Source organism: Nitrospirillum karajorum, from assembly GCF_036348415.1.
Lineage (GTDB): Bacteria > Pseudomonadota > Alphaproteobacteria > Azospirillales > Azospirillaceae > Nitrospirillum > Nitrospirillum amazonense_B.
On sequence record NZ_JAZBQB010000003.1, the window covers coordinates 1,692,501 to 1,805,625 of the forward strand.

Sequence of the window (113,125 nt, forward strand, 5' to 3'; positions counted from 1 at the left end):
TACAGCGGCACGAGTCACTATCTCGTGCCGCTGGCGTTTATCCCCGTGGCTAACCGGAGCTTCCCTCGCATGCATTTGACTTTGCCCGTCCTGGACCTTCCCGTGCTGGACTCCGTGGACCAGAAGACCCAGGCCCTCCTGGTCAGCCTTAATGCCCTGATCCCCTGGGTCGTGACCAATGGCGTCAACCTGCTGGCCGCCATCCTGATCCTGCTCATCGGGCTGTGGCTGTCCGGCAAGGCCAGCCGCATCGTCTCCACCGTCCTGGCCCGCACCCCGCAATTCGACGCCATGCTGCGGGGCTTCTTCGCCAGCTTGGCGCGCTACGCCGTGCTGACCCTGACCGTGCTGGCGGTGCTGGCCCAGTTCGGCATCCAGACCGCCAGCCTGGTCGCCGTCATCGGCGCCGCCGGCCTGGCCATCGGCTTGGCCCTACAGGGCACCTTGTCCAGCCTGGCGGCCGGCGTCATGCTGCTGATCTTCCGGCCCTTCAAGATCGGCGACAAGGTGCAGGTGGGCGGTGCCACCGGCACGGTTCGCGACCTGTCGCTGTTCTGGACCGAGCTGATCTCCGACGACCAAATCCAGATCATCATTCCCAACAACAGCGTCTGGGGGCAGGCGCTGCGCAACATGAGCGTCCACCCAACCCCGGCCCATGCCGGCGAGCTGCGCTTCCGCATTCCGGAGACCAGCGATCTGGAAGGGGTTGCTGAGGCGGTGGGCCGCATCGTGGCCGCCGATCCCCGCATCCTGCCCGGCCCCACCGTGCTGTTCGACCGTTCCGGTGATGCGCGGGCCTTGGACGTGGTCGTGGGCTTCTCCACCACCGAGGACATTGTGCCCGCCGTGAAGAGCGATCTGATCCGCGCCATCCATGCGATCGAACTGCCAGCGGCGACGCCCCAGGGCGAGGCGTTCCAGAGCGAAACGCCCCAGAGCGGGGCGCCCGTGGCCTGAGGCCGTCTCAGGGGCCCAAGGCTGTACGGCCCCGGCGTCGCGCCGGCAATGACGCAAGTCACCCATGGCCTTCTCGGGCCGCATGGCGGGTGAGCGACTGACACCGTTGTCTATTATCTCGCAGGTGCCATATTGGTGTTCGCAGTTGCAGCAAATGCTGCCCGCCCTATCCAATAGAGGTTCATCATGTCGCGCTCCATCGCCGCCCATTCCATCCTGTTTTCCGCCGTCGTCGCCGGTGCCGTGGGCCTGGCGACCGTGGCCCGGTCTGAGACCCTGACCGCCGACACGGCCCTGAAGGCCAAGTTCGACGCCGTTGACGTCAACCTCTACTACCATCCGACCAAGGCCGGTTATCAGGTGGTGGTCACCGCCGGCACCCAGGACCCGGCCAGCACGGTCCGCTTCGTCTCCACCCTGGCGCCCGAGCAGGAAGCGGTGGTTTCCGTGCCCCGGGGGGCCGGCCAGCAGGCCCTGGAACTGCACCTGCGCCGCGTCGGCGACCAGCTGGAACTGGTGCGCCCGGTTTCCTGAACCGTCCAGCGGTGAAAGGGCCCGCCGGTGACATGAGCCGGTGGGAAGAGAGGCATCTGTGATGATGTTCTCTCTCTGTTCATGATGATTCTGCTAAGATACCGGGGCTATGACCAGCCCCGGCATCCGCAAGATCATCCACGTCGACATGGACGCCTTCTACGCGTCCGTGGAGCAGCGCGACAATCCGCAGCTGCGCGGGCGTCCCGTGGCCGTGGGCTATGGCGCCAAGCGTGGCGTGGTCGCGGCGGCCAGCTATGAGGCGCGGGAGTATGGCGTGCGCAGCGCGATGCCCTCCACCACCGCCCTGCGCAAATGCCCACCCCTGATCTTCGTGCCGCCCCGGTTCGAGGTGTACCGCGCCATCTCCCGCCAGATCCGCGAGATTTTCGCCGATTACACCGACCTGATCGAGCCGCTGTCGCTGGACGAGGCCTATCTGGACGTGACCGAGAACCGCCGGGGCCTGCCCACGGCGACGGCCACCGCCACGGAAATCCGCGCCCGCATCAAGGCCGAGACGGGACTGAACGCCTCCGCCGGCGTCTCCTACAACAAGTTCCTGGCCAAGCTGGCCTCCGACCACCGCAAGCCCAACGGTCAGTTCGTCGTGCCGCCGGGATATGGCGAGGCGTTTGTCGAGACCCTGCCGGTGGGCAGGTTCCACGGCGTGGGCCCGGTGACGGCGGAAAAGATGAACAGCCTGGGCATCCACACCGGTGCCGACCTGCGGCGGCAGACCGTCAGCTTTCTGCAAACCCACTTCGGCAAATCCGGCCCCTGGTATCACGCCATCGCCCATGGCGAGGACCACCGTCCCGTGGTGTCCGACCGCCCGCGCAAATCCTCCGGTTCGGAAACCACCTTCCTGGAGGATTTGACGGAGCCGGCGGCCGTGGAGCAAGGCGTGCTGTCCATGGCGGATGAGGTGTGGGCCTGGTGCGAGAAGGCCCAGGCCTTCGGCCGCACCGTCACGGTGAAGATCAAGTACGGCGACTTCCGCCAGGCCACCCGCAGCCGCACCCTGGCCGCCCCCGTGGTGTCGCAGGAGACGTTGCGCACCATCAGTGTCGACCTGGTGCGCACCGTCTATCCCCTGCCCACCGGCGTGCGCCTGCTGGGCGTCACGGTGTCCAGTTTCGAGGCGGCGGGACCCCCTGCGCAGTTGGAGTTCGGGTTCTGATCCCCGCGCCCCACCTGCGCCGGGCTGGGGTTTATACCAAGTAGCGATGATCCTGACCTATGGCCAGGCTCATCGCCCTCAGTCGCCGGCGCCGCCATCCGGCGGCTTGGCTTCCGCGCCTTACGGCGCGCGGCGGCAGTCGCCACCGTTACCAAGGAGCGATGAATGGGAATCATCGCTCCTTGGTATTAACCGGCCAAGGCGGCGACCGCGTCGCCGATGACCTTGGCCACCGCCTCCGGCATCGACAGCAGGGACAAGTGGCTGGCCTTCAGCTCCGTGGTTTTCGCCTTCATCCGCACGGCCAGCGTGCGCTGCAGCTCGACGCTGACGATACGGTCCTCGCTGGAGACGATGTACCAGGTGGGGCGGCTGGACCAGGCGGCCTGGGTGATGGTGTCGGTGAAGGTGCGGGCCGCCAGCGGCGGCTGTAGCACGGCCAGCAGCCGCGCCTCCTCCTCCGGCAGGTCCTGGCCCACGTCCTGCACCCAGCCGTCGACGCTCAAGGTCAGGAAGCCGGTGCCGTCATCAATGATCTTGCCCAGGGCCGGCGGGGCGGCATGCGCGCCGACCAGGTCGCCGGTGCTCTGGCCCACCCCCGGGGCGAAGGCGGCGACATAGACCAGCGCCTTCACCTTCGGGTCGTTGCCGGCTTCGGTGATCACCGTGCCGCCCCAGCTGTGCCCAACCAGTACGACGGGGCCGGGAATGGTGTTCAGCACCCGCCGCGTCGCGGCCACGTCGTCGGCGAGGGAGGTGGTGGGGTTCTGGACGGCCACGACGGGCAGGCCAGCCTTCAGCAGCAGGCGGATGACAGGCTGCCAGCTTGAGCCGTCGGCCCAGGCGCCATGCACCAGTACGACGGTGGGGGCGGTGGAGGAGGGGGGGATTTCCATGGGCGTCAACTCCGGATCAGGGGCACCGCGTGGTGCGGTCACCCCATCTCTAGGCAGGGGAGCGATCCCGGTATTGTCGAATCCTCAAGGCGTTGGTGTTTTCGTTTCCCAATTTCGCGGGCGCAGGCTCCGTGCCGGATTATTACGCTGCTGACACTAATGAAGTGTCGACTGTGGCAATTCCCCTCAAATGCCGATTGAACGACTCTCTGGTCGACGGCCCGGGAATGGACCCGGGCGCGAAGTCGGGAACCAGATCATGAAGCTCCACCATCATCCCCTGTCGGGTCATGCGCACCGGGCGCGCCTGTTCCTGTCGCTGCTCGGACAACCGCACGACCTGGTCGAGGTCGACCTGATGTCGGGTGCGCACAAGAAGCCGGAATTCCTGGCGCTCAATCCCTTCGGCCAAGTGCCGGTGCTGGAGGACGAAGGCACCGTCATCTCCGATTCCAACGCCATCCTGGTCTATCTCGCCCGCAAGTTGGGCCGTACCGATTGGCTGCCGGAGGATGCCCAAGGGGCCGCCGCCGTCCAGCGCTGGCTGTCGGTCGCGGCGGGAGAGGTGGCTTACGGCCCGGCGGCGGCCCGCCTGGTCACCCTCTTCGGCTCCAAGCACAATGCGGAGGAGGTCATAGGCCGGGCGCACGTCCTGCTGAGGACGCTGGAGGCCTGGCTGGCCACCCGTGATTGGCTGGCGGCCGACCATCCCACCATCGCCGACGTGGCGCTGTACAGCTACGTGGCCCGCGCGCCGGAGGGCAATGTCGACCTGTCGCCCTATCCCCGCGTCACCGCCTTTCTGCGCCGCATCGAGGCGCTGCCGGGCTTCGTTCCCTTCGCCGAGTCGGCGGTGGGGCTGTCGGCGGTGAAGTGATGGGAGCCAACTGACAGATATGGCGCCGGTGCGTTGTTTGGCGCACCGGCTTGGGATGAAGGGGAGGCGGCCATGGCTGACACGGCGACTGACAGGGCATCTGACGGGGCGTTGACCAAGCTGGCGGTCTGGCATGCCGGCGAGCGCGCGATCCAGAAACGGGTCGGCGTGGCGGAGAGGATGGCGGCGGTGGGGCAGCGGGTGATCCGTGACCACATGCCCGACCAGCACCGCGCCTTCTACGCCCAGATTCCCTTCATCGTGGCGGGCAGTGTCGACCCTCGCGGCGACGCCTGGGCCACCCTGCTGGCCGGTCGGCCCGGCTTCATCGCCGCGCCGACGCCCCGGACGCTGGAGATCGACGCGCGGCCCGACCCAACTGACCCGGCGGCCGGGGGTATGCGGGACGGGGAGGCCATCGGCCTGCTGGGCATCGAGCTGCACACCCGGCGCCGCAACCGGGTGAACGGCATCCTGCGCTCCGGTCCCGGCCCTTTCCATTTCCAGGTCGACCAGAGCTTCGGCAACTGCCCGCAATACATCCAACTGCGCGACGTCCGTTTCGTGCGCGACCCCGCCGATTTGTTCACGGGCCCCGTGCTGGAAAGCGCGGAGCTGGATGCGGAGGCGCGGCGCATGATCGCGGCGGCGGATACCTTCTTCGTCGCCTCTTACGCCGAGCGGGAGGACCGCCGCCAGGTCGACGTCTCCCATCGTGGCGGCAAGGCGGGCTTCGTCCGTGTGGCCGAGGATGGCACGCTGACCATTCCGGACTTCGCCGGCAATTTGTTCTTCGCCACGCTGGGCAACATCCTGGAGAACGGCAAGGCCGGGCTGGTGTTCATCGACTTTGAAACCGGCGACATGCTGCAATTGACCGGCGACGCCCAGATCATCCTGGACAGCCCCGAGGTCGCGGCCTTCCAGGGGGCGGAGCGTCTGTGGACCTTCCGCGCCCGGCGGGTGGTGCGGCGGCCCGGCGCTTTCCCGCTGCGCTGGGATTTCCAGGAGGATGGCTGGTCGCCCAATTCGCTGATGACCGGCGACTGGGTCCAGGCCGCTGACCGCTTGCGCGCGGCGGACCTGGCCACGCGCTGGCGCCCGTTCAAGGTGACCCGCATCGTGGAGGAAAGCGCCAGCATCCGGTCCTTTTACCTGATGCCGGACGATGGCGCCGGCCTGATCCCGCATGTGGCGGGGCAGCACCTGCCCATCCGGCTGAGCCTGCCGGGGGCGGACAAGCCGGCGATCCGCACCTACACCTTGTCGGTGGCGCCGTCCGATGCCGTCTATCGCATCAGCGTGAAGCGCGACGGCCTGGTTTCCAGCCACCTGCATGACCATGTCCATGTGGGTGACATCATCGAGGCGCGGTCCCCCGCCGGGGCCTTCACCATCGACGCCCGGCAGAAGCGGCCCGCCGTGCTGCTGGCCGGCGGCGTGGGCGTCACGCCGATGTTGGCCATGCTGCGCCATGTGGTTTACGAGGGCCTGCGGACGCGGGGCATCCGGCCGACGATCCTGTTCCAGGCCGCCCGGTCCAAGGCCGACCGGCCCTTCGACGCCGAACTGGCGGAACTGGTGGCGGCGGCCCAGGGGGCGGTGCGCGTCGTTCGTGTGCTGAGCGACACGGGCGACGCGGAGGAGGGCGTGGACTATGACGCCGACGGCCGCATCGACATGGCCCTGCTGGGCCGCTTCCTGCCCTTTAATGACTATGACTTCTACCTGTGCGGCCCCGGTCCCTTCATGCAGGCGCTGTATGACGGCCTGCGCGGCCTCAACGTCGCCGACGCGCGCATCCATGCCGAGGCGTTCGGCCCGTCCGCCCTGGTGAGGACGGCGCCGGTCACCGCCCCCGTTCCGCCGCGCGCGCCGCCGGCGACCGCGCCGGTGCCGGTGGTCTTCACCCAGTCGGTGAAGGAGGCCCGTTGGACACCGGGGTCGGGAACCCTGCTGGAGCTGGCGGAGGCGCGCGGCCTCAGCCCCGCGTTCAGCTGCCGCTCTGGAACCTGCGGCAGTTGCCGGACCAAGGTGCTGTCGGGGGCCGTGAGTTATGTGACGGAGCCCACGGCGCCGGTGGCGGCGGGTGAAGCGCTGATCTGCTGTTCCGTTCCGGCCGCGCCGGCCGACGGCGCCGGCCCGCTTGAGCTGGCGCTCTGACACGCACTTGGAGAATCACAGGGCTTTTCCTGCCGATGCCGGATGTCTCTAATGGAGCTGGCTTTGGTTCAGTTGATGGGTGGGGGACGAGGGCTATGGATCGCTGGCAGGCCATGCGCATCTTCGTGAGGGTGGCGGAGTTGGAGAGCTTCGCCGCCGCCGCGCGCACCCTGCATCTCAGCGCCCCGGCGGTGACCCGTACCGTGGCGGCGCTGGAGGAAGCCATCGGCACCCGGCTGTTCGTCCGCACCACGCGGTCGGTCAAGCTGACGGAGGCGGGTGGCCGCTATCTGGACGATTGCCGGCGCATCCTGGCGGACATCGTGGAGGCGGAGGCCGCCGCCGCCGGGTCCTACGCCACGCCCTCCGGATCACTGACCGTCACGGCCTCCCTGCTGTTCGGGCAGATGTACGTGCTGCCCATCGTGACGGAATACCTGGATGCCTATCCCGCCATGACGGCGCGGACCTTCTTCGTCGATCGCCCCGTCAACATCGTGGAGGAGGGCATAGACGTGGCCGTCCGCATCGGCCGATTGCCGGATTCCGGCTTCACCGCCATCCGGGTGGGGTCGATCCGCCGCGTGATCTGCGGGGCGCCCGCTTACTTCGAGAAGCACGGCGTGCCCCTGACGCCGGCCGACCTGAAGGACCACCGCATCGCCGCCTCCACCAGCGCCTGGGCGTCGCCCGAATGGCGCTTCGCCGGGGACCAGCGCGTCGTCCTGCATCCCGCCCTGTCCTGCAACACCAACGAGGCGGTGATCGCCGCCGCCGCCGCGGGCTGGGGCCTGACGCGGGTGCTGCACTATCAGGTGGGGCCGGCGCTACGGGAAGGCCGGCTCCGCATCGTGCTGGAGGAGCATGAGGAGCCGCCGCTGCCCATCCATGTGCTGCATCCCGAGGGGCGGCACGCGCCGGCCAAGGTCCGCGCCTTCATCGACTTGGCGGTGGACCGCCTGCGCGGCAATCGCCTGTTGAACTGATCCAACGCCTCAAAGGCCGCCGCGCCGCCGCAGTTCATCGCGCTTGGCCGCCACCTCGGCGCGGGCGCGCTGCACCGCCTCCATCTCGGTCGCCGCCAGCAGCCCTTCGATGACCCGGCCCAGATGGTCGCGCATCGCGGCGCGGGCGGCCTGGCCGTCGCGGGCGGCCAGGCTGTGCAGGATGCGCTGGTGCTCCTCCACCCTGGGCTGGTCGCCGACCGTGCGGGCGCGTTCCAGCATGGCCATGCACAGCGGCGACTGGTAGCGCATGTCCCACAGCTGCTCGACCACCCCGACCAGCGCGGTGTTGCGGGTGGCGCGGGCGATGGCCAGGTGGAAGCGGCGGTCGGCCTGTTCCCCCACCGCGTTGCGCGCGTTCTCCTCCCCAATCTCGGCCACCAGGGCGGCAAGTTCCGTCAGCTCCTGGTCCGTGATGGTGGCGGCCGCCAGGGCGGCCACCTCGCCCTCCACCAGGCGCCGCGCCTCGGTCAGTTCGAAGGCGCCGATATCCAGTTCCGCCGCCGCCTCGCTGGCCAGCGCCTGTTCCGTGACATAGATGCCGGAGCCGTGCCGCGCCTCCACCAGGCCCAGGATTTCCAGGGCGATCATGGCCTCGCGCACCGTGGGGCGGCTGACATCGAAGGTTTCCGCCAGGTCGCGTTCCGAGGGCAGGCGCTGGCCGGGGGCGTGGACGCCCTGGCGGATATCGGCGGCGATGGCATCGGCGACCTGGCGGTACAGCCGCGGGCCGTTGGCGGGAAGGGGCAGCATGGGGGGGCTCTGACCAGATGTAGGACGGCGGATGCCAGGATAGGGCAGTGGGCGACCCCGGCGCCAGTCCAATTTCGCCACATTGACAGGCCTCTTTTCCTATGAAAGACATAATTGGTAAGGCCAATTTATCGGTGAAGGTTGCCCCGATGTTGAAGATCAAGGACGCCCGGGTGGTGGTCACCTGCCCAGGCCGGAATTTCGTGACGCTGCGCATCGAGACGGCGGACGGTCTCTATGGCCTGGGTGACGCCACCTTGAACGGGCGGGAACTGGCGGTGGCCAGCTATCTGACCGACCATGTCATCCCCTGCCTGATCGGCCGGGATGCCCACCAGATCGAGGACATCTGGCAGTATCTCTACAAGGGGGCCTACTGGCGCCGCGGCCCCGTGACCATGTCCGCCATCGCCGCAGTGGACATGGCGCTGTGGGACATCAAGGCCAAGGCGGCCAACATGCCCCTGTACCAGTTGCTGGGCGGCGCCTGCCGCACCGGCGTCATGGTCTATGGCCACGCCAACGGGCAGACCGTCGAGGAGACGGTGGAGGAGGCGCTGAAATACCGGGCCATGGGCTACAAGGCCATCCGCCTGCAATCCGGGGTGCCCGGCCTGCCGTCCACCTACGGCGTGTCGAAGGACAAGATGTTCTATGAGCCGGCGGACGGGTCGCTGCCGACCGAGAACGTTTGGTCCACCGCCAAGTACCTGCGCGCCGTGCCGCAATTGTTCGAGGCGGCGCGCCTGGCGCTGGGTGAGGACGTGCATTTGCTGCATGACGTGCATCACCGCCTGACGCCCATCGAGGCGGCGCGCCTGGGCAAGAGCCTGGAACCCTATCGCTTGTTCTGGATGGAGGACCCGACGCCAGCGGAAAACCAGGAGGCTTTCCGCCTCATCCGCCAGCACACGACCACGCCCCTGGCGGTGGGGGAGGTGTTCAACAGCATCTGGGACGCCAAGGATCTGATCCAGAACCAGTTGATCGACTATATCCGCGCCACGGTGGTGCATGCCGGTGGCATTACCCACCTGCGCCGCATCGCCAACCTCGCCGACCTGTACCAGATCCGCACCGGCTGCCACGGCGCCACCGACTTGTCGCCGGTGACCATGGCGGCGGCCCTGCATGTCGGCCTGTCCATCCCCAACTTCGGCATCCAGGAATACATGCGCCACACGGTGGAGACGGATGCCGTCTTCCCCCACGCCTACACCTTCCAGGACGGCTCCCTGCACCCGGGTGACACCCCGGGCCTGGGCGTCGACTTGGATGAGGCACTGGCCGCGAAATACCCCTACAGCCGCGCTTTCCTGCCGGTGAACCGGCTGGAGGACGGCACCCTGCACAGCTGGTAAGGTCCTGGCGCCCTTTCCTTCGCCCCCCGGCGTCCTATCCTTTTAGCGGCATATCGGCGGGCGGGGCGCGGGGCGAGGTCATCTGGTATGACCACTTGGCCGGCACCGGCGCCCATTGTTAAGATGCCTGAGGAAGCACCCATGTCGTCTCGTATCCACCGCCTGAACGCCACGCGCCTTCGCCGTATCCCGGCGGCCGCCGCCATCGCCGTGGGGGTGGTGAGCGGGTCGGCAAGCGGGGCCTGGGCGGGGGACCGGGCCGACTTGCCGCTGGGCGCCGGGTGGCGGTTTCACCAGGGTGACGTCGCCCCGGGAAAGCAGGGGGGCCCTGAGGCGCCCGCCTTCAACGACAGGGGCTGGGCCAGCGTTTCGCTGCCCCATACCTGGAACCATCTCGGGGGGACCGCGCAGCGCACGGCCGACTACAACGCCACCCGGGGGGCGGGCTGGTACCGCCTGCGCTTCACCCCGCCGGCCAGTTACGCCGGCCGCAAGGTCTGGCTGCAGTTCGACGGCGCCAGCATCAATGCCGAGGTCTGGCTGAACGGCGTGAAGCTGGGCGTCCACCAGGGCGCCTTCGGCCGCTTCCGCTTCGACGCCACGGCGGCGCTGAAGATGGGCAAGCCCAACGTCCTGGCCGTCCGCACGGATAATTCCAGCCCGTCGGCGGCAGGGTCGCCCACGGCGGAGGTCATTCCCATGTCGGGTGACTTCTTCCTGTTCGGCGGCCTCTATCGCGCGGTGTCTTTGATCGCCACCGACCCCGTGCACATCGACATGATGGATTCCGGCGGGCCGGGGGTCTACGCCCACACCGCGTCCCTCGACGGGGCCGCCGGCATCGAGGTGGACAGCCGGGTGACGAACGACGGCGCCAAGACGCAGCCGGTGGTGGTGAAGACCGCCATCGTCGATGCCGTCGGGGCCACCGTGGCCAGCGACAGCCAACCGCTGACCGTGGCGCCCGGCGCGGTGGCGGAACCGCAGCAGACCCTGACCGTGCCCAACCCGCATCTGTGGGACGGTCGCAGCGACCCCTACCTGTATCAGGTGGTGACGCGGGTGGAGACGGCGCAGGGCCAGCTGTTGGACCAGGTGACCCAGCCCCTGGGCATCCGCAGCTTCCGCTTCGACCCGGACCAGGGCTTTTTCCTGAACGGCAAGCATGTGGCGCTGCACGGCGTTTCGCGCCATCAGGACCGGCCGGGCAAGGGCTGGGCCATCAGCCCGGCCGACCAGGCGCAGGACATGGACATCATGCTGGACCTGGGCATCAACACCCTGCGGCTGGCCCACTACCAGCACGACCAGGCCATTTACGACCTGGCGGACAAGGATGGCGTGGTCGTCTGGGCGGAAATCCCGCTGGTGAACCGCACCGCGCCGGAAACGCCGGAGGGGGACAAGGGCGTGACGTCGCCCGGGTTCGCCGCCAACGCCGAGAGCCAGCTGCGTGAGCTGATCAAGCAGAACTACAACCACCCCAGCGTCGTCACCTGGTCCATCGGCAACGAGGTGAACCTCATGGCCGCCGCCGGCCATGGCGTCAGCAACGCCCGGCCGCTGCTGACGCGCCTGAACCAGGCGGCGTATGAGCTGGACCACACCCGCCCCACCACCATGGCCGACTGTTGCGAGCCCTGGCCCGACCAGCCCAAGCCGGGTGTGGACGGGGTGGCGGAGATCACCGACCTGCTGGGCTACAACCGCTACCAGGGCTGGTACTACGACAAGGCGGAGGATCTGGGCCCGGTGCTGGACCGGCTGCACGCCCTGCACCCCCGTCTGCCGCTGGCCGTCAGCGAGTACGGCGCCGGCGGCGCCCTGTCGCAGCACACCGACCAGGTGCAGGCCGGTGCCAGCCAAGGGGGCGTCGTCTATCCCAAAGGCCATTTCCATCCCGAGGAACTGGAAAGCCGCTTGCATGAGATTCTGGTGGGCGCAGCTGAAGGCGCGCCCCTACCTCTGGGGCACCTTCATCTGGACCATGTTCGACTTCGCCAGCGACAGCCGGACGGAGGGCGATATGATCGACACCAACGACAAGGGCCTGGTCTCCTACGACCGTACCGTCAAGAAGGACGTGTTCTTCTTCTATAAGGCGGATTGGAGCGACCAGCCGGTGCTGCACCTGAACGGCCGCCGTTATGTCGACCGCGTCTATCCCGTGACCGACGTCGAGGCCTACAGCAACGCGGCGTTCGCGCGCCTCAGCTTGAACGGTCGCGACCTTGGATTGGCGGCCTGCCCCGACCACGTTTGCCGCTGGCCGGCCGTTCACCTGGACGCCGGTGACAACGTCTTGACCGCCACGGCCGAGATCAAGGGCCAGCCGGTGAGCGACAGCATCACCTGGCGCTTCGCCGGCAAGCCGGACGAAATCCATATCCGGGCCGGTGCGTCAGCCGGCCTGACCAGTGCCGCCGGCACGCGCTATGGCTCCGACGCCTTCGCCACCGGGGGGAGCCGCACGACCGCAACCCGGCGCCGGAGCAGGGAAGGCCGGACAAGACCATTCCCCCCGTTACCGGCACGCCCGATCCAAAATTGTATGAAACCTACCGGGCGGGCGCGTTCGGTTACCGCGTCCCGGTGCCGGCCGGGCGCTATCAGGTCACGCTGCGCTTTGCCGAGCCGATGCTGGCGGCGGGCGGGCGCGCGTTCGACGTGGCCGCCAACGGCCATGTCGTGCTGCAGCGTCTGGATGTGGCGGCGGAGGCTGGTGGCCCCCTGGCGGCGCTGGACCGAGCCGTGACGGTCGAGGTGAGGGGCGATGAGGGCTTGGCCCTGGACTTCCGCCCCGTCAGCGGCCCGGCGCTGGTGTCCGCCATCGACGTGGTACCGGCGCGGTGAGTGGGATGGAGCCGCCCAGGCCCCGCCGGCGGCGGGCGGTGGCCGGCGACGGCCGGCTGGCCGTGGCTTCGGCCGTTCCAGAGGCCGGCGTCCCGGATATTCCCGCCTGGACCCTGACCAGGGCGCCCACCATCAATGATGTGGCGCGCCTGGCCAAGGTGTCGAAGAAGACGGTGTCGCGGGTCATCAACCAATCACCCCATGTCCACGACGCCACTCGGGCGGTGGTGGACGCGGTGGTGGCCCGCATCGGCTATGTGCCCAGCCCCCAGGCACGGGGGCTGGCCATCAACCGATCCTTCCTGCTGGGCCTGATCTACGACAACCCCAACGCCCAATACATCGTGAACGTCCAGGGCGGCATCCTGGAAGCCTGCCACCGCGAGGGGTTCGAGCTGGTGGTCCATCCCTGCCGCCAGGTGGCGCCCGGCTTCCTGGCGGAGGTGAAGACCTTCGTGCAGCGGCAGAACCTGGACGGCGTCATCCTGGTGCCGCCCTTGTCGGAGGATGCGGCCCTGGTGGCCCTGCTGCGGGCCATCGGCTGCCGTTACATGCGCCTGATGTCCGTGCCCCTGGATGAGCCAGAGGCCATGGTGCTGCACACCGACCGCACCGGCGCGGCGGAGGTGGGCGCCCACCTGGCGCACCTGGGCCACACCAAGGTGGCGCTGATCACCGGACCGCAGGGCTATCGTTCCACCCACGAACGGCGCGAGGGATTCGTCGGCGCGCTGGCCCAGCACGGCGTGACCGTGCCCGACTCCTGGATCGTGGAGGGCCTCTACACCTTCGAGACGGGAGAGGCGCGGGGGGTGGAACTGCTGGCGGGCCCTGACCGGCCCACCGCCATCTTCGCCAGCAACGATGAAATGGCGGCCGGCGTCTACAAGGCGGCCTACCGCCTGGGCATCAGCATCCCGCGCGACCTGACGGTGGTGGGCTTCGACGACACGCCCTTGGCGTCGCGCATGTGCCCGGCCCTGTCCACCGTGCGCCTGCCCATCCACGACATGGGCCGCCTGGCGGCGGAGCGCCTGATCGGCCGCATCAACGCGGGCGGGGAGGGCGGCGCCAAGGCTAAGCTGTCCCAGCCCCTCACCGTGACGCCCCGGCTGGTGGTGCGCGAGTCCTCGGCCAGCCCGCTCTAAAAGTCGGCGCCCGGCAGGTTCACCGGCAAGCCGGCTGTGTCGCTCAGGGTGACTCGCAGGGCGCCGGACAGGGACGGGGCGGCCAGCGCCACCTCCGGCTGGCCGTCGGCGCGGGCTGCGGCCAGGGCGGCCTGATTGAAACGGCGCACGCTGTCGCTGGCGGGGTCCACCTGGGCGCCGCTCACGATGGGGCGAGCATATTCCGCGCCGACCAGGACCTGCAGCGCCTGGATCTGGTCGGCGGCGGTCCACTCGTTCAGCGGCGGCACGCCCACCAGATCGTCGAAGGTGGTGGCGCCGGCCGCCAGGCGATCCAGCAGCGGCCCGAAGATACCTTCGTGCAGGGCCACGTCGCCGAAAGACCGCGGCACCACCAGGGGACACTCCGTCCGCCGGCGGGCCAGGGCATAGCGCGTCTCACGGTGGGCGGCGACCAGGGCGTTCAGGCTCAGGGGTGCCAGGTCGCAGGCGTAGATGTCGCGGCGGAACTGGCGGTTCAGCGCCATGTCGCGCACCCCCTCACGCAGCAGGGCCGTGGGCATGGCCGCCATCAGGGCGCGCGGCTTCTCCGGCACGGCCAGCAGGGGCACGTTGTCCGCCGCGGTGCCAGACCCGATGAATCCGGCGCCATGGTTGGCCATGAAGGTCGCCATCTCCTTGTGATAGAAGACGCGCCAGTATTCATTCAGGTACTCATGCACCACATAGCCGGCGTCCAGGGTCTCGATGGACTGCAACTGCTGTTCGATCGCCGGGTTGGATTCGAAGTAGAGCGCGCCCGTGTCCGCCATCTGCCGCAGAAAGGCGCGGACCTTGTTCACCCGCTCCTCCACCGTGCCGGTGGTGACGGCATAGGCATCCACCATCAGGGCGCGGATGGGCATCTTCCCGGCCCAGCCCGGCTGGCAATTGTAGCTGGCGTAGACGATGCCGCCGGGCTTCAGCCGGCGGCGGATGACGGCGCCGATCTCCCGCCGCACCGTCTCGCTGACCCAGCTCATGATGCCGTGCATGACGATGAAGTCGCAGTCGGCGATGGGGCCGTTCTCCTCCGTCGCCAGGTCCTGGAAGCTGGCGGCGCTGAAACCTGCGTTGGCGATCCCGGCGGCGCGGCGCAGGTTCTCGGCGCTGCGGACGTGCACCGGGTTGAAGTCCACGCCCATGAAGTGGCCCTGCGGGAACAGGCTGGCGAACAGCAGGGGACTGTAGCCATGGCCGCAGCCCAGGTCCAGATAGCGGAAGGGCTGGTCCAGGCGGGGCGCCTGATAGCCGCACTGCAAGGCGGTGTAGGCGATCGAGGCCGGGTTCAGTTCCTGGTAATAGCGGCGCGGATAGGCGATGCCCGTCACATAGCGATGCACGTCGTCCTGCGCAGCGCCCTCGGGCGTGCCGCCGCCGGGGATGGCCTTGTTGCCGCTCATCGACCGTGGTCCTTCGCACTTCTGTTGGTTGTTGCGCAGACCTTGGCCCGGGGCGTCGCCGCTGTCGAGAGTAAAAGGCGTCCGTCATCTCAAAACGCGCCGACAACATGGCGGGCCAGCGGATTCGGCGTATCACGTCAAAGGGTAACAGAGCGCTTATAAACTGCGACCCTGTGGTTGAATACTGCGCGCTCGATAGCATTTACGGTGAATTTTATGAATCTCGCTCTGCGCCCCAAATTGTTGGCCGCCTTCGGGGGCCTGTTACTGTTGACCATCGCCATCAGTCTGCTTTCCCTGTGGAAGATCGGCACCATCAACAGCGCCGCGGTGGAAATCCGCACCCTGTGGCTGCCCTCCATCGACGCCATCGGTGACATGAAGGCCTACACCGCCCGCCAGCGCATCGCCGCCAGCCGGGTGGCGGTGGCGGCCGACGACGCGGCGCGGGGGGAGGCGATCAAGCTCTACGCCAAGCAGACGGCGGACCTGGCGGCCGCCCTGCAACGCTTCGACGCCATCGGCGTGACGGGGGAGGCGGCCGCGCTCTACGGCAAGTACCAGGCGCTGCGCGGGCCGTATGAGGCGGCCATGGCCGCCGCCTTCGAGCTTGCCAAGCAGAACCGCGAGCAGGCGGAAAAGGCCATGAACGGCGAGATCGTGCAGACCTTCCGCAAGGTGCAGGAGGCGTTGGAGGCGCTGGCCACCTACGACCGGCAGGGGGCGGCCAAGGCCAACGAGGTGGTGCAGTCGGCCTACAGCCACGCGCTGTGGAGCATCGTGATCGCGGCGCTGGTGGCGGTGGCGGTGTCCGTGGCCGCCGTGCTGTGGCTGGACCGGGATGTGGCGCAGCCGCTGGCCCGGCTGGCCGGGATCATGCGCCGCCTGGCCGACAAGGATTATGGCTTCGCCCTGGAGGGCACGGCGCGTGGGGATGAGGTGGGCGACATGGCCCGCGCCATCGACGTGTTCCGCACCGGCATGCGGCAGGTGGACGAGCTGGCGGCCGCCCAGGCGGCGGAGGCGGCGGCCAAGACCGAACGGGCCAACCGGGTGGACGCGCTGGTCCAGACCTTCGACACCGATGTCGCCCACACCCTGCAGTCGGTCAGCCAGGCCTCCACCGGCCTGCATGAGACGGCGGAGAATCTGACCCGCATCGCCGATACCGGCGCCCGCGACGCGGTGGCGGTGGCCGGCGCCTCGGAACAGGCGGCGGCCAATGTTCAGACGGTGGCCGTGGCGGCGGAGGAACTGGGCGCCAGCATCGGTGAGATCGGGCGCCAGGTGGCGGTGTCCGCCACCATCGCCGCCAAGGCGGTGGCGGAGGCGTCGCGCACCAACGTCGCCGTCAGCAGCCTGACGGAGGCGGCCCAGCAGATCGGCGCCGTGGTGGCCCTGATCAGCGATATCGCCGGCCAGACCAATCTTCTGGCGTTGAACGCCACCATCGAGGCGGCGCGCGCCGGCGAGGCGGGCAAGGGCTTCGCCGTCGTGGCCAGCGAGGTGAAGGCCCTGGCCAACCAGACGGAGCGGGCCACCAGCGACATCCGCCAGCAGATCGAATCCATGCAGGCGGCGACGGGGGAGGCCGCTGGCGCCATCGCCGCCATCGGCCAGACCATCGGGGAGATCGACCACATCACCACCACCATCGCCGCGGCGGTGGAGGAGCAGGGGGCCGCCACCCAGGAAATCGCCCGCAACGTGGCCGAGGCCGCCCGGGGCACCAGCGAGGTCAGCGCCGGCATGAACGGCGTGCGCGAGGTGGCCGGCGAAACCGGCAGCGTGGCGGGCGAGGTGCTGATGGCGGCTGACGACCTGTCCGCCCAGGCGGAATCGCTGCGCACCCGCGTTTCCACCTTCCTGGCCGCCCTGCGCACCGCCTGACGGGCCGATCGGCCCTGTGGCACCGCCTGATGAAAAGTCGGTCCTTGAAAGGCCGGCATTCCGGGTGGGATGGTTCGGCGACAACAGGATAAGGCTCCCGCCGTCATCACGGCGAGGGGTCTCGGCAGAAGGAACAACGATGAAAGCCTGGCTCTCCACCCTCGCCCTCGCCGCCGCCCTGTCGGTGGCGGGCGTGGCCGGTGCCGCCGACAGCACGCCCCCCGCCCACCCCGGCCAGCCCAGTTATCCCAACCAGATGGAGGGCGACGTCGTGGTCCGCGACTTCGCCCTGACCAACGGGGAGCATTTGGCCAATGCCAGGTTCCATTACATCGCGCTGGGTACGCCGCAGCGTGACGCCTCGGGCGCCATCACCAATGGGGTGCTGCTGCTGCATGGCACCACCGGCAGCGGCCGCAATTTCCTGAACGCCAGCCTGGGCGGGGAGCTGTTCGGGCCGGGGCAGCCACTGGACGCCGCCAAGTATTTCATCATCCTGGCGGATGGCATCGGCCACGGCGGCTCCTCCAAGCCGTCGGACGGGTTGAAGGGCCGCTTCCCCCACTACGGCTATGTCGACGCGGTGGAGGGGCAATACCGGATCGTGACCGAAGGCTTGGGCATCAAGCGCCTGAAGCTGGTCGCCGGCACGTCCATGGGGGGCATGCAGACCTGGATCTGGGGGGAACGCCATCCCGACATGATGGACGCGCTGATGCCCATCGCCTCGCAACCCGTGGCCATTTCCGGCCGCAACATGCTGTGGCGCCAGCTCATCATCGAGGCCATCCGCAACGATCCGGAGTGGAAGGGCGGCGACTACACCGCCCAGCCGACCGGCTACACCCGCGCGCTGCCGATTTTCCAGATCATGGTCAACAACGCCTCGATCCTGCAACAGCAGGCCCCCAGCCGTGCGGCGGCCACCACCCTGTATGACCAGTGGGTGGCGGACTACGCCAAGACCGTGGACGCCAACGACTATCTCTACTGGTTCGAATCGTCCTACGACTACGACCCCAGCCCGGACCTGGAGAAGATCAAGGCCAAGCTGGTGGCCGTGAACTTCGCCGACGACCTGCTGAACCCCGCTGAGCTGGGCGTGATGGAGGCGGCCATGAAGCGCATCCCCCACGGCCGCTACGTCCTGATCCCGGCCTCGGACCAGACGCGCGGCCACCAGACCCTGACCCAGGCCAAGGTTTGGAAGGGCGCGCTGGAGGAACTGTTGAAGTAGGGCGATGGGGACGGTGCCTCACGCCTTCCCGGCGTAGCGGTCGGTGGCGCGGATCAGCTGGTCCAGGATGCCGGGTTCGGCGTGGGCGTGGCCTGCGCCCTCGATCAGATGGAAGTCCGCCTCCGGCCAGGCCTTGTGCAGGGCGTAGGCGTAGCGCGCGGGGCAGGGCATGTCATAGCGGCCGTGGACGATGGTCGCCGGGATGTGGCGGATGCGGCCCACGTCGCGCACCAACTGCCCTTCGTCCAACCAGGCGCCGTGCACGAAATAGTGGTTCTCGATGCGGGCGAAGGCCAGGGCGAAGTGCCCGTCCTTGAAGGGAGCGGAATATTCGGGATTGGGCAGCAGGGTGACCGTCTCGCCCTCCCAAATGGTCCAGGCCTTGGCCGCCTCCAGCTTGGCGGCGTCGTCATCACCGGTCAGGCGGCGGTGATAGGCCGCCATCATGTCGTGGCGCTCCGCCTCCGGGATCGGTGCCTGGAACCGTTCCCACTTGTCGGGGAACAGTTCCGACGCGCCGAACTGGTAGTACCAGAGCAACTCACCCTTGGTCAGAGTGTAGATGCCGCGCAGCACCAGTTCGCTCACCCGCTCGGGGTGGGTCTCGGCATAGGCCAGCGCCAGGGTCGACCCCCAGGAGCCGCCGAACACCAGCCACTGGTCCACGCCCACCTTTTCGCGCAGACGCTCGATATCCGCCACCAGGTGCCAGGTGGTGTTGGCCTGCAAGCTGGCATGGGGCGTGGACTTGCCGCAGCCGCGCTGATCGAACAGCAGCACGTCGTACAGCGCCGGGTCGAACAACTGCCGATGCCCCGGGCTGATGCCGCCGCCGGGGCCGCCATGCAGGAAGACGGCGGGCTTGGCGCCGGGAGTGCCGCACCGCTCGTAATGGATCACATGCCCGTCGCCCACATCCAGGGTGCCGGTCTCATAGGGCTCGATGGCGGGATACAGGGTGCGCAGCGCGGTCGTGGTCATTGGGGCGCGTCCTCAGTTCGATGAGCCGTTGGCCGCAGCGCTGGCGGGCGGCTCAGCCTCCGCCGGGATCCAGCCGGTCTTGGGCGCGGTCGCCTCCGGTGCCGGCTGGGGCGCGGGCGCTGGGTCGGCCTTGGGCGGCTCCGCGGGCGTATCCGGCTTGGGCTCCACAGGCGGTTGGGCGCTGGGATGCGCAGGGGCCTGGGCGGCGGGAGGCTGGACCGTGGGAGGTTGGGCAGCGGGAGGTTGGGCCGCGGAGGGCTGCGGCGCCGGCTGCGCGGCGGGTGTGGGGTCCTGGGGCGTGGCCGATGGCGGGGACGCCGGGATGGCCTCTGCCGGGGTCGCGGGGGCGGGCTCCGGCGTGCCGGCCGGGGCTGCCGCCGGTGAGGGGGCCTGGGGCGTTGCGGCCTGGGGCGTGGGTGCCTGCGGTGCGGGGGCCAGGGGCGCTGACGTCACGGGCGACGGCGTCACGGGCGACGGCGTCACGGGCGTCGGCGTCACGGGCGTCGGCGTCACCGGGGTCGGGGTCGCCATTGGGGCCGGCGCCACGGGCGCGGGTGCCGCTGGGGCGGGCTTGGACGGCTTTTCCGGTTTCGGCTCGGGCTTGGGTTCCGGTTTCGGTTCCGGCTCGATGTTGACGGTATAGTCGGGAACGATGCGCGCCTGGCTGCCGGTGATGACCAGCACCTTCTGCCCCAGCGGGATGGGCGTGGGTTCGCGCTGGGTCACCGACAGCAGGTCGCCGTTCGGCTTGCGCACGATGTATTCCCAGCCGGTGGTATCGCCGGTCATATGTTCCGCGCTGGTGCCGACGATGGTACCCACCACGGTGCCGCCCACGGCGCCCAAGGCGCTGTTGGGACCGATCTGGGAGCCCAGGATGCCGCCGGCCGCCCCGCCCGCCACGGCGCCCACCGTGCCGCTGGCGCTGATCGACACCTGGCGGAAGCCGATGATGACGCCCGGCTCGGCCTTGTTGGCCTGCTGCACGGCGGTGGCGTTGTAGGTGTTGGGCGAGTAGTCGGCGGCGCACCCGGCCAGCAGGGCGGGGGCGACAAGGGCGACAGCGGCCGTCAGGCCGAACCGGAGGGATCGCGACACGGGGGGAACCATTCCCTGGAAACGACCGGGACAGGGGATTGCCCCGGAGATGCGGCATGGAACAGCCCCGTGTCATAGGAGATCCGCCCCCGGGTGTCACTTGGCAATTTCATGGCGGCAATGTGGTCGACTTGCCATCATGGCCCGCCGGCCCCCGCCTCACGGTCCATCGGACACCCGCCCATGAAGCAGATCCGCCTCAACGCCTTCGATATGAACTGCGTCGGCCACATCCATCAGGGCCTGTGGCGCCACCCGCGCGACCGTTCGACGCAATACACCGACCTTGCCCATTGGGTGGACCTGGCCCGCACGCTGGAGCGGGGCCTGTTCGATGGCCTGTTCCTGGCGGATGTCCTGGGTGTGTATGACGTCTATCAGGGCGGGCCGGATGCCGCGGTGCGCGCGGCGGTGCAGGTGCCGGTGGGCGATCCGCTGCTGCTGGTCCCGGCCATGGCGGCGGCCACCACCCATCTGTGCTTCGGCGTCACCGCCAATCTGAGTTACGAGCCGCCCTACACTTTCGCCCGCCGCATGAGCACGCTGGACCACCTGACGGGTGGCCGCGTGGGCTGGAACATCGTCACCGGCTATCTCGACAGCGCCGCCCGCGCCCTGGGCCTGGACGGCCAGGCGGCGCACGATGACCGCTATGCCGTGGCCGAGGAGTATATGGACGTCGTTTACCGCCTGTGGGAAGGCAGCTGGGCCGACGACGCCGTGCGCCGGGACCGCGCGGCCGGCATCTACGCCGATCCCGCCCGCGTCCGCGCCGTTCGCCACCACGGCCCCCATTTCCGGATGGAGGGCGCGCATCTGTGCGAGCCGTCGCCGCAGCGTACACCGGTCCTCTACCAGGCCGGCTCCTCGGACCGGGGGCGCCGGTTCGCCGCCGCCCATGCCGAGTGCGTCTTCGTCAATGGCGGGCCCAAGCCGCATGTCGCCCGCCTGGTGGCCGACCTGCGCGGCCTGGCCCGCAGCCTGGGGCGCGACCCGGCCGACCTGAAGGTGTTCGTCGGCGCCACGGTGGTGGTGGCGGAGACCGACACCCTGGCCCAGGCCAAGCGGGCGGACTATGAACGCTACGCCAGTGTGGAGGGCGCGCTGGCCCACGCCTCCGCCTCCTTAGGCATCGATTTCGCCGCCCAGGACTGGGATGACCCCATCCATGCCGGGCAAAGCCAGGCGGTGACGTCGAACATCGAGAACCAGGCCGCCCGCCGGCCGGGCAAGGTGCTGACCCGGCGCGGCCTGGTGGAGGGGCTGAGCCTGGGCGGGCGCCAGGTACCCATCGTCGGCGGCCCGGCCACGGTCGCGGATGAGCTGATGGCCTGGGTGGAGGAGGCGGACGTGGACGGCTTCATCCTGGCGCGCACCGTGACGCCGGAATGCTTCACTGACTTCATCGACCTGGTGGTGCCGGAGTTGCAGCGGCGCGGCGCCTACAAGACCGCATACGCCCCTGGCACGCTGCGGGAAAAGCTGTCCACCCCCGCTGACCAGTCACGTGCCTCCCCGCGTGGCCCCCGGTTGCCTGACACGCATCCCGGCGCCAGCCGGCGCTGGCCGGCTTAAGCCAGCGCGTCCGTCAGGAACATACCGCACGGTGGCTGTTCCCGCCCGTCAGGCGGCGAACAGGAAAGTGAACAGCAGGGGGCAGGTCTCATGGACCAGGGTCCTGATCTCCCCCTCCGTCACCCGGTCCCGCGCCATCACCAGGCGTACGATAGGCTCGGCCAGCAAATCGTCCAGCGTCGCTTCCTTGATCTCCGGCATCGGCATGACAGGTCCCCTTCCGCCTCGGTGGAAACAGTGAGGTCAGATTACTGATATTGATAATGATTCGCAATTAGCCTTTTCGGCACCACCCCTGCGGCATAAGCGGGGGGCGGGATCACCCTGGCATGACGGGGTTTTGCGCCACCGCTGGCAGCGATGGCGCGGGTTGCTTTTTAAAAATCCGCCGAAATTTTTACCAGCCGGCCAAAGGGTGCGGCCCCTTACGCCTATGCCTTAGGCCGGGCCGAGGCCGGATATGTCCGGTCTATGCGGCGTTTTGACCGGCACTCCCGCGCCGTGATCAAAACGAATAGGCCGCGACGGCAGCCGCCGTCGCTCGAGGGAAACAAATCTCGAGGGAAACAAATTAAGCCGCCTCTTGCCCTTCCAGGAACACCACCAGTTCCTCCAGCGCGTGGGTCAGGTGGATGCTCAGCAGGTCGACGGCTTCGGCGCCCTTGCCGTCGCGGCACAGGGCCACCAGCCGCTCATGCTCATCCATGGACCGGTCGTGGATGGCGGGGGTCATGGACAGGTGCAGGCGGACATAGCGGTCCAGGCTGTCATGGATGCGCTTCACCATGTCCAGCATCACTGGGCGCTGGGCGGGCTCATACAGTGATTCATGCAACTGCCAGTTCAGGGCGCCCCAGCGGCCGGGCTCCGCCGCGTGCATGTCCTTCAGCACGCCCTCCGCCTTCTTGATCTGCTTCGCTGTCAGCTGCGGGATGGCGCGGCGCAGCAGGTCGGTTTCCAATAACAGGCGCACCTCGAAATACTCGCGCACCTCGGCGGGCGACAACTGGGCCACCACCGACCCCTTATAGGGGATGGTGGCCACCAGGCCCTCCGCCTCCAGCTGCTGCAACGCCTCGCGCACGGGAATGCGGCTGACGCCCAGCTTTTGCGCGATCTCATCCTGGCGCAACTGTGCGCCCAGCGCATATTCCCCGGACAGGATCATCTGGCGCAGGGCGTCAACCACCTGGGCCGACAGCGATTTCCGTTCAATCTTGGCGCGTGCGATCATTTGGTGGCTTCTTGGCGGGGGTGCGGATTTGGAAGGCGGCCCTGTTAATTCGCTCTGAACAGCCCGAAATCGGCTGTAAAAGCAATTGATTTTCTAAATCACGCTAGACTGTTCGCGTGTACTGCACCATGGGTAGTTGGCGCATAGCCCGGTCTAGTTGTCGCTAACCCTCATGGGGTGGGGATGAATGGCGGCTTCAGGGCGCCGGGCTTGACAGTTTGGATATCGTATCCGATACGCTATCCCCTTGCCAGGGTCCGCCGAACGGCCGGCTCATCATTCAACGATAACGGGGACGATCGGGCATGGGGATAGCGACAGCGGGGGCAGGCGGGCCGGGGCGTGCCGGAACGGGCGATGCCCAGGATCAGGCTGGCGGCCATTCCCCCGGCCTCTATCTGCTGTTCGCGGTCGAGTTCTGGGAGCGGTTCTCCTATTACGGCCTGCAATCCATCCTGATCTTCTTCCTGCTGTGGCACCTGTCCATGGACAAGGTGTCGGCCTATGCCGAGCTGGGGGCCTTCGGCGTCCTGGTCTATATGTGCCCGGTCCTGGGCGGCTTCATCGCCGACCGTTGGGTGGGGGCCCGCCACGCCGTGCGGGCGGGCGCCGTCCTGCTGATGATGGGCCACGGCCTGATGGCCTGGCAGCCGGCGCAGACGGTGGAGCGGCTGGTGACCCCGGACGCGACCTACGACCTGAAGCGTCCCATCCTCTACCCGGCGGAGGGGGAGGAGGGCGCCCGCCAGGTGGTGGTGAACGGCACCGCCCAGGTCATCACCAGCCTGAGCAGCGTCCAGGGTGAGGACGCGAACGCCCGCACGCTGACCTATGTCGGCCCCGACGGCGCCCCCGTCACGCTGCGCGGCCGGCTGGAAAAAACGCCGGATGCCAGCGGCCTGCGGCTGTTCTACCTGTCGCTGGCCCTGATCGCCGCTGGCGTGGGCATGCTGAAGCCCAACATCTCCGCCCTGGTCGGCCGGCTTTATGGCGACCGCCACGCGGCGCGCGATCGCGGCTTCCTCATCTTCTACCTGGGCATCAACGCCGGCGGCCTGATGGGCAGCATCGTCTGCGGTTGGCTGGGCGCCGTGCTGGGCTGGGAATGGGGCTTTGGCGCCGCCGGCATCGGCATGGCGGTGGCGCTGGCCACCTTCAGCCTGGGCCGCCGCCTGCTGCCGGCCGAGCTGCCGGTGGCCCAGGGCGGGCCGCGCGCGGCCGCCGGCCTGCCGGGCGGTTTCGCCGCCATGGCCGGTGGCATTGTCCTGGCGCTGGCCTGCTGGCTGATCGTCGACCGTCCGACGGTGGTGGGCCATGTGCTGGACATCGCCGCCGTGGCGGGCCTGGCCGCCGTCTTCTGGTTCGCCCGCACCTGCGATGCGCGCCAGCGCCGCCATCTGGCGCTGCTGCTGCTGCTCATGCTGGTGTCGGTGCTGTACTGGACGCTGTTCTATCAGGGGCCGGCGTCGCTGAACGTCTTCGCCGCCGAATGGACGGACCGCCACATCGGCCCGGTGCTGGTGCCGGCCCCCGTGCTGCAGTTTCCGGACAAGGCCTTCGTCATCCTGCTGGCCCTGCCGCTGGCCGCCCTGTGGCGCTGGCTGGATCGCCGCCGCCGCGATCCGGGCCCCGTCACCAAGTTCGGCTTTGGCGTGCTGTTCGTCGGCCTGGGCTTCCTGGCGCTCGCCTTCGGCATCGAGGTGACGCCGGCCGGCCTGCGTGTGGGCGTGGCCTGGCTGCTGTCCCTCTACCTGCTGCAGGAGGTGGGGGAGCTGTGCCTGTCCCCCACCGGCCTGTCCGCCATCACCCGGCTGTCGCCGCCCGCCATCACCAGCCTGCTGGTGGGCCTGTGGTTCCTGTCCACGGCCTATGGCCAGCGTCTCAGCGCCCTGGTGGCGCAGGCGACGGTGGTTGACGGCAGCCTGGCGGCGGCGGTGCAATTGGCCTCATACCAGGCGGTGTACCTGAAGGCGGGCCTGTGGTCCTGCGCCGCCGCCCTGCTGCTGCTGATGCTGGTGGTGCCGCTGCGCCGCCTGAATGATTAGTGTGTTGTTGATCCTAGAGAAGCGGATTTGAGACCATGACCAAGGGTGTTGGGGGGCTGTCGGCCCCGGCGGTGCTGTCGACCTTGAAGTCCCGGCGGGCGGCCGTGCAGCCCATCACGGCGGAAGAATACCGCGCCCGCATCGAGGCGGTGCGGGCCCACATGGCGGCGCGCAAGGTCGACGCCCTGCTGCTGCCGGCGTCCAGCAACCTCCTCTACTTCACCGGCCTGGACTGGCACCCCAGCGAGCGGCTGACGGCGGCGGTGATCCTGAAGGACGGCGACCCCGTCTATGTCTGCCCGGCGTTCGAGGAGCCCAAGCTGCGCGGCCACATCACCGTGGGTGATCAGGTGCGCACCTGGCAGGAGGATGAAAGCGCCTACGCCCTGGTGGCGGACCTGGTGCGGGCGCAGTCGGGCGCCTCCGCCACGGTGGCGGTGGACGCCCTGGGCTATGCCGGCGTGTTCTTCGACTTGGGCGACGCCCTGCCCCAGGCCACCCTGGTGGACGCCCGCCCCCTGACGGAAGCCTGCCGCCGGGTGAAGTCGGCGCATGAGATCGCGCTGCTGTCCCATGCCAAGGCCATCACGCTGGAGGTCCATCGCCTGGCCGCCGGCATCCTGCGCCCCGGCATCACCCCGGCGGAGGTGGTGGCCTTCATCGGCCAGGCCCACCGTGCGCTGGGGGCCGATGGCGGCAACACCTTCTGCGCCGTGCAGTTCGGCGAGGCCACGGCCTATCCCCACGGCGCCCCCGGCGAGTGGTTCCTGAAGGAGGGCGACCCCGTCCTGATCGACACCGGCTGCGCCATCGAGGGCTACAAGTCCGACATCACCCGCTGCTACACCTTCGGCCACGCCACCCCCGAATACCGCCGGGTGTGGGAGGATGAGCGCGACGCCCAGATGGCGGCCTTCAACGCCGCCCAGATCGGCGTCGCGTGCGAGGCGGTGGATCAGGCCGCCCGCAGCTTCCTGGAGTCCCGCGGCTACGGCCCCGGCTACCAGGTGCCCGGCTGCCCCCACCGCACCGGTCATGGCGTGGGCCTGGACCTGCACGAGCCCGCCTACATCGTCGGCGGCAACAAGCAGCCGCTGGAGGCCGGCCTGTGCTTCAGCGTGGAGCCCATGCTGTGCCTCTACGGCAAGTTCGGCGTGCGCTTCGAGGACCATGTCTACATGACGGAAGACGGCCCCCGCTGGTTCACCACCCCGCCGACGGATGTGGATAATCCCTTCGGGCTGCATGGTTGACAGCCGCCTCAGGCGCCGGCGGGGCATCCGCCCCTTGGCTTGTCCTCAGTTTCCAGTCCGCTGACGCTCCCCGGAAACTTCCGGCGGCTGCGGTCGCAGCCTACGGCATGAGCCTCCCCGGCTCATGCCGCTGGGCTTGAGACTGGAATTGAGCGACGCATAAAAGAAGGGCCGGTCCTTGCGGGCCGGCCTTTGAGGATGTGCCTTGGGAGGAAACGCCAGATCTAAGTCAGGCTCGGGACTTAGACCTGGAAGCCACGCCAGAACGGATCCTGGGTGGGGTCGACGTAAATGGTGTTGAGGCCGGTCTGCACCGCCCAGCCCTTGATGGACGGGCGGATGCTGGCGTAATCGCCGAGAGTGCCGGCGCTTTCCACGCGGCCTTCGAACAGGCTGCCGATGATGCTCTCGTGCACGAAGCTCTGGCCGACGCTCAGCTTGCCTTGCGCGGCCAGGTGGGCCATGCGGGCGGAGGTGCCGGTGCCGCAGGGCGACCGGTCGATGGCGCGGTCGCCATAGAACACGGCGTTGCGGCCGTGGGCGTCGGGGTGCTTGGGCCGATCCACCCACATCACATGGCTCAGGCCGCGGATGGTGCTGTCCAGCGGATGGACGGGGGTGATCTTCTCCCGCACCAGCTGCCGCACCAGGCCGCTGTAATGGATGATCTTTTGCGCCCCCAGATGGTCGATGCCCTTGTAGGCGCCCTGGGGCTCGATGATGCCGTAGAAATTGCCGCCGTAGCTGATGTCCAGGGTGAGGGGGCCCAGTTCCGGCACCTCGATGGTGACGCCCTTGGTGAACAGGAAGCTGTCGATGTTGAACAGCCGCACCCAGTTGACCTTGCCGGCCACCATCTCATACTCGACGCCGATCTGGCCGGCGGGCACGTCCAGCACCAGCTTGCCGGGGGTGCGCGGGCGGGTCAGGCCGTGCTCCAGGGCGAAGGTCACCATGCCGATGGTGCCGTGGCCGCACATGGGCAGGCAGCCCGAGGTCTCGATGAACAGGATGGAGGCGTCGGCCTCCGGGCTGCAGGGCGGGTAGACGAAGCCGCCCGACATCATGTCGTGGCCGCGCGGCTCGAAGCACAGCGCCGTGCGGATCCAGTCGAAGCGCGACAGGAAGTCCTGGCGCTTCTCGCTCATGGTGGCGCCCACCAGGGGCGGGTGGCCGCCCATGACCAGACGCACGGGGTTGCCGCAGGTGTGCCCGTCGATGCAGGCAAAGGTCTGGCGGCCGGTGGGCAGCACGGGATCGCCGGTCGGAGCGCTGGGGGCGGTGGTCATGGCATCAGGCCTTAAGGCAGACGGTGGAACAGCACGAACTCTGAAGGGACTTGCGAGGCTGGACCTGGTTCCCCAGGTCCAGCCTCGCTGGCTGGCGACCGCCAGCCCCGCAGCGAGTACCGCAGGGCGCAGCGAGGAAGCCAAGCCAGCGGATGCTGGCGCCGGCGTTTGAGGAAAACGAACAAACCCCGCCGGCGTCTGAGGGAACTACTTACAGACTCGGACGGGTGGCCGCCGCCTTTTCGACCATGGCGATCACGTCGGCGCGGGTCTTGCCTTCCAGGATGTAGCGCGGCGGCCGCACGCGCTCCGACCCGCGGCCCATGACCTGCTCGGCCAACTTGATGCTCTGCACCAGGTCGTGGCGGGCATCCAGGTGCAGCAGCGGCAGGAACCAGCGGTAGATGGCGCGGGCCTTGGCCAGGTCGCCGGCGACGACGGCGTCGTACAGGGCCACCGACTCCTTGGGGAAGGCGTTGGTCAGGCCGGAAATCCAGCCCCGGGCGCCCAGCAGCAGGCCTTCCAGGGCGACGTCGTCCAATCCTGCCATCAGCATCATCTTCGACTCGTCGATGGCGTTGGCTAGGTCGGTGAAGCGGCGGGTGTCGGGGGCCGATTCCTTCAGCGCCACGATGGTCGGGATCTCCGCCAGGCGCTGCAGCAGCGGCACGCTGATGTCCACGCGGTAGGCCGGCGGGTTGTTGTACAGCATGATGGGCAGGGCGGAGGCGCCGGCGACGGCGGCGAAATGGCGGAACAGCTCTTCCTCGGTCGGCACGTACACCATGGCCGGCAGCAGCATCAGGCCGTCGGCGCCGATCTTCTCCGCATCCTTGGCGTAGGCGACGGCGCGCGGCGTCGTCAGTTCCGACACGCCGGTGATCACGGGCACGCGGCCGGCGGTCACTTCCTTGGCGGCGGCCAGGACCTGGCGCTTCTCTTCCGGTTCCAGCGAGTTGTTTTCGCCCACCGTGCCCATGATGATCAGGCCGTGCACGCCGTCGCGGATCAGCCCATCGATCACCCGCTGCGTTTCCGCCAGGTTGATGCTGAGGTCTTCGTTGAACTGCGTGGTCACCGCGGGGAACACACCGCGCCAGTTGGGCAGAGCCATCTCTTAAAACCTTTCACGATTCCGCATACGCGCTTGTCGGCAAGCGCTCCTGGCGATATTATAATGGGATATTGTATCCAATCAAGGGGCTCTGAACATGTCCTCCGCCGATGCCAGCAACCCACCCATGCCGTTCCGGCCCGGGTCCGGCACCATCGCGGTGGTGGGGGCGGGCGTGGTGGGCACGGCGACGGCGCTGGCCCTGGTGCGCGACGGCCATGACGTCATCCTGGTCGATCGGGATCAGCCGGGGATGGGCTGTTCTTACGGGAATGCCGGCCACATCGCCACGGAACAGTTGTTGCCCTTGGCGTCCTTCGCCACGCTGCGCCGCGTGCCGGGCCTGTTGCTGGACTCGACGGGGCCGCTGGGCATCCGCAAGGGGGCGCTGCCCATCCTGGCGCGGGGCTGGGCCCGCGACTTCCTGGCCGCCTGCCTGCCCCGGGCTCACGCCCACGGCACGGCCGTGCTGTCCGGCCTGATCGAAACCGTCATCCAGGACTGGCGCACCCTGCTGGTGGGGACGGGGGCCGAGGGCCGCTTCCAGACGCGCGGCCATCACAGCGTCTGGGAAAGTGCCGCGCCCGAGGCCGCCATCGCCGCCGCCATGGCGGCCGCCCGGGCGCTGGGCGTTCCCGTCATGGCCTGGGGGGCGACGCCGGGGGATTGGCCGGACCTGCCGCCGGCTCTGCGCGCCCGCGTCACCGGCGGCATGACTTATACCGGGACCGGCCACGTCAACGACCCCCACGGCCTGACCCAGGATCTGGCCGCCACCTTCGTCGCCCGGGGCGGGCGCATCGAAAAGGCCGAGGTGCGGGCGCTTGAAACCGATGGCGCCCGGTGGCGCCTGCGCCATGATAGCGGCGTCATCGAGGCCGGGGCCGTCCTGGTGGCCATGGGCGTGGACTCCGGCACGCTGCTGGAGCCGCTGGGCTATCGCGTCCCCCTGATTGCGGAGCGCGGCTATCATGTCGTTATTCCCGGCGGGGTGCCGGACGGGGAACTTGACCGCCCCGTGGTGTTCGAGAATCGCACCGTCATCGTCACGCCCATGACCATGGGCCTGCGCGCCACCAGCTTCACCGATTTCAGCGGGCCGAATGATGCGCCGGACCCCCGCCGCCCCGCCCTGTTGCGTCATCATCTGCGGGAACTGGGTCTGATGGCGCCGGGCGGCGACAGCACCGAATGGACGGGCTGCCGCCCCAGCCTGCCGGATTACCTGCCCATCCTGGACGCCAGCCGCCGCCATCCCGGCCTGTATGCCGCCTGCGGGCACCAGCATTTGGGCCTGACCCTGGCGGCGGTCAGCGCGCGCCGCATGGCGGACATCGTGGCCGGCCGCACGCCGCCCGACCCGGCCATGGCGCTGGATCGCTTCTCCTGACCGTTTCCACCACTTCCGTCCTAAGACCGGAGGCGTAGTTCCCTATGGCTCGATATCGTATATCGTATCCCAAAATCGATCCTGAACCCCAATGGCAGTTGGGTCCCTTTGCGCCGCCGGCGTCGCTCGCGGCGCCGCCACGCTTTGACGTGTGCCCACGCTTTGACGTGTGCACTGAAAACTCAAAAATCAAAAACAGAGGGGCTTGAGCATGGCGCGCGATCTGGGAGACGGCCGTGGGACATCCTTGGGCACCCCGTCCCGGCGGACGATACTGCGTGGCGCGGCGTCGGGCGCGGCCTTGATGGCGATTCCGGCGGTCGCGGCCCCCCTGGTGCCGCCGCTGGGTGCCGATACGGCCCAACCTTTCCCGCTGTCGGCGGTGCGGCTCAAGCCCTCACCCTTCAAGGCGGCGGTGGACGCCAACCTGGCCTATCTGCACAGCCTGGAGGCTGACCGCCTGCTGCACAACTTCCGCAGCGGCGCCGGCCTTAAGCCCAAGGGCGAGGTTTATGGCGGCTGGGAGGCCGACACCATCGCCGGCCACACCCTGGGCCATTATGTGAGCGCGCTGTCGCTCATGCACGCCCAGACCGGCGATGTGGAGTGCAAGCGGCGGGTGGACTACATCGTCGCCGAGCTGGCGGAATGCCAGAATGCCCAGGGCGACGGCTATGTCGCCGGCTTCACCCGCAAGCGCGGCGACATCGTCGAGGATGGCAAGGTCGTGTTCGATGAGCTGCGGCGCGGTGAGATCCGCTCCGCCGGCTTCGACCTCAACGGCTGCTGGGTCCCGCTCTACAACTGGCACAAGCTCTACACCGGCCTGTTCGACGCCCAGACCCTGTGCGGCAACACCCAGGCCCTGGACGTGGCCGTCAAGCTGGGCGGGTACATCGACGAGGTGTTCAGCCACCTGAATGACGAGCAGGTCCAGAAGGTGCTGGACTGCGAGCACGGCGGCATCAACGAAAGCTTCGCCGAGCTGTACGCCCGCACCGGCGACCGGCGCTGGCTGCTGCTGGCGGAGCGCCTCTACCATGCCAAGGTGCTGGTGCCCTTGTCGGAAGGCCGGGACGAACTGGCCAACATCCACGCCAACACCCAGATACCCAAGCTGATCGGCCTGGCCCGCCTGGCGGAGCTGACGGGGGCGGAGCGCCACGCCAAGGCCTCCGCCTTCTTCTGGCAGACGGTCACCACCAACCATTCCTACGTCATCGGCGGCAACGCGGACCGAGAGTATTTCCAGGAACCGCGGAGCATCTCCCGCCACATCACCGAACAGACCTGTGAGGGCTGCAACAGCTACAACATGCTGAAGCTGACCCGCCTGCTGTACGCCCGCCAGGCCGATGCGCACTACTTCGATTTCTATGAGCGCGCGCACCTGAACCACGTGCTGGCGCAGCAGAACCCGGCCACCGGCATGTTCACCTACATGACGCCGCTGATGTCCGGCGCCGCGCGCGAATATTCCACGCCTACGGAGGATTTCTGGTGCTGCGTTGGCACCGGCATGGAAAGCCACGCCAAGCATGGCGAGAGTATCTACTGGCGTCGCGGTGCGGAGGATTTGGCCGTCAACCTCTACATCCCCTCCACCCTCAATTGGGCGGAGCGGGGCGCCGTGATCGATCTCGACACCCGTTATCCGGAAGCGGAGACGGTGCTGCTGACGCTGAAGGCGCTGAAGCGTCCGGCCAGCTTCGCCATCAGCTTCCGCATCCCCGCCTGGTGCGCCGGCGCCACCCTGGCGGTGAACGGCAAGCCCCAGGACCTGGCGCTGCGGAACGGCTATGCCGTCGTGCGGCGGGAATGGAAGGCGGGTGACGCGGTCGCCCTGCGCTTGCCCATGGCTCTGCGCCTGGAATCAACCAACGACGACGCCGACACCGTGGCCTTCCTGCACGGGCCCCTGGTGCTGGCGGCCGATCTGGGCCCGGCGCCCAGAAGCGAGGCGCCCACCGGCTCGCCCCAGCCCAGCCCGGTGTCGGAGGCTTTCCAGGGGCCGGCCCCGGCCCTGGTTTCGGCTTCCGTCCTGGACGGTTTCCAGCGGGCGACGCCCGACGCCCCGGTGTGGCGCACCGCCGGCATCGGCCGGCCGGGCGACATGGAGTTCAAGCCCTTCTACCAGCAGTACACCCGCCGCACGGCCGTCTACTTCAAGCGCTACACCGAGGCGCAATGGAAGACAGCGGAGGCGGCCCTGGCGCAGGAGGCCGCCCGCCAGCGCGACATCCAGGCGCGTTCCGTCGACGTCATGCACCTGGGTGAGATGCAGCCGGAGCGCGACCATGGGCTGGAGGCCAAGACGTCATACCCCGTGACCTACCGGGGCCGGAACGGCCGCGACGCGCGCACCGGCGGCTTCTTCGAGTTCAAGGCCAAGGTCCGGCCCGGCGCCCTGGTGCTGCAGGCCACCTACTGGGGCGATGAGCGCAAGCGCCTGTTCCACATCCTGGTCGACGGCACGCGCATCGCCACGCAAAAGCTGGAGGCGGAACGGCCGGGCGAGTTCTTTGATGTGGAATATCCCATCCCCGCCAACCTGACGGCGGGCAAGTCCAGCGTCGTCGTCCGTTTCGAGCCGGAGACCGGCTATTCCGCGGGACCCGTCTTCGGGTGCCGCGTCATCGCAGCGTCAGCCTCTCAGGGAGCGCCTATCTGATGTACCGCATGCCTTTAAGACGTTTGGCCGCCCGCCTGCTGGTCGGCACCGCCCTGTGCGCCGGTGTCCTGACCCTGGACCAGATGACGGGGGGCCAGGTCACCGCGACCGTCCCCGTCATCGGCGTGGCCCACGCGGCGACCGCTGCGGCCGGCAAGGCCGACGCCCAGTTCAAGGCCATCTACACCAAGGAATGGAAGTGGCGTCAGGAGGAGTTCAAGGGCGAGGATGATGAGGACAGCAGCGACACCGCCGCCAATCGACTGCCCAAGGTGGACGCCGCCACCCAGGAAAAGCGCCTGAAGGTCTGGGAAGGCGTCATAAAGGAGCTGGATGCCATCCCCCAGGCCGACCTGTCGCCCGAGGCCAAGGTCAACTATGGCATCTACCGCGACCAGGTGGCGGCGCTGCTGGCCAGCCAGAAGTTCAAGGACTATGAGAAGCCGCTGAACGCCGACAGCTCCTTCTGGTCCAATATGGCGGGCGGGGCCCGCCGCACCCTGCACACGGTGGCGGAGTACAAGGCCTTCATCGGCCAGATGAACGATATGCCGCGCTATTTCAACGAGCAGATCGTGAACATGCGCGCCGGCCTGAAGCGTGGTTTCACCCCGCCCAAGGTGACCCTGGCGGGGCGTGACAGCGGCATCGTGAACGTGGCCGAGGCCAAGACGCCGGAAGACAACGTCTATTACACCCCCTTCAAGACGATGCCGGACACCATCCCGGCCGCGACCCAGGCGGAACTGCGCGCGGCGGCGGTGGCCGCCATCACCAAGTCGGTGGTGCCCGCCCACCAGGCGCTGCTGAAGTTCATGCGCGAGGAGTACATCCCCGGCGCCCGCACCGAACTGGCGGCGGAATCCCTGCCGGACGGCAAGGCCTATTACCAGTCCAAGATCAAGGAGTTCGCCACCGTCGACCTGACGGCGGACCAGATCCACAAGATAGGCCTGGAAGAGGTGGCCAAGATTCACGCCCAGATGCTGGACGTGATGAAGCAGGCCAACTTCCAGGGCGACTTCCCCGCCTTCCTGAAGTTCCTGCGCACCGATCCGCAGTTCTACGCCAAGACGCCGGAAGAGCTGCTCATGCGGGCGGCCTGGATCGCCAAGAAGTTCGATGGCAAGGCCGATCAGTATTTCGGCTATCTGCCCCGCCAGCGCTTCGCCATCATCCCCGTCCCGGCGGACATAGCGCCCTTCTACACCTCCGGCCGGGGCGGCCCGGGCGTCTACCTGGTCAACACCTATGACCTACCGTCGCGCGGCCTGTACGCCCTACCGGCCCTGACCCTGCACGAATCCGCCCCCGGCCACGCCTTCCAGATGCCCATCGCGGCGGAACAGAAGGACCAGCCGGAGTTCCGGCAGAAGGTCTACATCTCCGCCTACGGCGAAGGCTGGGCCCTGTACTGCGAGAAGCTGGGCGACGAGATGGGCATGTACGAGACGCCGTATGAGCGTTTCGGCATGCTGAGTTACCAGATGTGGCGCGCCGCCCGCCTGGTGGTGGACACCGGCATCCATTCCAAGGGCTGGACGCGCGAGCAGGCGCAGCGCTTCCTGCACGACAACACCGCCCTGGCCGATCACGAGATCGAGACCGAGGTCGACCGCTATATCGCCTGGCCGGGTCAGGCCCTGTCCTACTATCTGGGCGAGATGGCCATCCTGAAGGCCCGCGCCAAGGCGGAAAAGGCGCTGGGCGAGAAGTTCGACCTGCGCAACTTCCACGACACGGTGCTGAAACTGGGCAGCGTTCCCCTACCGGTGCTGGAGGCCCGCATCGACCGCTTCATCGCCGAGGGCGGCAAGAGCCCCTACCCGGCGCAGTGAGGTGAGCTGCGGCGTGGGATGAACCACGCCGCTACAGGCCTCGGCGACTGAGGCAACATGAACGGGCGGGGGCGGGTGGCGACATCCGTCCCCGTTTTGTTCTTATGACGCCTTTCCCTCAAGTGGATGTGGGTGTATCAAACGGTGGCCCCATCCTCTTGAGTAGGACGCCGTCCCATGCCGCTCGACCTTGTTTCCCTGGCCCTTGGTTTCGTCGCGGCGCTGGTCGTGGCCCTGGTCGCCACCCGGCTGGCGGGGGCTGGCGCCCGCGCGGAGCAGGCGGAGCGGCTGGCCCTGCTGGAGGCCGACCTGGCCGCCCTGCGGGAGGCGAAGGCCGATGTCGACCGCCGCCTGGCGGTGGAGGGGGAGCGGGCGTCCCGCGTCCCCTTGCTGGAGCGCGACGTGGCGACCCTGCGCGAGGAGGGCGCCCGCCTGTCCCAGGCGCTGGCCGCGTCGAAGGAGGCGCTGGCGCGCGAGCTGCGGCAGGCGGATGAGAAGCTGGCCCTTCTGACCCAGGCGCGGGAAACCATGGCCAAGGAATTCAAGGTCCTGGCCGACGAGGTCATGACCCGCCATGGCGAGACCTTCGCCAAGCAGAACCGCACCCAGCTGGACGGTCTGCTGGCGCCCTTGCGGGACCGCATGGTGGAGTTCCAGCAGGGCCTGCAACTGGCCCATACGGAAAGCGCCAAGGACCGGGCGGCGCTGGCGCAGCAAATCCGCCAGCTCACCGACACCAGCGCCCGCATGACCAGCGAGACGCACAACCTGACCCAGGCGCTGAAGGGCAAGGCCCAGACCCAGGGGGCCTGGGGCGAGATGATTCTGTCCACCATCCTGGAACGCTCCGGCCTGCGCGAGGGCGAGGAATACGTGACCCAGGAAAGCCGGACGGACGCCGATGGCGGCCGCCTGCGCCCGGACGTGGTGGTGAACCTGCCCGGTGGGCAGCGGGTGGTGATCGATGCCAAGGTGTCGCTGACGGCGTTCGAGGCGCATGTGAACGCCGGCGATGAGGTGGAACGCATGGCGGCGCTGGCCCGCCACGTCGTCTCCCTGCGCAGCCACATCAAGACCCTGGGGTCCAAGGATTACACCGGCGCCGTGGGCAGCGGCCTGGATTACGTCCTGATGTTCGTGCCCATCGAGGGCGCGCTGGCCGTGGCGGTGCAGGAGGACCCGGCGCTGACGGCCTATGCCGCCGAGATGAACGTGGCCATCGCCACCCCCACCACCTTGATGGTGGCCCTGCGCACCGTGGCCAACGTCTGGCAAGTGGAGCGCCGCAACCGCAACGCCGAGGCCATCGCCGACCGTGCCGGCAAGCTGTACGACAAGTTCGTCGGCTTCCTGGAGGACATGCGCAGCCTGGGCACCCAGTTGGATCGGGTGCAGAAAAGCTACAGCGGCGCCATGACCAAACTCAGCACCGGCACCGGCAACCTGGTGCGCCAGGTGGAACAACTGAAGGACATGGGCGCCAAGACGTCCAAGGCCATTCCCGCCGACCTGCGCGAGGATGGGGCGGAGGACAGGGCGGTGGCCCTGGACACCGCCGGGACCCTGTCCCTGACCTGACAAAACCTGTCCTCCCTGCCACTGGACTACCCGAAAGGTTCAGCGGATTCAGGGTTGACAGCGTTGTCTGATCCTGGGAATCTCTGCCTATCCACCGGGGGTTGCGCTGATGCTCGCGCGCCATACCCGGAATGATAAGCAGGGACGGGATCGCACCATCATGCCACCCGGATCAAACCTCGCTTGCCCCAAGCGGCCGCTGACGGTGGCGCCGCGGCCTGCTGGCGCTTGGGGACAGAGTGATCTTGGTGTTGACGAGTAGGGGGTTGTTCTCCCAGAGCCCCCCGCCAGGCGGCCGCGTCGGTTTTGAGGATTTCAGTCTGGGCACCCTCAAGCGACGCGGCCGTCTTTTTTCGACATCGGCTTTTTAGCGCGCAGGGTTGGGGTGTTTACGCCGTACCACTCAAGCCGGAACATCGTCCGGCGCCGATCGGGACCGCGCCCATGCCCACCACCCTTGTCCGCTTGGCCCACCGCCTGAATGACCGGGGCCGGGGTTTCGATCTGGCTGTGCTGGCGGCGGTATGCGCCTTTCTGACGGCCGTGGTCTTGAGTTCCCCGCCCGACGCGACGGTGGACACCGCCGGCGCCCCGGCTTCCGCCCAGGTGGCCGACGGTCAGGCCGGGCACTGATCACGGTACGTCCGCGAAGAGTTGCGCGCCCTGTCGATCTCGGCATTAAACTGGCAGCTTCCACCCTTCGGGAAGCGCCCGCATGACCGCCACACCCCCTCCGGCCCGCCTTTGGGACATCAGCCAGCCTTTGCGCCCCGGCCTGCCCGTCTGGCCGGGTGACACGGCTTTTGGTGAGGAGCGGACCTGGTCTATCCAGCCGGGCTGTCCGGTGAACGTCAGCCGTCTGGTCATGTCCACCCACAGCGGCACCCATGCCGACGCACCCCTGCATTATGACGCCACTGGCCTGACGGCGGGGGCGTTGGACCTGACCCCGTATCTGGGGCCGGCACAGGTGATCACCGTGCCGCCCGGCGCGCCCTTCGCCACGGTGGATCACGTGGCGCCTCAGTGGCTGCCCGGCATGCCGCGCCTGTTGCTGCACAGCTACGACCGCTTCCCCCATGAGGCGTGGCGGTCGGACTACACCGCCATCGACCCGGCGCTCATCGATTGGCTGGCCAGGCAGGGCGGGGTTTTGCTGGGCACGGACGCGCCGTCGCTGGACCCGCAGGACAGCAAGGACCTGCCGGCCCATACCATGCTGAACCGCCATCGCCTGGCGGTGCTGGAGGGGCTGGTGCTCGATGCCGTGCCGGACGGGATTTATGAGCTGATCGCCCTGCCGCTGCCCCTCAGCAACGCCGACGCCTCGCCCGTGCGCGCCGTGCTGCGGGAATGGCCCTATAACCGGCTGCGGTGATCCTGACCTGCGGCCAGGATCACCGCCCTCAAGCGCCGGCGTCGCCATCGGGCGACTTGGCTGCCGCGCCTCAGGCGCGCGGCGGCAGTCGCCGCCGATACCGAACCGCGATGAGGTCCACTCAACACAGTTCGGTATCAGAGATAGGCCTTGGCGAAGAAGTACACCGTCATGGCGGCGCCGGTTGCGATGACGAAGCGGCGGACGTAATCCCCAGGCAACCGCCGCGCCACGTCCGCGCCCAGGTAGCCGCCGGCGATGGCCGACACCATCATGGCCAGGGCGGGCGCCCACACCACCCGGCCGCTGAGGGCGAAGGTCAGGGTGGCGATCGCGTTCAGGCTGCCGCTCAGCAGGGTTTTCCAGGCGTTCATGGCATGCATGTCGCGCAGGCCGAACAGGGTCATGGCCGCCATGGACAGGATGCCCACCCCGCCGCCGTAATAGCCGCCATAGATGGCGATGACGAATTGGCAGCACAGCAGGGCTGTCGGCGTCAGGCGCACGGTGCCCTCCAGCAGCGCCGCCAGGCGCCGGCCGAAGGTGAAGACCAGGGTGGCCATCAGCAACAGCCAGGGCACCAGCGCCACGAACACCGACTCGGGCGTCCACAGCAGCAGCAGGGCGCCGGCGACGCTGCCCACCAGGCTGACCGCCACCATGGGCACCATGCCCACACCTTGGATGGGTTGGAACTCCCGCCGGTAGGCGTAGACGCTGGCGAACGATCCGGGAAACAGCGCCACGGTGTTGGTGGCGTTGGCGGTCACGGGGGGCAGGCCGGCGAACACCAGGGCGGGGAAACCCAGGAAGCTGCCGCCTCCGGCGACCGCGTTCAGGATGCCGGCCACGAAGGCGGCACCGATCAGCAAGGCCCAGGTCCACGGGTCCATGGCAAATTCCGGCAGGAGGGGCGGCGTCGTTCCCGACGGCTCCGCCTTAGGGTGCGGAGGCCGGGGGCACGTCGTGCAGCACGCGATAGAGTTGGAAGCCCTTGCCCTCATGGACCAGATCGGCCAAGCCCGTCAACTCCCGATGTCCGGCCTCGGTGTTCAGCACCATGACGTAGTCATAGTCCCGCTGCCAGTCCTGCCAGAAGTACGTGCCGGCGGGGAAGGGGCTGGCCACGGCCTTCATCATCTCGCCCGTGCTGGGCGGGTCGCCATCCTCACGGTCCACCCGCTCGGTATAGGCGGGCTTCACGGTCAGGATTTGCTTGCCGGCCACGCTAAAGGCGGTGCTGACCAGGCTCTGCCGGTCGATGATGGCGAGGCAGGGGGCATGGCTGAAGGCGGCGTTGAAGTTGACGTCGCCGGAGGGCACCGTCGCCTCCGCCACCAGGATGGTCGACCCTGGCTCCACCGCGGCCATGGAGGCGCGCATGTCCTTGTAGACCTGGCTCAGGGGCATCCAGTCGCCGACGATGACCACGCTGCGCGCCACGATGATGGCCAGGATGGCGGCCAGCGCCGTCATGCGGCCCAGGCGCCCCCGGAACTCGAAGCGCACGAAGCCCAGGCACAGGAACAGCAGCGCCACCGGCAGCCGCTCGTCGGCATAGGCGGAGCCGAACAGGATGGTGGGCATGGCGATGTAGGTGACGGCGCCGGTGGCCAGCAGCATCCACCCGGCGGCGTGCAGGTGCATGCGCCGGGTCGCCAGTAGGACGACAACCACGGCCAGGGCCACCCAGCCCAGCGGCACCTCCCAATTTTCATGGAAGGTGCTGACCAGGAAGCGCAGGCCCTCGCCCTTGCCCACCCAACTCCACACCACCTGGTCGGCCAGCCCCAGGGTGGGGCTGGCGGCCAGCAGGGGGAAGACCAGCAGGAAGGGCAGGGCCATCAGGCCCAGGTGGCGCAGGGCCTGGCGCCAGGGACGGCGCAGCAGGCCGGGCGCCTCCAGGCAGAAGATGGCCATGCCATAGAGGCCGACGGCGAACAGATGGCAGACGAACAGCACCAGCACCGTGGCCGTGGAAGCCAGCAGGCGCTGCAGGTGGGACCGGTTGCGCAGCGACAGGCGGATGGCCGTGCCCCACAGCGCCAGCCCGATGCCGAACAGGAAATTGGTGAAGCCCAGCAGGAAGATGCCGTTGTACATGAACGCCATGGCCAACAGGGCGTTGGCGCCGCCGGGCCCGTGCTCCGTACGGTGCAGGGCGCGATGCAGGGCCCAGGTGCCGCTGACGATGCTGATGATGATCGCGGCGATGAACAGCTTGCCGGCCACGAACACGCCCACCAGACGCACGAAGGGCGGCACCACCAGGTCCATGGCCAGGTTGGGGATGACCTGCCAGTCAATGGCGTAGAACCGTTGCAGCAGCGGTTCCTGCCCCAGCCGCGCGATGATGTCCATGCGCGCCAGGTGATTGGCGTAGTCCGTCAGCGGCGGCACCAGCACGAAGAACAGCGGGGCCAGGACCACCGCCAAGGCGACCAGGCCCAGCACCGTCGCCACGGGCAGGTCCATGCTACGGGGGCGGGCGTCGCTACGCGCGCTGGCATCCAGGGCAACCATCATCCTCGCCAATTAACAGGCCGCTCCCGCAGCGCACAAGACAATCAAAAGGGGGACAACCAGCGAAAGGGGAATACGGGATCCCCCGTTTATGCTGGCGCTACACTTTGCCTCACGCGCGCAGCTTCTGGAAGCGGGGTGCCGATGATCGCGGTTGCTGCGGCAATGATGGCCAGGCGGTTCGCCGCTGGCCCGTGGGCCTGCGGCATTTTCGACTAAATTTTTTGACGCGCTGTCGTTTTGTGATTCGGCTTGTGTCGCGATGCCGATTCCCCTAACGAAGCAGGCCAGAGAAACAGCGGGCGCGTCCCAGGAACGGGCGGCCCGCGCGATGGACAACAGGTGGGCACATCCGCCGCGGCTTGGGGGCCGACGGCGGCAGGGCGGCGCGGGCGTGAATGGACAGGCTCGCCGTACCCGGCAGGGGCGGCGGGGCGCGTCCGTCCGGGCGGGGCCGCGCAACGGGCACCATACTTTCCAAGGATTTGGGCATGCAGGCACAGGTCACGGCACGCGTTCGGCATCCGGTGGGTTTCTGGTTCGTCTTCTGGGGTGAGTTGGCCGAACGCGCCTGCTACTACGGCATGCGGACGCTGCTGGCGCTCTACATCACCTCGCAGCTGGGCTTCTCCGACAGCGACGCGGCCACCGTCATCCAGATTTTCATGGCGTCCTGCTACGCCCTGCCGCTCATCGGCGGCGTCATCGCCGACCGTTGGCTGGGCCGCTATCCCACCATCATCATCTTCTCGTTTCCCTACATCTTCGGGCAGGTGGTCCTGGGCTTCGCCAGCAGCCCCTGGATGCTCTACGCCAGCCTCGCCCTGCTGGCCATGGGCGCCGGCGCCATCAAACCCAACGTCAGCCCGCTGATGGCCCGCATGTACCAGGAACAGGGCAAGGAAGCCCTGATGGACAAGGCCTTCAGCTATTTCTACGTGGCCATCAACATCGGCGGCTTCGTCACCTCCTATGCGCTGCCCTGGGTGCGCGACAAGGCGGGGTACCAGGTGGCGCTGATGCTGCCGGCGGCCCTGATGACGGTGGCCCTGGTGGTGTTCGCCGCCGGCAAGCGCTTCTACCCGCAGGAAAACGCGGCCGATCGGGCCGCGGCCCGCGCCAAGACCGGCCAGCCCGCCTCCAGCATGACGCCGGAGGAACGGACCCGCCTGGTGCGCATGCTCCTGGCCTTCCCCATGATCCTGGTGTTCTGGATGGCCTATGACCAGACGGCCACCACCTGGGTGTTCTTCGCCCGCGACTATATCGACTTGAATTTCTGGCCCTTCGGTTTCGAGCTGACCCCGGATCAGCTGCAGGCGGTCAACCCCCTGATGATCATTCTGCTCACCCCCATCTTCAACGCCTTTTGGGGCGGCGTGGACCGGCGTCGCGGCACCCTGACGCCAGCGCGCACCAAGGTGTTCGTAGGCTTCGGCATCACCGCCGCCTCCATCGCGATCATGGCGCTGGCCGGCCTGCTGGCGACCAAGGATCATCCTGTCAGCATCTGGTTCATGCTGATTTCCAACATCGTGCTGGGCTTCGGTGAGCTGTGCATCAGCATGATCGGCCTGCAATGGGCCTACATGGAGGCGCCGGCCCGGCTGAAATCCTCCATCACCGCCGTGTTCTACCTGACGGTCTTCGCCGGCGACATGGTGGGCGGGCTCTATGTCCAGCTGTATGACCGGCTGACCCCCGTCGCCTATTTCGGTGGACAGGTGGCGTTGCTCATCCTGGCCGGGGTGATCTTCTTCGGCGTGGCCCTGCGACGCCAGCGGGTGCCGGCTGTCGCCTGAACCGGCCCCATGGCCCGATGTGATGGCCCGGTGTGACGGGCAGCAAAAGAAAAGGCCGCCGTCCCCTGCCTGGGACAGCGGCCTTTTTCTTGATCCTGCCGATTTTCGTCCCGGTCAGGAGAGCCGAGGAAGGTCAGGCGGCGCCCGCCGTCGGGGTCGCCTCGGTCAGCCCGTTGTTCAGGGCCCAGATGGCCGCCTGGGTGCGGTTGTTGCAGTTGATCTTACGCAGCAGGCTCTTCAGGTGGACCTTCACCGTCGCCTCGGTGATGTGCAGGCCGTTGGCGATCACCTTGTTGCTCTCGCCCTTGACCAGGGCGCGCAGGATTTGGGTTTCGCGCATTGACAGGCCCTTGTGCGGACCGGTGGTGCCGACCGTGCCGGCCTGGCTCTGCTGGGTCAGCAGAAGCGCCAGATCGGACGGGAACACCTTCTCCCCCAGCATGACCAAATGCAGCGATTGGATCAGGGCGTTGGAGGAGCGGTCCTTGGTCAGGTAGCCGTCGATCCCGGCCTCCAGCGCCATGCGCAGGCGCGACGCGTCGAAGCCGTTGGTCAGGTAAACCAGACGGGCCTCCGGGAACGCGGCGTGCAATTGACTGACGGACGTCCTGAACTCCGCCGCGTCCGTCACGTCGAACAGGACCAGGGAGATTTCCCGGGTAACGGCATCGCGGGCGGTCGGCTTGCCCCCCGGTGTATCATTTGGTGTGGGCGCGGCCAGCTCAGCGCGAACGGCCTCCACATCCCGCGCTTCCGCGACGACGCGGAAATCCTCGGGCAGCAATTGTCTCAAGCCCTGACGGAACAGGGTACTGGGGTCGATCACCAGAACATCATGGGCGGCCATGATCCAAACCTCCGACGCAGTTGCAACTAGCTCGGAGTGTTTAATATTGGCCCTTTCGCATTATAAAACAACCCTCACTTGTGTCCTGTCGCTTTAGCCCTTTCGCGTATTCACCCCGCAGTAGCTAGCCAGGAAAGGACTTGACGGGTTTCGGAAGGGGTGCCGGGTCAACGGCGGTAGCGCTTTTCCTGCATAATTTCCAGTTGTAGCTGCTGGATTTCCGTGAGCCGTTTCCACTGCCGCTGGATGAGATAGTCAATTTTTTCGTGTAAATGACGTATTTCCAATTCAGCTTTAAGATTCACCCGGTAGTCGTTTTCCGACCGCAGGCGATCCTTCGCCTCCTGCCGCTTCTGGCTCATCATGATGATGGGCGCCTGGATGGCGGCCAAACAGGAGAGAATCAGGTTCAGCAGGATGAAAGGATAGGGGTCGAACGACTTCTCTCCCTCGAAGCCGCTGAAGATCATCCAGGCGATCAGGAAGGCGCCGAAGGTGAGGATGAAGGTCCAACTGCCGCCGAAGCTGGCCAGATGATCGGACATGCGCTCCCCCAAGGTGCGCTCCTCGGCGTAGCCTTCCTCGATGTTCTCCGCCAGGGTCTCGTGGGTGGCGATGCTCTCCGCCACCTGGCGGTCCAGCTCCGTCAACTCGCCCTTTTCCTGCTGCAGCAGTTCTTCCACATACAACGAGCGATAGCGGGCGACCACGCCGCGGCTGACCAAGGCATCGGCCGGCAGGCCGGGATGGTCGCGGCGGATGCGCACGGCCAGGCTGGGGCGCAGGGTGTCCAGGCTGATCAGGTCCCGCTTGGGGCGCAGCTTGCCGGTGACCCCGCAGGCGACCCGCTTTCCACTGGCCGGGGCGGTACCATCGGACGCGGGCGCTCCGTCCAGGCCGGGCTCGTCCTCCACGCCTTCCCCGCCGTCATCCATGCCGCCGTCGTCGCTGCCCTCATCGCCAAGATCGATGTCGGCCAGTTCCTCGGCCTCGGCCGCCAGTTCGGCAGCCATGGCGGCTTCTTGGGTTTCGTCCCGTGCCGGCTGCGCCGCGCCCTGGTCTTGCGGGTTCATGCCGCCGCGCCCCTCTTCCATCGCACTTGTCCTCTTGATCCTGGCTCTTGGCTGCTCAACCCCTGACGCCGGGGGCCACCGATACTGATAAGCGTTTCTATAACCGAACTATGACAATTTTCCGCGACCGTCGGGTGGGATGATATTTCCCGCCTGGAGAACGGACGGGGGGGGGCAGGGGGCCGCAGCCAAAGAAAAACCCCGCCGGCGGACCGGCGGGGTTTCCCTTGAACAGGCGCTCCTTGCCCTTGGTGACCCATGGGGAAGGACGGCCAGCCTTAGAACGTGAACTGGACGCGGCCGCCCAGGGACTGCCAGTTGTCGCCCACCTGGGTGTTGTTGGTGGCGGACGAGTACTTCTTCAGGTCGATGAACTGGTAGTCCAGCATGAAGCGGACGTTGCTGGTCATGTACCAGTTCAAGCCCAGGGTCCAGACTTCCTGCTGGCCGCCGCGCACGCGGTTGGCGGTGTTGGTGGCCCAGGTGTCGGAGTTCAGGTTCAGGAAGCTGTAGCGCGCCACGGCTTCCCAGGTGCCCCACTGGCCGGCGCCCGGGTTCAGCGGCTTGTCCACCGTCGGGGCGCTGAAGGCGCCCTGGTTGGCGACGTAGTTGCGCTTCTGCCCCGTCAGCACCCAGCCGGCCTCGGCGTAGTAGCCGAAGAAGCTCGGGTCGTTGGTGGCCGTGGACAGGACCTTACGACGCGTCACGTCGATCTGGTAGCCTTCGCCCTGCGCCCAGAAGCTGTCGTAACGCACCGCGGCTTCACCGCCGTAGATGGCGACGCTGTTGGCGTTGATGTTGCCGGTGTTCAGGATAGCGCCCAGGCCGCCGTAGCGGTTTTCCGGACGTTCGGACAGGGCCAGCACATGCGAACCGGCGGCGTTCACGCCGTTCGTCTGCGGCGGGGCGTACATGTAACCGACATCGGCGCCGACATGGACGATGGTGTGCTCATCGTTGATCGGGCGGAAGGCGGCGCGGGCGAACGCGGCTTTCTGGTCATCGGCCACGCCAGTGACGGCGCTGGAAGTGACAGAGGCGGTCGAACCCGTCGTGCTGGTCAGGACCGTGGTGCTGCCGAACGGGCTGGTGTTGACGTTGGCGCCGGTCAGGTAGACGTCGGCGAAATAGTTATCGCCGAAGGTGCGCACGCCGGCCGACAGGCGGCCTTCGCTGGCGATCAGGCCGGTCACGACGTTGTTGATGCCGGGACGCTCGACCAGGCCGATGTCGTTGGAGCTGATGCTGTCTTCGAAGGTGAAGGCCGGCTGCATGGCGCCGACGTCGATGATCCAGCCCTTGTAGCCGGTGTAGGACAGCTGGGCGGTCTGCAGACGGCCGGACTGGTTGAAGCGGCCCGGGAAGTCGGCCGTAACGTTGTAGGTGAAGTCGTTGAAGGCCTTGCCGGCGAAGCCGATGTAGGCGCGACGGAAGTTGAAGCCGTCGGTGATGTCCTTGACCTGACGGTTATCCGGGTTCTTCGCGTCCTGGAAGTTGTAGCCGTAGTCCAGGTGGATGCGGCCGACGGGCTGGAAGGTGAAGGCCTTGTCAGCGGACGAGAACGTCGGGATGCCGTTCGGGAAGGTGATGCTGGGCAGGTTCGCCGTGGCGGCGGTGGCGGAGGTCGCGGCCTTCTCGGCGGCGGCCTTGGACTCGGCGGCGGCCTTGTTGGCGGCGTCGGTCTGGGTCGCAATCGCCTGCAGCTGCGCCTGCAGCGCCTGGATCTGCTTGTTCAGCGCGTCGATCTGCGCCTGGGTGGCCAGCGGGGTGGCGGCCGCGGCGGCCGTGGCGGAGGCGGCGTTCGACTTCTTGGTTTCTGCAGCGGAGGCGCCGGCGGCGGCGAAAGCCACGCCCAGCACCGTGCCAGCGAGCAACACGGTCTTGAGGTTCATTTCCTAGATTCTCCCATCATCCGGTCTACGGCATGCCGCCCAATCCCGGTTTCGGGGCCGACGTCACGCGTTTGGAGCGTTTGGGCCGCGGCCCTCACGAAGCGCTCGGTAGCAATATAGCATGACAGCGAGACTGCTGAAGGTTGACAGATTTATTAAAGGGGCCGCCTGTGGCCGGGATGCAACAGTTCCGAGTCGGGTGTTTTAGCGGGCTTAAAGTAAGGCGGGGCAACAAATTTCGGACTACCGTAGTAGAGCCGCGGGCGCCTAAGGCCGGTGAAAAAAGAGCCGGCCCCCCTCCATTGCATCTATAGTGTTGTGAATAGGGCGCACCGGGGTGCCTGCTTGCGCCGGCTGATAATGCCCGGCCGCCGGGCCAGAAAGATCCGGCGGGGAGGCCGGCACAGGCACGCTTGAAAAGTATTTGAGAATCGTCGGAGGTCCGCACCGCCCGCCCGCCACCGGCGGTGTTGCGCGCCGGCGGCGGGGTACGGGGCATGAACGGGGGTGTGGGCTGCGACAATAGGCCCACAGTTTCACAAAACCGTAACATACTCGTCACCAAAGGTTCAGGACCCGGAATTTAGGGTCCGCCCGTCGAGACGGGATCAGGAGCGGTCGCGGGGGCATACCCCCTGGGCGGGCCGCCGGGGCCCCGAGATGGTCGACTAAGACGTTCCAACCCGTGGGGGAATCCCGTGAACTTTCAACCGAAGAACCTGCTGAAGGGCATGGTTGCCGCCGCGGCCGCGGTGATGATGGTGGGCGCCGCCCAGGCTGCCGACATCAGCGGCGCTGGCGCCACCTTCCCGTACCCCATCTACGCCAAGTGGGCCGAGGCCTATAAGGCCAAGACCGGCGTGGGGCTGAACTACCAGTCCATCGGTTCCGGCGGCGGCATCAAGCAGATCAAGGCGAAGACGGTCACCTTCGGCGCCTCGGACATGCCCCTGAAGGCTGAAGATCTGAAGGAAGCGGGCCTGCAGCAGTTCCCGATGATCATGGGCGGCGTCGTTCCGGTCATCAACGTGAAGGGCATCGCCCCCGGCCAGATCCAGCTGGACGGTCCGACCATCGCCAAGATTTACCTGGGCCAGATCGCCTCCTGGGATGACCCGGCCATCAAGGCGCTGAACCCCGGCCTGAACCTGCCCAAGACCTCCATCGTCCCGGTGTACCGTTCGGACGGGTCGGGCACGAACTTCCTGTGGACCACCTACCTGTCCAAGGAAGACAAGGAATTCTCCGAGCGCGTCGGCGCCAACACCTCGGTGCAGTGGGCCGCCGGCCTGGGCGCCAAGGGCAACGAAGGCGTTGCCAACATGGTGAAGCTGACCGACGGCGCCATCGGCTATGTCGAGTACGCCTACGCCAAGCAGAACACCTTGACCTTCACCAAGCTGAAGAACAAGGAAGGCAAGATCGTCAGCCCGGAAATCAAGGCCTTCCAGGCCGCCGCCGCCGGTGCCGACTGGGCCAACGCCCCGGGCTTCTACCTGGTGCTGGTCGACCAGCCGGGCGCCGACAGCTGGCCGATCACCGGTGCCAGCTTCATCCTGGTCTACAGCCAGCCGCAGGACGGCGCCGCTGTCGCCGAGGCCCTGAAGTTCTTCGACTGGGCCTACAACAACGGCCAGGCCGCCGCTGAGCAGCTGGACTACGTGCCGATGCCGGCCGCGGTGATCGCCCAGGTCGAGAAGTCCTGGTCCACGATCAAGACCGCCGACGGCAAGCCGGTCTGGTCGAAGTAACAGGACTCGGGTAAGAAGGATGCGCCCTCGGGGTCAGCCCCGGGGGACGGAGGTCGGGAGAGGGGTCGCCAACGGCTCCTCTCCCTCTCTGTCGGCTTCCTTCACAGACATCCGGGTTTCTAGGTCATCGCGTTTTCAGTATCGCAGGGCCTATGGCCGGAGGGGTGCTTTGGTGGACATGGCGGTAAAGGCATCGGACATCAGCGCGGAAAGTCCGCGGGCGCGCACGCAGCGCCGCAACGACCTTCTGTTTCGCAGCGCCACCCTATTCTTCGCCCTCCTGGTGCTGACGCTCCTGGGCGGCGTGATCATCTCCCTCATCCATGGCGCGCTGCCGGCCCTGAAGGCTTTCGGCTTCGGCTTCGTCACCACCGAGATCTGGAACCCGGTGACGGAGAAGTTCGGCGCGCTGGCCCCCATCTACGGCACGCTGGTCACGTCGGTCATCGCCATGCTCGTTGGCGTGCCCGTCAGCTTCGGCATCGCCATCTTCCTGACGGAGCTGTGCCCGGCCTGGGCCAAGCGCCCCATCGGCATCGCGGTGGAACTGCTGGCCGGCATCCCCAGCATCATCTACGGCATCTGGGGCCTGTTCGTGTTCGCGCCCTTCCTGCAGCGGACCGTGCAGCCCTTCCTGATCAACACCCTGGGCAACGTCCCGGGCATCGGCGCCTGGTTCAAGGGCCCGCCCTACGGTATCGGCGTCCTGACGGCCGGCCTGATCCTGGCCATCATGATCCTGCCCTTCATCACCTCCATCACCCGCGACGTGTTCGAGACCATGCCCGCCATGCTGCGCGAAAGCGCCTACGGCCTGGGCGCCACGACCTGGGAAGTGGTGCGGGACATCACCATCCCCTATACCCGCGTGGGCCTGGTGGGCGGCATCATGCTGGGCCTGGGCCGCGCGTTGGGCGAGACCATGGCGGTGACCTTCGTCATCGGCAACTCGCACCACATCGCCTCCTCCCTGCTGGCGCCGGGCACGACCATCTCCGCCGCCATCGCCAATGAATTCACCGAGGCGGTGGGCGACACCTACACCTCCTCGCTGATCGCGTTGGGCCTCGTCCTGTTCATCATCACCTTCATCGTGCTGTCGCTGGCCAAGCTTATGCTGGTGCGCATGAACCGCAAGGCGGGGACCTGATCCATGGCCATCACCGATATGTCCCCCGGCACGCCCGCCGGCTCGCCCCCCGGCACCAACTTCGCCATGGGCCGCTACAAGCGGCGCAAGATCGGCAACACCATCACCATGGGCCTGGCCGTGGGCGCCGCCGTCTTCGGCCTGCTGTGGCTGGTCTGGATCCTGGCGGTGCTGCTGATCAACGGCCTCAGCGCCATCAGCCTGGGCCTGTTCACCCAGATGACGCCCCCGCCGGGCAGCACCGGCGGCCTGCTCAACGCCATCTTCGGCAGCCTGGTGATGACCGTGCTGGGCATGGTCATCGGCACGCCCATAGGCATCATGGCCGGCACCTACATGGCTGAGTACGGCAAGGGCACGAAGCTGGCGGAGGTGACGCGCTTCATCAACGACATCCTGCTGTCGGCGCCGTCCATCATCGTCGGTCTGTTCATCTACACCATCGTCGTGGTCCCCATGGGCCACTTCTCCGCCTGGGCGGGGTCCATCTCGCTGGCCGTGCTGGTCATCCCCGTGGTGGTGCGCACGACCGAGGACATGCTGAACCTGGTTCCGGGGTCGCTGCGCGAGGCCGCCGCCGCCCTGGGCGCCCCGCGCTGGAAGGTCATCGTGCAGGTGACCTACCGCGCCGCGCGCAGTGGCATCATGACCGGCATCCTGCTGGCCGTGGCCCGCATCAGCGGCGAAACCGCCCCCCTGCTGTTCACCGCCCTGAACAACCAGTTCTGGAGCGTGGACATGAACGCCCCGATGGCGAACCTGCCGGTCACCATCTTCCAGTTCGCGCTCAGCCCTTATGAGGACTGGCAGCGGCTGGCCTGGGGTGGTTCGCTCCTCATCACGGTCGCCATCCTCGCCCTCAACATCGGCGCCCGCATGCTCGCTTCCATCGGCACCAAGAAAGGCCAGTGATCCCCATGACCGCGCTTTCCATGACGGCGGAACAGTCCCAGGCGGCCCTCGCCACCGACGGCGACATGCGCGAGAAGATCAGCGTTCGCAACCTGAACTTCTACTACGGCGGCTTCCACGCCCTGCGGAACATCAACCTGCCGCTGTTCGACAAGCGGGTGACGGCCTTCATCGGCCCGTCGGGCTGCGGCAAGTCCACGCTGCTGCGCATCCTGAACCGCATCTACGACCTCTACCCCAACCAGCGGGCCGAGGGTGAGGTGCTGTTGGACGGCGAGAACCTGCTGTCGCCCAAGCAGGACCTGAACCTGCTGCGCGCCCGCGTCGGCATGGTGTTCCAGAAGCCGACGCCCTTCCCCATGTCGATCTACGACAACGTCGCCTACGGCATCCGCCTGTATGAGAAGCTGAGCCGCGCCGACATGGACGTGCGCGTGGAAGAGGCCCTGCGCAAGACCGCGCTGTGGGGCGAGGTGAAGGACAAGCTGCGCCAGAGCGGCCTGTCGCTGTCCGGTGGTCAGCAGCAGCGTCTGTGCATCGCCCGCGCCGTGGCCGTGCGCCCGGCCGTGCTGCTGCTGGACGAGCCGACCTCGGCCCTGGACCCCATCTCCACCTCCAAGATCGAGGAGCTGGTGGATGAGCTGAAGCCCGACTACTGCATCGCCATCGTCACCCACAACATGCAGCAGGCGGCCCGCGTCTCCGACTTCACCGCCTTCATGTACCTGGGCGAACTGGTGGAATACGGCGCCACCGACACCATCTTCACGGCGCCCAAGGAAGAGAAGACGGAGCAGTACATCACCGGCCGCTTCGGCTGAGCCGGCGGTTGCGCGCGATTTGACAGGAAGGGCGGCATCCTCCGGGATGACCGCCCTTTTTCCATAGAAGCGCCGCTTTTGTCGCCCATATCGGCCTGGTGCCTGTTATCACCCTTGTCCTGACCGGTCGCGGCCCACATCTGCCTGATACCATGGATACCCACCCGCCTTCCTCACCCCCGCCGGCCGCCCGCTCGGGCCCGGAGTCTGGGCCGGAATCCGGGTTGGTTGGGGGAGATGTCGACGCTGGGGCGGCACAGCCGGCCGGGTCGCCGCCGCCCGGCGGTGGCCGTCGTCGCGCCGGGCGCCGCCTGCCGGTGGTCTGGCGCGCGCTGACCCACGCGCTGACGCCCAAGGGCCTCCGCTCCTCCGAACTGTCCTTGGCCCTGCTCAGCGTGCCGGTGGGCATCGGCGTGGGGCTGGCGGTGGCGGGGCTTCACGCCCTGGTGTTGGCGCTGCACAGCCTGGCCTTCAAGGTCCCGTTCGGCGACCACGTCAGCAGCGCCTTGTTCATTCCCGCCACCCTGACCCTGGCCGTTCCGGTGGTGGGCGGCGCCGTGTTGGCGGGGTTGGCCCTGCTGTTCCGCCGCGCCCGCGACACCGTCGACCCCATCGAGGCCAATGCCCTCTATGGCGGCCGCATGTCCCTGCGCGACAGCCTGCGCCTGACCCTGTCCATCGTCGTGTCCCATGGCGCCGGCGGGTCGGTGGGGATGGAGGCCGCGTTCACCCAGACGGGGGCCGGCCTTGCCTCCAATTTCGGGCGGCGGCTGAACCTGCGGCGCAACGATTTGCGCACCCTGGTGGGCTGTGGCGCCGCCGCCGCCATTTCCGCCGCCTTCACCGCCCCCCTGGCCGGCGCCTTCTACGCCTTCGAGCTGGTCATCGGCACCTATACCTTGGCCACCCTGGCCCCGGTCTGCGTGGCCGCCGTGGTCGCCAACCAGGTGGCGCAGATGGTGCTGAACCGGCCGGCCCTGTTCATCCTGGCGGAACCTCCGGTCATCCGGGGTGGCGACTTCGCCACCTTCCTGATGGTGGGCCTGGCCTCCGGCGCCGTGGCCATCCTCACCATGCAGGCCGTTACGTACGCGGAACGACTCTTTCGCCAGCTGCCGGTTCCCCGTGCGGTCCATCCCATCCTGGGCGGCCTGCTGCTGGGACCCATGGCGCTGGTGCTGCCAGGTGTGCTGGGTGGCGGGCAGGGGGCCTTGCAGTACGGCTTCGATCATGGCTACGGCCTGGGGCTGGCCTTCGTGATGCTGGTCGCCAAGGTGGTGGCCTCGGCCCTGTGCCTGGGTGCCGGCTTCCGCGGCGGCTTGTTCAGCGCCTCGCTGCTGCTGGGCAGTCTGTTCGGCAGCATGGTGTCGGATATCGGGACCATGCTGCCTGTGGATTTGGTGGCGCAGCGGTCCGCCGTCATGCTGGTGGGCATGGGGTCGCTGGCCGCCGCCGTGGTGGGGGCGCCCGTGACCATGGTGCTGCTGGTGCTGGAACTGACAGGCGACCTGCGTGCGTCCGCCGGCGTGCTCATGGGCGTCATCGCCTCCACCCTGCTGGTGCGCGAGACTTTCGGCTATTCCTTCGCCACCTGGCGCTTCCATCAGCGCGGCGTGCAGATCCGCGGTGGGCATGACATCGGCTGGGTCAAGGACATGACCGTGGGCCGGCTGATGCGCGGCGACCCCAAGACGGTGCCGGCGGACATCACCCTGGGCGCCCTGCGCGGGCATTACCCGCCCGGCAGCGCCAAGACGGTGTTCGCGCTGGACCCTGGCGGCGCCTTCGCTGGGCGGGTGGACATGAACGCGGTGCACGATCCCCAGCATGAGCTGCCCGCCGACCAGCGGGCGGCGGAACTGGCTCGGGACCGCGAGCACTTCCTGCTGCCCGACCAATCGGTGCGCATGGCCCTTCAGCGTTTCGCCGACTGGGACGCCGACAGTCTGCCGGTGCTGGATGGGGTGAGCAGCCGCCGCATCGTCGGCTACCTGACCGAGGCCTACGCCCTGCGCCGCTATTCCCAGGAGTTGGAGCGCCGGCGTGGCGATGAACTGGGTGTGCGTGACCTGTTCGGCGGCGTCTGACGCCCTATCTTTGCTCTCCCATGGTCAGGGAACGAGCGCATCGGTCGCCTTAGGCGTTGCGCCCGCTGCGCCGATGTTGCATCACGGGGGCGGCCCAAACGTTGGCGCGGCAGTCGGCGCGGCATCCGTCACCGGACCTGTCAGGCCCTTGAACCTTTCGGGGGTGCCGCTTGCCTTACTTCTCAGGGAAAGTCCGCATTGTTCGATGATTTCGGCGTGTTGATCCGGGGGATCGTCCTGGGATTGGCCATCGCGGCGCCGGTCGGCCCTATCGGCCTGCTGTGCATCCGGCGGACGGTGGAACGGGGCATCATCGCGGGTCTCGCCACCGGCTTCGGCTCCGCCCTGGCTGACGGCTTCTTCGGTGGCGTCGCGGCCTTCGGCGTCAACGCCATCCTGGACGCCCTGCTGGGTCATGTGAAGGAGCTGCGCCTCATCGGCGGCATCTTCCTGCTGGGCGCCGCCATCCATTCCCTGTTGAAGGAACCGCACGAGCGCAAGAACAGGCCGCCCGATGCCGGCAACCTCATCGGCTCGGTCGGCACCGGCCTGTTCCTGACGGTGACCAACCCCATCACCATCATGGGCATCATCACCGTGGTCGTGGGCTTCGGCGGCGCGCTGGACCATGCCAAGGCCGGCACCATGACCCTGGGCGTGTTCCTGGGCTCGCTGACCTGGTGGTCCATCCTGTGCGGCGGCACCTTCCTCATCCGCCACCACTTCACGCCGCGCATCGTGCTGTGGATCAACCGGGGCACCGGCGTGGTGCTGGGCGTGGTCGGCCTGATGGCCCTGCTCAGCTTCTTCTCCCTGGTGCCGGAAAACCTGCAGGACCTGGTCGGGGCGTTTATCAGTAAATAGCCCTCGGATGCCGGGCTGGTTCGTGTTCCTCTGGCGCCGGCGTCCCCATCCGGGGACTTGGCCTCCTCGATTTCCAGTCCGCCACGCTCCCCGGAAATCTGTGGCGGACGCTGTCGCGTCATACGGGCCTGGCAGTCCGCTGGGGCTTCTTCCGCCGGGGTAACCAAAACTAATAATCCCACTGGTACTTCAGGCCCACGGTGTCGTCCGTGCTGCCGACGGCGCCGTTCAGGCGCAGGCGGGAGGTCAGGGCGTATTCCAGGGTGACGTTGGTGCCGGTGCCGCCCACCGATTGGCTGACGCCGATATAGGTGCGGCTGTTGATGTAGCGGCCGGCGGTGACCGTGCCGAAGGCGCTGGAGCCCACGGCGGCGCTGGAGAATTCCAGCCGGTCCACGCCCAGGCTCCGCTTCACGTTGTCCATGATGCCGGGACCCGTGCCCAGCACGCCCGACAACTGGGCCACGCCCTGGGCCAGCTGCAGGGCCTCCAGCGCGCTGATCTGGCTGATGGGCCGATCGAACAGCAGGCGCGACAGCACTTCGTCCTGCGGCCGGGGCGGGTCGGAAGTCAGCGCCACCGTGGGCTTGGACAGGCGACCGGTGATGTTCAGGATGGCCGTGAAGTCCGCCTTGGTGGAGGAGGCGGAAACGTCCAGCAAGGGGTCGCTGTCGCCGGTGAAGGTGATGTCGCTCTTGGTCAGGGTGAAGGTCTGGCCCTGGGCGCTGAAATCGCCCTTCACCAGATAGACGCGACCGGTCAGTTGGGGATCGGCGCTGGTGCCCCGCGCCTGCATGTCGGCCGCGAACTCCGCCGTCAGGCCCCGGCCCTGGACATAGATGCGGTTGCGCGCCGTGATGTCCACCTTCAGGTGGATCAGCAACCCGCCGCCCGCCGCCGCCATCTGGGCCTGTGGTTGGCGGGGCCGGCCGTTGACGTAGCGCACCGGCAGGTCGGCCACGTCGGCCGGGGGCTTGTCCGGCAGGCCCACCCAGGTCTCGCGCAGGCGCACGGTGCCGGCTAGGTCGGGCTTGTTCATCAGCCCCTTCAGCGTCAGGTCGCTGTCCACCCAGGCGGTGATGGGGTCGGTGCGCAGCAGGCGGGCGTTGTCGGTGGTGACGTGCAGGTCCAGGATTGGCGCCTTCTCCTGCGCGTTGGGGTCGCCCAGGTTGATGCGCCCGCTCAGGTCCACCGCCCCGCCATCGGCGGTGCTGCCGTGGAACTTCTCGATGGCCAAGCCGCGCGCGTCGCCCACCAGATGGGCGTTCAGGCCGAAGATCTGGGTGCCGGTGCCGCCGTTCTCATACTTGGCGTCCATCAGGTCGACCGCGCCGGTCACCTTGGGGTCGGCCACCGTGCCGGCCACGGCCAGGTCGACCGAGACCTTGCCGCCCATGCGCTGGGCGGACGCCGCCATGAAGTCGTTGTAGCGCGACAGTTCCGTCCGACCGTTGATCTTGGCACTGAGCGGTCCCTGGATCACCGGCGCCATGGTCTCGGGGTTCAGGGCCAGGGGGGTGTCGGCGTCGGCGGTCAGGTCCACGGCGCCGTCGGCGGTATGGGCGGCCAGGGTGCTGTGCAGCCGGCCGTTGCGCCAGGCGGCGGTCAGCGTGGCATCCGCGTTCAGCCGGCGGTCGGTGCTGTTCTTCACCTCCAGCATCTTTTTCTTCACCGGGGTGGTGTCGGCGCCGGTGGCGTTGGCCGGGTTGTTGGCGACGGTGGTGCTGGCCGCTGGCTTGCCGTCGGCTTCGGCGGCGGCACCCGGCGGCTGGACAGCACCACTGTCCAGGGTCACGGCCAGCTGCTGCATGGACAGGCCGCGGATGCTGACGGTGGCGTCGGCGGTGGGGTTGGCGGCGGTGCCGCTGGCGGTGACCTTGGCATCCAGTGTCCCGGCCAGGGTCAGCGCCGGGTCGGCCAGGGCCGCCAGTGCCAGCGGCAGGGCCGTCGCTTCCACCTGGGCCGTCACCTCCTTGCCGTTCAGCGCCAGGTCGGCGCGGATGCGGCCCGTACCCAGGGCCACGTCCAGCCCCTTCACCGCGATGCTGCCCTTGGCGAAGGTGAGGGTAGCCGGCGCTGCCAGCTTCAGCGTGGTCTGGTCCAGCCGGCCGTCCAACTGATCCAGGCGCGCCAGGGTGGGGGCGCGCGCCGCCTTGGGCGACGCGGGTTCGGGTGGCTGCGTCAGGTGACCGGCCGCCTCCACCTGGAAGGCGCGGCGGTGGCCCACGCTACCCACGCCGGTGGTGCCATCCACGGCCAGGGTCAGGTCGCCCTCACCCAGGGTGCCGCGCCAGGCGGCCGTCACCTTGTTCACCAGGATCTGGCCCGCCTCGATGCCATCGGCCGATAGCGTGACATTGGGCCGGGGGCTTCCCAGCACGTCGTCGATGCGGCCGGCCAGGGTCGCCTGCTGGATGCGCTGGTCCTCCACCACCAGGTCGTCCAGCGCCACCTTCAGGTCCACGCCCTGTTCGTTCCTGGGGCCGCTTCGTGGCGCCGGTGCCGGCTTGGCGGCCGGCGGCGCGGCCTGGCCCTTGCCGGGCCGGGGTTTGGTCTGCCGGGTTGGCCGCACCGGCGCCGGGGTCGAGGCGCCCAGCACGATGTCGGCCTTGGCCCGGCCAGCCAGGCGCGTGCCGGCCAGCGCGCCCAGGCTGGAGAGGTCGGGGAAGGTGGCCGCCAGCTTGCCGGTGGCCACCTGCCGGTCCAGGTCCGCCTCCAGCCCGCCCTGCAGCGTGTTGGGTCCCAGTGCTGCCGCCAGATCGCGCACCGTCAGGTGGGGGCCGGTCTTGACCACATGGGCGGCGACACTGGCGGGGTTGCCCACCACCTGGCCGTTGCCCTTCAGGTCCGCCGTCAGGGTGTTGTCCTTCAGGGTGACGGTGCCGGACAGGTCCACGGCGCCCGTGTGCACGGTCAGCGGCGACACCGCCACATCCTTGCCGTCCAGGCTCGCGCGCACCCGGCCGTTGATCTCCGCCCGGCCGGCGAGCAACGCGTCCTCCGTCGGCTGGCCGGTGCGCAGATCCGTCGCCTGCAGCGCCAGCGTGCCGTCCACCACGCCGTCGGCCACCGTGCCCTCCACCGTGGCGGCCACATGGCCGGTGATGGCGTCCTCTGGCGCCGGCTTGGCGTCGGAATTGGGGGTGGGCTTGCCCATGCCCGTCAGGGCCATCAGGGTCGCCAGCTCGCCGTCCGTCAGGCGCAGGCTGCCCTTCGCCTGGCGGCCCCAGCCCTGGGCGCTGCCGCTGCCGGTGACATGGCCCATGCCGCCCGTCAGGTCCAGTTTATCCACCAGGATGTCGCCATTGGCCCGGTTCAGCGCGCCGGTCAGCGCCAGGTCGGCATGATCGGTCAAAGCCGGGGGCAGTCCCGGCGCGTTCAGGCCCTGCAGTTTGGCGGCCAGGTCCAGCAGCAGGCGGGTGCCGTCCTCGCGCAGCGTGGTGGTCGCGGTCAGGTGGCGCACATGGGCGTCGTTGTAGCCCAGGTCTTCCACCGTCAGGTCGGCGCTGACGGTGCGCTGCCGCTTGGCGCCCGTCTTGCCCGCCGCCGGATCGGTGGTGTGCAGCACAGCGTCCAACTGGCCCAGCGCCAGGCCGGGCGCCACCGGGGACAGGGCCTCGGGCGCCGCCGGAGTCAGCCGCAGGGTCAGGTCGCCCCCCTTGTCTTTCACGCCGCCCTTGGCCGTCAGGCGACCGAAGGCGGCGGCCAGATCCAGGTTTTCCAGGGTGATGGTGCCGTCATCGGCCAGGGTGGCGGCCGCTTGCACGGTGGCGGCGTCGCCGGCCATCTGCGCCAGGTTGTCGGCCAGCAGGCGGCCGGGCGCCACCTTCAGGGCCAAGGTCAGACGCTTGGCCTTGCCTTGGGGGCGGGCCAGGGCCACGTCGGCCACCAGATTGACCGCGCGCGGGGTGGCGGTGGTGCCGTCCGCCGCCTTGACCGGCTGCGGCGTCTCCTTCAATTCCAGATGGGCCTGGAAGCGGTCCAGCGGGCCGTCACCCTTCACGCTCAGGGCCAGGGGCCCCAATTCCGGGTGCCCGGCCAGCCTGGCCACCAGGCCGCTGGCCTCCTCCTGGCCTTGCAATTCCAGTGTCAGGCTGCCGGGGCTGGTCAGGCCGGGGGCGGTGAAGCGGGCGGTCAGGTCGCCATGGGCGGCCCCGCCGTCCAGTTGGGTCAGCGTCAGGCGGCTATCGCCATCCAGGGTGGGGCCCAGCCTCACGGTGCCGCTGGTGGACAGGGCGGCCCCCTGGCCGCCGGCCAGGTTGGGCGCCAGTTCGACGCGCGGCAGGTCAAGGTGGGCCAGGGTGATGCTGACGGGCAGGGTCAGGGGATTGCTGTCATCCTTGACCGTTCCGTCCGGCGCTTCCAGCGCCGGGGCCGGTTGGGCCACCCAGATGCGCTTGGCGCTCAGCGTGTCCACCGCCAGCTCGCGGTGGGCCAGGGGCAGCAGCCGCCAATCCAGCGCCGCGTCCTCCACCATCAGCCAGGGCTTGCCCGTGATCACGTCCACCAGGGTGGCGCGCCCCACCCGGGGGTGGAAGGGCAGGCCCGCCAGGCCCTCCACCTTCAGGCCCGGCACGTTGGCCTCCGCCTGCCGCGTGGCGAAGGCGCGCCCCGAATCGGTGTCCATCCACCACAGGCCGATGCCGGCGGCGGCGGCCAGGCCGGCGATGACGCCCAGCGAGGCGAAGGCCGCGACATGACCCGCCGACAGCAGGCGCCGCCCCCAGGACCGTTTCGGAACGGAGGGGCCAGGCGGGGGCAGGGGGCCGGGGATACAGGGCCGGGACCGGGCGTTTGGGGGGTGTCGGACATGCCGGGTTCCGTCAGAAGGACTGGCCGATGCTGACGTACAGCTGCCACATGCTGTCGCCGCTGCGGCGATCCAGCGGCACGCCGACGTCCAGGCGCAAGGGACCGAAGGAGGTGAAATAGCGCACGCCCAGGCCGGCACCCCAGCGCATGCCCTGGCTCAGGTCGGGGTAGGCGGACTCGAAGACATTGCCGCCGTCGATGAAGGGCACCAGGCCGATGGTGTCGGTCAGGCGGATGCGCAGCTCGGCGCTGGTTTCGATCAGCGAGCGGCCGCCGGTGGGGTCGTTGTTGACGTCCAGGGGCCCGACCTTCTGATAGGCGTAGCCCCGCACCGATCCGCCGCCGCCGGCGAAAAAGCGCTTGTCCGCCGGCACCTGGGCCAGCGACCCGCCATAGACCGCGCCCAGGTTCACGCGCGCGGCGATGACATAGGCCTTGGCGTCGTCCACCGCCCAATAGCCGCTTGCGCCCGCGTTGCCGATGACGAAGGTGCCGCTGTCGCCCAGAGGGCTGAGGTAAGGCGTCAGGCCGGCGTTCCAGCGATAGCCCTGGGTGGGGTTCAGCAGGTTATCGGTGTTGTCGAACTTCAACGCCACCGGCAGCCCCACCAGGGTGTTGTCGGTGGTGGTCAGCACGCCATCGCCCGTCAGGTCCTGCCGGATCGAGGATTGCTCCAGCGTCACGCCGGCGCTGGCGGTCAGATGGGGCGTCAGCGGGTGGGTGACGATGGCGCCCAGCGTCAGGGCGTCGCGCGAATAGGCCTCTGGATGCTCCGACACCGCCAGGGCCGAGAGGTTCAGCGTGGTGTCGGTTTCCAGGAAGTCAGGCTTCTTCAGCGTGGTGCCCAGGCTGTAATCCAAGCCGTCGGAATCGCGGAACTTCTTGCGGGCGATGCCGCCGATGGACCCGGTGACGGTCAGGGCCTCCGCCCCGCCCAGGAAGTTGCGGTCGCCCCAGGTGGCGGTGGCGGCGGCGCCGTCGGTGGTGCCGTAGTTCAGGCCGGTGTTGATGAAGTGGCGGGGCCGTTCCTCCATCTGGCCCAGCATGGGCACCTCGCGCGATCCATCCGGCTGCGCCGCGCCCGGCACATCGTCCAGGACGACGCGCACCTGGGAAAAGACGCCCAGGTCGGTCAGCTTGTTGCGGGCCTTGTCCACCTTGGCCGGATCGTAGACGTCACCCTCCTTCCATGGCAGGCGGCCATAGGCCACGTCCGGATCCAGGCGGCCCAGCCCGGTGAAGGTGGTGGGGCCGAAGCGGACCAGCGGGCCGGGGTCCAGGGTGAAGGCCACGGCCATGGTGTGGGCCTGCACGTCCACGGCCAGGTCGCGCTGGCCGACCTTGGCCCAGGCATAGCCGCGCGCCGCCATCAGGGGCACCACGGCCGCCTCCGCGTCGCGCACCGCGGGCCCCCGGGCGGGGTCGCCCGGCTTCAGGTGCAGCTTGGACAAATCCAGCGGCCCGCCCGGCGGGGGGAGCCGTCGGGCATGCTCAGCGTCACCTTGGAAATGGTGTAGCGCCGGCCCGGCGTCACCTCGATGACCACCGCCACCGGCTTGGCGTCGGCATCGACCTTCACCATGACGCTGCCGTCGAAATACCCTTCGGAGCGCAAGGCGGCGGCCAGCTTCTCGTAGTCGTTGTCGATGCGCTTCTCCAGCCCCAGCAGGGACGACGGCGGGTCGTTCTGCAGCGTGATGAGGGAGGAGGCGCTGCGCAGCACGTCCATCAGGCCGTCATCGGCCTCGACCCCCGGCGCGGGGTGGAAATCGACGGTATAGGTGGCCGGCGGCGGCTCCGCGTCCGGCTGGTGGGTTGCGCCGTCCGCCTCTTGCTCCGCCTTGCGTGCCAACACGGCGCCTGGCGTGTCGTCATCGCCGGGCGTGTCCGGCTGGGCGGCCGTTCCGGCTGTGGTCCCAGAGGCGGCCCCGGCAGCCGCGTCGGTCGCCGGGGCCGCCTTGGCGGCATCGGTCGCGGGCGCGGCGCCGACCTGGGGTTGCTGCCCCGTGGGCGCGCTCGCGGGCGCACCTTGGGCGTGGCCCTGTGCGGACCAGCAGGCCAGGGACAGGGTGGAGAGCAGCGCCAACGCGGACGGACGGACCGGCGATCGGGGCTGAAGGCGGGGGACGGCGAAGGGCGACGCGGGCTCCAACGGCTGCGGGTGGTGGGGGTGGGCTTAGGGGCCGGCGCTAAGGGCCAGGAAGCGGACGGGGCCCGGAGCGGGCCCGACCGGGCGGAGTTTTGCCTCCATGGTTTTTCGACCCATCCGCCGGCGTCCAGCGTTAAGTCTTTGTGACGGTGATGGCGGGTGGCATTCTCCCGATTCAGGAAAAACGCGCCGCGCGCATGAGGTTAACCCACAAAATCATGGCGAATTTATAGTCTGCCTTGCGGTACCCGTAACCCCCTCTTGCGTCCAACCCCCTTCGGCAGGTCTTTCTCCCGACCCTGCCAATAGCTATATTCCGCTCCGTGAAACCCGGTCCCGGCGCCGATGCGTCAGGGGGCGGGCTTTTGTTTTTGGGCCATCGCCAGGCGCACGTCGCGTTTTTGGACCGGGCCCCAGCTTCGCGGGATTAGCGTCCAATGGATATGCGTAACATCGCCATCATCGCGCACGTCGACCATGGCAAGACCACCTTGGTTGACGTGCTGCTGCGCCAGTCGGGCGCCTTCCGCGACAACCAGCAAGTCGCCGAGCGCGCCATGGACAGCAATGACCTGGAACGTGAGCGCGGCATCACCATCCTGGCGAAGTGCACCAGCGTCCTGTGGGAAGGCACCCGCATCAACATCGTCGACACCCCCGGCCACGCCGACTTCGGCGGTGAGGTGGAGCGTATCCTGAGCATGGTCGACGGCGTCATCCTGCTGTGCGACGCCGCCGAGGGCCCGCTGCCCCAGACCAAGTTCGTGCTGGGCAAGTCGTTGAAGCTGGGCCTGAAGCCCATCGTCGTCATCAACAAGGTGGACCGTTCCGACGCCCGCCCCGACGAAGTCCACAGCGAAGTGTTCGACCTGTTCGCGGCACTGGACGCCAGTGACGAGCAGCTGGACTTCCCCACCCTGTTCGCCTCGGGCCGCAACGGCTGGGCGGCGGAAAGCCTGGATGCCCCGCGTGAGGACATGCGCCCGCTGTTCGAGCTGGTGCGCCGTCACGTGCCGCCCCCCAAGGTCGACGTTGACGCCCCCTTCACCATGCTGGCCACCACCCTGGAAGCCAACCCCTACCTGGGGCGCCTGCTGACCGGCCGCATCCAGACCGGCGTCGCCCGGGCCAACATGGCCATCAAGGCGATGAGCGCCGACGGCAAGCTGATCGAGCAGGGCCGCATTTCCAAGCTGCTGGCCTTCCGGGGCCTGGAGCGCGTGGGCGTGGAAGAGGCGCAGGCGGGTGACATCGTCGCCATCGCCGGCCTGACCAAGACCACCGTGGCCGACACCATCTGCGAGCCGTCGGTGACCGAGCCGCTGGCCGCCCAGCCCATCGACCCGCCGACCCTGGCGATGACCTTCAGCGTCAACGACAGCCCGCTGGCCGGCCGCGAAGGCGACAAGGTCACCAGCCGCATGATCCGCGACCGCCTGATGCGCGAGGCCGAGGGCAACGTCGCCCTGCGCGTCCGCGAGACGGAGAACGCCGACGCGTTCGAGGTCGCCGGCCGCGGCGAACTGCAGCTGGGCATCCTGATCGAGAACATGCGCCGCGAAGGCTATGAGCTGTCGATCTCCCGTCCCCGCGTGCTGCTGAAGACGGACGAGAACGGCCAGCGCATGGAGCCGATCGAGGAAGTCGTGGTCGACGTGGACGAGGAATTCTCCGGCGCTGTCGTGCAGAAGATTTCCGAGCGCAAGGGCGACATGCTGGAGATGCGTCCGTCCGGCGGCGGCAAGGTGCGCCTGGTGTTCCACGTGCCCTCGCGCGGCCTGATCGGCTACCAGAGCGAGTTCCTGACGGATACCCGCGGCACCGGCCTGATGAACCGCCTGTACCACGGTTACGCCCCGTACAAGGGCCCCATCCAGGGCCGCCGCAACGGCGTGCTGATCTCCAACGGTGAGGGTGAGGCCGTGGCCTACGCCCTGTGGAACCTGGAAGACCGTGGCCCGATGATGATCGAGCCGGGCGCCAAGGTGTACCAGGGCATGATCATCGGCGAGCACAGCCGCGGCAACGACCTGGAAGTGAACGTCCTGAAGGGCAAGCAGCTGACCAACATCCGTGCCGCCGGCAAGGATGAGGCCGTGCGCCTGACCACCCCGATGGACATGTCCCTGGAAAAGGCCCTGGCCTACATCGAGGACGAGGAGCTGGTGGAAGTGACGCCGAAGTCCATCCGCCTGCGCAAGCGCCTGCTGGACCCGACCGACCGCAAGCGCGCCCAGAAGCAGGCCGAAGCCGGCTGATCGCCGACCTTGCCGGTTTGATTGCGTTTGAAACCCCGCCCACCATTCCAGTGGGCGGGGTTTCGTTTTTTGGGGCGGCCGCCCCTACGCGCGGTTGGGCAACGATATTTTCGCCTGGGGCGCCGTCTCCGGCAGGACGGGGGCGGGCCCCTCGTAAGTGACGTCGGTGGAGAGGCTGACCGCTTTCCACGCCGCCAGTTGGGCCGAGCGCTCAGCATCGGCCAGGCTGAAGAAATGCATCGCGTCACTGCCCAGCAGCAGGTGCGGGGGCAGGGTGGGGTGGTCGGCCAGGCGCAGGATCAACTGGGCGACTTTGGCCGGATCGCCGGCTTCATTGCCGATGTAGGGCTTATACATCTCCATGAAGGCGCCCACGGTGGGCTGGTAATCGGGCCATATCGCTGGCATGTCACGCAGGGAGCGGGGTCCCCAGCCGGTACGCATGCCGCCGGGCTCCAGCGCGCAAATCTGGATGCCCAGCGCGTTGAGTTCCCCCGCCAGCACCTCTGTCAGGCCGCTCACGGCCCATTTGGCCGCCTGATAGGCGCTGAGCCCCGGCCGGCCCACCCGCCCGCCGACGGAGGACACCTGCAGGATGTGGCCGGATCTCTGGGCCCGCATCACGGGCACCGCCGCATGGGTGACGTTCACCACGCCCATCAGGTTGGTCTCGATCTGCGCCCGGAAGACGTCCAGGTCCATCTGCTCGAACGGGGCGACGTCGGCATAGCCGGCATTGTTCACCACCACATCCAGGCGGCCGAAGGCCTTGACCGTCTGGGCCACGGCGTCATGGGCGGCCGCGGCGTCCGTCACGTCCAGCGCCAAGGGGCGCACCCGATCGCCGTACCGGGTATGAAGATCGGCCAGCCGCTCGGGCTGGCGGGCGGTGGCGACCAGGCGGTGGCCGGCGGCCAGAATCGCCTCGGCGATGTCGCGGCCCAGGCCGGCGGCGCTGCCGGTGACAAGCCAAACCTTGGAAGTGTCGGTCATGATCGGTCCTTCGTGGGTGATAAGATTATGAGTGATCAATCACTCATTTTTGCGACAAAAAGGTCCAGCCTCCGCCTACGCTTCGACCGTCAGCGGCCGATGGCGTGCCAGAGGGCGTCGAAGCCGGCGGCGCGGTAGTTCTCGGCGCTGTCCGGCCGCCGCAGGATGAAATCCATGGTGGTTTCGGCCAGCGAGGCCAGGATGGCCGCGGCGAAGTCGGGTGGTTGTTCCCGCATCAGGTCTTGGGCCACACCCTCACGCACCATGTCCTCGATGCGGGCGAACCCCTCGCTGCCCAGCGCCCGGGTTTCGGTCGCCAAGCGGTCCGACACGATCAACTGCGCCAGCGTCCGGCGCTTGGCGGGATTGTGGACCCCCCAATCGACATAGCGGTCCCAGATGTGGCGCAAGCGGTCACGGAGGGGGGCGTCGGCGGGATAGGTCGCCATCATGGCTTGGCGCAGTTCCGCCTTCAGCCCCAGGTACAACTGGTTCAGCAGCAAATCCTTGGTGGCGAAATAGGTGAACAGCGTGCCCTCCGCCACGCCGGCCAAGCCGGCAATGCGGGCTGTGGGGGCGCCCAGGCCCTGATCGGCGATGATCTGGACGGCGGCCGCCAGGATGGCGTCGCGTTTCTCTTCGCTTTTGGGCCGGGCCATGAGTTGAACACGCAGAGGTTAAAGAGTGAGTGCGCACTCAATATAGCTTCCTTAAGCGCTGGGCGCCAGTGCGCGGCGTCACAGAGGATCGCGCGCGCCTCATTTGATCCGAATCAGCGCGGATGGGACGCGTGCAAGTTAAGTTTCCGGGTGAAGGACGTAATGTGGCGCAAGGGTGTTTCGCGCTCTGGTGGTGTGGCGGTTGGCGAGCATGCTTGCGCCCGGATTGGTAAATGGCCAAGACTAGGAACCGGGGATGGCCAAATGCCGCCCCACCGGAATTTCCACCGCCTTTTCCCGCCGGCCCCGTTAACCTTGACAGGGGCGCCGGCGGGGAGAGGGCCGCCCCAGGATCGACGGGGCATGAAATCGTTCGGGAAGAGAGGAAACATCATGGTCGAAGTGGTCATCGCCGGTGCCGTGCGCACGCCCATCGGCAGCTTCAACGGCGCGCTCAGCAGCCTGACGGCCGTGGCCCTGGGCACCGTGGCCGTCAAGGAGGCGCTGGCCCGCGCCCACGTCGACGCCGCCGAGGTGTCCGAGGTCGTGCTGGGCCATGTGCTGAAGGCCGCCACCGGCCAGAACAGCGCCCGCCAGGTGTCCGTCGCCGCCGGCGTGCCGGTGGAGCGGACCGCCTACACCCTGGACCAGGTCTGCGGGTCCGGCCTGCGCGCCGTGGCGCAGGGCTTCCAGGCCATCCGCCTGGGTGAGGCCGAGGTGGTGGTGGCCGGCGGCATGGAAAGCATGAGCCAGGCCCCGCACGCCATCCACCTGCGCAACGGCACCAAGATGGGTGACGCCAGCATGGTGGACACCATGATCAAGGACGGCCTATGGGACGCCTTCAACAACTATCACATGGGCACCACGGCCGAGAACGTGGCCAAGAAGTGGGAAATCAGCCGCGAGACGCAGGACGCCTTCGCCGCCGCCAGCCAGCAGAAGGCCGAGGCGGCGCAGAAGGCCGGCCGCTTCAAGGATGAGATCGTTCCCGTCACCGTGCCTGGCCGCAAGGGCGACGTGGTGGTCGAGGCCGACGAATATCTGAAGCCCGGCACCACGGCCGAGACCCTGGCCAAGCTGCGCCCCGCCTTCGCAAAGGACGGCACGGTCACCGCCGGTAACGCCTCCGGCATCAACGACGGTGCCGCCGCCGTCGTGCTGATGACCGCCGAGAACGCCGCCAAGCGCGGGGTCAAGCCGCTGGCCCGCATCGTCTCCTGGGCCACCGCCGGCGTCGACCCGTCCATCATGGGCACGGGGCCGATCCCGGCCAGCAAGCTGGCGCTGCAGCGTGCCGGCTGGACCGTGGCCGACCTGGACCTGGTGGAGGCGAACGAGGCCTTCGCCGCGCAGGCCTGCGCCGTGAACAAGGACATGGGCTGGCCCGAGGACAAGGTGAACGTCAACGGCGGCGCCATCGCCCTGGGCCATCCCATCGGCGCCTCGGGCGCCCGCGTCCTGGTGACCCTGCTGCACGAGATGCAGAAGCGTGACGCCAAGAAGGGCCTGGTCACGCTGTGCATCGGCGGCGGCATGGGCATCGCCCTGTGCGTGGCCCGCGACTGAGTGATGCGGTTGCGCGGCCGGAATTGATCTTTTCGGCTGCGCAACCACCTAGATTTTACCTTGGGACGGGGCGATATCGTCGCGCCGGTCCGGGGCTGGGGGGCCGGATGCCGATCCTCCTGAAGCGTGACGCTCCATGGTCGTATTCTGACTCGTGAAAAAAGGGGAGGACTAGATGACAGCGCGTGTTGCATTGGTGACGGGTGGTACCCGCGGCATCGGTGAGGCCATCTCGGTGGCGCTGAGGGACGCCGGCTACAAGGTTGCGGCCAACTACGGCGGCAACGAGCAGAAGGCGCGCGAGTTCACGGAGCGGACGGGCATCCCCGCCTATCGCTTCGACGTGGCGAATTTCGAGGACGTGCGTCATGGCATGGGCAAGATCGAGGCCGACCTGGGCCCGATCGAGATCATCGTCAACAACGCCGGCATCACCCGTGACGGTGTGTTGCACCGCATGACCTTCGAGCAGTGGAACGAGGTCATCCAGACCAACCTCGCCTCCTGCTTCAACACCTGCCGCGTGGCCATCGACGGCATGCGGGCGCGCGGCTTCGGCCGCATCGTCAACATCGGCTCGATCAACGGCCAGGCCGGCCAGTACGGCCAGGTGAACTACGCCGCCGCCAAGTCCGGCATCCACGGCTTCACCAAGGCCATGGCCCAGGAAGGGGCGGCCAAGGGCGTGACCGTCAACGCCATCGCCCCCGGCTACATCGACACCGACATGGTGCGCGCGGTGCCGCCGAACGTGCTGGAAAAGATCGTGGCCAAGATCCCGGTCGGCCGTCTGGGCAAGGCGGAGGAGATCGCCCGCGGCGTGCTGTTCCTGGTGGGCGACGATGCCGGCTTCATCACCGGCTCCACTCTGTCCATCAACGGCGGCCAGCATATGTATTAAGAGATCCCTCAGGCGCCGGGCGGCCACATCCGTGGCCTTGGCTCGTCCTCGCGTTTCAGTCCGCTACGCTCCTCAAAACGCTCCGGCGGCCGCGGTCGTGGCCTAGGAAATTTGGGAAGCGGAGGGCGCGCGAGGTGTTGGCCTGGCGGGTGGGCTTTGAGGTATGACGGGGGCGGGTCCGGCGACGGGCCCGCCCTTCGTCTTTGGTGCCCTCATGACCAAGCAGCCCACCGCCTCGCCGCACCTCTATCCCGACCAGCCCCGCGTGGGGGTGGGCGTGCTGGTGTGGAAGGGGGACCAGTTGCTGCTGATCCGCCGCGCCAAGGCGCCCCTGGCGGGGGAGTGGTGCCTGCCCGGCGGCAGCCAGGAGTTGGGGGAGACCCTGTTCCAGACGGCGGCGCGCGAGGTGCGCGAGGAAACCGCCGTCGCGTGCCGTCCCCACACCGTGCTGACGGCGGTGGACGGCATCACCCGCGACCCACGGCCTTCCGGCGCAGGGCCGGCGGTGGAGCCGCGCGTGCGCTTCCACTTCACCATCGTGGAGATCATGGCGGAGTATGTGGGGGGTGAGCCGGAGGCAGGCGACGACGCGGCGGCGGCGCTGTGGGCCGACCGGGAAACCTGCGAGCGGCTGGTGACCTGGCCGTCGATCAAGGCGGTGGTGGATTTGGGCTGGGCGGCACGGGCGGCGGCCGGTTAAGATTCCCTGTGATATCGAGGCAAGGGGCGGGGCATGGTTGATACGGCAGCGGATGATAGAGTGGCGGCCGGCGGCACGGCCGCGCGGCGGGCGACGCTGATCGGTGCGGGGGCCATCCTGCTGTGGTCGACGCTGGCGCTGCTGACCACGCTCACCGGGCCCATCCCGCCCTTCGAGACCGAGGCGGTGGCCTTCGCCGTCGGCGGCCTCATCGGCATCGTCTGGATGATGGCGCGCGGCCGCTCGCCCTGGGCGGCCCTGCGCCAGCCGCCGGTGGCCTGGGTACTGGGGGTGGGGGGGCTGTTCGGCTATCACTTCCTGTATTTCCTGGCGCTGAAGTCGGCGCCGGCGGCGGAGGCCAACCTCATCAACTATCTCTGGCCCCTGCTCATCGTGCTGTTCGCCGGCCTGCTGCCGGGTGAACGGCTGGGCCGGCGCCAACTGGCGGGCGCCCTGGTCGGCCTGGCCGGCACCGGCCTGCTGGTCACCGGCGGCCGGGGCCTGAGCGTGGACCCGGCTTATCTGCCGGGCTTCCTGGCGGCGGCGGGGGCGGCCGTCACCTGGGGGGCCTATTCCACCCTGTCGCGCCTGCTGGGGGCCGTACCCACCGATGCCGTGGCCTTCTTTTGCCTGGCCACCGCCGCCCTGTCCGCCCTCTGCCATGGCGCGCTAGAGGCGACGGTGGTGCCCGACGCCGGGCAATGGACCTTGCTGGCCCTGATGGGCCTGGGGCCGGTGGGCGCCGCCTTCTTCGTCTGGGACATCGGCATGAAGAAGGGCGACATCCACACCCTGGGCGCGCTCAGCTACGCCACGCCGCTGCTGTCCACCCTGTTGCTGATTCTGGCCGGCCGGTCCCAGGCCAGCGGCGTGGTCGCGGCCTCCTGCCTGCTCATCATCGCCGGCGCCGTCATCGCCAGTTGGAAGCCCCGCCGCTGGAAGGCTCCCGTTTGAAGCCCTGCCAGCACTGACATTTTTCGCTCACATACCGCTTGCGCAAGCCCCCCGCATCCGCTAGGGTCCGCGCCGCTTCGCCAGCCGGCCCCTTTCCCGTTCGACAGCAAAACGGGGGCCGGACACGGGAATGGATACGGAGAGGTGCCGGAGCGGTCGAACGGGGCGGTCTCGAAAACCGTTGATCCAGCGATGGATCCGTGGGTTCGAATCCCACCCTCTCCGCCATTCCCTTATAAATCAGCGTAAGATGTCAGACGGCGCCCTGTTGCCTTGGCAAGGCGCATGCCGCAACTCACGGCAATCTCTTGCAGAAAATTGGGTTAATAGACTCTCCCGGGTCGCTATGGCCGTTTAGGGGCGGCACGACGCTGTCTGGCGGATCGGCGGCGGATACCGGGTCGTCCGTGCATGATCGCTAACGCTTTGGCACAGTGAGTGTTTCAGCGCCCGATCAGTAATCGGATTTGCAGGAAAGCGGGGGCTCGACCTCCGCTTTCTTGCGATTTGGGGATCCCCTTTTGGGCCGTTTCGTGATTCGATTCCCCCTGTGAACAGCGGTGGGAACAGGCCATGTCACGACCACGGGATACCCGACAGAAAGACCTTCTGCGTCCAGCCCTGGACCAGATCATCGACCTGAAGCATCCACTGGTGGTGCTGGCGGGGAAGATCGACTGGGGCTTCCTGGAACAGCGTCTGGGCGGTGTCTACAAGGGCGGCCCTGGCCAGCCGCCGCTGCCGGTCCGGCTGATGGCGGGCCTGCTGATCCTGAAGCACATGCACAATCTGTCCGACGAGGTGCTGACCGCCCGCTGGGCGGAGAACCCCTATTTCCAGTTCTTCTGCGGCGAGGAGGTCTTCCGCCACGACCTGCCTTTCGACCGGTCGTCGATGTCCCGCTGGCGCCAGCGTCTGGGCGAGGAACGGCTGGCGGCACTGATCCAGGAGAGCCTGCGGGTGGCCCAGGCCACCGGCGCCCTCAGCACCAAGGACTTGGCGCGGGTGGCGGTGGACACCACCGTCCAGCCCAAGGCCATCGCCCACCCCACCGACGCCCGCCTGACCCACAAGGCCATCGAGAAGTTGGTCGCCTTCGCCAAGGACAACGGCATCACGCTGCGCCAGAGCTATCTGCGCGTGGCCAAGAAGGCCGCCATCATGGTCGGCCGCTACACCCACGCCCACCAGCACAAGCGGGCCAATCGCCAACTGAAGTTCCTGCGTACCCGCCTGGGCCGCCTCATCCGCGACATCAACCGCAAGATCGCCGCCAAGGGGGACGCCGAGGCCCCGGAACTCCTGGCCCACTATGGCCCCTTACGTGACCTGGCCATCAAGATCAGCATGCAGACCCAGCGCCAGCGCGGGCAGAAGGTCTATTCCCTCCACGCCCCCGAGGTCGAATGCATCGGCAAGGGCAAGGCCCGCGCCCCCTACGAGTTCGGTTGCAAGGTCAGCGTCGCCGTCCCCATCACCAAGCCCAAGGGAGGGCTTTTTGTCCTCCATGCCCAGGCCATCCACGGCAACCCCTTCGACGGACACACCCTCGCCAAGGCCGTCGCCGACATCAAGGCCAACACCGGGCGCGATCCAGACCGGGTCCACGTCGACAGGGGCTATCGCGGGCACGACCATCCCAACAAGTTCAAGGTCTGGATCACTGGCCAGGTCCGCAGAACCACCGCCGCCATCAAGCGGGAGATGAAACGCAGGGCCGCCATCGAACCCATCATCGGACACCTCAAGGCCGAGCACCGCATGGGACGAAACTACCTCAAGGGACGCAGCGGCGACCGCATCAACGCCGTCCTCGCCGCCGCCGGCTTCAACTTCCACCTCCTCGTCAGGTGGCTCAAATACCTTTGGCGTGCCCTCTTCCTGGCTCTCCAAGTCCAAAGCAAAATGGCCCTGATCAGCTCCAATTGAGCCAATCAGCACCATTCTTCACAGGCGACGATACCGGATTAGGCGGGTGTGGCGTCTGCGGTTTCACTATGCTGATCACGCCCGCAATATCGGCAAATATTGGCGTCCGCCTTTATCAGCTCGGCGCAGTGCGGGCATTTTTTCATTCCATTATCCAGTTGCCGCTGCTCGACTTCCGCGACGTTCGGCGAGATCAGCAGTGCATGGATCAAAGCAATGATGAAGAATGCGACGCCATAGAGCCACCACAGGAAAAATGAGCGACCTTTACTGTGGGCGATGTAGCCGGGAATAACGCCGATCAAGGCGGAAATGGCGAGTATTTCAAACATTTCTACACCTTATCTGTCAAATTCCTTGCCATCGGTGGAAACTGTGTACAGCCATTTGCTGTAGGGAAGGCGAAGGTAGATAGTCGCGTTTTGGGCCACCGTGCCCAGCAGCATGCTGCGGCATAGCAGGCTGACACCACCTTGAACGCGCTCGCACATCGCATCAGCGCTATCGATGAACTGCATCTTGTTCAGCCTGGAAATAACCAGGGTTTTCCCGTCAGGAATGGCACCGATGGGCTGAATCACGAATATTGTTATCTGTGTGCATAGGATGGCCACGATCAGGACAATGATCGCCAGCCCGCCAAGGATTATGGCTTTCTTTTTATTCATCCGCCCCTATGCCTACCTCCACGGCCCGTTTATTTCCGAAACTTATGTGCTTGGCGCGAGCGGGCGTTCGCAGCACATATCGGAACATAGGCAGAACGAAGAGTCAACGAACATTCCCGTTTTTGGTGTGTGTCCGATCATTTTGCAAAAGACGGCGCGCATCATCCCAATGGCAGGGAACGGCCCTCCACAATCAGGTCCACAGGGTTTGACAGATGGCCGGAGCGCCAGCCGGCTTATCCATCCAAAGTCCATCCTGCCTTCCTTCCTCATTCGCGCCATGCTGTCCCCCCAGCAGGGGAGCCAGCAGGGGAGGATGCTCATGGGCAGGGTGGTGGCGGGGTTGGCGTTGCTGCTGCTGCTGCTGCTGGCGGGGGCGGCCCAGGCCGGCGCCGTGCCGGTGGGGGCTCCTGCCACGGCGGTGTTCGACGTGCAGTTCGTCAACACCTCACCGGCCGACACCACGTCGGAGGAGACGGCGCGGGTGGCGCGGCTGGGGGCGGCCTTGCGGGCGGCGCTGGCGCGATCGGGGCGCTACACCCTGGTGGATATGGCGCCTTGGGCGGCGGCACTGGCGGCGAAGCCCGCCCCGCGCGATTGCCCGCCCTGCGCTCTGGAGATTGCCGGCCGGGCAGGGGCCACGGTGGCCGTGATCGCCTGGGTGCAGAAGGTCAGCAATCTGATCCTGAACCTGAACATCAGCATCCGCGACGCCGCCACCGGCCAGGTACTGAAGGGCGGCAGCGTCGACATCCGGGGCAACACGGATGAGTCCTGGGACCGGGGGCTAAGGTTCCTGCTCGAGGAACATGTGTTTGAGGAGTCTCGCTAGTTCCCTCAATCGGCGGGCGGGCCCATCCGGGCCCTTGCCTTATCCTCGATTTCCAGTCCGCTTCGCTCACCGGAAATCTCCGGCGGCCGCGGTCGCGGCCTAAGTTCAGATCGGCTGGTCGACGGAGGTGGCCAGCGGGGTGAACAGCGTGGGTCCCGTCTCCGTCATGTGCCAGCAATCCTCCAACCGGATGCCGAACTCACCAGGGATGTAGATCCCAGGCTCGTCGGAGAAGCACATGCCGGGCTCCAGCGGTGTGGCGTCGCTCAGCACCAGGTAGGGGGATTCGTGGCCGTCCAGGCCGATGCCGTGGCCGGTGCGGTGAGACAGGCCGGGCAGGCGATAGCCCGGGCCCCAGCCCTCCGCCTCGTAATAGCGGCGCACCGCCTTGTCGATGTCACCCACCGGAATGCCCGGCTTGGCGGTTTCCAGCGCGATCTCCTGCCCGCGCTTCACCGTGTTCCACACCGTGCGCTGGCGGGTGCTGGGGGTGCCGAAGACCCAGGTGCGGGAAATGTCGGACTGGTAACCGTGCACGGCGCAGCCGCAGTCGAGCAGCACGGTGGAGCCGTCCCGCACCACCTCCGGCTGGAGGGAGCCGTGGGGATAGGCGCTGGCCTCGTTCAGCAGCACCAGGGAGAATTCAGGCCGCCCGCCCAGGGCCGCCGTGGCGGTGTCCACCAGGGCGGCAATGTCGGCCGCGCGCATGCCCGGCCGCACCTGGGCGTGGGCGTACCGTAGGGCGGCCAGCGTCACGTCATTGGCCACCTGCATCAGGGCCAGTTCCGCCGGCGATTTGTGCATGCGGCAGGCCCGCACCAGATCGTCGCCGGACACCAGGTCGTAATCCCGCGTCACCTGGCGGATGCCGTCGATGATGAAAAAGCGGGTCGTGGGCTCCACCGCCACCGTCCCCGCCGCCTTACCCCCCACTGCGCCGCTGTCCTTCAGCGCCTGGGCCAGGCGCTGGAAGGGGCTTTCATGCTCCTGCCAGGCGCGGACGTCGCCGCCCACCTGCAGGGTTTCGCGCACCGACGGTTCCTCGAACGCCGGGGTCACCACGATGACGGGCCCCTTGGCCGGGATCACGGCGGCGGTGGTCCGTTCGGAGCGGTGCCAGCGGATGCCGGTGAAATACTCCAGGCTGGATCCGGATTCGACCAGGAAGGCGCCAATGCCGCGCCGCGCCATCAGGTCCTGCAGCTTGGCGATACGGGCCTGCCGCTCCTCCACCGTGATGGGCTTGGCCCCGGTGGTCAGGGATGTCAGGGCGGCGAGGCCGCCGCCTGTGGCGGCCATGGCCCCCATGGTGCTGGCGGTAACGGCCGAGACCGACAAGGGCAGGGCGGAGGCGGCGGTGAGGAGGAGGCGGCGGCTGAGCATGGTGACGCTGTCCCGGAGGGTTTCCGCGCCGGCCTTGTGCGGCCGGCGGTTCGCCCTCCGTCCTATCACAGCGCATCCGCCCTTTCCCGCCTTTCCCTGGCGGTGGCGGTTCGGGGTGGTTTATTCGCCCACTGCCCCGGCTGCGGCCCTGGCCTTCATGTAGGCGCGCAGGCCTTCCTCCATCTCATCCCACACCCGTGCCAGGGCGGGGCTTTCGCGCAAGCCCTGGGCGTAGCCGGCCACGGCGGCGTGGCGGTCCAGCAGGTGGGTGCGGCCGGAAAAGCGCATCAGTCCCTCCAGCGTGTAACGCACGGGCGTCAGCCACGCGTCGGCGGTGGTCACCCGGCCGCCGAAGGCGAAGGGGCCGCGCGCCGCGTCGTCCGCCAGCAGGCCGTTCAACTGGCCCAGGCCCTTGTCCAGCTTGGCCAACTGCGCCTGGACGGCGGTCTCATCCGGGGTCTTGCTGTCGAACAGGCCGAACAGGGGGAAGGTTTCCCGCATCACATACTGGTCGGCCACGGCGGTCAGCAGGCGCACCCGCGCGCCGTCCACCGGGTCGGCGGGGCGCAGGGGGATGGCGGGGAAGGCATCCTCCAGATACTCCACGATCACGTCCGACTCCGGGATGGACCGGCCGTCGTCCAGCACCAGCACGGGCACCCGCACCATGGGGTTCAGCGCCCGGAAGGCGGGGGAGGTGCGCCAGTCTTCCGGTGGGGTTAGGATGTCGACGGCCAGGTTCTTGGCATAGATCGCGGCCCGGGCGCGGGCGGCGAAGGGCGACAGGGCCAAGGAATAGAGTTTCATGGCGGCTCTCCACGGGGAAGGGGTGGCCGGAACGATAGTCTGGGGGGACACCGTGGGCTTGGAAAAACGCGACAGCCGGAAGGAAAGCCCGTGCGGCCCGTGACGGCGGCGCCCAAGGGCGTGCTGGCGCCCGGCGCCGCCGCGCAGCGTTTCCGCCTGGGCCGCTACCAGCCGTCCCCGGATCTGGCCCCGGATCTGGTCCCTGATCTGGCGGCGGTGGTGGAGCATTACTGGGTGGTGGCCTGGGACCTGATCGGGCAGCCACCCTATGTCCAGCGCACGCTGCCCTATCCCGCCGTGAATTTGGTGTTCGAGCGCGGCCGCTCCGCCGTCTACGGCCCCATGCATGGCATCTTCGCCTATGAATTGCGCGACGCCGGGCGGGTGCTGGGCATCCGCTTCCGCCCGGCCGGCTTCCGCGCCCTGCTGGGCGCCCCGCTCACCAGCCTGGTGGATCGTGTCCTGCCGCTGGAGGCTGTGTTCGGCCGGTCGGCCGAGGGGGCGGAGGCGGCGGTTCTGGCCGCAGCCGATGACGCCGGCATGGTGGCGGTGGCCGAAACCCTGCTGCGCCGGGGCCTCAAGCAGTCGCCGCCGATGGCGGACGAGGTCAACCGCCTGGTGGCGCTGATCGAGGCCGACCGGGAGATTTTGCGGGTGGACGATCTGGTCGCGCGTTCCGGCCTGGGCGTGCGCGCGCTGCAGCGCCTGTTCGCCGACCTGGTGGGCATGACGCCCAAATGGGTCATCCGCCGCGCCCGCCTGCATGAGGCGGCGCACCGGCTGGCGCAGGAGGGCGGGGCCGAGGGGGGCGTGGCGCTGGATTTGACAACACTGGCCCAGGATCTGGGATATTTCGATCACGCCCACTTCACCCAGGATTTCAAACAGGTCATCGGCCAGTCCCCCTCCGCCTATCGCGAGGCCTGCGCCCGGAAGATCGCCGAAGGGAAACAGCAACCATGACCCTGCAAGACCGCCTGCGCTGGCTGCTGCCCGCGGCATTCGCCTGGTTCGCCGCCGATCAGGTGACCAAGGCCTGGCTGAAACAGGCGCTGACGCCGGGGGTGGACCTGACGGCGCTGGGCGGCGCCATCCTGGTGACGCCGGTCAACAACCCCGGCGCTTTCCTCAGCCTGGGCGCGGGGCTGGACGACCATGCGCGCGGCCTGGTCTTCACCGTGGGCGTGGCCCTGGTCCTGGCGGCCCTGCTGGCGTGGAGCCTGCGGGCCAAGACGCTCAGCCGCCTGGAACTGCTGGGTGCCGGCAGTTTCCTGGGCGGGGGCTTGGGCAACCTGCTGGACCGTCTGCGTCAGGACGGCACGGTGTTCGATTTCCTGAACCTCGGCATCGGCCCCCTGCGCACTGGCATCTTCAACATCGCCGATGTGGGCCTGATGGCGGGGGTGGCGCTGTTCGTGGCGGGCGGGGTCCTGGGGAAATCGCGCCGCACATAGTTATATTCAGCAACTTTTCTGGACATCCATCGTTTCCGCGCGCACCTTAATCCCGCCCATAAGAACAAACGGGAGAGGAACGTGCTGAACCAAGACGCGGTGCCCGCGCCCGCCGGCGCCCCCATGGCGGCGGCCGGCGGTTTGTTGAACCGAACGACGCTGCTGTGCCTGCTGGTCGCCATCCTGGAGGGGGTGGATTTGCAGGCCGCCGGCGTGGCGGCGCCGAAGCTGGCCCCGGCGCTGCACCTGACGCCGGGCCAGTTGGGCATCTTCTTCAGCGCCGGCACCATCGGCCTGTTCCTGGGCGCGTTGGTGGGCGGGCGGCTGGCCGACCATTTCGGGCGCAAGGCCGTGCTGGTTGTCTCCGTCGCCCTGTTCGGCCTGTTCACGGTTGCCACCGCCTTGTCGCCGGACTTCACCACCCTGTTCCTCATGCGCCTGGCCACGGGCCTGGGGCTGGGTGGCACGCTGCCCAACCTGGTGGCGCTGGCGGCGGAGAACAGCCCGCCGGGACGCAGCGGTGGCGCCGTTTCCCTGATGTATGGCGGCATGCCGCTGGGCGGTGCCATCGTTAGCCTGATCGCCATCTTCGCCGCGATGAGCGGCGGCTTCGACAGTTGGCGCACCATCTTCTATGCCGCCGGCGGTGCGCCGCTGCTGGTGCTGCCCCTGCTGATCTGGGCCCTGCCTGAGTCGCGCGCCTTCCGCGTGGCTGCGGCGGCGGACAAGGAGGGGCGGCCCGGCGTTCTCACCATCCTGTTCGGCGGCGGCCGCGCGGCGGAGACGGTGCTGTTGTGGCTGGCCTTCTTCGCCACCCTGATGGTGCTGTACCTGCTGCTCAGCTGGCTGCCCCTGCTGATGACCGACCGGGGGTTCAGCAAGCCGCAGGCGGGGCTGATCCAACTGGTGCTGAACATCTCGGGCGCCATCGCTTGCGGCATCACCGGGCCTCTGCTTGACGGCCCGCGGCGTTTCAGCTTCGCCATCACCGTCTTTTTGGGCCTGGCTCTCTTCCTCGTGCTGCTGGCCTTGATGCCGCCCAACCTGACGGTGGCCATAGGGGTGGGCCTGGGTGCCGGCGCCATGATCCTGACCACCCAGGCCACGCTCTACGCTGCGGCCCCCGCATGCTACCCCATCGCCATCCGTGGCACCGGCGTGGGCGGGGCGGTGGCCGCCGGGCGCCTGGGGTCCATCTTCGGGCCGTTGCTGGGCACCGCCCTGGTGCAGGCGGGGTTATCGGCCTCGGGTTTGCTGCTCAGCCTCGTGCCCCTGGTCGCGGTCGGTGGGCTGCTGGCGGTCCTGCTGATCCACCGGCAACTCCGGCGCCGGGCCTGACGCTTCCCAGGCCGCCGATTCCCTCGCCAGCCGCTGCGCGACGGTGTAACCCTGCCGCCCGGTATCGGGATGCGTTGTTGGGGAAGGGATGGGCAGGAAGACGGATATGGTGCTGGCCGTGGCGGACATGGCCGGCACCGTGCTGTTCGCGGTCGAGGGTGCCATGGCGGCGCTGCGCGGCGGGCTGGACCTGTTCGGGGTGTTGGTCCTGTCCTTCGCCACGGCGCTGGGCGGCGGCGTGCTGCGCGACCTGCTGATCGGCGCGGCGCCACCCACGGCCTTGCGCGATTGGCGCTATCCCGCCATGGCCTTTGCCGCCGGCGGCGCCACCTTCGCCGGCCACGCCATCGTTGGCCAGATTCCGGTGGGCCAGGGCCCTCTGGGGTGGATGACGACGCTGGACGCCGCCGGCCTGTCGCTGTTCGCCGTGGCCGGCACGGAAAAGGCGCTGAACCGCCACATACCGCCGTTCAGCGCCGTGCTGATGGGCACCATCACCGGGGTGGGCGGTGGCACCTTGCGCGACCTGCTGCTGGCCCAGGTGCCGGCCATCCTGCGGGTCGACGTCTACGCCACGGCCGCCCTGCTGGGGGCGGCGGTGATGACCGCCGCCATCCGCCTGGGCGTCGCCCCGCGCTATGCCGCCTTGATGGGGGGCGGCGCCTGCTTCGTCCTGCGCATGGTCAGCGTCTGGCGCCACTGGGCCCTGCCCACGGCGGCGGGGCTTGCCGGCTGACGCTTCAGTCGCCTTCCACCTTGGGCGCTGGCGTCGCCGTGTCCGACGGCTTGTCCGTCTTCGGCTTGGCCTTCAGGGCGTCCGCCTCGGCCTTGTCGATGGGGATCATGCTGTCGATCAGGCAGACGGGCGGCACCGGCATGCCCACCAGGGTCAGGGGATCGGTGCGGCACAGCTCGTCATTATGGGAAACGTAGGCGAAGCCGTAGAAGCCCAGCCCGGTGCAGCGGCCGGCCATGTTGATGCGGATGAACTTGGTGCGGTCCTGCATCTCCACCAGGATGGTGCTTTCATCGATGACCTGGGTGCGGCGGATGGTGCGCACCGGGATGCACATCTGGCCCCGGTCCCGCAACTCGGCCTGGGCCGTCTGGGTTCCGGGGGCGCCCTTATCGGCGGCTGAGTCGGCGGCCGGGTCAGTGGCGCAGCCGGCCAGCAGGCCGGCGGCAAGGGATGCGGCGATCAAAGCGGGGGCGAAGCGGACCATGGCGGGGGGCCTCCGAAGGCGTTCACCTTGGAAGGTAAGCGCCAATTCGCCTCGCCACAAGCGGCGGCCGCGTCGCAGGGGGCGCCGACGGCATGGTTATGGGTTTTAGGGCTCCAGGCCTAATAGGCGAACCCGCGCCCGCCATGCTAGCATCCGCCCGATGTATAACGATGTCGTCGACCTGCGCGAATTCTATGAAAGCAGCCTGGGCCAGGTGGTCCGGCGCCTGGTGCGCCGCCGCCTGCGGGAGCTGTGGCCCGATGTCACCGGCCAGCGCGTGCTGGGCATCGGCTACGCCACCCCCTTCCTGCGCCCCTTCCTGACGGAGGCGGAGCGGGTGATGGCCGTGATGCCCGCCGCCCAAGGGGTGGTCTTTTGGCCGCCCGAGGGGCCGGGGCTGGTGACGCTGGGCGAAGAATCGGAACTGCCGTTCCCCAACATGTCGGTCGATCGCGTGCTGTTGGTCCATGGGCTGGAGTTCACCGAGCACCTGAAACCCATGATGCAGGAGATTTGGCGCGTGCTGGCGGGGGGCGGCCGCCTCATCGCCGTCGTGCCCAACCGCCGCGGCATCTGGGCCCGCACCGACCGCACCCCCTTCGGCCATGGGTCGCCCTTTTCCTCAGGCCAGTTGCGCCGCGTCCTGCGCGCCAACCTGTTCGTGCCGGAGCGGGAGACGTCGGCCCTGTTCATGCCGCCCGTCACCTCCCGATTCTTCATGGCGTCGGCGGGGGCCGTGGAAAACTTGGGTGCGCGCTGGTTCAAGGCCTTCGCCGGCGTCCAGATCGTGGAAGCCAGCAAGCAGATTTACGCCACCACCGCCACCCGCGTGGTCGAGCCGCGGCGGCGCATGGCCCCCTCGGTGGCGCAGCCGGCCTTCTCCGGCCTGGCGGCGGAACGGCGGCTTTTGCCCCGGCTGATCGCCTCCTCCGGTACCGGGATGGACCCGGACGCGGAGCCCTGAGAATCCCGCAACGGTGCCGGGCGCTGGGATTCCGCGCGGACTCGTATTGGGGGTGCTTGACAGGGGCCGGGTCGCCTGTATAGTGCGCGCTCTCTTAGAAACGGGTCCTGTGCTAGGTCCCGTCGTTCCGTTTTGCGTGGGCGCTGGCCACTCTCGGCTGGGCCCGGCCAGATCAGTGGTGGGCTAGAATGTTCGCAGTCATCCGCACCGGCGGTAAGCAGTACAAGGTCGCGGCCGGCGACGTCATTAAGGTTGAGAAGCTGGCGGGTGAAGCCGGCGCCTCCCTGAAGCTGGACGAGGTCCTGCTGGTCAGCGATGCCGGCAACACCACCGTCGGCACCCCGCTGGTGGCTGGCGCCGCCGTGACGGCCACCGTGGTGGCCCAGGCCCATGCGCCGCACATCATCATCTTCAAGAAGAAGCGCCGGCAGAACTACCGCCGCAAGAACGGCCATCGTCAGGACCTGACGATCCTGCGCATCACCGACATCCAGGCCGGCGCCTGATCGGCAGCCGGCCCCCTAGATTTAAGGAGTTTTCGAGATGGCACATAAAAAGGCAGGCGGTAGCTCCCGCAACGGTCGTGACAGCGCCGGTCGTCGTCTGGGCGTGAAGGCCTTCGGCGGTGAAGCCGTCGTTTCCGGCAACATCATCGTCCGCCAGCGCGGCACGAAGTTCCACCCCGGCGCCAACGTGGGCCTGGGCAAGGACCACACCATTTTCGCGGTCGCCGATGGCGCCGTGAAGTTCCACACCGGCCGTCAGGGCCGCACCTACGTGTCCGTCGAGCTGGCCCAGGAGCCGGTGGCCGCCGCCGCCGAGTAACCTGCCGCTTCGGCATCAGGTGTTTTGACTCTGATCGGGGGGACGGGTGACCGTTCCCCCGATTTGCATTTGCCGCGCGTCGCGCGATCGTTGCCCGTTCTTTCTAGCCGCCGCTCCTTTTTCATAGGCCCCGACCGGGGCCGCCGGAGCGAGCACCGCCCAGTTGGTGTAAAAGGGCGCGCAGCGAGGAAGCCAAGGCCACGGATGTGGCCGCCCGGCGTTTGAGGGGGCCTTTGATCCCTTAGGATCAGAGGCCATTGATATAAGGCCCGCCCATCATGAAGTTCCTGGACCAGTGCAAAATCTACCTGAAGAGCGGTGACGGCGGCCCCGGCTGCGTCGGCTTCCGCCGGGAGAAGTTCATTGAGTTCGGCGGGCCGGACGGCGGCAACGGCGGGCGGGGCGGCGACATCGTGATCGAGGCCGTGGACGGCCTGAACACGCTGATCGATTATCGCTACAAGCAGCATTTCAAGGCGCAGCGCGGCGGCCATGGCATGGGCCGCGACCGCTCCGGCGCCGCCGGTGAGCCCATGGTGCTGAAGGTGCCGGTGGGCACCCAGGTCCTGGACGAAGACCAGGAGACGGTGCTGGCCGACATGATGGAGGTGGGCCAGCGCATCGTGCTGCTGAAGGGCGGCGACGGCGGCTTCGGCAACGCCCATTACAAGACCTCCACCAACCGCGCCCCCACCAAGGCCGGCCCCGGCTGGCCGGGGAGGAGCGCTGGGTGTGGCTGCGCCTGAAGCTGATCGCCGACGTCGGCCTGGTCGGCCTGCCCAACGCCGGCAAGTCCACATTCCTGGCCGCCGTGTCCCGCGCCCGGCCCAAGATCGCCGACTATCCCTTCACCACGCTGGTGCCCAACCTGGGCGTCGTGCGCGCGGGTGAGGAGGAGTTCGTGGTGGCCGACATCCCCGGCCTGATCGAGGGCGCGCACGAGGGCCACGGCCTGGGCGACCGCTTCCTGGGCCATGTGGAGCGCACGCGCGTGCTGCTGCACCTGGTGGACGGCACGCAGGAGGATGTGCAGAAGGCCTACCGCACCATCCGGCGTGAGCTGCGCGCCTATGGCGGCGGTCTGGCGGAAAAGCCGGAGATCGTGGCCCTGAACAAGGTCGACGCCCTGACCGAGGAAGAGCTGGCGGAAAAGAAGCTGAAGCTGCGCCGTTCCGCCAAGAAGCCGGTCATGGTGCTGTCCGGCGCCACCGGCGAGCATGTGCCCGACGTGCTGTATGCGCTTCTGGAGCAGATCAAGGCTGCGCGTCTGGCGGATGGCGAGGAAGCGCGCAGCAAGGCATACAAGGCGCGGTACAATCCCCTGGATGACATCTCCCAGGCCGACAAAGGGACACGTTAGAAAATGAACGACGCCGCCGACCGCACGGAAATTTCCTCAACCCGTGCGGCGGCGGTGTTTGATGTCCCGCCGGTGTTGGGCGCCAAAAGGCTGATCGTCAAGATCGGCTCCGCCCTGCTGGTGGATGGCGAGACGCACCGCATCCGCCGCGATTGGCTGGACAGCGTGTGCGATGACGTGGCCGCCTTGCGCCGCCGGGGCGTGGACGTGGTCATCGTTTCCTCCGGCGCCGTCGCCGTGGGGCGGGAACATCTGGGCCTGGTGGGCCGCCCGCTGAAGCTTGAGGAAAAGCAGGCCGCCGCCGCCACCGGCCAGATCCGCCTGGCCCACGCCTATCAGGAAACCCTGGCCCGCCACGACATCACCGTGGCCCAGGTGCTGCTGACCCTGGATGATACCGAGGACCGCCGCCGCCACCTGAACGGCCGCGCCACCATCGAGACCCTGCTGAAGCTGGGGGCCGTTCCCGTGATCAACGAGAACGACACCGTGGCCACCGCCGAGATCCGCTTCGGCGACAACGACCGCCTGGCCGCCCGCGTGGCGCAGATGATCAGCGCCGACACCCTGATCCTCATGTCCGACATCGACGGCCTCTACACCGCCGACCCGCGCAAGGACCCGGCGGCCAAGCACCTGCCCGTGGTGACCGAGGTGACGCCGGAGATCGAGGCCATGGCGGGGGAACCGCCCGCCGGCTACAGCAGCGGCGGCATGGTCACCAAGATCGCTGCCGCCCGCATCGCCGTGGCCGCCGGTTGCCGCATGGCCATCGTCTCGGGCAAGCGCATGAACCCCCTGGCGGCGCTGGAAACGGCGGCGGATCGGGGGGCGCGCTGTGCACCTGGTTCCTGCCGTCGGCCGGCCCCGGCACGGCGCGCAAGCGCTGGATCGCCGGCTCCCTGAAGCCGGCCGGCACCCTCGTGGTGGACGAGGGCGCGGCCCAGGCCCTGGCGCGCGGCGGCAGCCTGCTGCCCGCCGGCGTGCGCGAGGTCGAGGGCGATTTCCAGCGCGGCGACCTGGTGGCCGTCCGCACCCAGGCCGGCCGCGTCATCGCCCGCGGCCTGGTGGCCTATTCCGCCGAAGACGCCCGCCGCATCCAGGGCCGCCGCAGCGCCGAGATCGAAGCCAGCCTGGGCTGGCGCGGCCGGGACGAGATGATCCACCGGGACGACCTGGCGCTGGGGTGAGGCGGGGATCTCGACTTTCGGATGCCGGGATGCCATCTTCCAAGTATGAGCAAATCCGCGCCCATTGCTGAGTTGGACGAAGAGCAGGTGGCCGAATTGGCTGCGCTGACCGCTGCTGTCGCCGAGGCGGATGCCGACCTTCGTGCCGTTCCGCATGAGGAGATGAGGGCGTGGCTGTTGGAACTGGCCGCCGGTAATTTCGACGCGCCGCCACCGGTTGCTCGCCTGCTGTGAAAGTTATCTGGCGTAATGCGGCGTTGGCGGATGTCGGCCGCATCGCCCAGCATATTGCGGAAGAAAATCCAGTCGCTGCCCGGCAGGTCGCTCGGGAACTGGTGCTCGCCGGTGACAGCTTGGGAACCTTTCCCCATAGGGGGCGTCCTGGGCGTGTTCCCGGCACCCGTGAACTGGCGACGGTACGGCCTTACATCATCGTTTATCGGATCGAGGAAGCCGGTCGTGTAGCCATCCTGCGCGTATGGCACGCGGCACAGGATTGGCCCTGACACGACCTTTTCACCCGAGTCGATTCCTTACCTGGACCCTAACGCGCTCGGCAATTCACGTAAGGACGCCAGCTCGGTATAGCGGTGGGGAATCGGGCCGGACACCATCTCATGGGCCCAGGTGGTGTGGTAGGGCACGTGGAAACCCTGGCCGCCCAAGGCCGCCACGGGCAGCACGTCGGACTTCAGGGAGTTGCCGGCCATGGCGAAGTCGGCGGGGTCCACGCCGTGGCGGTCCAGCAGGCGGCGATAGGTGGCGTCGTCCTTTTCCGACACGATCTCGATGCGGTGGAACAGGTCGGCCAGGCCGGAGCGGGCGATCTTGCTTTCCTGGTCGAACAGGTCGCCCTTGGTGATCAGCCACACCTCATGGTCACGCTCCCGCAGGGTTTCGATGACCTCCACAGCACCATCGATCAGTTCCACCGGGTGCGCCAGCATGGCGCGGCCGCGCTGCACCAGCGTCTCGATGGCGATGCCGGGGATGCGCCCCTCGGTCAGTTCCAGGGCGGTCTCGATCATCGACAGGGTGAAGCCCTTGATGCCGTAGCCATAGGTCACCAAGTTGCGCCGCTCCACCAGCAGCAGGCGCTCATCAATGGTGGCCTGGTCCAGGTCGCTGTGCCGCAGCAGCAGGTCGCGGAACTCGGCATACGAGGTGGAGAACATGGCCTCGTTGTGCCAGAGCGTGTCGTCGCCATCCAAAGCGATCACCCGGGGAGGAAGGGCAGGCATAGTCGGAACTCCAAAGAAACTCAGGCGGCCTGATCGGGGGCCGCGACGGAAGGGGACGATACCCCCGCCGCCCGCATCAAGGCCAGGCAGAGCAGGGATGCGGCCAGGCCGCAGGCGGCGGCGCTGGTCCAGCCCCAATGACCGGCGAAGGCGGCGAACAGCGGCGGCCCGATGAGGGAGCCGCTGGCGCCGAATTGGGTCAACAGGCCGTTGGCGGCGGGCAGGCCCCGGTCCGATCCCGCCACGGCGGGCAGCAGGGCGAAGGCCAGGCCGGGATAGATGCCGGACAGGGCGTTGAGCGCGATGACCACCCCGGCGGCGGCGGTGAGCTCAGGCGCCGGCCCGAACACCAGGAACAGCAGCAGGGCTGGCAGGACGATGCTGACCGCCATCAGGGCGAAGGAGGGGCCCCGCGCCAGATCCCGCCCGTGGTTGCGGTGGTTCCACCAGCCGGCCACCACGCTGCCCGCCACGGTGGCGAAGGAGGCGACGCCGGTGATCAGGCCGGCGGTGTCGGCGCTGGCACCGGCCTTGTCCACCAGGAAGGTGGGCAGCATGCCCAGCAGGCCGACCTCGAAGGTGGTGTAGCAGCCGAAGCCCAGGGCCAGGGCCCAGGCCCGCCGGGTGGGGCCGGTGCCGCTGGCGCCCGCGCCGCGCACCCGCGCGCCGGCACCCGCCGTCATGGGCAGGGACAGCACCAGGGCGCCCGCCGCCACCACGCCGCCGCCGAACAGGGCGCCGCGCCAGGTCCACAGCTCCGCCGCCCAGCCGGACAGGATGGCGCCCAGGGCCAGGCCCACGGGCACGAAGCTGCTCCACAGGGCAAGCGCCACGCCGCGCTGGCGCGGGGTCGCCGTCTCCAGGATCAGCATGGGGGCGGCGATGACGGTGGTGAGGTACCCGGCGCTCTCCACCACCCGCCAGGCGATCAGCGCCGCCGGGCCCTGCGCCAGGCTTTCGCCGATTCCGCCCAGGGCCAGGAGGGCGGTGCCGGCCAGCAGGGCGGGTCGGCGGCCCGCGCGCTGGATCAGCCCGCCGGCGATGCGGCCGAAGCCGGCGCCGCCGATTTCCAGCAGCGAGATCACCAGGGCCGCCACGGTGAGGCTGAGCCCCAGGTCGCGGGAGATGAGGGGGATCAGGGCCGACATCTTGCCCAGTTGGGCGGCGGCGATGACGCCGACGCCATAGAACCAGACGATCTTGACCCAGCTTCCGCCCATGATGCCCCCACGCACGTCCTGCCCCGCGACAGGCGGGGCACTATTTTTGCCATGACCGGTCGCGGGCCGGCGTGAATAAGATATGCGGCACCAGGGGCGGCCGGGACGGCCGGTCCGGGCAGGCAACGGAGCCACCATGGCTAGCATCGCCGCCGTCATAAACACGCTGCCGCGCATCGCCGGGCCCCACCTCGGCCGGTCTCTGCGGCTGTGGCGCACCCTGCGGCGCATGAAGCAGAGCCATGCCGGCGAACTGCTGGGCGTCTCCCAGGCCACCGTGTCCCGCTGGGAATCGGGGGCGCTGACCCCCGACGCCGGGGAGCAGGCGGCCATCCGCCAGCTCATGCAGGCCGGGCTGGACAGCGCCGCCGACCGGGAGCTGGCGCGGCTGGTGAACAACTCGACCGGGCCGGTGCACCTGGTGTGCGACCTGACCCACCGCCTGCTGGCGGTGTCGGCGCAGCGGGAGCGCGACTTCGGCCGATCGCGGGCGGAGGTGCTGGGCACCTCGCTCTGGCCCTATGCCAGCGATGAAATCCGGGCGGCGGAGGCCACGCTGGCCGATTGGGGCTGGTTCGAGCCGGCGCCGCCGGAGTTGGTGATAACGACGCGGGCCAACCGCTCACCCGAGGTGCGCATCTACGCCAGCCGTTTCCGCTGGGTGCGCTTCCAGCTGTCGGACGGCAGCTTCGCCCGCCTGGTCGACACCATCGCCTATGATGACCGACGCCCTTGAGCCCCAGGGTGGCCCAGCGGCCGCCGGCCGCTGTAGGACGCGACCGCGTCCGCCGGGCCTTTGTGGGGAGCGCAGCGGACCACAGGGACGAAACTAATCCCTTCTTAACAGGAAAATCCCCTGCTCGCCGGACCAGTTGGCGCGCCAGGTGGTGGCGTCGCTGGTCAGTTGGCGGCCGTCATGGTCCAGGATGGCGCTACGCTCCACCGTCACCCCACCCAGCTCGGCGCAGAGGGCGGTGAAGTCGGCGATGGTGCAGAAGTGGATGTTGGGCGTTTCCCACCATTGGAAGCCCAGCCGGTCGGTCACCGGCATGCGGCCGGTCAGCAGCAGGGCCAGGCGCACCCGCCAATAGCCGAAATTGGGGAAGGAGACGATGACGCGGCGGCCGATGCGCAGCATCTGCAGCAGCACGCCGCGCGGGTCGCGCGTGGCCTGCAGCGTCTGCGACAGGATGACGTAGTCGAAGGCGTCGCTGGGATAGTCCTTCAGGTCGGTGTCGGCGTCGCCCTGGATGACGGACAGGCCACGCGACACGCAGGCGCGCACGCCGTCCATGCCCAGTTCCATGCCGCGCCCGTCGACACCCTTTTCCCGGGTCAGAAGGTCCAGCAGGGCGCCGTCGCCGCAGCCCACGTCCAGCACGCGGGCGCCCGTGCTGACCATGTCGGCGATGCGGCGCAGGTCGCCGCGGATGTCGGTGCGGGGGGGATGATGGAGGCGTCCATGGGATCAGACCCGCCGTTTCAGGCCGCGATGGTCGGCGCAGCCGTTGATGAAGCCGCGCATGACCTGGTGGAACTCCGGCTCATCCAGCAGGAAGGCGTCGTGGCCCTTGTCCGTCTCGATCTCCACGAAGCTGACATTGGCGGCCACCGCGTTCAGCGCGTGCACCACCGCCCGCGACTCGGACGTGGGGAACAGCCAGTCGCTGGAGAAGCTGGCCAGGCAGAAGCGCACCGGCGTGCCGCGCCCGTTCACGCGGAAGGCCTGGGCCAACTGGCCGCCGTGTTCCGCCGCCAGGTCGAAATAGTCCATGGCGCGGGTGATGTAGAGGTAGCTGTTGGCGTCGAAGCGGTCGACGAAGCTGGCTCCCTGATAGCGCAGATAGCTTTCCACCTGGAAATCGGCGTCGAAGCCGAAGGTGATGGCCTGGCGGCTTTGCAGGTTGCGGCCGAACTTGCGGTGCAGCGCCGCCTCGGACAGGTAGGTGATGTGGGCGGCCATGCGGGCCACGGCCAAGCCGCGCGCCGGGTTGGTGTTCGCCCGCTGATAGGCGCCGTCGCGCCAGTCCGGGTCGGCCATGATGGCCTGGCGTCCCACCTCGTGAAAGGCGATGTTCTGCGCCGAATGCCGGGCGGCGGTGGCGATGGGCACGGCGGCGAACACCCGCTCCGGGTGGGCCACCGCCCATTGCAGCACCTGCATGCCGCCCATGGAACCGCCGATGACGCAGAACAACTGGTCGATGCCCAGCGCGTCGATCAGCAGCGTCTGCGCCCGCACCATGTCGCCGATGGTGATGACGGGGAAGTCGATGGCGTAGGGCTGGCCCGTCGCCGGGTTCACGTCGTGCGGCCCGGTCGAGCCCATGCAGCCGCCGATGACATTGCTGCAGATGACGAAGAAGCGGTCGGTGTCCACCGGCTTGCCGGGGCCCACCAGCATCTCCCACCAGCCGGGCTTGCCGGTGATGGGATGGCGGTCGGCCACGTATTGGTCACCCGTCAGGGCGTGGCACACCAGGATGGCGTTGGACTTGTCGGCGTTCAGGGTGCCGTAGGTCTGGTAGGCCACGGTGAAGGGGCCCAGTTGCCCGCCGCCGTCCAGGGGCATGGGCCGGTCGGCCCCCAGCACCATGCGCTTACCCGGCAGAACCAGGGGGGAGGCGCCGGTATTGTCCGTGCCGGAACTATCCGTGTAGGCAGGCGGGGTGATCATGATGAAGGGGCCTTCGAATCCAGCCTGAATGACTAGGAAGGTGGGGCATCCCAAGTCAACGTTTTCTTTGATTTTGCGGGGGGCAGGCTCTAAGACTCAGTCGTTTCAGGTCTCAAATCCGAACCCGTCCATGCCCCCTGTGCCCCCCTCCGTCGACGCTTTACGCCGCGAAATCGATGAAATCGATGTGGCGATCCATGACCTCATCATGCGGCGCGCCCGGGTGGTGGAGCGTATCGCCCACTCCAAGGCGGGCGAGAAGGTCTTCATCCGTCCGGGCCGGGAGGCAGGCATCCTGCGGCGCCTGGTGGCCCGCCACCAGGGCAGTGTGCCCGTGGCGGCCATCGTGCGCATCTGGCGGGAGATGATCGCCGCGATGACCCTGATCCAGGGGCCGTTCGCCGTCGCCGTCTACGCGCCGGACGACGACCGTCGCCTGTGGGACATCGCCCGCGACCATTACGGCACCGTCACCCCCTTGGCGCCGGCCAACACCACCCAGGCCGTGCTGCGCGCCCTGGCGGAGGGCAGCGCCACCGTCGGCGTCGTGCCCATGCCGGAGGAGGAGGACACCGACCCCTGGTGGCGCTTCCTCATCAGCGACGACACCAAGACGCCCAAGATCATCGGCCGCCTGCCCTTCTGCCGCCGTCCCGGCCAGAAGGAGGGCGGCGACGCCCTGATCCTGGGCGCCGTCCCGCTGGAGGCGACGGGCCAGGACCACACCCTGCTGGGCGTGGAGCTGTCGCAGGACATGAGCCGCGGCCGCCTGAAGGACATGATCGAGGCCGCCAGCCTGCCCGTGGGCTGGTTCCGCATCTTCCACCTGCCGGGGGGTGGCGGTTCCGTTCACCTGATCGAGGTGGAGGATTTCGTGGATATCGACGACCCGCGCCTGCGAACCCTGGCGGAAAAGCTGGGCGACGCGCTGGTGCGGGCGCTGCCCGTCGGCACCTACGCCCTGCCCATCACGCTGGAAGCCAGGAAGGCCTGATGCGTGTGGCATTTGATCGTGGACGCTCAAATGCCCCCTCAGTCGCCGGGCGCCAGCATCCGCTGGCTTGGCTTCCTCGATTTCCAGTCCGCCTCCGTCTCCCCGGAAATCTCCGGCGCCCGCAGTCGCGGGCTGATGGGGGCAGGCCTTGCGAGCCGTGCCCACACTTCCGCCCGAGTCGCGCCCCAACGGCGCAGGGCATGCGCCCCCGATTCGCATAAGGCTTTGATAAGACTCACAGCTATCCTTACCTGCGTGCGGGTTTGATCCCGAACCCGCCGCCCGCGAGAAGAAGACCGCCACCGCCTGTCAGAAGGTTACGCCGTACCATGTCCGCACCCGTTCCCAACCCCGGCATTCTCGATATCCATGCCTATGTCGGGGGCGAGGCGCATGCGCCGGGGGCGTCGCGGCTGATCCGTCTGGCCTCCAACGAGGGGGCGCTGGGCCCCAGCCCCAAGGCCATCGCGGCCTATACCGCCGTGGCGGGGCAGATGCACCGCTATCCCGATGGCGGCTCGAAGGCCCTGCGCGCCGGCCTGGGCCGCCGCTTCGGCCTGGATGCGGAGCGCATCGTCTGCGGCAACGGCTCGGACGACGTGTTGCAGTTGCTGACCCGCGCCTACGCCGGCGTGGGCGATGAGGTGCTGCACACCGTCCACGGCTTCGCGATCTATCCCATCAGCGCGCGCTTCGCCGGCGCCACGCCGGTGGCCGCCCCCGAGCGCGACCTGAAGACGGACGTGGATGCTCTGCTGGCCCGCGTCACGCCCCACACCCGCGTGGTCTTCATCGCCAACCCCAACAACCCCACCGGCAGTTACCTGAACAAGGATGAGCTGCGGCGCCTGCACGCGGGGCTGCCGGAGAACGTGCTGCTGGTCATCGACGCGGCCTATGCCGAGTATGTGGACGCGCCGGACTATACCGATGGCGCCGATCTGGTCGACGAATTCAGCAACGTCGTCATGACCCGCACCTTCTCCAAGATTTTCGCCCTGGGCGGCCTGCGCCTGGGCTGGGCCTATTGCCCGGCCGCCGTCGCGGATGTGCTGAACCGGGTGCGCGGCCCCTTCAACGTGGCGTCCAGTGCCCAGGCCGCCGGCCTGGCGGCGCTGGAGGATGTGGAGTTCCTGGAGCGGAGCCGCCGGCACAACACCCAGGTGCGCGGCTGGTTCGTGGACCAGGTGCGGGCCCTGGGCCTGGTGGTCCATCCCTCCGTCGCCAATTTCGTCCTGATCTCCTTCGCGGAGCAGGCGGGCGACCGCGCCGACGCCGAGGGCGCGCGCCAGCTGCTGAAATCGCGCGGCATCCTGGTGCGCCAGGTGGGGTCCTACGGCCTGCCGCACTGCCTGCGCGTCACCATCGGGCTGGAGGATGAGATGCGGGCGGTGGTCGACGGTCTCGCGGACTGGGTGAACGGCAAATGAGCGCACCCGAAGCCATTCCTGGCACGCCCGACACCCCGCTGTACAACCGCGTCTGTGTCATTGGCCTGGGGCTCATCGGTTCCTCCCTGCTGCGCTGCCTGATGGCGGATCGGGGCCTGGCGGGCGAGGTGGTGGCCTGCGACCGGTCGGACGCCGTCTGCGCCCGCGTGGCGGAACTCGCCATCGCCGACCGGGTGGAAAACGACGCGACCCTGGCCGTGGCCGGCGCCGACCTGGTGGTGTTGTGCACCCCTGTGGGCGCCTATGCCGACGTGGCGGCCCTGATCGGCCCGCACCTGGCGCCGGGCAGCACGCTCAGTGACGTCGGCTCCGTCAAGCAGGCGGTGGTGCGGGACGTTTCCCCCATGTGCCGGACGGCGTGCATTTCGTGCCCGGCCATCCCCTGGCCGGCACCGAGCATTCCGGCCCCGACGCCGGCTTCAAGGAGCTGTTCCGCGGCCGCTGGCTGATCCTGACGCCGCCGCCGGGCACGGACGCGGCGGCGGTCGACCGGCTGGGCCGGCTGTGGGCCGCCTGCGGCTCGCAGATCGAGGTCATGGATGCCAGCCACCATGACCAGGTGCTGGCCATCACCAGCCATCTGCCGCACCTGATCGCCTACACCATCGTCGGCACGGCCACGGATTTGGAGGAGACGACGAAGTCGGAGGTGATCCGCTTCTCCGCCTCCGGCTTCCGCGACTTCACCCGCATCGCGGCGTCGGACCCCGTCATGTGGCGCGACATCTTCCTGAACAACCGCGAGGCGGTGCTGGAGATGATCCAGCGCTTCACCGAGGATCTGACGGCCCTGCAACGCGCCATCCGCTGGGGAGAGGGGGACAAGCTGTTCGACCTGTTCACCCGCACCCGCGCCATCCGCCGGTCCATCATCGACGCCAAGCAGGCGTAGTTTTTCGTTCCCTCAGGCGGCGGGCGCGGGCATCCGCCCGCTTGCCTTCCTCGATTTCCAGTCGCTCCGCTTCCCGGAAATCTCCGGCGGACGCGGTCGCGTCCTGGTCGCTGCGCTCCGGTGCAACTTCGGGGGCGCGCGCTCGTGATCCGGCGGTTTCAGCGCCAGGCGATGTCGGGGTAATGGCCCACGGTCAGCGGGCCGATCTGCAGCTTGTGGTTCTGCATCGTGATGGGCAGCTTCAGGGTGGGGGCGCCGCCGTCGGCCTTGGGCTTGGCCAGCAAGGCCACGCCCAGGTGGGCCCATTGGGCCTGGTTGCCGTGTAGGCTGCCGCCGTCCTGCAGCGCGTCCACCAGGTTGTCCAGGCCCGAAAGCTCGGCCGTGCCCGATCCCTGGGGCTGCAGGCTGGTGTCCAGCGCCAGGGTGGCGTTGGCCGCCAGGTGCAGGTCGCCCCAATCCAGCTTCAGGCTGTCCAGTTCCACCGTTCCGCCCGCCTTGGACCAGGGCGCCACCGCTTCCGCCGTGGGGGCGGCGGGCAGGGGACCTTGCACCCGGGCGGACAGCACCAGGCGTTGCAGCTTGGTGCCCAGGCTGCGCACCGGCGGCACCGTCATGTTGGTGATGTCCAGCCGCAGGCCCAGCCCCGTGCCGGTATGATCGGCGGGTGGGGTCACCGGCCGTTCCACCGTGATGGACAGGCCTTCGATCGGATAGCTGCCGGCCGGCATCAGGCTGGCCGGTGGCGGCGCGCCGGCGGCGTCCCCCTCCGGCGCCGGCAGGGCGGCGGCGGTCAGGGTGGCATGGCTCAGGTTCACCTGCACCGTGCGCGGGCTGCCGGCGGCGAGATCCAGGGTGACACGGCCCCCAACAATGGCGGCGGTGGCGTCCAGGGCCGGTCGTACGCCCTCATGCGGCAGGCTGGCGTGGCCGCCCTTGGGCAGGGTCAGGACGACGTCATCCAACCGCCAGATGGGGGCGGAGGCTCTGACCGTGTCGGCGGACCAGCTGAGCCCGTCCGGCTTTTCCACCTTCACGTCGGTGGCGGTGATGGCGATGCTGAGGGGGAAGCCGCCCAGCGTCGGCGGCTGATAGGTGATGGTGGCGCCTCCCGTCCGCGCCAGATCGGCGCTGTGGTCCAGCAGGGTCAACAGCCGGGTCGCCATGCGATGCCACCACACGGCATAGCCGGTGACCAGGACCAGCACCAGGAACAGGACAAGCGTCAGGGGACGGATACGCATGGGAAATCCCGAAAGGCGGCGGCCGGGGCTGGCCGCCGGGGCGATGAGGCCATGGCCTGGGTGGGCTTGGCAAGGGCGGCGCCGTCGCGGCGGCCTTCAGTCATAGATCGGCATCATGCGGCCGGAATGCCAGCCTCTTTGATCCGCGCCGGCAGTTGACGGCGAGGCCCTAGCCGTCCAGGCTCAGGGCCGTGTCCTGTTTCCCCTGCCTGGCATGCCGGCCTTGTCCCCATCCTCCCCTGAAATCGCCGCCTCCTACCGTGCCATCGGCGTCGCCGCTGGTGTTGATATCTGGATCTTCGGATATGGCTCCCTGATGTGGAACCCCGGTTTCCCCTTTGAGGAGCGGCGGCGCGCCACCGTGCGGGGATGGCATCGGGGGTTCAGCGTCTATTCCTTCCACCATCGCGGCACCCGCGCCTGCCCCGGTGCCGTGCTGGGGCTGGACCGGGGCGGCGCCTGCCGCGGTATCGCCTACCGTGTGACGGCGGCCCATGCGCCTGGCGTCCTGGACTATCTGTGGGAGCGGGAGATGCCGAACGAGGTCTATGAGCCGCGACTGCTGACCGCCGCGCTGGACAATGGCGCGCGCGTGGCCGCCCTGGCCTTCACCGTGCTGCGCGGGCATGAGCAATATTGCGGCCGCCTGCCGGCGGACGAGGTCGCCCGCCTGATCCGCCAGGGCGTGGGCGAGAGCGGGCGCAACGTGGATTATCTGGTCAACACGGTGCGGCACCTGCACGAACTGGGCATCCGCGACCGTAACCTGGAAGGGTTGGTGGAACGGGTGACGGCGCCGTGACGGTAATCACCGTTAGCCGCGCTTGAGGAACAGCACCCGGGTGTCGCCATAGCGGCGGTCGTCCAGGTCCTCGAACCCTGGCGGCGCCTCGAACGGATCGTCGCCGCCTATTTCCACCACGCACAGGGCCTCGGGCGCGAGCCAGCCGGCGGCCGACAGGCCCTCCAGGGCGCGGGGCGCCAGCCCCTGGCCATAAGGGGGGTCCAGGAAGACCAGGGCGGCCGCTTGGGCGTTCACGGAGGGGGGCTTGGGCTTGGCGGCGTCGCCCTGGATGAACTGGCAGCGGCCGGTTTCCTTCAGCGTGGCGGCGTTGGCCCGCGCCAGGTCCAGGGAGGCGCGGCTGACATCCAGGAACAAGGCGGCCTCCGCCCCGCGCGACAGCGCCTCCAGGCCTAAGGCACCAGTGCCGCAAAAGGCGTCCAGCACCACCCGGCCCTCCACCGTCGGGCCGCCGTCGGTGAAGAAGTCGCCATGCTCCAGGATGTTGAACAGGGCTTGGCGCGTGCGGTCGCTGGTGGGCCGCACGTCCCGGCCGCTGGGCGCCGCCAGGGCCCGCCCGCGATGCCGGCCGCCGACGATGCGCATCAGGTCTTCTTGCCCTTGGGTGCCGGCTTGCCCTTGGGGGCCGGGCGAGCGGGTTTCGGGCCAGCCGATTTGGCGGCCGTGGCCTTGCCGGGGGCTGCCTTGCCGGCGCGCGGGGCCGCCTTGGCGTCAACCCGCTTGGCACCGTCCTGTCTGGCGTCTTGGCGTTTGGCGGGCGCGCGCTTGGCCGGGGCGCGGCTGTCGACACGCTCCCCCAGGCTGGGCGCGGTGCGGGCCACGGCGGCCTTGCGCGGGCGGCGGGCGGGGGCCCTGTCCTCATCATCGTCCGGCGTGCCGTCCAGCGCCCGGTCCAGGGCCTGGGCCAGCGCGCGCGCCTTGTCGGCGGCGCTGTTGCCCGTCGATGGCGGGTGCCGGGTGCGCGTGGCCGAGTCCGCTTGGGCCGAAGGACGCTCAGTTGAGGGGCGCTCAGCCGAGGGCCGGGAGGGTGAGCGGGCCGGGCGGGGCGCCTCGGCCACATCCTCGCGGCGGGACCGGGCCGGCGCGGCCTTCGTTGTCGCGGCTTTCGCCGGTGACTTCGCCGACGGAGCGGGCTTGGCCTTCGGCGCCTTGTCGAAGCGCAGGGCGGGCACCTCCGCCGCGGCCTTCGTGGCGCGGGCCTCCTTCCGATCCTGGGCGCTGTCCTTGGGGAAGAACTGGGGCAGTTGGTCGCGCAGCACACGGCGCGGCACTTCCTCCACCTCGCCCTTTTCCAGCTTGCCCAGCTGGAAGGGTCCGTAGGCGATGCGGATCAGGCGGTTCACCGTCAGGCCCAGATGCTCCAGCACCTTGCGGATCTCACGGTTCTTGCCCTCGCGCAGGGTCATGGTCAGCCAGGCGTTGCTGCCTTGCTCGCGGTCCAGCACGGCCTCGATGGGGCCATACTCGATGCCGTCGACGAAGATACCCTCGGCCAGCTTGGCCAGCTTGGCGGTGTCCGGCGTGCCGTGCACGCGCACGCGGTAGCGGCGCGGCCAGGCGGTGGACGGCAGTTCCAGGTGCCGCGCCAGCTCCCCGTCATTGGTCAGCAGCAGCAGGCCCTCGGTGTTCAAATCCAGCCGGCCGACGCTGATGACCCGCGGCATGCCGTCGGGCAGCCGGTCGAACACCGTGGCGCGGGCCAGTTCGTCGCGGGCGGTGGTCACCAGGCCAGCGGGCTTGTGATACCGCCAGACGCGCGTGGGTTCCTGTTCCGGCAGCACCTGGCCGTCAACGACGATGCGGTCGCCGGGCCGCACGTTCACGCCGGGCGAGGTCAGCACCTGGCCGTTGACGGCCACGCGGCCATCGGCGATCCAGCGCTCGGCATCGCGGCGGGAGCACAGGCCGGCACGCGCCAACCGCTTGGCGATGCGCTCACCGTCCTTGGGGGCGCCGGCCTGGTCGGCCGCGGATTTCTGGGGGGATTTGGTATCGGGCATGCGGCGGACTGTATGCGCGCCCAGCCGCCTTGCCAAGCGCCACACGGCGCTGGCCCAAGCCGGTGGGGCCCCCGCCTGGGGCATGGCTGTGCTTGATTCGGAAATGGTCATTTCCTATCATGCCCCCATGACCGCTCCATCCCAGCCACGCCGTCCCGGGCCCGGCCGTCCGCGCGAATTCGACACCGACCTGGCGCTGGACCGCGCCATCGCGGTGTTCAGTGAGCGCGGCTATCAGGGTGCCGCCATCAGCGACCTGACCCAGGCCCTGGGCCTGACCGCCGGCAGCCTGTACAAGGCCTTCACCGACAAGCGCGGTCTGTTCCTGGCCGCCTTCGACCGCTATGTGTCCGTGCGGACAGAGCGATTGCGCGCCGCGCTGGAGGGCGCCCCCACCGGTCGGGCCAAGATCAAGGCGGTCTTGGATTTCTATGCCGACAGCAGCCATGGGGCGGACGGTCGCCGGGGATGCCTGGTGGTGGCCGGCGCCGTGGACCTCGCCACCGCCGATCCGGAAGTCGCGGCCCGGGTGACCGCCGCGCTGCACCTGAACGAGGGGCGGCTGGCCGGCTTTGTCGCCGAAGGACAGGCCGATGGCACCGTCGCCCCGCATCTTGATCCCATGGCCACCGCCCGGCTGCTGCTGTGCGTGCTGCAGGGGATGCGCGTCGTCGGCAAGACGGGGCGGGACCGGCAGGAAATGGCGCCCCTGGCCGACAACACCCTGAAATTGCTGGATTGAAGGCGGCTCGCCAGCGCCGCCACCTCGACTGTCAGCCAATTAGGAAACGATCATTCCCAAAAAAGGAGATAAACCCATGCACCCTTTCAACGCCGACCGCTTCTGGCAACGCTTCGGACACGGCCTGGTGACCGCCAACGGCGTGCGCCTGCATTATGTCGAGGGTGGGCCGGACCGGCAGGGGCCGCCGGTGCTGTTGATCCCAGGGTGGCCGCAAAGCTGGTACGCCTGGCGCCATGTCATGCCCCTGCTGGCCGACGCCGGGCGGCGGGTCATCGCTGTCGATCCCCGTGGCTTTGGCGAATCGGATCGGCCGGCGGGCGGGTATGATTTGGGCACGGCGGCCGCCGACATGCATGGCTTGGCCGCCGCCCTGGGCCTTCTGACGGAAGGGCCTGTCGACGTGGTGGGCCATGATGTCGGCACCTGGATCGGCCATGCCTACGCCGCCGATTGGCCGGGGGATGTGCGGCGCCTGGCTCTGGTGGATGCCGCCCTGCCGGGCATCACGCCCCCGCCGCCGCCCGGCATCCCCTCGGACGAGGCCAACGCCCGCACCTGGCACTTCGCCTTCAACCGCCTGGACGACCTGCCGGAACTGCTGATCCAGGGGCGGGAGCGTGCCTACCTCAGCCACCTGTTCAACGCCAAGGCCCTGCGGCGTTGGGCCATCGGGCCGGCCGACTTGGACGAATATGTCCGGGTGCTATCCCTGCCGGGCGCCCTGCGCGCCACCTTCGCCTATTATCGCGAGGTGTTCCGGCCGGAAGAACTGGCGCGGGCCAAGGCGCGGGCGGGAAGGGGGCTGACGCTGCCCATGCTGGCCGTGGGGGCCCAGGCCGGCGTGGGAACCGTGCTGGCGGATACCCTGCGCGGCCACGCCGCCGACGTGCGGGCCCAGGTGCTGGACTGCGGTCATTACGTGCCGGAGGAGGCATCGGAGGAACTGGCGGCCCTGCTGGTCGATTTCCTCGCCGGATGACAGATGCGTCGCCCGCCCGCTTGACGCCGCGCGCGGCGCTGCCCCACGCTGGGGACATGCTGTCGTCCCCGCTTGAGACCGAGCCCGACCTGTCCCCCATGGAGCGCGCCTTCGCCGAGGCGGCGTCGGCCGCCGCGCGGGGGGAGGTGCCGGTGGGCGCCGTCATCGTCGACCCCGTCACCGGGGCGGTGCTGGCCGCCGCCTCCAACCGCACGGAGGAACTGGCCGACCCCACGGCGCATGCCGAGGTGCTGGCCATCCGTGCCGCCTGCGCCGCCGTGGGGCAGCCGCGCCTGCCGGGCCTGGACCTCTATGTGACGCTGGAGCCGTGCGCCCTGTGCGCCGCCGCCATCAGTTTCGCCCGGCTGCGGCGGGTCTATTTCGGTGCCTACGATCCCAAGGGCGGGGCGGTGGAGCACGGCCCCCGCTTCTTCAGCCAGCCGACCTGCCATCATGCGCCCGACACCTATGGCGGGTTGCAGGAGCGGCGGGCGGGCGCCCTGCTGCGGGATTTCTTTAAGGATCGCCGCTGACCACAGCAAGACGACACCAAGGGGGACGGGAACCGCATGCCGCTCTACCGCGACGACTACGGCGCCTTCTATTGGTCCTTGCGCGGCGACGTCACGGGCGAGGTGGTGCGCGACACGCCGTTCCATAAGGACGCGGGCATGCGGGCCCAACGGGTGCGCCCGGGGCAGGAGGGGCGCATCCTGTGGACGGTGCGCGGCGTCCTCGCCCTGTTGGCGCTAGAGGCGCTGGCCCTGGTGGCGCTGGCGGTGGGGTTGGGGGATGTCCTGGCGGGCTGGCCCCTGGCGCTGGCCTTGAACGCCTTCCTGCCCATCACCGTCATGGCCGGTCTGGCGGTGTCGGTTCTGGTGCCGCTGTCCTGCGAATGGACCACGGTGCGCCATCCCCTCCGCATCGTCTATGGTCAGGCGGCCAGCCTGTTGCTGGCGCCGCTGCTGCCCATCCTGGCGCTGGCGCTGCATTTCCTGGCCATGGCCCTGACGCTGGGGCTGCACCCGCAGGCCATGAAGGGGATGCTGGCCGTTCTGCGCGGCGCCGATGTCTGGGAATGGGGAATGCTGGCGGTGGCCGTGGCGGGGCTGCTGGCGCTGGCCGGGTGGCAGGTCCGCCAATGCTGGATCGCCTGGCGGGCGTCCCGCCGCCGCCCGCCGCCGCGCATCCTCGGCCTGAGGGTGGCGGCGTCACGGGAACAGCGGCGGGACCGTACCGGGTCTTAAGCCTCCGGCGTTTGCCCCGGCGCGGCTTCGGGGGCCGCTTCTTCGGCCTTCGGGGCCTCCTCGGGCTTCGTCTCGGCGGCGGCCTTCTCGGCGCGGTAGTTGTCGAAGGCGATCTTCACCGACCGGGCGGCCTCGCTGTCCGGGTAGGCGGCGGCCCACTGGTCGGCGCGGTCGGCGGCGGCGTCGCCATTGCCCATCTGCGCCATGACCGTCAGGGCGCGGGCGTAGAACTGCTGCGGCACCGGATGGGCCGGCGTGGTCTGCACCAGCACCCAAATGATCTGGGCGGCCTCTTCGGCGCGGCCCATGGCGATCAGGGTGTCGGCCAGGGCCAGGCGGGCGTCGCCCTGGGACGGGTCCAGGGTGGCGCAGGCGTGGAATTCCGCCGCGGCCGCGTCCAGCCGGCCGGTGTTGCGCAGGACCAGCCCCAGGTTGAAGCGGGTCTCGGCCCGGTTGGGGTCCAGTTCCAGCGTGCGGCGCCAGGCGTCCTCCGCCCCGGCCAGGTCGTTCTTCTGGCCCGAGGCCACGCCCAGGGCGTGCCAGGCTTCGGTGAACTGCGGGTTCAGCTCCACCGCGCGGCGGAAGCTTTCCAGCGCCTCATCCACCTTGCCCTGGGCCAGCAGGGCCATGCCCAGGTTCTGGTAGGGCGGCGGGTGGTTGGGGTTCAGCGACCGCGCCTTCTTCAGCGCCGTCACCGCCTCTTCCAGCTTGCCCAGGCCCTGCAGCACCGCGCCCAGGTTGGACCAGGCGACGCGGATTTCCGGGACGGAGGCGTAGATGCGGATGATGGCGCGGTAGGCGTTCTCCGCCTCCTTCAGCCGGCCCTGGCGGTGCAGGTCGGCGGCCACGCGCATGTCGTTGACGAAGGGCGCGCCGGCATTGGCGTCCTTGGAGATTTCCGCGATGCGGCGGCGGCGGTCCTGGCGATTCATGATCTCGTGTCCCTAAAAACGGCGGGGCCCCGTGCTGGGGCGCCGGCCTTATCCCTGCTTCTGTTCCCGTTCGGCCTTTTCGCCCCCGGCCTTTTCGCGTTCAAGCGCGCGCCAGCCGATGTCCCGCCGGCAGAACCCCTCGGGCCAGCGGATGCGGTCCACCGCCTGATAGGCCAGGGCCTGCGCCTTGGCCACCGACTTACCGATGGCCGTCACCCCCAGGACCCGGCCGCCGTTGGCCAGCACGCGGTCGCCATCAGCCTTCGTCCCGGCATGGAAGACGGTGACCCCGTCGACCTTGCCCGCGTCCTCCAGCCCCCCGATGACGGTGTTCTTCACATAATCACCCGGATAGCCCTGGGCCGCCATCACCACGCACAGGGCGGGGTCGTCGTGCCAGCGCACATCCACGTGGTCCAACTGCCCGTCGCAGGTGGCCAGCAGCAGCGGCACGATGTCGGACTTCAGGCGGCGCATCAGCACCTGGCATTCCGGATCGCCGAAGCGCGCGTTGAATTCGATCAGGCGTGGCTTGGGCCCTTCCGGGCTCGCAACGATCATCAGCCCGGCGAACAGCACGCCGGTGAAGGGCTTGCCCTCCGCCGCCATGCCCTTGACCGTGGGTTCCACGATCTCGCGCATCACCCGGTCCTGCAGCGCGGGCGTCAGGACGGGGGCGGGGGAATAGGCGCCCATGCCGCCGGTGTTGGGGCCCTGGTCGTTGTCGAACACCCGCTTGTGGTCCTGCGCCCCCACCAGGGGCAGGGCGTGGGTGCCGTCACACAGGGCGAAGAAGCTGGCCTCCTCGCCATCCATGAACTCCTCGACCACCACCTCGGCGCCGGCGCTGCCGAAGCGGCCGTGCAGCATGGCGTCGTCGATGGCGGCGTGCGCTTCCTCCAGGGTCATGGCGATGACCACGCCCTTACCGGCGGCCAGACCGTCGGCCTTGACCACGATGGGCGCGCCCTGTTCGGTGGCATAGGCCTTGGCGGCGGCGGCATCGGTGAAGCGCCGGTAGGCGGCCGTGGGCACGCCGTACTTGGCGCAGATGTCCTTCATGAAGCCCTTGGAGCCTTCCAGGGCGGCGGCGGCCTGGCTGGGGCCGAATGCCTTGATGCCGGCGGCCGTCAGGCGGTCCACCAGGCCCAGCACCAGCGGCTGCTCCGGCCCCACCACCACCAGGTCCACGGCGTTGGCCGTGGCGAAGGCCACCAGGCCGTCCACGTCGTCGGCCTTGATGTCCACGCAACTCGCCACGTCGCGGATGCCGGCGTTGCCGGGCGCGCACCACAGCGTGCCGCACAGGGGGGAGGCTGAGATGGCCCAGCACAGCGCATGCTCCCGCCCGCCGGATCCGACCACCAGGATCTTCATCGCCTCTACCCCCGATCACGATTCCATCTGTTGAGCGGGTGCTTGTATCATGCCCGCGCCATGACTCAAGACTTCCCCGACTCTCCCCCGCCCTCCACCGCCGATCTCGGCTATGCCGGCGCCACGCCCGTGGCCGGCGGCAACCTGCCGGAACTCAGCGTTTCCGACCTGTCGCGCGCCCTGAAGCGCACGGTGGAGGAGACGTTCGGCTATGTCCGCGTGCGCGGCGAGGTCAGCCAGCCCAAGCGCGTTTCCTCCGGCCACCTGTACCTGCGCCTGAAGGACGACCAGGCGGTGATCGAGGCCGTGTGCTGGAAAGGCACGGTCATGCGCCTGGCCGTGAAGCCGGAAGACGGGATGGAGGTGGTGTGCACCGGCCGCCTGACGACATATCCCGGCCGCTCGCAATACCAGTTGATCATCGAAACCATGGAGCTGGCGGGTGAGGGCGCGCTGCTCAAGATGCTGGAGGAGCGCAAGCGCCGGCTGGCGGCCGAGGGGCTGTTCGATGCCCAGCGCAAGCGGCCGCTGCCCTTCCTGCCCCGCGTCATCGGCGTTGTGACTTCCCCAACCGGCGCCGTCATCCGCGACATCCTGCACCGCCTGGCCGACCGCTTTCCCCGCCATGTGCTGCTGTGGCCCGTGGCGGTGCAGGGCGAACAGGCGGCGGCCCAGGTGGCCCGCGCCATCCAGGGCTTCAACGCCATCGCCCCCGGCGGCCCCGTGCCCCGGCCCGACCTGCTGATCGTGGCGCGTGGCGGTGGCAGCCTGGAAGACCTGATGCCCTTCAATGAGGAGATCGTGGTGCGGGCGGCGGCGGCCAGCCAGATCCCGCTGATCTCCGCCGTGGGGCATGAGACCGACACGACGCTGATCGATTTCGCCTCCGACCGCCGGGCGCCCACGCCCACCGCCGCCGCCGAGATGGCGGTGCCGGTGCGGGCGGAGCTGATGGCCCAGGTCATGGAATGCGGTCGCCGGCTGGAGGGCACGGCCAACCGCCTGCTGGCCGAACGCCGCAATCGGGTGGAGGGGCTGGCGCGCGGCCTGGGCGACCCCCGTGCCCTGCTGGAAGGCTGCGCCCAGCGCCTGGACGACCGGGGCGAGCGCCTGGCCCTGTCCATGACCGGCCTGATCCGCCGCCATCGGACGGAGGTGGCCAAGCTGGGCGCCGGCCTGCGCCATCCGGCCCAGGTGCTGGGCCTGGCCTATGCCCGCCTGGATATCGCGGGCCGTGGCCTGTCGGGCGGCGTGACCCGCCTGCTGGCCGACCGCACCACCCGCGCCCAGAACCTGGCCCAGCGCCTGACGCCCCAGCCGCTGGTGCGCCGGGCGGAGGAAGGGGGCGTCCGCCTGGCCGACCTCGGCCGCCGCCTGGACGCCAGCTTCGGCCGCGCCGTGGCCGATGGCGCCCGCCGCCTGGAAGGCCAGGCCAAGCTGCTGGAGACGCTGTCCTACCGGGGGGTGCTGGCCCGGGGTTTCGCCCTGGTCACCACCGCCGATGGCCACCCCGTGACCAAGGCGGCGGATGCCCCCGCCGGCGGCCGCGTGCGGGTGGAGTTCATTGATGGCGCCGTGGGCGCCACGCTCGATGGGGAAGGGGCCCCGGCGCCTGTTCCAACACCGGCCCCGCCGCGCGAGTCGGCGCCCAAGCCGCGCGCGGCGGCGCGGCCCGGGGGCCAGGGCAGCCTGTTCTGAGCAGGCCCCCTATTTCGGCCATCTCCGGTGGGTCCACAGCCATTGGCCGGGGTTGTCCAGCACCCACCGCTCCAGCAGCTGGTTCACCGCCACGGTGATGGCGCGGATGTCGGCCGGCCGGTCGCCGGTGGGGGCGGGCAGCTCCATGGGCGGGAACGCCTCGATGCGGAAGCGGGCGCCCTTGGGCTTGCGCGTCACCCGCACCGGCACGACCACGGCGCCGTGGCGCACGACCACGTCGCCGGCGATGGTGCCGGTCATGGCATCCCGTCCCAGGAAGGGGACGGCGATGCCCTCGTTCAGCTTCTGATCGGCCAGGATGCCCAGGATGCCCCCCGCCCGCATGGCGGCCAGGATGCCCTTGGCCGAGGCGCGACCCTTGGGCACCAAGGTGGTGCCCAGCTCACCCCGCGCCTCCGCCAGCAGCTTGTCAACCGAGGGGTTGTTGGGCGCGCGGTAGATGGCGGTCATGGTGGCGCCGCACTTGAACACCGTCATGGCCACCAGTTCCCAATTGCCGAAATGGCCGGTCAGGATGACGCCTGGCTTGCCATCGGTGACCAGGCCGCGCACATGCTCCGCCCCGATCAGCTCCACCCGCTGCTCCCACTCGCGTGAGATGGTTTTCAGGTGCGGGTATTCGGCCAGGGTGCGCACCAGGTTGTCCCAGCAGTCCCGCGCCACGCGTCGGCGCGCCGCCGCGTCCAGCTGGGGCATGGCCTGTTCCAGGTTGCGCAGCACCTTGGCGTTGCCGCCCAGCCGGGGGCCCAGGGTGCGCCCCACCCAGCCGCCGAAGTCCGACGCCACGTCGGCGGGCAGCAGGCCCAGCAGGCGGAACAGGGCGCGGATGCCTGCCGCCTCGAGGGCGTAGCGCAGGGAGGAAGGCTGGGTACCGTGCTCGGCCATGGATGCTCCCGCTGGCGGGCCCGCATGGCGATGGGCCGGCCGTCCTGGAAAGGATGGGGTAATGAACCCCCTCCGAACCTGCGGGCGGCGGAAAACTCCGAGGCGGACGAAGACGGGTGCGCCGGTCCCCATATCCGGCGGCGCTACAGCTATCGGGCGCTTTTCGTCGCGGGTCAAGCGCGGCGGCTATCGCCCAATGAGGCCAACGCCTAATCGGGCCAACGGTTATGGGTCCACATCCATTGTCCGGGGTGGGCCCGCACCCATTCCTCCAGCAGGGCGTTGACCTGGACCATGCCGGCGCGGGTGTCGGCGGCGCGGTCGCCGGTCTTCTCCAGCGCCAGCGGGGCCATGGCCTCGATGCGGAAGTGGCTGCCCCTGGCGTCCAGTCGCGTCACCTGGATGGGGATGATGGGCGCGTCGTAGCGCAGGGCCAGGTCGGCGGTGAAGGTACCGGTCATGGCGTCCCGTCCGAGAAAGGGCACGGGGATGCCCTCGTTCAGCTTCTGGTCGGGCAGCACCCCGATATGGCCGCCGCTGCGGATGGTGGACATCATGCCCCGCGCGGCGTCGCGCCCCTTGGGCACCAAGTAGCCCTGCAGCGGCCCGCGCGCCTTGGCCAGCAGCCGGTCGACCCAGCGGTTGTTGGGCGCGCGGTAGACGATGGTCAGCGGCAGGTCCAGCTTGTGGCAGGCTAGGGCCGCCAGTTCCCAGTTGGCCAGGTGGGCCGTGACGCAGATGCCGGGCTTGCCGTCGTCGCGCAGGGCCCGCAGATGCTCCGCCCCCACCATCTCCACCCGCGTGTCCCAATCGCGGGAGAGGGTTTTGATGTGGGGATATTCCGCCAGGGTGCGGCCCAGGTTTTCCCAGGATTGCCGGGCGATGTCCCGGCGCTCCCGCGGCGTCAGGTGGGGCATCGCCCGCTCCAGCCGGCGCAGCACCTTGCCATGGGCGGGCAGCCAGGGCCCCAGGGTGCGGCCCACCCATCCCCCCAGCGCCGACGCCGCGTCCAAGGACAGCAGGCTCAGCGCGCCATAGATGAGGTAGACGGCGACCGCCTCCAGCCGGTGGCCCAGGACGCGGTCGAAGGTGCGGCGCAGCGGGCTATGGTTTGCCATGGCGCGCACGGGGTTTGAATGACTGGAACATGCTTTCACGCAACGCGGCGGTGCCGGTGGCGCCCGCCATTCCCTCGATCGTCCGGTTTCTCGATCACCGTTCCCGGAACACGGTGTTCAAGACACGCTCCAGGGCGCTGGGATCGTCGAAGTCCAGCACCACGGGCAGGGCCTTTATGGCCTCCTGGTGCGCGGCCGGTAGTCGCACCCAATCCTTCTCGGTCGTCAGCGGCACGGCGCCCAGGGCGCCGGCCCGACCCAGCAGGCGGGTGATTTCGGCGCCGGTATAGGGATGGTGGTCGGGAAATGAGACCGTTTCCGTCAGGGTCAGGCCCAGTTCACGGCAGGTATCGAAAAACTTGGACGGCCGTCCGATGCCCGCGAAGGCCAGCACCGGCCGCCCGCCGATGCCGGCGGCGACGGTGGAATCCGGGCGTAGGCGCGCCGTCAGGATGGGCAGGGTGGGCGCCAGCCTGGCGACCTGGGCCGCGGCGCCCAGGCGATCCTGTCCCACGATGACCACGCCCCCCGCCCGGGCAAGGCCGGCGGCCAGGGGTTCGCGCAGGGGGCCGGCGGGGATGACCCGGCCGTTGCCGAAGCCGGCGCCCCCGTCGACCACCAGCAGTGACAGGTCCTTGGCCAGCGCTGGGTTCTGGAACCCGTCATCCATGACCACGGCCTGGGCGCCGCCGTTCCGCGCGGCGCGGGCGCCGGCCAGGCGGTCGGCGGATATCCAGGCGGGGGCGGAGCGGGACAGCAGCAGCGGCTCGTCACCGACATCGGTGGCGCCGTGCCGGGCCGGGTCCACCCGCAGCGGCCCCGTCAGGCGCCCGCCATAGCCCCGCGACAGGTAATGCGCCTGGATGCCGCGCGTCCGCAGGGATCGCATCACCGCCTGCGCCAGCGGCGTCTTGCCGGCGCCGCCCGCCACCAGGTTGCCGATGCACAGGACGGGGATGCCGGCGTCCTGCGGCGCCGCTTTCACCTGGCGCCGCCGGGCGGCCAGGGCGTAGAGGCCGGCCAGCGGGCTCAACAGGGCCGCCGCCAGGCCGGGCGGGCGGTACCAGAAGCCGGGCGCCTTCATGCGGCGTCCCCGGACGAGCGCAGGCCCGCCTCCGCCAGCAGCGGGGCCAGGGCGGCCATCACCCGGTCCACGGCGTCGCGGTTGTCATCGGCTACGGCCTGGGCGGCGGCGGCCTGGGCGGCGCGCGCGGGCGCGTCGGTCAGCAGGGCGCGCACGGCATCCGCCAGGCCATCCCCGTCAGCCACCCGCCGGGCGCCGCCCGCCGTCTCCAGCGCCGCAGCGATCTCCGCGAAATTATGCATGTGCGGGCCATAGACGACGGCGGCGCCCAGTTGCGCCGGCTCAATGGGGTTGTGCCCTCCCACCGGCACGAAGGACCCGCCGATGGCGGCCACCGGCGCCAGGCGGAAGAACAACCCCAGTTCCCCCAGCGTGTCGGCCACGTGCAAATCATCCGTCGCCTGGGGCAGCGCCCCGGTCGCGCGGCGGCTGACCGTCAGGCCCTGGTCCTGGAACGCGGCGGCGATCTCCGGCCCGCGCTTGGGATGGCGGGGCACGACCAGGGTCAGCAGGTGGGGAAGAAGGGGCGCCAGGCGCCGGTGGACCTGGGCGGCCAGGTCGTCCTCACCCGGGTGGGTGCTGGCGAAGACCCAGGTGGGCCGCTCGCCCATCGCGGCCCGCAGCGCCGCCAGGGAATCCGCCTCTGCGGGCAGGGGGGCGGTCGAATACTTCAGGTTGCCGACACAGCGCACGTCTGCCAGGCCCAGGTCCCGCAGGCGGTCGGCTTCCGTCGCCGTCTGCGCCAGGGCCAGGCGGAAGGTGGACAGCAGGCGGTGGGCGGTGCGCGGCGCCCGGCGCCAATTGCGGTGGCTGCCGGCCGACAGGCGGGCGTTAACCAGGGCCGTGGGCACGCCCCTCTTGCGCAGGGCGCGCAGCAGGTTGGGCCAGAACTCCGATTCGATCCACAGGGCGGCGTCGGGCCGCCAGTGGTCGATGAAGCGGGCCACGGCTGCCGGCAGGTCCACCGGCACGAACTGGTGGAGGGCGCCGGGGGGCAGGCGCTTGGCCATCAGGGTGGCGGAGGTGACGGTGCCGGTGGTGACCAGGACGGTGGGCCGGGGCGCCAAGGTCAGCAGCCGGTCGATGAGCGGCAGCACGGCTTGGGACTCGCCCACGCTGGCGGCATGCAGCCAGATCAGCCGCCCCGCTGGTCGGGGCAGGCCGGGATGACCCAGGCGCTCCGGCAGGCGGGCGGGGTCTTCCTTGCCGGCGGCCAGCCGGCGGTCCAGCAGGCGTCGGACGGCGGGGCCGGCCAGGGCGGTCAGCCCGCGATAAAGCGCTTCCAGCATACTGGTCATGTCAGGGGAGTGGCGGTGCGGCGGGTGCAGGCCCGCCGCGGTCGCCGCCACCCTAGCACCGGCCCGTCGCCCGCTTCAACGGATGCAGGTCAATTGCGCGGCCGGGATCAGCTGGCTTTCTTGGCCTCACCGGCCTGCGGATCTAACACAGGGGGCGGGTCCAACACGGGGGCAGGGTCCAAAATGGGGGCCGGATCGATGACCGGGTGGCCGCGGAAGGGGCGCAGGTTGTTCAGGAACTGCTCCGCCGACGCGGACCAGGAGAAGGTCAGGGCATGGCGCCGGCACTTGTCGCCCGGGATCTCCAGGGCGGCCAGGGCGGCCTTCTGCAAATCCTCGTCCAGCACGGCCACGTCCGACCCCGCCAACACGTCCAGCGGACCCGGCACGGGATAGGCGGCCACCGGCACGCCGGAGGCCAGCGCCTCCAGCAGCACCAGGCCGAAGGTGTCGGTGCGCGAGGGGAAGACGAAGACGTCGCCGGCGGCGTAGTGCTTGGCCAGCTCCTCGCCGTGCTTGGGGCCGACGAACTGGGCGGCCGGGTACTTGGCCTTCAGGTCGTCCAGCTGCGGGCCGCCGCCCACCACCACCTTGGTGCCGGGCAGGTCCAGCGACAGGAAGGCCTCGATGTTCTTCTCCACCGCCACCCGGCCCACATACATGAAGATGGGGCGGGGGAAGGGCAGGAAGTCCTTCTCGCGTGGGCGGAACAGGTCGGTGTCGACACCGCGCGACCAGCGCTTGATGTTGCGGAAGCCCCGGTCCACCAGGTCGCTCTCGATGGACGGCGTCGCCACCATGACGGCCGAGGCCGGCGCGTGGAAGCGCCGCACCAGCGCGTAGCTGAGACGCAACGGAATGGGGAAGCGGTCGCGGACGTATTCCGGGAAGCGCGTGTGATAGGCGGTGGTGAAGGGGATGCGCCGACGCAGGCAATAGCGCCGCGCGGCCAGACCCAGGGGCCCCTCCGTCGCGATGTGGATGGCGTCGGGCTGGATCTCGTCGATCATGCGGCGCAGCCGGGCGCCGGGCTTCAGCGCCAGGCGGATTTCCGGGTACGTGGGCATGGGCACGGTGCGGAAGCGGTCGGGGGCGATGACCTCGACCTCATGGCCCAATTGGCGCAGCTCGTCCCGCGTCGTGGTCAGGGTGCGGACCACGCCGTTCACCTGGGGATGCCAGGCATCCGTGACGATGAGGATCTTCACGCTGCAGCCTTCTGTGTCGTCCCGCCCGGCTGCCCAGGCTGCCGCGCCGCTACGCGCTTGCGCACTTCGTCCGCCCAATGAATGATCTCCAGCGTGCCGTCGGCGTGTTCGACCAATGCGGTACACGATTCCACCCAGTCCCCGTCGTTGCAGTAGAGGACGCCACCCATGTCACGCATCTCCGCGTGGTGGATGTGGCCACAAATGATGCCGTCTACTTGGCGGCGCTTGGCCTCGTCCGCCAGCGCCTGCTCGTAATTGCCGATGAACTCCACCGCTTTCTTGGTGCGGTTCTTCAGGAAGGCGGAGAGCGACCAGTACTGGAAGCCGAAGCGGCGGCGGGCGGCGTTCAGCCAGGTGTTCAGGGTCAGCAGCAGCGTGTAGGCGCTGTCCCCGACATAGGCCAGCCACTTGGCGTATTTCACCACGGCGTCGAACAGGTCGCCGTGCAGCACCAGGAAGCGGCGGCCGTCGGCGGTGGTGTGGACCGCATCCTCCAGGATGGTGACCCCGCCGAACTGCAGCCCGATGAAGTCGCGGAAGACCTCGTCATGGTTGCCGGGGATCAGGAAGACCTTGGTGCCCTTGCGCACCCGGCGCAGCACCTTCTGCACCACGTCGTTATGGGCCTGCGGCCAGTACCAGCCCTTCTTCAGGCGCCAGCCGTCGACGATGTCGCCCACCAGGTACAGATACTCCGACTCGGTGTGCTTCAGGAAATCCAGCAGCATGTCGGCCTGGCAGCCGCGGGTGCCCAGATGCAGGTCGGACAGCCAGATGCTGCGATACCGCCGCGTGGCCTCGTGCTCCGTCTCCATCTCCGTCTCCATGCTACGCCCCCGACATGACCAACGCAGACAATCAATAGTAATGTTGACAGGGCTATACCGCAGCATGTAGGGCAAGACAAATGGTGATAGAGGCTGGCTCAAGGACTTCACCATATATTCACGGGGCATTCATAAATATGTCTTCCGCCCTTCACTTGGCTGTCACGGAAACTGTGGCGATTCCCGCCCGCCGTCTCTTGATCATTCACAATCCTGTCGCGGGTCGCCGGCGGCGGGGGCTGATGGGCGGCGTGGTTGACACGCTGCGACAGGGCGGGTCGGCGGTGACGGTGGTGGAAACCACCGGGCCGCGCGACGCCGAACGGCTGGCGGCGCTGGCGGCCTCGGGCGCCTTGACGGAGGGGGTCATCCCCGACGCCGTGGTGGCGTCGGGCGGCGACGGCACCATCAATGAGGTGGTGAATGGACTGCTGGCCGCCCCCCTGCTGTCGCCGCCGGCCCTGGGCCTCATCCCGTTGGGCACGGCCAACGTGCTGGCGGCCGAACTGGGCCTGCCCACGGGCGCGGCCGACCTGGCGCGCACCCTGGCGGGCGCCGCGCCGCGCGTCATCCATGCCGGGCGGGCGAACGGCCGGCTGTTCACCATGATGGCCGGCGTGGGGCTGGACGCCCATGTGGTTGAAGGGGTGGACCCGATTGTGAAGCGGCGCCTGGGCAAGGGCGCCTATTTTCTGGAAAGCCTGGCTCAGATCGCCCGCTGGCCCAGCCCGCGCTACCGCGTCACCCTATGGGATGTTGCCGGCCGCGACAGCGTGCACGACGTCGCGTCCTGCATCGTGGCCAAGGGGCATTTCTATGGCGGCCGCTTCGTCTGTGCGCCCGACGCCCGGTTGGACGAGAGCGGCTTCCAGGTCTGCCTGTTCTTAGAGGGCGGCCGCCTGGCGGCCCTGGCCTATGGCGCGGCCCTGGTCACCGGGCAACTGGCCCGCTGGGGTGCCGATGCGGCGCGGGCGGCGAGGGGGGGATTGGGCTACCGCGTGGTTCCGGCGGTGCGGGTGCGTATCGAGGGGCCGCTGGGCGACCCGGTGCAGGGGGATGGCGACACCATCGCGCACCTGCCGGTCGATATGGAAACGGCGGCGCCATTCTCTGTCCTGGCACCGCCGCTCCGCCCCGTATCACAACTGAGATAAGTGTCCCGTCTGCCCTGATGGGGGCGCTGGTCTGCCCCCAAGGCGTGAAGTCCAGGCAAGGCCACCAACCAGGCAACTCACTTAACGCAACTCACTTAACAATGAACCGACCAGGCCATTTTACGCGACGCGACTCAGGACGCCACCAAGGCTCAGATCAACAGCAGGCAGCCTCAAATAGGGTCCGTACCAGGCCACCCAGGCACCCAAGGGGCATCAAAGCCCCTCGTTCTTTAGTATAGAAGGCAGGATCGTCAACGTCCCGCTTGGGCGCCGGCCTCGGCCGTGGCGCGCGGCACGCGCCCCCGCCACACCGACAGGCACTCCTCGGCGGTCTCGCCGGTGCCGATGCAGTACCAGCCGCGCCGGTCGTTGAAAAACAGGCGATAGGTGCCGCGGCGGTCCCGCTCGAAACGGAACACCGGACGGTCCAGGTTGGGGAAGCGCACGATCAGCTGGTCGTGGTCCGGCGCGGTGTGGCGGCTGACCGTTTCCCACAGGCCCCGCTCCAGCTTGGGCTGGGCGACGCTGTTCCACTCGGTCAGATCGAAGGGGGTGAAGCGGGCAGAGGAGAAGGGGACGACAGTCATGACTCACCAGCACTCTGCCACCCTGGATCGGGGTACCCGGATGGTGCCGGGCTTTTTTCAAGGGGCGCCGGGTGGCATTGGCGCGATGAGGGGACTATGCGGTCCCAACTGTTAATGGCGCCTTAAAGAGCGCCGCTCACCCAGGGGATAGTATGCTTTCGATGGAGTGATGCAGTTGCGCCCTGCGGCATCCTGTGTTAAGTGCACGACGCCCGACGCCGGGGTGGTTTCCACCCGGTTCGGGCCCACATTGCTAAAGCCCTGAAATCCTTCAGGTCTGCGGATAAACCGAGGTTTCCAGGTGGCATCCCAAGGGACAGTCGTATCCGGACTGGCGGCCCGCTACGCGGCGGCGCTGTTCGACCTTGCCGACGAGCAGAAGGCGCTGGACCAGACCGCGCAGGACCTGACGTCGCTCAAGCAGGTTCTCGCCGAAAGCGCAGACCTGCGTCGCGTTGTGCGCAGCCCCGTCCTGTCGCGTGCCGATCAGGCCCGCGCCATGGAGGCGGTGCTGTCACAGGCGGGCACGTCTGAGCTTGTGCGCAAGTTTATTGGTCTGGTGGCCCAGAACCGCCGGCTTTTCGCCCTCGACGGCATGATCGCCGCCTTCCTTGCCGAACTGGCCCGGCGCCGCGGCGAGGAGACGGCCACCGTCGTCTCGGCCCGTCCGTTGACGGATGAGCAGCTGTCGGCGGTGACCGATGCGCTGAAGAAGGCCCTGGGCTCGAAAGTTACCGTCGCCGCCAGCGTCGACCCGACGCTGCTGGGCGGCATGATCGTTAAGGTCGGATCGCGCATGATCGACAGTTCCGTGCGCACCAAACTGACCAAGCTGAAAATCGCCATGAAAGGGGTGGGCTGATGGAAATCCGCGCCGCAGAGATTTCCGCGATCCTGAAGCAGCAGATCGCGAATTTCGGCACCGAGGCCGACGTTGCTGAAGTGGGCCAGGTGCTCTCGGTCGGTGACGGTGTCGCTCGCATCCATGGTCTGGACAAGGTCCAGGCCGGTGAGATGGTCGAGTTCCCGGGCGGGATCAAGGGCTTGGCCCTGAACCTGGAAGCCGACAATGTCGGCGCCGTGATCTTCGGCGACGACCGCGCCATCAAGGAAGGCGACACGGTGAAGCGCACGGGCGCCATCGTCGAGGTGCCGGTGGGCCGCGGCCTGCTGGGCCGCGTCGTGGACGGCCTGGGTAACCCCATCGACGGCAAGGGCCCCCTGGTCGACGTCGAGCGCAAGCGCGTCGAGGTCAAGGCCCCCGGCATCATCCCGCGCAAGTCGGTGCACGAGCCCATGCAGACCGGCCTGAAGGCCGTGGACGCCCTGGTGCCCGTCGGCCGTGGCCAGCGTGAGCTGATCATCGGCGACCGTCAGACCGGCAAGACCGCCGTCGCCATCGACGCCTTCATCAACCAGAAGGGCGTCAACGCCGGCGGCGACGAATCCAAGAAGCTCTACTGCATCTACGTGGCCATCGGCCAGAAGCGCTCCACGGTCGCCCAGATCGTGAAGACGCTGGAGGAAGCCGGCGCGATGGAATACTCCATCGTCGTCGCCGCCACCGCGTCCGAGCCGGCCCCCCTGCAGTACCTGGCGCCCTACACCGGCTGCGCCATGGGCGAGTTCTTCCGCGACAACGGCATGCACGCCCTGATCGTGTACGATGACCTGTCCAAGCAGGCCGTCGCCTACCGTCAGATGTCCCTGCTGCTGCGCCGTCCGCCGGGCCGCGAAGCCTACCCCGGCGACGTGTTCTACCTGCACAGCCGCCTGCTGGAACGCGCCTGCAAGATGGCCGACGGCTACGGCGCCGGTTCGCTGACGGCCCTGCCCATCATCGAAACCCAGGCGGGTGACGTGTCGGCCTACATTCCGACGAACGTCATCTCCATCACCGACGGCCAGATCTTCCTGGAAACGGGCCTGTTCTACCGCGGTATCCGCCCGGCCATTAACGTCGGTCTGTCGGTCAGCCGCGTCGGCTCCGCCGCCCAGATCAAGGCGATGAAGCAGGTCGCCGGCACCATTAAGTTGGAACTGGCCCAGTACCGCGAAATGGCCGCCTTCGCCCAGTTCGCCTCGGACCTGGACGCCGCCACCCAGCGCCTGCTGAACCGTGGCGCCCGCCTGACCGAACTGCTGAAGCAGCCGCAGTACAGCCCGCTGCCGGTGGAAGAGCAGGTGGTTTCCATCTTCGCCGGCGTGAAGGGCTTCCTGGACAAGGTGAAGGTCGAGGACGTGAACCGCTTCGAGGCGCGCTTCCTGGACGAGATCCGCAGCAAGGGCCAGGACATCCTGACCGCGATCCGCACCGACAAGCAGATCAGCAAGGACACCGAGGAAAAGCTGAAGGCCTTCCTGGAGAGCTTCTCCAAGGTCTTCGCCTGATCCCCGCAAACGGCGGGCGGCGCCGTCATGGCCGCCGCCCGCCCAAGTCTCCCTAGGAAGTGAAGGCACGGCATGCCCAGCCTTAAGGACCTCAAGATCCGGATCGACAGCGTCAAGTCGACGCAAAAGATCACCTCGGCCCTGAAGATGGTCGCCGCCAGCAAGCTGCGCCGCGCCCAGGAACAGGCCGAAGCCGGGCGTCCCTATGCCGAGCGCATGGGCCGCATGCTCTCCTCCCTCGCCGCCAACGTGCCGGCGGGCGCGCAGGGCCCGAAGCTGATGGCCGGCACCGGTTCCGACCAGGTGCAGCTGCTGATCGTGCTGACGGGTGACCGCGGCTTGTGCGGTGGTTTCAACGCCACCATCGTCCGCGAGACCAAGCGCCAGATCGCCCGCCTGACGGGCGAGGGCAAGACGGTGAAGCTGCTGACCGTGGGCCGCAAGGGCCGCGACCTGCTGCGCCGCGAGTTCGGCTCGATGATCGTCCACAGCTACGAGAACCTGGGCGGCAAGCGCCTGGGCTTCGCCGACGCGGCCCAGGTCGCGGACAAGGTGCTGGAGCTGTTCGACGCCGGCGAATTCGACGTCGCCTCCATCATCTTCAACAAGTTCAAGTCGGCGATGACGCAGATCGTC

Annotated in this window: 97 protein-coding genes, 1 tRNA gene and 3 pseudogenes (1 of these 101 running past the window's edge); 61 read left to right on the forward strand and 40 right to left on the reverse strand. The window is 68.7% G+C overall.

Annotated elements, in window-relative coordinates; all coding sequences use genetic code 11:
• Positions 1 to 69 precede the first annotated feature (69 nt).
• From UCD39_RS21560 to dinB, 3 genes are all read left to right on the forward strand, one after another.
• Positions 70 to 960, forward strand: coding sequence for a mechanosensitive ion channel family protein (locus UCD39_RS21560; RefSeq protein ID WP_330497813.1), 891 nt, complete (start codon positions 70 to 72; stop codon positions 958 to 960).
• A gap of 186 nt (positions 961 to 1,146) precedes the next feature.
• A complete protein-coding gene (locus UCD39_RS21565; protein WP_145736851.1) occupies positions 1,147 to 1,494 on the forward strand; it encodes a hypothetical protein in 348 nt (115 codons plus the stop codon).
• Positions 1,495 to 1,603: 109 nt separating this feature from the next.
• On the forward strand, positions 1,604 to 2,677 hold the full coding sequence (gene dinB / locus UCD39_RS21570; RefSeq protein ID WP_330497814.1) for a DNA polymerase IV: 1,074 nt from the start codon (positions 1,604 to 1,606) through the stop codon (positions 2,675 to 2,677).
• Between the two features lie 188 nt (positions 2,678 to 2,865).
• On the opposite strand, the gene UCD39_RS21575 is transcribed toward dinB, so the two are convergent.
• Entirely contained in the window at positions 2,866 to 3,573 is a 708-nt protein-coding gene (locus UCD39_RS21575; protein WP_330497815.1) for an alpha/beta fold hydrolase, read from the reverse strand.
• Between the two features lie 259 nt (positions 3,574 to 3,832).
• Between UCD39_RS21575 and UCD39_RS21580 the strand changes: the two genes are divergently transcribed.
• The 3 genes from UCD39_RS21580 to UCD39_RS21590 all read left to right on the forward strand — a co-directional run bounded on the left by UCD39_RS21580 (position 3,833) and on the right by UCD39_RS21590 (position 7,599).
• Positions 3,833 to 4,450: a glutathione S-transferase family protein gene (locus UCD39_RS21580; protein WP_330497816.1), complete on the forward strand. Its 618-nt coding sequence runs from the start codon at positions 3,833 to 3,835 to the stop codon at positions 4,448 to 4,450.
• Between the two features lie 72 nt (positions 4,451 to 4,522).
• The gene (locus UCD39_RS21585; protein WP_330497817.1) at positions 4,523 to 6,613 is read left to right on the forward strand and encodes a 2Fe-2S iron-sulfur cluster-binding protein; all 2,091 of its coding nucleotides are present in this window, start codon (positions 4,523 to 4,525) and stop codon (positions 6,611 to 6,613) included.
• A 95-nt stretch (positions 6,614 to 6,708) separates the two neighbouring features.
• Complete coding sequence (locus UCD39_RS21590) at positions 6,709 to 7,599, forward strand: LysR family transcriptional regulator (RefSeq protein WP_330497818.1); 891 nt, start codon at positions 6,709 to 6,711, stop codon at positions 7,597 to 7,599.
• 9 nt (positions 7,600 to 7,608) lie between these two features.
• On the opposite strand, the gene UCD39_RS21595 is transcribed toward UCD39_RS21590, so the two are convergent.
• Entirely contained in the window at positions 7,609 to 8,370 is a 762-nt protein-coding gene (locus UCD39_RS21595) for a FadR/GntR family transcriptional regulator (RefSeq protein ID WP_330497819.1), read from the reverse strand.
• 149 nt (positions 8,371 to 8,519) lie between these two features.
• On the opposite strand from UCD39_RS21595, the gene manD reads away from it, so the two are divergent.
• From manD to UCD39_RS21615, 4 genes are all read left to right on the forward strand, one after another.
• Complete coding sequence (manD, locus tag UCD39_RS21600; protein ID WP_330497820.1) at positions 8,520 to 9,731, forward strand: D-mannonate dehydratase ManD; 1,212 nt, start codon at positions 8,520 to 8,522, stop codon at positions 9,729 to 9,731.
• A gap of 141 nt (positions 9,732 to 9,872) precedes the next feature.
• Positions 9,873 to 11,831 (forward strand): glycoside hydrolase family 2 protein, encoded by a 1,959-nt coding sequence (locus UCD39_RS21605; RefSeq protein WP_330497821.1) that lies wholly within the window; start codon positions 9,873 to 9,875, stop codon positions 11,829 to 11,831.
• Positions 11,832 to 12,245: 414 nt separating this feature from the next.
• On the forward strand, positions 12,246 to 12,584 hold the full coding sequence (locus tag UCD39_RS21610) for a malectin domain-containing carbohydrate-binding protein (protein WP_330498499.1): 339 nt from the start codon (positions 12,246 to 12,248) through the stop codon (positions 12,582 to 12,584).
• Between the two features lie 5 nt (positions 12,585 to 12,589).
• Positions 12,590 to 13,732 carry a LacI family DNA-binding transcriptional regulator gene (locus UCD39_RS21615; protein ID WP_330497822.1) on the forward strand — a complete coding sequence of 381 codons (1,143 nt, stop codon included), beginning with the start codon at positions 12,590 to 12,592 and terminating at the stop codon, positions 13,730 to 13,732.
• On the opposite strand, the gene UCD39_RS21620 is transcribed toward UCD39_RS21615, so the two are convergent.
• On the reverse strand, positions 13,729 to 15,153 hold the full coding sequence (locus UCD39_RS21620; protein WP_330497823.1) for a class I SAM-dependent methyltransferase: 1,425 nt from the start codon (positions 15,151 to 15,153) through the stop codon (positions 13,729 to 13,731). The genes UCD39_RS21615 and UCD39_RS21620 overlap by 4 nt on opposite strands.
• 216 nt (positions 15,154 to 15,369) lie before the next feature.
• Here UCD39_RS21620 and UCD39_RS21625 point away from each other — a divergent pair, with 216 nt between their 5' ends.
• Complete coding sequence (locus tag UCD39_RS21625) at positions 15,370 to 17,043, forward strand: methyl-accepting chemotaxis protein (RefSeq protein WP_330497824.1); 1,674 nt, start codon at positions 15,370 to 15,372, stop codon at positions 17,041 to 17,043.
• Positions 17,044 to 17,182: 139 nt separating this feature from the next.
• Positions 17,183 to 18,280: an alpha/beta fold hydrolase gene (locus tag UCD39_RS21630; protein WP_330497825.1), complete on the forward strand. Its 1,098-nt coding sequence runs from the start codon at positions 17,183 to 17,185 to the stop codon at positions 18,278 to 18,280.
• 18 nt (positions 18,281 to 18,298) lie between these two features.
• Here the strand turns inward: UCD39_RS21630 and pip are convergent, their stop codons facing one another.
• Both pip and UCD39_RS21640 read right to left on the reverse strand, forming a co-directional pair.
• Positions 18,299 to 19,261, reverse strand: coding sequence for a prolyl aminopeptidase (pip, locus tag UCD39_RS21635; RefSeq protein WP_330497826.1), 963 nt, complete (start codon positions 19,259 to 19,261; stop codon positions 18,299 to 18,301).
• Between the two features lie 12 nt (positions 19,262 to 19,273).
• A complete protein-coding gene (locus UCD39_RS21640) occupies positions 19,274 to 20,359 on the reverse strand; it encodes an outer membrane lipoprotein (RefSeq protein WP_330497827.1) in 1,086 nt (361 codons plus the stop codon).
• Positions 20,360 to 20,542: 183 nt separating this feature from the next.
• Here UCD39_RS21640 and UCD39_RS21645 point away from each other — a divergent pair, with 183 nt between their 5' ends.
• Positions 20,543 to 21,934 carry an LLM class flavin-dependent oxidoreductase gene (locus UCD39_RS21645; RefSeq protein WP_330497828.1) on the forward strand — a complete coding sequence of 464 codons (1,392 nt, stop codon included), beginning with the start codon at positions 20,543 to 20,545 and terminating at the stop codon, positions 21,932 to 21,934.
• A gap of 48 nt (positions 21,935 to 21,982) precedes the next feature.
• On the opposite strand, the gene UCD39_RS21650 is transcribed toward UCD39_RS21645, so the two are convergent.
• Together UCD39_RS21650 and UCD39_RS21655 are read right to left on the reverse strand one after the other, a co-directional pair.
• Positions 21,983 to 22,141, reverse strand: a complete 159-nt coding sequence (locus UCD39_RS21650; protein ID WP_330497829.1) for a hypothetical protein — start codon at positions 22,139 to 22,141, stop codon at positions 21,983 to 21,985.
• A 364-nt stretch (positions 22,142 to 22,505) separates the two neighbouring features.
• Positions 22,506 to 23,168 carry a GntR family transcriptional regulator gene (locus UCD39_RS21655; RefSeq protein ID WP_330497830.1) on the reverse strand — a complete coding sequence of 221 codons (663 nt, stop codon included), beginning with the start codon at positions 23,166 to 23,168 and terminating at the stop codon, positions 22,506 to 22,508.
• Between the two features lie 305 nt (positions 23,169 to 23,473).
• Between UCD39_RS21655 and UCD39_RS21660 the strand changes: the two genes are divergently transcribed.
• On the forward strand, positions 23,474 to 25,213 hold the full coding sequence (locus tag UCD39_RS21660) for a peptide MFS transporter (RefSeq protein ID WP_330497831.1): 1,740 nt from the start codon (positions 23,474 to 23,476) through the stop codon (positions 25,211 to 25,213).
• Between the two features lie 35 nt (positions 25,214 to 25,248).
• Positions 25,249 to 26,466, forward strand: coding sequence for a M24 family metallopeptidase (locus tag UCD39_RS21665; protein WP_330497832.1), 1,218 nt, complete (start codon positions 25,249 to 25,251; stop codon positions 26,464 to 26,466).
• Between the two features lie 242 nt (positions 26,467 to 26,708).
• On the opposite strand, the gene UCD39_RS21670 is transcribed toward UCD39_RS21665, so the two are convergent.
• Complete coding sequence (locus tag UCD39_RS21670) at positions 26,709 to 27,755, reverse strand: 4-hydroxyproline epimerase (RefSeq protein ID WP_330497833.1); 1,047 nt, start codon at positions 27,753 to 27,755, stop codon at positions 26,709 to 26,711.
• 211 nt (positions 27,756 to 27,966) lie between these two features.
• Complete coding sequence (locus tag UCD39_RS21675) at positions 27,967 to 28,869, reverse strand: dihydrodipicolinate synthase family protein (RefSeq protein ID WP_145729900.1); 903 nt, start codon at positions 28,867 to 28,869, stop codon at positions 27,967 to 27,969.
• 97 nt (positions 28,870 to 28,966) lie between these two features.
• On the opposite strand from UCD39_RS21675, the gene UCD39_RS21680 reads away from it, so the two are divergent.
• The 6 genes from UCD39_RS21680 to kynB all read left to right on the forward strand — a co-directional run bounded on the left by UCD39_RS21680 (position 28,967) and on the right by kynB (position 37,724).
• Positions 28,967 to 30,259, forward strand: coding sequence for an NAD(P)/FAD-dependent oxidoreductase (locus tag UCD39_RS21680; protein ID WP_330497834.1), 1,293 nt, complete (start codon positions 28,967 to 28,969; stop codon positions 30,257 to 30,259).
• A 304-nt stretch (positions 30,260 to 30,563) separates the two neighbouring features.
• Positions 30,564 to 32,930, forward strand: coding sequence for a beta-L-arabinofuranosidase domain-containing protein (locus tag UCD39_RS21685; RefSeq protein WP_330497835.1), 2,367 nt, complete (start codon positions 30,564 to 30,566; stop codon positions 32,928 to 32,930).
• An 8-nt stretch (positions 32,931 to 32,938) separates the two neighbouring features.
• Positions 32,939 to 34,768, forward strand: coding sequence for a DUF885 domain-containing protein (locus UCD39_RS21690; protein ID WP_330497836.1), 1,830 nt, complete (start codon positions 32,939 to 32,941; stop codon positions 34,766 to 34,768).
• Positions 34,769 to 34,945: 177 nt separating this feature from the next.
• Positions 34,946 to 36,346 carry a DNA recombination protein RmuC gene (locus UCD39_RS21695; RefSeq protein ID WP_330497837.1) on the forward strand — a complete coding sequence of 467 codons (1,401 nt, stop codon included), beginning with the start codon at positions 34,946 to 34,948 and terminating at the stop codon, positions 36,344 to 36,346.
• Between the two features lie 444 nt (positions 36,347 to 36,790).
• Positions 36,791 to 36,979: a hypothetical protein gene (locus UCD39_RS21700; RefSeq protein WP_330497838.1), complete on the forward strand. Its 189-nt coding sequence runs from the start codon at positions 36,791 to 36,793 to the stop codon at positions 36,977 to 36,979.
• Between the two features lie 82 nt (positions 36,980 to 37,061).
• On the forward strand, positions 37,062 to 37,724 hold the full coding sequence (gene kynB / locus UCD39_RS21705; protein WP_330497839.1) for an arylformamidase: 663 nt from the start codon (positions 37,062 to 37,064) through the stop codon (positions 37,722 to 37,724).
• 137 nt (positions 37,725 to 37,861) lie between these two features.
• On the opposite strand, the gene UCD39_RS21710 is transcribed toward kynB, so the two are convergent.
• Positions 37,862 to 38,617 (reverse strand): sulfite exporter TauE/SafE family protein, encoded by a 756-nt coding sequence (locus UCD39_RS21710; RefSeq protein WP_330497840.1) that lies wholly within the window; start codon positions 38,615 to 38,617, stop codon positions 37,862 to 37,864.
• Positions 38,618 to 38,663: 46 nt separating this feature from the next.
• A complete protein-coding gene (locus UCD39_RS21715) occupies positions 38,664 to 40,250 on the reverse strand; it encodes a hypothetical protein (protein ID WP_330497841.1) in 1,587 nt (528 codons plus the stop codon).
• A gap of 488 nt (positions 40,251 to 40,738) precedes the next feature.
• Between UCD39_RS21715 and UCD39_RS21720 the strand changes: the two genes are divergently transcribed.
• Positions 40,739 to 42,049, forward strand: a complete 1,311-nt coding sequence (locus UCD39_RS21720; protein ID WP_330497842.1) for a peptide MFS transporter — start codon at positions 40,739 to 40,741, stop codon at positions 42,047 to 42,049.
• 133 nt (positions 42,050 to 42,182) lie between these two features.
• Here UCD39_RS21720 and UCD39_RS21725 read toward each other — a convergent pair whose 3' ends face one another.
• From UCD39_RS21725 to UCD39_RS21735, 3 genes are all read right to left on the reverse strand, one after another.
• On the reverse strand, positions 42,183 to 42,896 hold the full coding sequence (locus UCD39_RS21725; protein WP_330497843.1) for a LuxR C-terminal-related transcriptional regulator: 714 nt from the start codon (positions 42,894 to 42,896) through the stop codon (positions 42,183 to 42,185).
• 167 nt (positions 42,897 to 43,063) lie between these two features.
• Positions 43,064 to 43,969: a DUF1003 domain-containing protein gene (locus UCD39_RS21730; RefSeq protein ID WP_246130156.1), complete on the reverse strand. Its 906-nt coding sequence runs from the start codon at positions 43,967 to 43,969 to the stop codon at positions 43,064 to 43,066.
• Between the two features lie 278 nt (positions 43,970 to 44,247).
• Complete coding sequence (locus UCD39_RS21735) at positions 44,248 to 45,861, reverse strand: OprO/OprP family phosphate-selective porin (RefSeq protein ID WP_330497844.1); 1,614 nt, start codon at positions 45,859 to 45,861, stop codon at positions 44,248 to 44,250.
• Between the two features lie 698 nt (positions 45,862 to 46,559).
• Here UCD39_RS21735 and pstS point away from each other — a divergent pair.
• From pstS to UCD39_RS21765, 6 genes are all read left to right on the forward strand, one after another.
• On the forward strand, positions 46,560 to 47,612 hold the full coding sequence (gene pstS / locus UCD39_RS21740) for a phosphate ABC transporter substrate-binding protein PstS (RefSeq protein WP_330497845.1): 1,053 nt from the start codon (positions 46,560 to 46,562) through the stop codon (positions 47,610 to 47,612).
• A gap of 178 nt (positions 47,613 to 47,790) precedes the next feature.
• Complete coding sequence (pstC, locus tag UCD39_RS21745; protein WP_322483805.1) at positions 47,791 to 48,762, forward strand: phosphate ABC transporter permease subunit PstC; 972 nt, start codon at positions 47,791 to 47,793, stop codon at positions 48,760 to 48,762.
• 3 nt (positions 48,763 to 48,765) lie between these two features.
• Positions 48,766 to 49,674, forward strand: coding sequence for a phosphate ABC transporter permease PstA (gene pstA / locus UCD39_RS21750; protein ID WP_330497846.1), 909 nt, complete (start codon positions 48,766 to 48,768; stop codon positions 49,672 to 49,674).
• Between the two features lie 5 nt (positions 49,675 to 49,679).
• Positions 49,680 to 50,495, forward strand: a complete 816-nt coding sequence (gene pstB / locus UCD39_RS21755; protein ID WP_186455605.1) for a phosphate ABC transporter ATP-binding protein PstB — start codon at positions 49,680 to 49,682, stop codon at positions 50,493 to 50,495.
• Between the two features lie 224 nt (positions 50,496 to 50,719).
• Positions 50,720 to 52,582 (forward strand): chloride channel protein, encoded by a 1,863-nt coding sequence (locus tag UCD39_RS21760; protein WP_330497847.1) that lies wholly within the window; start codon positions 50,720 to 50,722, stop codon positions 52,580 to 52,582.
• Positions 52,583 to 52,780: 198 nt separating this feature from the next.
• Positions 52,781 to 53,446 (forward strand): LysE/ArgO family amino acid transporter, encoded by a 666-nt coding sequence (locus tag UCD39_RS21765; protein ID WP_330497848.1) that lies wholly within the window; start codon positions 52,781 to 52,783, stop codon positions 53,444 to 53,446.
• A gap of 169 nt (positions 53,447 to 53,615) precedes the next feature.
• Here the strand turns inward: UCD39_RS21765 and UCD39_RS21770 are convergent, their stop codons facing one another.
• From UCD39_RS21770 to UCD39_RS21780, 3 genes are all read right to left on the reverse strand, one after another.
• Complete coding sequence (locus tag UCD39_RS21770; protein WP_330497849.1) at positions 53,616 to 58,073, reverse strand: translocation/assembly module TamB domain-containing protein; 4,458 nt, start codon at positions 58,071 to 58,073, stop codon at positions 53,616 to 53,618.
• Between the two features lie 196 nt (positions 58,074 to 58,269).
• Positions 58,270 to 59,709 carry an autotransporter assembly complex protein TamA gene (locus UCD39_RS21775; protein WP_330497850.1) on the reverse strand — a complete coding sequence of 480 codons (1,440 nt, stop codon included), beginning with the start codon at positions 59,707 to 59,709 and terminating at the stop codon, positions 58,270 to 58,272.
• Positions 59,691 to 60,344, reverse strand: a complete 654-nt coding sequence (locus UCD39_RS21780) for a POTRA domain-containing protein (protein WP_330497851.1) — start codon at positions 60,342 to 60,344, stop codon at positions 59,691 to 59,693. The genes UCD39_RS21775 and UCD39_RS21780 overlap by 19 nt, the downstream gene beginning before the upstream one ends.
• A gap of 500 nt (positions 60,345 to 60,844) precedes the next feature.
• On the opposite strand from UCD39_RS21780, the gene typA reads away from it, so the two are divergent.
• Positions 60,845 to 62,665, forward strand: a complete 1,821-nt coding sequence (typA, locus tag UCD39_RS21785; protein WP_145729886.1) for a translational GTPase TypA — start codon at positions 60,845 to 60,847, stop codon at positions 62,663 to 62,665.
• 84 nt (positions 62,666 to 62,749) lie between these two features.
• Here typA and UCD39_RS21790 read toward each other — a convergent pair whose 3' ends face one another.
• Together UCD39_RS21790 and UCD39_RS21795 are read right to left on the reverse strand one after the other, a co-directional pair.
• On the reverse strand, positions 62,750 to 63,658 hold the full coding sequence (locus tag UCD39_RS21790) for an SDR family NAD(P)-dependent oxidoreductase (RefSeq protein WP_330497852.1): 909 nt from the start codon (positions 63,656 to 63,658) through the stop codon (positions 62,750 to 62,752).
• A gap of 89 nt (positions 63,659 to 63,747) precedes the next feature.
• A complete protein-coding gene (locus tag UCD39_RS21795; RefSeq protein WP_330497853.1) occupies positions 63,748 to 64,317 on the reverse strand; it encodes a TetR/AcrR family transcriptional regulator in 570 nt (189 codons plus the stop codon).
• Positions 64,318 to 64,710: 393 nt separating this feature from the next.
• Between UCD39_RS21795 and UCD39_RS21800 the strand changes: the two genes are divergently transcribed.
• The 6 genes from UCD39_RS21800 to UCD39_RS21825 all read left to right on the forward strand — a co-directional run bounded on the left by UCD39_RS21800 (position 64,711) and on the right by UCD39_RS21825 (position 70,370).
• Complete coding sequence (locus UCD39_RS21800; protein WP_330497854.1) at positions 64,711 to 65,886, forward strand: acetyl-CoA C-acetyltransferase; 1,176 nt, start codon at positions 64,711 to 64,713, stop codon at positions 65,884 to 65,886.
• 175 nt (positions 65,887 to 66,061) lie between these two features.
• A complete protein-coding gene (gene phbB / locus UCD39_RS21805) occupies positions 66,062 to 66,787 on the forward strand; it encodes an acetoacetyl-CoA reductase (protein ID WP_322482736.1) in 726 nt (241 codons plus the stop codon).
• 214 nt (positions 66,788 to 67,001) lie between these two features.
• Positions 67,002 to 67,487 (forward strand): NUDIX hydrolase, encoded by a 486-nt coding sequence (locus tag UCD39_RS21810; protein WP_330497855.1) that lies wholly within the window; start codon positions 67,002 to 67,004, stop codon positions 67,485 to 67,487.
• A 33-nt stretch (positions 67,488 to 67,520) separates the two neighbouring features.
• Entirely contained in the window at positions 67,521 to 68,441 is a 921-nt protein-coding gene (yddG, locus tag UCD39_RS21815; protein ID WP_330497856.1) for an aromatic amino acid exporter YddG, read from the forward strand.
• A gap of 138 nt (positions 68,442 to 68,579) precedes the next feature.
• Positions 68,580 to 68,669, forward strand: a tRNA-Ser gene (locus UCD39_RS21820).
• A gap of 345 nt (positions 68,670 to 69,014) precedes the next feature.
• Entirely contained in the window at positions 69,015 to 70,370 is a 1,356-nt protein-coding gene (locus UCD39_RS21825; RefSeq protein ID WP_330497857.1) for an IS5 family transposase, read from the forward strand.
• Positions 70,371 to 70,408: 38 nt separating this feature from the next.
• Here the strand turns inward: UCD39_RS21825 and UCD39_RS21830 are convergent, their stop codons facing one another.
• On the reverse strand, positions 70,409 to 70,702 hold the full coding sequence (locus UCD39_RS21830) for a zinc ribbon domain-containing protein (protein WP_330497858.1): 294 nt from the start codon (positions 70,700 to 70,702) through the stop codon (positions 70,409 to 70,411).
• A gap of 9 nt (positions 70,703 to 70,711) precedes the next feature.
• Positions 70,712 to 71,038 carry a hypothetical protein gene (locus tag UCD39_RS21835; RefSeq protein WP_330497859.1) on the reverse strand — a complete coding sequence of 109 codons (327 nt, stop codon included), beginning with the start codon at positions 71,036 to 71,038 and terminating at the stop codon, positions 70,712 to 70,714.
• Between the two features lie 322 nt (positions 71,039 to 71,360).
• On the opposite strand from UCD39_RS21835, the gene UCD39_RS21840 reads away from it, so the two are divergent.
• Positions 71,361 to 71,870, forward strand: coding sequence for a DUF3280 domain-containing protein (locus tag UCD39_RS21840; protein ID WP_330497860.1), 510 nt, complete (start codon positions 71,361 to 71,363; stop codon positions 71,868 to 71,870).
• 105 nt (positions 71,871 to 71,975) lie between these two features.
• Here the strand turns inward: UCD39_RS21840 and UCD39_RS21845 are convergent, their stop codons facing one another.
• Positions 71,976 to 73,253 carry a M24 family metallopeptidase gene (locus UCD39_RS21845; RefSeq protein ID WP_330497861.1) on the reverse strand — a complete coding sequence of 426 codons (1,278 nt, stop codon included), beginning with the start codon at positions 73,251 to 73,253 and terminating at the stop codon, positions 71,976 to 71,978.
• Positions 73,254 to 73,373: 120 nt separating this feature from the next.
• Positions 73,374 to 74,060, reverse strand: a complete 687-nt coding sequence (locus UCD39_RS21850) for a glutathione S-transferase family protein (protein ID WP_330497862.1) — start codon at positions 74,058 to 74,060, stop codon at positions 73,374 to 73,376.
• A gap of 90 nt (positions 74,061 to 74,150) precedes the next feature.
• On the opposite strand from UCD39_RS21850, the gene UCD39_RS21855 reads away from it, so the two are divergent.
• The 4 genes from UCD39_RS21855 to UCD39_RS21870 all read left to right on the forward strand — a co-directional run bounded on the left by UCD39_RS21855 (position 74,151) and on the right by UCD39_RS21870 (position 77,588).
• Positions 74,151 to 75,023, forward strand: coding sequence for a DUF6597 domain-containing transcriptional factor (locus UCD39_RS21855; protein ID WP_330497863.1), 873 nt, complete (start codon positions 74,151 to 74,153; stop codon positions 75,021 to 75,023).
• On the forward strand, positions 75,020 to 75,514 hold the full coding sequence (locus tag UCD39_RS21860; RefSeq protein WP_330497864.1) for a signal peptidase II: 495 nt from the start codon (positions 75,020 to 75,022) through the stop codon (positions 75,512 to 75,514). The genes UCD39_RS21855 and UCD39_RS21860 overlap by 4 nt, the downstream gene beginning before the upstream one ends.
• 81 nt (positions 75,515 to 75,595) lie before the next feature.
• Positions 75,596 to 76,852, forward strand: a complete 1,257-nt coding sequence (gene mhpT / locus UCD39_RS21865) for a 3-(3-hydroxy-phenyl)propionate transporter MhpT (protein WP_246130152.1) — start codon at positions 75,596 to 75,598, stop codon at positions 76,850 to 76,852.
• A gap of 88 nt (positions 76,853 to 76,940) precedes the next feature.
• A complete protein-coding gene (locus UCD39_RS21870; RefSeq protein ID WP_145729862.1) occupies positions 76,941 to 77,588 on the forward strand; it encodes a trimeric intracellular cation channel family protein in 648 nt (215 codons plus the stop codon).
• Between the two features lie 4 nt (positions 77,589 to 77,592).
• Here the strand turns inward: UCD39_RS21870 and UCD39_RS21875 are convergent, their stop codons facing one another.
• Positions 77,593 to 78,075, reverse strand: coding sequence for a DUF6491 family protein (locus UCD39_RS21875; protein ID WP_330497865.1), 483 nt, complete (start codon positions 78,073 to 78,075; stop codon positions 77,593 to 77,595).
• Positions 78,076 to 78,235: 160 nt separating this feature from the next.
• Here UCD39_RS21875 and UCD39_RS21880 point away from each other — a divergent pair, with 160 nt between their 5' ends.
• The 7 genes and pseudogenes from UCD39_RS21880 (at position 78,236) to UCD39_RS21910 (ending at position 82,920) form a co-directional block, all read left to right on the forward strand.
• Positions 78,236 to 79,039, forward strand: a complete 804-nt coding sequence (locus UCD39_RS21880; RefSeq protein WP_330497866.1) for a class I SAM-dependent methyltransferase — start codon at positions 78,236 to 78,238, stop codon at positions 79,037 to 79,039.
• A gap of 188 nt (positions 79,040 to 79,227) precedes the next feature.
• Positions 79,228 to 79,545, forward strand: coding sequence for a 50S ribosomal protein L21 (gene rplU, locus UCD39_RS21885; RefSeq protein ID WP_145729859.1), 318 nt, complete (start codon positions 79,228 to 79,230; stop codon positions 79,543 to 79,545).
• Between the two features lie 37 nt (positions 79,546 to 79,582).
• Positions 79,583 to 79,864 carry a 50S ribosomal protein L27 gene (gene rpmA, locus UCD39_RS21890; protein ID WP_145729858.1) on the forward strand — a complete coding sequence of 94 codons (282 nt, stop codon included), beginning with the start codon at positions 79,583 to 79,585 and terminating at the stop codon, positions 79,862 to 79,864.
• A gap of 278 nt (positions 79,865 to 80,142) precedes the next feature.
• Positions 80,143 to 81,224: pseudogene (gene obgE / locus UCD39_RS21895) on the forward strand (GTPase ObgE).
• Positions 81,225 to 81,278: 54 nt separating this feature from the next.
• Positions 81,279 to 82,414, forward strand: a pseudogene (gene proB, locus UCD39_RS21900) (glutamate 5-kinase).
• Between the two features lie 45 nt (positions 82,415 to 82,459).
• Positions 82,460 to 82,648 carry a hypothetical protein gene (locus UCD39_RS21905; protein WP_330497867.1) on the forward strand — a complete coding sequence of 63 codons (189 nt, stop codon included), beginning with the start codon at positions 82,460 to 82,462 and terminating at the stop codon, positions 82,646 to 82,648.
• Positions 82,645 to 82,920, forward strand: coding sequence for a type II toxin-antitoxin system RelE/ParE family toxin (locus tag UCD39_RS21910; RefSeq protein WP_330497868.1), 276 nt, complete (start codon positions 82,645 to 82,647; stop codon positions 82,918 to 82,920). Before UCD39_RS21905 ends, UCD39_RS21910 begins: the two co-directional genes overlap by 4 nt.
• A gap of 27 nt (positions 82,921 to 82,947) precedes the next feature.
• Here UCD39_RS21910 and UCD39_RS21915 read toward each other — a convergent pair whose 3' ends face one another.
• Positions 82,948 to 83,655 (reverse strand): HAD family hydrolase, encoded by a 708-nt coding sequence (locus UCD39_RS21915; protein ID WP_330497869.1) that lies wholly within the window; start codon positions 83,653 to 83,655, stop codon positions 82,948 to 82,950.
• Between the two features lie 20 nt (positions 83,656 to 83,675).
• A complete protein-coding gene (locus tag UCD39_RS21920; RefSeq protein WP_330497870.1) occupies positions 83,676 to 84,875 on the reverse strand; it encodes an MFS transporter in 1,200 nt (399 codons plus the stop codon).
• Positions 84,876 to 85,011: 136 nt separating this feature from the next.
• Between UCD39_RS21920 and UCD39_RS21925 the strand changes: the two genes are divergently transcribed.
• The gene (locus UCD39_RS21925; RefSeq protein WP_330497871.1) at positions 85,012 to 85,611 is read left to right on the forward strand and encodes a helix-turn-helix domain-containing protein; all 600 of its coding nucleotides are present in this window, start codon (positions 85,012 to 85,014) and stop codon (positions 85,609 to 85,611) included.
• A gap of 93 nt (positions 85,612 to 85,704) precedes the next feature.
• Here the strand turns inward: UCD39_RS21925 and metW are convergent, their stop codons facing one another.
• Positions 85,705 to 86,277, reverse strand: a complete 573-nt coding sequence (gene metW, locus UCD39_RS21930; protein ID WP_442943686.1) for a methionine biosynthesis protein MetW — start codon at positions 86,275 to 86,277, stop codon at positions 85,705 to 85,707.
• A 66-nt stretch (positions 86,278 to 86,343) separates the two neighbouring features.
• A complete protein-coding gene (metX, locus tag UCD39_RS21935) occupies positions 86,344 to 87,471 on the reverse strand; it encodes a homoserine O-acetyltransferase MetX (RefSeq protein ID WP_330498501.1) in 1,128 nt (375 codons plus the stop codon).
• A gap of 211 nt (positions 87,472 to 87,682) precedes the next feature.
• Here metX and UCD39_RS21940 point away from each other — a divergent pair, with 211 nt between their 5' ends.
• The 3 genes and pseudogenes from UCD39_RS21940 to UCD39_RS21950 all read left to right on the forward strand — a co-directional run bounded on the left by UCD39_RS21940 (position 87,683) and on the right by UCD39_RS21950 (position 90,889).
• Positions 87,683 to 88,546, forward strand: coding sequence for a chorismate mutase (locus UCD39_RS21940; protein WP_330497872.1), 864 nt, complete (start codon positions 87,683 to 87,685; stop codon positions 88,544 to 88,546).
• Between the two features lie 329 nt (positions 88,547 to 88,875).
• A complete protein-coding gene (gene hisC / locus UCD39_RS21945) occupies positions 88,876 to 89,976 on the forward strand; it encodes a histidinol-phosphate transaminase (RefSeq protein WP_330497873.1) in 1,101 nt (366 codons plus the stop codon).
• Positions 89,973 to 90,889: pseudogene (locus UCD39_RS21950) on the forward strand (prephenate/arogenate dehydrogenase family protein). Before hisC ends, UCD39_RS21950 begins: the two are co-directional and overlap by 4 nt.
• Positions 90,890 to 91,047: 158 nt before the next feature.
• Here the strand turns inward: UCD39_RS21950 and UCD39_RS21955 are convergent.
• On the reverse strand, positions 91,048 to 92,130 hold the full coding sequence (locus tag UCD39_RS21955) for a DUF2125 domain-containing protein (protein WP_330497874.1): 1,083 nt from the start codon (positions 92,128 to 92,130) through the stop codon (positions 91,048 to 91,050).
• Between the two features lie 214 nt (positions 92,131 to 92,344).
• On the opposite strand from UCD39_RS21955, the gene UCD39_RS21960 reads away from it, so the two are divergent.
• Positions 92,345 to 92,932: a gamma-glutamylcyclotransferase gene (locus tag UCD39_RS21960; protein WP_442943687.1), complete on the forward strand. Its 588-nt coding sequence runs from the start codon at positions 92,345 to 92,347 to the stop codon at positions 92,930 to 92,932.
• A gap of 12 nt (positions 92,933 to 92,944) precedes the next feature.
• Here the strand turns inward: UCD39_RS21960 and rsmD are convergent, their stop codons facing one another.
• Together rsmD and UCD39_RS28590 are read right to left on the reverse strand one after the other, a co-directional pair.
• Positions 92,945 to 93,517, reverse strand: coding sequence for a 16S rRNA (guanine(966)-N(2))-methyltransferase RsmD (gene rsmD, locus UCD39_RS21965; protein ID WP_330497876.1), 573 nt, complete (start codon positions 93,515 to 93,517; stop codon positions 92,945 to 92,947).
• The gene (locus tag UCD39_RS28590; protein ID WP_442943688.1) at positions 93,517 to 94,932 is read right to left on the reverse strand and encodes a pseudouridine synthase; all 1,416 of its coding nucleotides are present in this window, start codon (positions 94,930 to 94,932) and stop codon (positions 93,517 to 93,519) included. The genes rsmD and UCD39_RS28590 overlap by 1 nt, the downstream gene beginning before the upstream one ends.
• On the opposite strand from UCD39_RS28590, the gene UCD39_RS21975 reads away from it, so the two are divergent.
• The 4 genes from UCD39_RS21975 (at position 94,931) to UCD39_RS21990 (ending at position 97,903) form a co-directional block, all read left to right on the forward strand.
• Positions 94,931 to 95,674 (forward strand): TetR/AcrR family transcriptional regulator, encoded by a 744-nt coding sequence (locus tag UCD39_RS21975; RefSeq protein ID WP_330497877.1) that lies wholly within the window; start codon positions 94,931 to 94,933, stop codon positions 95,672 to 95,674. The two genes, UCD39_RS28590 and UCD39_RS21975, sit on opposite strands and share 2 nt — an antisense overlap.
• A 76-nt stretch (positions 95,675 to 95,750) precedes the next feature.
• Positions 95,751 to 96,656, forward strand: coding sequence for an alpha/beta fold hydrolase (locus tag UCD39_RS21980; RefSeq protein ID WP_330497878.1), 906 nt, complete (start codon positions 95,751 to 95,753; stop codon positions 96,654 to 96,656).
• 98 nt (positions 96,657 to 96,754) lie between these two features.
• On the forward strand, positions 96,755 to 97,189 hold the full coding sequence (locus tag UCD39_RS21985) for a nucleoside deaminase (RefSeq protein ID WP_330498502.1): 435 nt from the start codon (positions 96,755 to 96,757) through the stop codon (positions 97,187 to 97,189).
• Positions 97,190 to 97,225: 36 nt separating this feature from the next.
• Positions 97,226 to 97,903 carry a hypothetical protein gene (locus tag UCD39_RS21990; protein WP_330497879.1) on the forward strand — a complete coding sequence of 226 codons (678 nt, stop codon included), beginning with the start codon at positions 97,226 to 97,228 and terminating at the stop codon, positions 97,901 to 97,903.
• Here UCD39_RS21990 and UCD39_RS21995 read toward each other — a convergent pair.
• Both UCD39_RS21995 and purD read right to left on the reverse strand, forming a co-directional pair.
• Positions 97,900 to 98,835 carry a tetratricopeptide repeat protein gene (locus UCD39_RS21995; RefSeq protein WP_330497880.1) on the reverse strand — a complete coding sequence of 312 codons (936 nt, stop codon included), beginning with the start codon at positions 98,833 to 98,835 and terminating at the stop codon, positions 97,900 to 97,902. The two genes, UCD39_RS21990 and UCD39_RS21995, sit on opposite strands and share 4 nt — an antisense overlap.
• A gap of 48 nt (positions 98,836 to 98,883) precedes the next feature.
• Entirely contained in the window at positions 98,884 to 100,212 is a 1,329-nt protein-coding gene (gene purD / locus UCD39_RS22000) for a phosphoribosylamine--glycine ligase (RefSeq protein ID WP_330497881.1), read from the reverse strand.
• 60 nt (positions 100,213 to 100,272) lie between these two features.
• Here purD and xseA point away from each other — a divergent pair, with 60 nt between their 5' ends.
• A complete protein-coding gene (gene xseA / locus UCD39_RS22005; RefSeq protein WP_330497882.1) occupies positions 100,273 to 101,910 on the forward strand; it encodes an exodeoxyribonuclease VII large subunit in 1,638 nt (545 codons plus the stop codon).
• A gap of 9 nt (positions 101,911 to 101,919) precedes the next feature.
• On the opposite strand, the gene UCD39_RS22010 is transcribed toward xseA, so the two are convergent.
• From UCD39_RS22010 to UCD39_RS22035, 6 genes are all read right to left on the reverse strand, one after another.
• Entirely contained in the window at positions 101,920 to 102,816 is an 897-nt protein-coding gene (locus UCD39_RS22010; protein WP_330497883.1) for a lysophospholipid acyltransferase family protein, read from the reverse strand.
• Positions 102,817 to 103,025: 209 nt separating this feature from the next.
• On the reverse strand, positions 103,026 to 103,934 hold the full coding sequence (locus tag UCD39_RS22015; protein ID WP_330497884.1) for a lysophospholipid acyltransferase family protein: 909 nt from the start codon (positions 103,932 to 103,934) through the stop codon (positions 103,026 to 103,028).
• 94 nt (positions 103,935 to 104,028) lie between these two features.
• Positions 104,029 to 105,018 (reverse strand): tetraacyldisaccharide 4'-kinase, encoded by a 990-nt coding sequence (lpxK, locus tag UCD39_RS22020; protein WP_330497885.1) that lies wholly within the window; start codon positions 105,016 to 105,018, stop codon positions 104,029 to 104,031.
• Positions 105,015 to 106,367, reverse strand: coding sequence for a 3-deoxy-D-manno-octulosonic acid transferase (locus tag UCD39_RS22025; protein ID WP_330497886.1), 1,353 nt, complete (start codon positions 106,365 to 106,367; stop codon positions 105,015 to 105,017). The genes lpxK and UCD39_RS22025 overlap by 4 nt, the downstream gene beginning before the upstream one ends.
• A 56-nt stretch (positions 106,368 to 106,423) precedes the next feature.
• Positions 106,424 to 107,524: a glycosyltransferase family 4 protein gene (locus UCD39_RS22030; protein WP_330497887.1), complete on the reverse strand. Its 1,101-nt coding sequence runs from the start codon at positions 107,522 to 107,524 to the stop codon at positions 106,424 to 106,426.
• Positions 107,521 to 108,354: a UDP-2,3-diacylglucosamine diphosphatase gene (locus UCD39_RS22035; RefSeq protein WP_246130149.1), complete on the reverse strand. Its 834-nt coding sequence runs from the start codon at positions 108,352 to 108,354 to the stop codon at positions 107,521 to 107,523. Before UCD39_RS22035 ends, UCD39_RS22030 begins: the two co-directional genes overlap by 4 nt.
• Before the next feature lie 137 nt (positions 108,355 to 108,491).
• Between UCD39_RS22035 and UCD39_RS22040 the strand changes: the two genes are divergently transcribed.
• Entirely contained in the window at positions 108,492 to 109,508 is a 1,017-nt protein-coding gene (locus UCD39_RS22040) for a diacylglycerol/lipid kinase family protein (protein ID WP_330497888.1), read from the forward strand.
• Between the two features lie 254 nt (positions 109,509 to 109,762).
• Here the strand turns inward: UCD39_RS22040 and UCD39_RS22045 are convergent, their stop codons facing one another.
• Positions 109,763 to 110,098: a hypothetical protein gene (locus UCD39_RS22045; RefSeq protein ID WP_330497889.1), complete on the reverse strand. Its 336-nt coding sequence runs from the start codon at positions 110,096 to 110,098 to the stop codon at positions 109,763 to 109,765.
• A gap of 301 nt (positions 110,099 to 110,399) precedes the next feature.
• Between UCD39_RS22045 and UCD39_RS22050 the strand changes: the two genes are divergently transcribed.
• From UCD39_RS22050 to UCD39_RS22060, 3 genes are all read left to right on the forward strand, one after another.
• The gene (locus tag UCD39_RS22050; protein ID WP_330497890.1) at positions 110,400 to 110,960 is read left to right on the forward strand and encodes a F0F1 ATP synthase subunit delta; all 561 of its coding nucleotides are present in this window, start codon (positions 110,400 to 110,402) and stop codon (positions 110,958 to 110,960) included.
• Positions 110,960 to 112,489 carry a F0F1 ATP synthase subunit alpha gene (atpA, locus tag UCD39_RS22055; protein ID WP_145729826.1) on the forward strand — a complete coding sequence of 510 codons (1,530 nt, stop codon included), beginning with the start codon at positions 110,960 to 110,962 and terminating at the stop codon, positions 112,487 to 112,489. The genes UCD39_RS22050 and atpA overlap by 1 nt, the downstream gene beginning before the upstream one ends.
• Before the next feature lie 72 nt (positions 112,490 to 112,561).
• Positions 112,562 to 113,125: the 5' portion of a F0F1 ATP synthase subunit gamma gene (locus tag UCD39_RS22060; RefSeq protein ID WP_145729825.1), read on the forward strand. 327 nt of this gene lie beyond the right edge of the window; only the first 564 of its 891 coding nucleotides appear in the window; it begins with the start codon at positions 112,562 to 112,564; its stop codon lies off the right edge, out of view.

Bases quoted from the DNA above. Each gene is read 5' to 3' on its own strand.
- UCD39_RS21650 (WP_330497829.1), bottom strand. From the start codon at position 22,141: ATGCCGATGCCGGAGATCAAGGAAGCGACGCTGGACGATTTGCTGGCC.
- yddG (WP_330497856.1), top strand. From the start codon at position 67,521: ATGGTTGATACGGCAGCGGATGATAGAGTGGCGGCCGGCGGCACGGCC.
- UCD39_RS21720 (WP_330497842.1), top strand. From the start codon at position 40,739: ATGCAGGCACAGGTCACGGCACGCGTTCGGCATCCGGTGGGTTTCTGG.
- UCD39_RS21975 (WP_330497877.1), top strand. From the start codon at position 94,931: ATGCGGCGGACTGTATGCGCGCCCAGCCGCCTTGCCAAGCGCCACACG.
- UCD39_RS21790 (WP_330497852.1), bottom strand. From the start codon at position 63,658: ATGACCGACACTTCCAAGGTTTGGCTTGTCACCGGCAGCGCCGCCGGC.
- UCD39_RS21625 (WP_330497824.1), top strand. From the start codon at position 15,370: ATGAATCTCGCTCTGCGCCCCAAATTGTTGGCCGCCTTCGGGGGCCTG.
- UCD39_RS21850 (WP_330497862.1), bottom strand. From the start codon at position 74,060: ATGAAACTCTATTCCTTGGCCCTGTCGCCCTTCGCCGCCCGCGCCCGG.
- pstB (WP_186455605.1), top strand. From the start codon at position 49,680: ATGACCGCGCTTTCCATGACGGCGGAACAGTCCCAGGCGGCCCTCGCC.
- manD (WP_330497820.1), top strand. From the start codon at position 8,520: ATGTTGAAGATCAAGGACGCCCGGGTGGTGGTCACCTGCCCAGGCCGG.
- UCD39_RS21915 (WP_330497869.1), bottom strand. From the start codon at position 83,655: ATGCCTGCCCTTCCTCCCCGGGTGATCGCTTTGGATGGCGACGACACG.
- kynB (WP_330497839.1), top strand. From the start codon at position 37,062: ATGACCGCCACACCCCCTCCGGCCCGCCTTTGGGACATCAGCCAGCCT.
- dinB (WP_330497814.1), top strand. From the start codon at position 1,604: ATGACCAGCCCCGGCATCCGCAAGATCATCCACGTCGACATGGACGCC.
- UCD39_RS21670 (WP_330497833.1), bottom strand. From the start codon at position 27,755: ATGACCACCGCCCCCAGCGCTCCGACCGGCGATCCCGTGCTGCCCACC.
- hisC (WP_330497873.1), top strand. From the start codon at position 88,876: ATGTCCGCACCCGTTCCCAACCCCGGCATTCTCGATATCCATGCCTAT.
- UCD39_RS22045 (WP_330497889.1), bottom strand. From the start codon at position 110,098: ATGACTGTCGTCCCCTTCTCCTCTGCCCGCTTCACCCCCTTCGATCTG.
- UCD39_RS21655 (WP_330497830.1), bottom strand. From the start codon at position 23,168: ATGATCGCACGCGCCAAGATTGAACGGAAATCGCTGTCGGCCCAGGTG.
- metW (WP_442943686.1), bottom strand. From the start codon at position 86,277: ATGGTCAGCACGGGCGCCCGCGTGCTGGACGTGGGCTGCGGCGACGGC.
- rsmD (WP_330497876.1), bottom strand. From the start codon at position 93,517: ATGCGCATCGTCGGCGGCCGGCATCGCGGGCGGGCCCTGGCGGCGCCC.
- UCD39_RS21725 (WP_330497843.1), bottom strand. From the start codon at position 42,896: ATGGCCGCCCATGATGTTCTGGTGATCGACCCCAGTACCCTGTTCCGT.
- metX (WP_330498501.1), bottom strand. From the start codon at position 87,471: ATGGTGCTGGGGGCCGACCGGCCCATGCCCCTGGACGGCGGCGGGCAA.
- UCD39_RS21575 (WP_330497815.1), bottom strand. From the start codon at position 3,573: ATGGAAATCCCCCCCTCCTCCACCGCCCCCACCGTCGTACTGGTGCAT.
- UCD39_RS21735 (WP_330497844.1), bottom strand. From the start codon at position 45,861: ATGAACCTCAAGACCGTGTTGCTCGCTGGCACGGTGCTGGGCGTGGCT.
- UCD39_RS21840 (WP_330497860.1), top strand. From the start codon at position 71,361: ATGGGCAGGGTGGTGGCGGGGTTGGCGTTGCTGCTGCTGCTGCTGCTG.
- UCD39_RS21800 (WP_330497854.1), top strand. From the start codon at position 64,711: ATGGTCGAAGTGGTCATCGCCGGTGCCGTGCGCACGCCCATCGGCAGC.
- UCD39_RS21925 (WP_330497871.1), top strand. From the start codon at position 85,012: ATGGCTAGCATCGCCGCCGTCATAAACACGCTGCCGCGCATCGCCGGG.
- UCD39_RS21560 (WP_330497813.1), top strand. From the start codon at position 70: ATGCATTTGACTTTGCCCGTCCTGGACCTTCCCGTGCTGGACTCCGTG.
- UCD39_RS28590 (WP_442943688.1), bottom strand. From the start codon at position 94,932: ATGCCCGATACCAAATCCCCCCAGAAATCCGCGGCCGACCAGGCCGGC.
- UCD39_RS22035 (WP_246130149.1), bottom strand. From the start codon at position 108,354: ATGGAGACGGAGATGGAGACGGAGCACGAGGCCACGCGGCGGTATCGC.
- UCD39_RS21620 (WP_330497823.1), bottom strand. From the start codon at position 15,153: ATGAGCGGCAACAAGGCCATCCCCGGCGGCGGCACGCCCGAGGGCGCT.
- UCD39_RS21690 (WP_330497836.1), top strand. From the start codon at position 32,939: ATGCCTTTAAGACGTTTGGCCGCCCGCCTGCTGGTCGGCACCGCCCTG.
- UCD39_RS21880 (WP_330497866.1), top strand. From the start codon at position 78,236: ATGTATAACGATGTCGTCGACCTGCGCGAATTCTATGAAAGCAGCCTG.
- pip (WP_330497826.1), bottom strand. From the start codon at position 19,261: ATGACCACGACCGCGCTGCGCACCCTGTATCCCGCCATCGAGCCCTAT.
- UCD39_RS21680 (WP_330497834.1), top strand. From the start codon at position 28,967: ATGTCCTCCGCCGATGCCAGCAACCCACCCATGCCGTTCCGGCCCGGG.
- UCD39_RS21905 (WP_330497867.1), top strand. From the start codon at position 82,460: ATGAGCAAATCCGCGCCCATTGCTGAGTTGGACGAAGAGCAGGTGGCC.
- UCD39_RS21615 (WP_330497822.1), top strand. From the start codon at position 12,590: ATGGAGCCGCCCAGGCCCCGCCGGCGGCGGGCGGTGGCCGGCGACGGC.
- UCD39_RS21860 (WP_330497864.1), top strand. From the start codon at position 75,020: ATGACCCTGCAAGACCGCCTGCGCTGGCTGCTGCCCGCGGCATTCGCC.
- UCD39_RS21695 (WP_330497837.1), top strand. From the start codon at position 34,946: ATGCCGCTCGACCTTGTTTCCCTGGCCCTTGGTTTCGTCGCGGCGCTG.
- UCD39_RS21990 (WP_330497879.1), top strand. From the start codon at position 97,226: ATGCCGCTCTACCGCGACGACTACGGCGCCTTCTATTGGTCCTTGCGC.
- purD (WP_330497881.1), bottom strand. From the start codon at position 100,212: ATGAAGATCCTGGTGGTCGGATCCGGCGGGCGGGAGCATGCGCTGTGC.
- UCD39_RS21675 (WP_145729900.1), bottom strand. From the start codon at position 28,869: ATGGCTCTGCCCAACTGGCGCGGTGTGTTCCCCGCGGTGACCACGCAG.
- rplU (WP_145729859.1), top strand. From the start codon at position 79,228: ATGTTCGCAGTCATCCGCACCGGCGGTAAGCAGTACAAGGTCGCGGCC.
- UCD39_RS21830 (WP_330497858.1), bottom strand. From the start codon at position 70,702: ATGTTTGAAATACTCGCCATTTCCGCCTTGATCGGCGTTATTCCCGGC.
- UCD39_RS21810 (WP_330497855.1), top strand. From the start codon at position 67,002: ATGACCAAGCAGCCCACCGCCTCGCCGCACCTCTATCCCGACCAGCCC.
- UCD39_RS21700 (WP_330497838.1), top strand. From the start codon at position 36,791: ATGCCCACCACCCTTGTCCGCTTGGCCCACCGCCTGAATGACCGGGGC.
- rpmA (WP_145729858.1), top strand. From the start codon at position 79,583: ATGGCACATAAAAAGGCAGGCGGTAGCTCCCGCAACGGTCGTGACAGC.
- UCD39_RS21730 (WP_246130156.1), bottom strand. From the start codon at position 43,969: ATGAACCCGCAAGACCAGGGCGCGGCGCAGCCGGCACGGGACGAAACC.
- UCD39_RS21590 (WP_330497818.1), top strand. From the start codon at position 6,709: ATGGATCGCTGGCAGGCCATGCGCATCTTCGTGAGGGTGGCGGAGTTG.
- UCD39_RS21580 (WP_330497816.1), top strand. From the start codon at position 3,833: ATGAAGCTCCACCATCATCCCCTGTCGGGTCATGCGCACCGGGCGCGC.
- UCD39_RS21715 (WP_330497841.1), bottom strand. From the start codon at position 40,250: ATGATGGTTGCCCTGGATGCCAGCGCGCGTAGCGACGCCCGCCCCCGT.
- UCD39_RS21995 (WP_330497880.1), bottom strand. From the start codon at position 98,835: ATGAATCGCCAGGACCGCCGCCGCCGCATCGCGGAAATCTCCAAGGAC.
- pstC (WP_322483805.1), top strand. From the start codon at position 47,791: ATGGCGGTAAAGGCATCGGACATCAGCGCGGAAAGTCCGCGGGCGCGC.
- UCD39_RS21645 (WP_330497828.1), top strand. From the start codon at position 20,543: ATGAAGCAGATCCGCCTCAACGCCTTCGATATGAACTGCGTCGGCCAC.
- UCD39_RS21605 (WP_330497821.1), top strand. From the start codon at position 9,873: ATGTCGTCTCGTATCCACCGCCTGAACGCCACGCGCCTTCGCCGTATC.
- UCD39_RS21770 (WP_330497849.1), bottom strand. From the start codon at position 58,073: ATGGACACCGATTCGGGGCGCGCCTTCGCCACGCGGCAGGCGGAGGCC.
- phbB (WP_322482736.1), top strand. From the start codon at position 66,062: ATGACAGCGCGTGTTGCATTGGTGACGGGTGGTACCCGCGGCATCGGT.
- UCD39_RS22040 (WP_330497888.1), top strand. From the start codon at position 108,492: ATGTCTTCCGCCCTTCACTTGGCTGTCACGGAAACTGTGGCGATTCCC.
- pstA (WP_330497846.1), top strand. From the start codon at position 48,766: ATGGCCATCACCGATATGTCCCCCGGCACGCCCGCCGGCTCGCCCCCC.
- xseA (WP_330497882.1), top strand. From the start codon at position 100,273: ATGACTCAAGACTTCCCCGACTCTCCCCCGCCCTCCACCGCCGATCTC.
- UCD39_RS21585 (WP_330497817.1), top strand. From the start codon at position 4,523: ATGGCTGACACGGCGACTGACAGGGCATCTGACGGGGCGTTGACCAAG.
- UCD39_RS21825 (WP_330497857.1), top strand. From the start codon at position 69,015: ATGTCACGACCACGGGATACCCGACAGAAAGACCTTCTGCGTCCAGCC.
- UCD39_RS21960 (WP_442943687.1), top strand. From the start codon at position 92,345: ATGCCGGCCTTGTCCCCATCCTCCCCTGAAATCGCCGCCTCCTACCGT.
- UCD39_RS22015 (WP_330497884.1), bottom strand. From the start codon at position 103,934: ATGGCAAACCATAGCCCGCTGCGCCGCACCTTCGACCGCGTCCTGGGC.
- UCD39_RS21795 (WP_330497853.1), bottom strand. From the start codon at position 64,317: ATGGCCCGGCCCAAAAGCGAAGAGAAACGCGACGCCATCCTGGCGGCC.
- UCD39_RS21565 (WP_145736851.1), top strand. From the start codon at position 1,147: ATGTCGCGCTCCATCGCCGCCCATTCCATCCTGTTTTCCGCCGTCGTC.
- UCD39_RS21665 (WP_330497832.1), top strand. From the start codon at position 25,249: ATGACCAAGGGTGTTGGGGGGCTGTCGGCCCCGGCGGTGCTGTCGACC.
- UCD39_RS21955 (WP_330497874.1), bottom strand. From the start codon at position 92,130: ATGCGTATCCGTCCCCTGACGCTTGTCCTGTTCCTGGTGCTGGTCCTG.
- UCD39_RS21870 (WP_145729862.1), top strand. From the start codon at position 76,941: ATGGGCAGGAAGACGGATATGGTGCTGGCCGTGGCGGACATGGCCGGC.
- UCD39_RS21875 (WP_330497865.1), bottom strand. From the start codon at position 78,075: ATGGTCCGCTTCGCCCCCGCTTTGATCGCCGCATCCCTTGCCGCCGGC.
- UCD39_RS21630 (WP_330497825.1), top strand. From the start codon at position 17,183: ATGAAAGCCTGGCTCTCCACCCTCGCCCTCGCCGCCGCCCTGTCGGTG.
- atpA (WP_145729826.1), top strand. From the start codon at position 110,960: ATGGAAATCCGCGCCGCAGAGATTTCCGCGATCCTGAAGCAGCAGATC.
- UCD39_RS21685 (WP_330497835.1), top strand. From the start codon at position 30,564: ATGGCGATTCCGGCGGTCGCGGCCCCCCTGGTGCCGCCGCTGGGTGCC.
- UCD39_RS21835 (WP_330497859.1), bottom strand. From the start codon at position 71,038: ATGAATAAAAAGAAAGCCATAATCCTTGGCGGGCTGGCGATCATTGTC.
- typA (WP_145729886.1), top strand. From the start codon at position 60,845: ATGGATATGCGTAACATCGCCATCATCGCGCACGTCGACCATGGCAAG.
- UCD39_RS21940 (WP_330497872.1), top strand. From the start codon at position 87,683: ATGCCCCCTGTGCCCCCCTCCGTCGACGCTTTACGCCGCGAAATCGAT.
- UCD39_RS21845 (WP_330497861.1), bottom strand. From the start codon at position 73,253: ATGCTCAGCCGCCGCCTCCTCCTCACCGCCGCCTCCGCCCTGCCCTTG.
- lpxK (WP_330497885.1), bottom strand. From the start codon at position 105,018: ATGAAGGCGCCCGGCTTCTGGTACCGCCCGCCCGGCCTGGCGGCGGCC.
- UCD39_RS21985 (WP_330498502.1), top strand. From the start codon at position 96,755: ATGGAGCGCGCCTTCGCCGAGGCGGCGTCGGCCGCCGCGCGGGGGGAG.
- UCD39_RS22010 (WP_330497883.1), bottom strand. From the start codon at position 102,816: ATGGCCGAGCACGGTACCCAGCCTTCCTCCCTGCGCTACGCCCTCGAG.
- UCD39_RS21710 (WP_330497840.1), bottom strand. From the start codon at position 38,617: ATGGACCCGTGGACCTGGGCCTTGCTGATCGGTGCCGCCTTCGTGGCC.
- UCD39_RS21920 (WP_330497870.1), bottom strand. From the start codon at position 84,875: ATGGGCGGAAGCTGGGTCAAGATCGTCTGGTTCTATGGCGTCGGCGTC.
- UCD39_RS21980 (WP_330497878.1), top strand. From the start codon at position 95,751: ATGCACCCTTTCAACGCCGACCGCTTCTGGCAACGCTTCGGACACGGC.
- UCD39_RS21660 (WP_330497831.1), top strand. From the start codon at position 23,474: ATGGGGATAGCGACAGCGGGGGCAGGCGGGCCGGGGCGTGCCGGAACG.
- UCD39_RS21595 (WP_330497819.1), bottom strand. From the start codon at position 8,370: ATGCTGCCCCTTCCCGCCAACGGCCCGCGGCTGTACCGCCAGGTCGCC.